We start from the raw sequence: 115,343 nt of genomic DNA on the forward strand, positions 1-115,343 counted from the left end.
CCGTCCGCCGGCCGACACGCCGGGCCGCCGCCCCACGCACCGAGTGTCGCCGGGCAGCGTCGGCCGGCGGGGTTAGGGTAGGGGCTCCGCTGGAACTTCCCCCTGGCGATCAGCCCGGTCCACCACAGACTTCTGGAGGTCGAAACCGCCGATGGCCGATGGGTTCGTGCATCTGCACTGCCATTCCGAGTACTCGATGCTGGACGGCGCCGCGCGGCTCAAGGATCTGGTCAAGGGCTGCGAGCAGATGGGCATGCCGGCCCTGGCCGTCACCGATCACGGCAACCTGTTCGGCGCCTACGAGTGGTACAAGGCGGCCAAGGGCTCCGCGGTGAAGCCGATCATCGGGCTCGAGGCGTACCTGACTCCGAAGACGCACCGCAGCGAGCGCAAGCGCGTCCAGTTCGGTGACGGTACCGGCGACGACGTGGCGTCCAAGGGCGCGTACACGCACATGACGATGTGGGCGCAGAACTCCGAGGGCATGCACAACCTGTTCCGGCTGAGCTCGCTGAGCTCCCTGGAGGGGTTCTTCTACAAGCCGCGCGCCGACCGGGAACTGCTCAACCGCTACGCCAAGGGTTTGCTGGCCACCACCGGCTGCCCGTCCGGCGAAGTGCAGACCTATCTGCGGCTCGGCCAGTACCAGCAGGCCGTCGAATCGGCCGCCGAGTTCCGCGACATCTTCGGCGAAGGCAACTTCTACTGCGAGTTGATGGACCACGGTCTCGACATCGAACGCCGGGTCCGGCAGGACCTGTTGCGGCTGGCCAAGGACCTGAAGCTGCCGCTGGTGGCCACCAACGACCTGCACTACGTGCACGCGAATGACGCCGACGCCCACGACACCCTGCTGTGCGTGTCGTCCGGCTCGAACCGGGACACCCCGAACCGGTTCAAATTCGACGGCAACGGCTACTACCTGAAGAGTCCGGCCGAGATGCGCGAAATCTGGCGCGAACTGCCCGAGGCCTGCGACAACACGCTCGCCATCGCCGAACGCTGTGAGACCCATTTCGACGAGGGCACCGGCACCTACATGGCCCGGTTCCCGGTGCCCGCCGGCGAAACCGAGGAGTCCTGGTTCGCAAAGGAGGTCCGCCGCGGCCTGGAGCGCCGGTTCCCCGACGGCGTCCCCGACTACGCAACTCAGCAGGCCGCTTTCGAGACCCAGGTCATCACCGATAAGTCCTATTGCGGATACTTCTTGGTCGTTGCCGACTTCATCAACTGGGCGAAGAACAACGGCATCCGGGTCGGTCCGGGTCGCGGTTCCGGCGCAGGCTCGATGTGCGCCTATGCACTGCGGATCACCGATCTCGACCCGGTGCCTCACGGGCTGATCTTCGAACGCTTCCTGAACCCCGAACGTCCCTCGATGCCCGACTTCGACATCGACTTCGACGAGCGCCGGCGGGGCGAGGTGATCCGCTACGTCACCGAGAAGTACGGCGACGACCACGTCTGCCAGATCGTCACCTACGGCACCATCAAGGCCAAGCAGGCGATCAAGGACGCCGGACGCGTGCTGGGCAAGCCGTTCGGGCTGGGGGAGAAGATCACCAAGGCCTACACCCCACCGGTGATGGGCAAGGATGTGCCGCTGCCGGAGGTGTTCAACCCGCAGCATGCCCGCTACGCCGAGGGCGGCGAGTTCCGGGCGATGTATGAGGCCGAGCCCGAGGTCAAAGAGGTCGTCGACACGGCGATGGGCATCGAGGGCCTGAAGCGCCAGTGGGGCGTCCACGCCGCCGGCGTGATCATGTCGTCGGCGCCGCTGCTCGACGTCATCCCGGTGATGAAGCGCGAATCGGACGGCCAGATCATCACCCAGTTCGACTACCCGAGCTGCGAATCGCTGGGCCTGGTCAAGATGGACTTCCTCGGCCTGCGCAACCTGACCATCCTGGACGACGCCATCGCCAACGTGAAGGCCAACCAGGGCATCGACCTCGACCTGGACGAGCTCAGCAAGCACACCACCGACGCCAAGACCTACGAACTGCTGGCCTCCGGCGACACTCTCGGCATCTTCCAGCTGGACGGCTCCGGCATGCGCGTCCTGCTGCGCCAGATGCAGCCGGACAACTTCGAGGACATCTCCGCGGCGCTGGCGCTATACCGGCCCGGCCCGATGGGCGCCAACAGCCACACCAACTACGCGTTGCGCAAGACCGGCAAGCAGCCCATCACCGCGATCCACCCCGAGTTGGCCGAGCCGCTCGCCGAGATCCTCGACCTCACCTACGGCCTGATCGTGTACCAGGAGCAGGTGCAACAGATCGCGGTGAAGGTGGCCAACTACACCCTGGGTGCGGCCGACGAGTTGCGCCGGGCGATGGGCAAGAAGAAGAAGGAGGTGCTGGAAGCCGAGTTCGTCAACTTCGAATCCGGTATGCACGCCAACGGCTTTTCCGACGCGGCGATAAAATCGCTGTGGGACATTCTGGTGCCCTTCTCGGACTACGCTTTCAACAAGGCGCACACCGCCGCCTACGGGCTGATCTCGTACTGGACGGCCTATCTGAAGGCCAACTACCCGGCCGAATACATGGCGGCCCTGCTGCAGTCGGTGAAGGACGATAAGGACAAATCGGCGATCTACCTGGCCGAATGCCGCCGGATGGGCATCAAGGTGCTGCCCCCCGACGTCAACGAATCCGACGGCATGTTCACCCCCGTCGGCACCGACATCCGCTACGGCCTGGGCGCCATCCGCAACGTCGGCGACAACGTGGTGAAGGGGATCGTCGAGGGCCGCGAAACCAACGGCAAGGCGTCCGATTTCAACGAGTTCCTGGACAACGTGCCGCTGGTGGTGTGCAACAAGCGGGTGATCGAATCGCTGATCAAGGCCGGCGCCTTCGATTCGCTGGGGCACACCCGGCGGTCGCTGATGGAGTGCTACGAGCAGAAGGTCGACGAGGTGATCGACCTGAAACGCAACCAGGCCAACGGCCAAGACGACCTGTTCGGCGACTTCGGCGGGGCAGAGGCGATGGTGAGCAGCCCGATTCCGGTGGTGGAGGAATGGGACAAGCGAGTGCGGCTGGCGTTCGAGCGCGAGATGCTCGGGCTGTACGTCTCGGATCATCCGCTGCTCGGCTTGGAGCACGTGCTGCTCGCCAACCGCGATCACTCGATCGGTGCCTTGGTGGCCGACGACGGCCCGCGCGACATCTCCACCGCGATCGCGGGCATGATCACTTCCGTCAACCGCAAGCAGACCAAGAACGGCGACCTGTGGGCGATTGTCACGGTCGAAGACCTGGAGGCGTCCATCGAGGTCCTGCTGTTCCCCAAGGCCTATCAACTGGTGGCCCTGCAACTGGCCACCGACACCATCGTGCGGATCAAGGGCAAGCTGGTCGGCAAGGACGAAGGCGTGGAATTGCGGGGCACCGATGTGAGCTTCCCGGACGTCTCCGAGGGGTCATCCGGCCCGGTGGTGATCTCGCTGCCCGCGGCCCGCTGTACGCCGGCGGTGGTGCAGCAGCTCCGCACCGTGCTGACCAACCACCCCGGCGCCACGGAGGTGCGGGTGCGACTCACTACGTCGAGCAACCGCACCACGGTGTGGAAGCTGGAAGAGACCTTGCGGGTGATGCCGTCGCCACCGTTGATGGCCGACCTTAAGGCGTTGCTCGGGCCGTCCTGCGTGTAGCCGCCGGTCGCCTGCCGCGTTTGTCGCCGGTCGAGCTTGTCGCCGGTCGAGTCTGTCGTTGGTCGAGCTTGTCGAGACCCTGACCCGCAACAACGATGAGAAGTCTGGTCAGCCTCCACCACCGGCGATCGACGCGGCCCGTTAGGCTGGGGCAGTGACCAGTGCGCCGTCCCCCGTGGTGGATGAGACCCCGACCAGAACGCGGCACCGTGACAGTTGGTCGGCGTCCATGTTCGGGGTCGCCGCGCTGGTGGTCGGCATCGTCGCGGCGGTGCTCTGGCGGCTGGTGGTGCAACTGCCCAGCTACACCGTGCAGCCGGACGGATCCGCCACCGTCACCGAGCGGGCACTCACCCAGGTCTTCTCCGCCGACGCCTGGTACGTGCTGCTCGGGGCGGTCTTCGGGGCGGCGATCGGCATTTTCACCTGGCGGCGATTCAAGGGCCTGGGCTGGCTGTCGGCCCTGCTGGCTGTCGGTCTCGGCGCGCTGGCGGGTGTGGTCTGCTGGCAACTGGGCCAGTTACTGGGCGGCGCGTCGTTCGACGAACGGCTGGCCATAGCCAAACCGGGTGACTCGGTGCCGATCGGGCTGACGCTGCGCTCGCCGTCGGCACTGGCGGTGTGGGCGTTCGCTGCCGTCACCCCCATTCTGCTCGGCTCGGCGCTGGGGCCCGACGACGAGGCGCCGCCCCGCGTGCCGCGCAACCGGCGCCGACAGGCTTTGCCCGAACCGCAAGAAGTGATCGACGAACTGGGCGTCGTGCGCACGGACGAGGCGGGAACCGTTCGTGACTGAGGCAGCCGGTGCCGTATTGGGCTACCTGCGCGCGCAGGCCGAGGTGATCGCCGCACGCTCCACCGACGTGCTCGCCGACGCCCCGGATGCGGTGCACCGCAGCCGCGTCGCGACCCGCCGGTCGCGCAGCGCACTACGCACCTTCGCGCCACTGTTCAAGCACTCCCGAACCGGCCGGCTGCGTAGCGAACTGGCCTGGCACGCCGATCATCTGGGGGCGCCGCGCGACGCCGAAGTGCTCAAACAGCGGCTGCTGGCGGCCCTCGGCGACCTCGACCCGGACCAGGTCGTCGGGCCGGTGCGGCGCCGGCTGGGCGCGGCGCTGGATGCCACCCATGCGCAGGCGCACGCATCGCTGGTGCAGTCGATGCGCACCAGCCGCTACGCGGAGTTGCGCACGGCACTGACCGGGTTCGTCAGCGACCCTCCGTTACGGCGAGCGGGGCGCGCGGTCAGCGCGGCCGAGCTGAGCGACCTGCTGGGCGGGGCAGCAGACCGGGTGCGTCGCCTTGATGAGCGTGCGGTCGAGATCAGCGACGACGTCCATCGCTGGCACGAGGTGCGCAAGGCCGCCAAAGCCGCCCGGTACTGCTCCGAGGCGCTGGTGCCGCTGTTCGACGGTCCGGCCCAGCAATTGGCCGCAGCCTGGGAGGCAGTCACCGAGGCGCTGGGCGAGTTGCAAGACACGGTGGTGGCCGAGAGTTGCCTGGCCACCGACGCCGTCCGGGCCCGCGAGGCGGGGGAGCCCGCCGACACGTACCTGGCGTTGATTGCACAGGAGCTGCGGTTGCGAGAAGAGTCGCTCCACGCCGGGCAGGTGGCCCTACGGGTTGCGCTCGAGTTGCCACTGCCGTAGCCGGTCGCCGGTCACGGTGCTCGGCTTCGACGTGGACGATAGGGCGGTACCGATGCACGTACTCAGCGCCGGTCGAGCCTGTCGAAACCTCTGGTGAGAGTGCCGCTTTTGAGGTCTCGACAGGCTCGACCAGCGGAAATCAGCCCTCCTCTTCAGGTCTCGACAAGCTCGACCAGCGGAAATCAGCGCTTCCCGTGCAGGGGAAACAGCGCCGGGACGCCGACGACGTGGCGGGTCAGTGCTCGACGGGTGCTGCGGCTACCGGCTCGGCTTGGCCGATCTCGGACAGCAGTTGCAAGAACCAGGGCTGGGTGATGTCGAAGGGCTTGCCGCCTTTGATCCGGTCGAAGGCGATGACGCTCAGCGCGTCGTCGTTGTCTTCGTCGTGGCCGACCACGCCGGGCTGGCCAGCCAGCGCCGAGGTCACCGCCAGGTCGGTCATCGACCTGATCAGATCCAGGTCGAACTGGTTGGCTGCGGCCGAGCGGGAGTAGTACCCGGACTTCTGCACCAGAACCTTCTCGGCCTTCAGCATCTCGGCGTACTTCGTGGCGAACCAGGCGCCGGGGTTGATCCTTTCGAGCCGGATGTGGCCGAAGGCGTCACGGGCCACCTCTTCGCCGTTGCGCTCCATCTCGGCAACGATGTCGGCCACCCCCGCACCTTCGGAGAGAAAGATGTTGACGCAGCCCACCTCGTCCATCACCCCTAGCAGACGATCGGTTGCGGCCTCGATGTCGAGCGCCACCTCAGGCAGCAGGATCGCGTGCACATCCCATGCCTTGGCGTCGAGCCCGATTTCGGGCAGCCAGTCCTGCTCCTTGATCCAGGCGTGGTACTTGGCCGCGGTGGCGGCGGTGAGCCAGCCGCAGTTGCGGCCCATGACCTCGTGAATGATCAGGATGCGGGTTCCGGCGTTGTGCTCGGCCAGCACGTTCTTGGCGAACCGGGCACCCATTTCGGCCGCTGTGTCGGCGCCCAACGACTGCTTGATCGGGTAGACGTCGTTGTCGATCGTCTTGGGCAGGCCCACCACGGTGAGCCCGTAGTCGTTGCTGGCCAGGTAGGCGGCCAGGTCGGCGGCAGTGGTGTTGGTGTCGTCGCCGCCGATGGTGTGCAGCACGTCGACGCCATCGGCCACCAGCCGGTCAGCGGCAACCTTGAGCGGATCGACACCCTCGGCGACCAGCCCCCGCTTCACCAGGTCTTTCGCATTGGTCAGCTTGACCCGTGAGTTGCCGATCGGCGAACCGCCGTAGTTGTGCAGTAGATGAGCCTTCGCCCGCACCTCGGGCGTGACTTCAAGGTAGTCACCGGTCAGCAGCCCCTGATAGCCGTAACGGTAGGCGATGATCTCGACCTCGGGAGCCACCTCGGTGTAGCGCTGAATCAGACCACCGATCGCCGACGACAGGCACGGGGCGAAACCACCGGCGGTGAGCAGTGCGACCTTGTGAACCATGAAATGAACCTCTCAACGGGGGAATGACACCATCACCCTATTGCCCGGCCCCGGCTCGCGGAAGAATCGCGCAATTGTCGTGGGTTTGCACCCTGGGCCTGTGGACAACGCGCCACTGGGGCAGCGCTCCGGGCAGACTGGCACGATGCATCCTCGCCGATCGAGCAGTGACCGCGGCCAGGCACTGTCATCGTTTCTGGTCGTCGTCGTGGTCGCCCTGCTGTTGGTCACCGGGCTCGTGGTCGACGGTGGTCGTAAGAGTGCCGCCGACCGTCGCGCCGAACTGACCGCAGCCGCGGCGGCCCGGGCTGCCGTCGACGCCACGGCCGCCGAACGCCAGGCCGGACGCCGTCCGGACGCCGCAGCCGCAGTGGCCGCCGCGAACCGGGTGATCGCCGACGAACCCGGCATGCAGGGTCGCGCCACCCTCGCCGCGGACGGCAGCGTGCAGGTGACGACATCGACCAGCATCGACACCGTCTTTCTCAGCTTGATCGGCATCGGCACCCTTCAGGGGCACGGCAGCGCCCAGGCTCAACTGTTCGACTGACGACGGTTGTCCATGCCCACCTGGTCGGCGAATGGTCAGAGCCGAGGTCCGTTCACCGGCGCAGCGAGGCGGCCATCCGTTCGACGGCTGCTGTGATGATTGCCGGCGAGGTGGCCAGATTGATCCGTACCCACTGTTGGTGCTCGGGGCTGAAATTGCGGCCCGGTGAGAACGCCACCCGGCCCGTTTGCTCGAAGTGCCGGGCCGGGTTGGCCAACCCCAGCGCCGTACAGTCCACCCACGCCAGGTAGGTGCCGGGCTGCGGTCGGTACTCCACCGACGGCAACAGAGCATGCAACAGGTCGCTGAGCAGTTGCTTGTTGGCGGCCACTTCGGAGCGCACCTGGTCGACCCATGCCTGCTCCTCATGCAGCGCCGTTGCGTGCGCCAGGGCACCCAGGTGCCCGGTGGACTGCTGAGCCAGCGGCGGCAGATCGTCCAGCACGTCCAGCGCCTGCTCGCCGGCGACGTACAACCCGGCCTTGAAGGCGGCCAGGTTCCACGACTTTCCCGCCGACACCGCCACCACGGCCTGTTGCGCCTCCGGAATGCTCAGAATCGGCACGAAGGCGGCACCTGGGTCGACCAGCCAGGCGTGAATCTCGTCCACCACCAGCCGAACCCCGTGGGCGGCACAGAGCGTGGCCACGGCGGCCAGCTCCGCGGCGGTGTGCACGGTGCCGGTGGGGTTGTGCGGCGAGCAGAGCAGAAAGGCGGTCACGTCGGGGGCCGCGAATGCCTGCTCCAGGGCGTTCAGGTCGAGCCTGCCCTGGGGGGTCAGCGCCACCGCCACCGTGCGCCTGCGGTAGCCGCTGGTCACCTGCCAGAACGGCGGGTAGACCGGCGCGGTGATCACGACGCCGTCCCCGGGGTCGGTCACCGTCTCGAGGACGCAAACCACGGCGTTCATGACATCGCCACCCCGGCGCAACTGACCAGGGTCGAGCTTGAGTCCCCACCGTGCCACCGCCGACGCACGGTAGGCGTCGGCGTAGTCGGTGCCCCACGGGTAGCCGGTGTCACCGCGGTCGAGAGCCGCATCAAGCTCGCGGCGCACCGCGGGCTGCACGGCGGCGTCCATCTCGGCGACCCACAGCGGCAGCACGTCCGCGTCGTAGGTGCGCCACTTCAGGCTGCGTCGCTCCCGCAATTCCGCCTCGGTGAGAGAGAAGATCGTCATACGCTGCATTCTTGCGGCTCCGGCGGCCTCGACGCCGCAAGTCTCGATCAGAAAGCGCGCAGTCATGGCCCGATACTTCGACGTTCACCCCGACAACCCCCAGCCACGCGCACTCGGCCAGGTGACCGCGATGCTGCGCGCCGGCGGCTTGATCGCCTACCCCACCGATTCGGGCTATGCGCTGGGTTGCATGTTGGGCAATCGGGCCGGGCTGGATCGCATCCGTTCGATCAGGCAAATCGACGCCAAGCACAACTTCACGCTGGTGTGTAGCGAGTTCGCCCAGTTGGGGCAGTACGTGCAGATGAACAACGACGTGTTCCGGGCGATTAAGGCCGCCACGCCGGGTGGCTTCACGTTCATTCTCAGCGCCACCCGTGAGGCTCCACGGGTGATGCTGCAGCCCAAGCGACGCACGGTCGGCGTGCGCGTTCCGAATCACGTCACGGCGCTGGCGCTGCTCGCCGAACTGGGGGAGCCGTTGATGTCGAGCACCCTGCTGCTGCCCGGCCAGGACGACCCGATGTCGGACGGTTGGACCGTCAACGACGAGATCGGCCACGCCGTCGATGCGGTGCTTGATTCGGGTGATTGCGGCACCGAGCCGACGACGGTGATCGACCTCAGCGGTGACGAGGTGGTGATCGTGCGGCGCGGTTCGGGCGACCCCGAACTATTCGAAGGGTAGGCATCTGCTGATTGTTCGTCGGTCGAGCGTGTCGAGACCTCAGACCTGTTGCTCCGATGAGGGGTTTCGACAGGCTCAACCAGCGGTTGTCGCTGGTCGAGCGTGTCGAGACCACAGACATGCCCCTCCGGTAAGGGGTTTCGACAAGCTCAACCAGCGGTTGTCGCTGGTCGAGCGTGTCGAGACCACAGACATGCCCCTCCGGCAAGGGGTTTCGACAAGCTCAACCAGCGGTGGGTTGTTGATTGTTCGTCGGTCGAGCGTGTCGAGACCTCGGACCTGTCGCTCCGATGAGGGGTTTCGACAGGCTCAACCAGCGGTGGGTTGTTGATTGTTCGTTGGTCGAGCTTGTCGAGGCCTCGGATAGGGGTGTCTCATGAGGGGTTTCGACAGGCTCAACCAGCGGTAGGCGCGTCGATGAGGGTTTCCCTAGGCGGACGTGTCGTCGGGGTCGAGCCGCACGAAGTCGGCGGCGAAGCCATGCCGCATGCCCCACCCCACCGCCTGCGAACGGCGGGTGACCCCGATCTTGCGGTAGGCCGAGCGAATGTAGCTCTTTACCGAGTTGGGGCTGAGGTACAGCATCGAGGCGATCTCGGCGTTCGACAGGCCCTGGGTGATCAGCGCGATCGCCTCGCCCTCGCGATACGACAGGCCCTCTTCGCGGCCCGGCCAGTTGCCGCCGGTCGGACTCGTCCCTTGGGGCGCGGGGCTGACCACCAGCTCTCCGGTGTGCACCTGTTCGAGCGCTCGCACCAGTTCGCTGGCCGGCAGGGTCTTCGACAGGTATCCCGACACCCCGTCGTGAGCCGCCTGGTTGATCCGGCTCGGCTCGAAGTTCCAGGTGTAGATCACTGTGCGCTTCACCAGCGGATTGCGCAGCACGCGTTCGACCGCCTCGGTCTCGGTCTGGTTCTGGCCGAAGCTGTCGTACAGCGCGATGTCGACCCGCTCGCGCACCTCGCGGTTGGCGATCAGTTTGACCACCTCGACGCGCTCGGAGTAGTTGGTGAACATGTGCATCAACCCGGCCACGACGACCTCGTAGTCGTTGACCAGAGCAACCCTGATCGGTGGTTTCGGCGGCACCGCCCCAGTATTCCAGCGCGCATTGAAGGGGTGCACGGCGCAGGGAAGCGGCGACCAATGCAACCCCCGCTGGTTGAGCTTGTCGAAACCCCTTACCGGAGGGGCATGTCTGTGGTCTCGACACGCTCGACCAGCGACAATTGCCTCACAACTGCTGCTTGAGCTTGTCGAAACCCCTTACCGGAGCGACAGGTTTGAGGTCTCGACAAGCTCGACCAGCGACAACTGCTGGTTGAGCTTGTCGAAACCCCTCATCGGAGCGACAGGTCTGAGGTCTCGACAAGCTCGACCGACGAACAATCAGTTGTCTTCGTCCTCGGGGTCAACGTACGTTGCTGCAGCGTCCTGCCTGATCAGGGCGGCCGTGTGGTCGGGCACCTCGAACTGCAGCCGCCGATCAGTGCGCTGGTAGCCGGTCGAGGGCGGACGCTTGGGCAGCTTCAGGGTGGGGCGGTCGACCTTCTCGTAGGGAATCGACGACAGCAGGTGCGCGATCATGTTGATCCGGGCGCGCTTCTTGTCCTCGGACTCGACCACGTTCCAGCGGGCCTCAGGAATGTCGGTGTGCACGAACATCTCGTCCTTGGCCCGCGAGTAGTCCTCCCAGCGGGTCAGCGATTCCAGGTCGGTCGGCGACAGCTTCCAGCGCCGCATCGGGTCGGTGAGCCGCGACTTGAACCGCTTCTCCTGCTGTTTGTCAGACACCGAGAACCAGTACTTGCGCAGCATGATGCCGTCTTCCATCAACATGCGCTCGAAAATCGGGCACTGGCGCAGAAAACGGCGGTGCTGCTCGGCGGTGCAATAACCCATGACCCGCTCGACGCCGGCCCGGTTGTACCACGAGCGGTCGAACAGCTTGATCTGACCGGCCGAGGGCAGGTGCTGAATGTAGCGTTGAAAGTACCATTCGCTCTGTTGCCGCTCGGTGGGGGCCGGTAGTGCCACCACCTGGGCGATTCGGGGGTTGAGGTACTCGGTGATGCGTTTGATCGCGCCGCCCTTGCCGGCCGCGTCGCGGCCTTCGAAGACCACGACGAGTCGCTTGCCCTCTTGCTTGATCCACTCCTGCATTTCGACCAGTTCGGCCTGCAGTCGGTGGAGTTCGGCCTCGTAAAGTTCGCGGTCCAGTTTGGCAGCTTTGCTCATGCACGTATCGTGCCCGACCCATTGTGCCTTGACAAGGGGTGATGTGAAGTCAGTGAAGCATCGGTTCATGGTTGTCGCCCAACGTGGGCGCCGTCATGAACAGCGTGGCGATAATGGCGAACGTCCAGATCGCACCGGCCCCCAGAAAGGCCACCCGCGACCCGATCAACAGGCTGGTCTCGATGGCGGCGCCGGACTCCTGTGCGGCCGCCGATTGGGCAGCCAGTGCCGTGACGAACACCGCGGTGCCGAACGCGCCCCCCACCTGCTGCACGGTGCCGACGATCGCCGATCCATGCGAATACAACTGCTTGGGCAGCGACCCAAGGGCGACGGTGAACAGTGGCGTGAACATAAAGGCGAACGACGCGCTCATCACCATGTGTGCGGCCACCACCACCCACACCGGGGTGTTCAGTTGAATCGTCGACAGCAGCCAGAAGATGCCGGCGATCAGCACGCTGGCGGGCAGCATCAGCGGGCGAGGACCGAACCGGTCGAAGAGCCGTCCGGTCACCGGCCCGAGCAGCCCCATCAGCAGCCCACCTGGAAGCAGCATCAGCCCGACCGTCAGCGGCGGCAGATGCAGCGCCTGTTGCAAGATCAGCGGCAGCATGATCACGACGCCGAATAATGCCATCATCGCCAGCGCCATCACGATCACGCTGATCGTGAACGCGCGGTGCCGAAAGGTGCGCAGGTCGAGGAGCGCCCGCTCGGTGCGAGCCAGCAGCAACTGCCGCCAGACGAAGCCGGCCAGTGCCACCACGCCGACCCCGAACACGCCGATCAGTTCGGCCGGCGGCACCGTCGTGTCGCCGATCAGGCTCAACCCGTAGACCAGCCCGCCGAAACCCGCCACGGTGAGGGGAATCGACCACACGTCGAGCGGCACCTGGATCGGATCATTGATGCTCACCATGCGCAGCGCCCCGACGACCAGCATGATCAGTCCGATCGGGGCCATCAGTACGAAGACGCCACGCCACGACGTGAACTGCAGCACCACACCGGCCAGCGTGGGGCCGATGGCCGGGGCCACCGAGATCACCATTGAGATCGTGCCCATCATGGCGCCGCGGTGTGCGGGCGACACCAATTGCATGACCGTGGTCATCAGCAGAGGCAACATGATGGCCGTCCCGCTGGCCTGCACGATGCGGCCGAACAGCACCAGCGCAAAGGCCGGCGCGAGTGCGCAGATCACGGTGCCGAGCGTGAACAGGCTGGTCGCGAGCAGATAGGCGTTGTGGGTGGGTGTGCGTTCCAGCAACCACCCGGTAATCGGAATCACCACCGCCATGGTCAGCAAAAAGGCGGTGGTCAGCCACTGCACGGTGCGCTCATCGACATGCAGGTCACCCATAATTGAGGTGAGCGCCACGTTGAGGGCGGTCTCGTTCAGGATCACCACAAAAGTGGCGACCAGCACGATCGTGACCACCGATCGGTCGCGTCGGCTCAACCCGGGCCGCTCGGCGACGGCTTCGGTGATCGGCTCAGCCATGGCTGCCCCCTTCGTGAGCGAAGGACAACCCTATGGGCGGGCGTGCACAGCAACCAAAATGCGGTGGGTTCGGTGGGTGTTAGCCAGCCAGCCTGCCCAACTCCGCCAGCAGGTTCGCCCGAGCCCAGGGTTCACGCGCTCGCCCCGGTTGGGTGTGATAGATCGGCGCGGCAATACGTAAGGCAAGCTGCTCGCGGCGCATCGTCGCCCACTGCTCATCGGTGAGGCCGGACTCGTCGCGCAACTGCCCCACGGACTCGATGTAGCGCGCCGGGTCGGCTCCGAGCACCCACAGGTCGGCGTCACAGACGATCGCGCCCGCACGGTCGCCGGGTTCAGGGAGGTGTCGCAGGGTGAGCAGCACCAGTCGCTCCACCGCTGCCACCTTGTGGGCCGGCAGCAGCCGGTGCAGGTAGTCGCGGGCCAGCGCGGCCGAGGCTTCCTCGTCCAGCCCAGGGGTGTTGGTGTGCCGCGCGTCGTGAAACCACAACGCCAACAACTCAACCGGCGCGGCACCCAACTGCCGCGCGGCGGCCAGGCACTCAGCTAGGTGCTGTACGCCGTGATAGCTCCGATGCGGCTCGCGCCAGCACGAAAGCAGTCGTTCGGCCACATCGTGATGCCCGGGCAACGGCCAGGGCAGGCCGTTCAGAACAACCGAATCAGCCATGCGGCCAGCCCCGCGCAGGCACAGGCGAACAGCACGCTGACGAAGGTGCCGATGATGAACCGTTCCGCCGCCCCCGTGCTGCTCGCCTTGATTTCGGGGTAACGGGCGAAGCTCTTCACCACCATCGCCACCGCCACGCCCTCGGGAAAGCCGGCCAGCAGTGCACCGAACACGGCCAGTCGCTCCAGGTAGCCGATCCACTCACCGCCACGCAGAAAGGTCGCGGCGTAGGTGAGCGGGGCGATCGCCTGGGGTGACTCGTCCGGTGCCGGCAGCTCGGTGGCCCGGGTGCGCTCGGCGAACCGGAACACGCGGTCGACCAGGCGGCCAGCCGGCCAGCACGGCCACGGCGCCCAGCGCGGCCACGATCGCCACCTTGGCCAGCGCCAGCCCCACCATCATGCGGACGACTCCAGCGCCTTGGCCAGCAGAGCGCGGGCGAGGTCGGCGCCCAGTTGCGACTCGCCCCGAGCCGAGCGACTGGCTCGCTGCGAGACCGCGGACGGGCTGATGCCCAGCCGCTGCGCGGCCAGGCGCCCGCTGCCGGCATCGTCGAGTACGTCCATGATCTCCCAACCCTCCGGGGTGCGACGGCTGACCAGTGCCCGCAGCAGCACGAGCGCGGACTCGGCCTGCCGCAGCACGTCTTCACCATAGGGCCCGCCACCCACGGTTTCGGCGCCCACCAGCCGCAGGTGGGCCGGGGCCCTGCGCGCCTGCTCCACCGCGGTGCGGGCGGCCAGATAGGCCGGGCCGCGGGCTTCGCGGGTGGAGCCGGGCAGCGGCAGTTGCACCGCTCCCAGTCCGATGCCGATGTGCCAGTCGGGCAGCCGGGTCAGTGCCAGCACGGCGTCGACCACCGCGCCCGGGTCGTCGGTGAGGCCCTGCAACTCGTCGCCGGCCGTGCGCTCGAACCTCAGCCGGAATCGCGATCCGACCGACGCCTGCAGGGCCTCCAGCGCCTCTGGAACCCGATCGCTGGAGCGTCTGCTGTGCCGCTGGTCGGCAGTCACCACGGCCCAGTTGGTTAAGTCGGTTTGTTTCATCAGCACGCATTAAGTGTGAATGCTGAATGTTTGGACGTCCAGGGTCCAACCCCAAAGAGAACATCATCGTCGGCATCGTCGGCATCGTCGGTGGACTGCTGGGCGGCTGGCTGCTCGATCTGTTCGGGATCGGAGGCGGGGGCTGGGTCTTCAGCATGCTGACGGCTATCGGCGGCGCCGTGCTGCTGCTCTGGATCGGCGGGGCGGTCGCCGGACGCCGGTCTGCCTGACCCGCACCGCAATTCCCAACGACCCTCCCAAGGAAGCGTTTGTGAACGCAGGCACCTCCGACTGAGCTACGCCGAAGCCCTTGCCAAAGCGGCATACCCGAGGTCTCGACAAGCTGGACCAGCGAGAAGGCGATGGGCTCCGGTGGGGTCGTCCGGAGCGTCCCGACCTCAGTTCTTCCAGCCCAGTTCGTGGGCGAGGGCGACCAGGTTCTCGAACAGGTGCGCGTTGTATTCGACGCCCAGCATGGACGGCAGCGCGAACAGCACGTAGTCGGCCTCGGTGACCGCCTCGTCGGCGGCCAGGCTGGTGGCTACCTCGTCGATGCTGCCCGCGAAGGTGGGCCCCGAACGGGCCGGCAGCCCATCGAGGAAGCCGGCCGATTCGGTGTCGCCCCGGTCGTGCCCGAAGTAGGCGTTGTCTTCTTCGGTGGTGATCGGGAACGCGCTGCGGGTCACAGCCGCCTGCCCACCGGTGCTGTGCCCGGACTCGGCCAGCGCCGCACGGTAGTCGCGCACCTGATCGGCCTGCTGCCGGTGGAACGGACGGCCGTCGTCGGCCAAGAGCAGCGTGGACGACAGCAGGTTGTACCCCGCTCGTCCGGCCCAGACCCCGGTGGCGTGGGTGCCGGCGCCCCACCAGATGCGGCCCGGCAAACCGGGGGAGAGCGGCTGGATCGGCAGGTCGGGCGCGCGGCCGGAGGCCAGCGCACGCTGGGAGTGAGCCACTGGCTCGCCGGTGATCGCGCAGCGGAACAGCTCGGCCCGGCCCCGGGTCACCGTCGACCAGTCCTCGCCCTCGGCCAGCCGATAGCCGAAGGCGGCCTGGCCGTCGGCGGCCGGCTCGGGGGAGCCACGACTGATCCCGAGTTGCAGCCGTCCGGCGCTGATCAGGTCGGTCGCCGCGGCCTCCTCGGCCAGGTACAGGGGGTTCTCGTAGCGCAGGTCCACCACGCCGGTGCCCACGTCGATGCTGGACGTGCGTGCCGCCATCGCCGACAGCAGCGGAAAGGGAGCACTGAGGTTGTGGTCGAAGTGATGCACCCGCAGCCAGGCGCCGTCGAGCCCCGCCGCCTCGGCCGCCACCGCCAAGTCGATGTGCTGGCGCAGGGCATCGCCCGCGGTGCGCACCCGTGAGCCGGGCATGTCGCGATGGTGCCCGAAGGACAGGAAGCCGATCTTCTTAGTCATCTCACACTTTCACCGAAGGGTCAGGGAGGCGCCGATTGTCGCCGGTCGAGCGTGTCGAGACTTCAGATATGGCACCCTGGCAAGGGGTTTCGACAGGCTCAAGCAGCGGTTGGTCGTGTTGCTCAGCGCTTCCTTGGTTGTCGTTTCAACAACTGCTGCCGGAGCTTATTCCGGCCCTCGCACAGGCCCGTACAGTGCGGCGCCAGCGCCGGTGCTGAACGCCCAGTAACGCTCGCCGTAGCTCCAGTGCCACCACTCGGTGGGGTAGTTCACCAGACCCGCGCCGCGCAGCGCCCTGACCAGCACGGCCCGGTTCGTGGCCGCGGGCTCGGCGACCTCGGCGTCGGTGTAACAGGCGCCGTCACTCTGCTCGGGCGTGGCGTCCAGTGCCGTGCCGAGGTCGAGTTCGGCGCCGTCGGTACCGCACAGCGTCAGGTCGACGGCCCCGCCGGTGCAGTGCGGGGCGACGTTCGGGGGAGCGACCCAGCGGCTGGCCAGGTCGTAGAGCAGTTCGGGGCTGAGGCCGGGGTAGTGCTCGTGGAGTTGCGCGCAGTAGTGGTTCCAGTACCCGCTTTGACGCTCCAACGACCGGTACGCCTCGACGATCAGCAGCTCCAGGCCCGGCGGCAGACTCGCCGCGGCGGCGGCCAGGCGCTGTGCCAGCCCGCGGCGGGCTAGGTGCCAGCCGCCGCTGTGATCGCTCTTGCGCCGATCGACGCGCACCCGCGGCAGGCCCTGCAGGTCGTCCAGCGGCTCACCGTTGTCGGCCACCGAGATGTCGACCACACGGGGGTCACTGATCAGCACGACGCCGGGTTGCACCGGGCAAGTCTGGCACGACTGGCGCCAACACAAAGGGCGCCGACCAATTCGTCGGCGCCCTTACGCGGCTCAGTTGCGAACTCAGCCCAGCTTCTGCAGGCAGTAGGCGATGCCGCTGCTGGAGTTGCGACCCTGCCAGTAGACGCTGGTGGTGTCGGCCCAGTCGGCACAAGCACCCATGCGCGCCGAGGCCTGGCTCACCTTCTCTTGGATGCCGAGAATCTTGAACTGGGCGTCGGCGCTGCCGCAGTCGACGACCTTGACGCTGTCGCTGCCGGTCTGCTGCACGCAGTCGCCCACTTTCATGCTCGGGCTGTCGAAGACTCCGCTGCGCCACACGATGCCGACCACCACGGCCACCAGGGCGATGCCCACCGAGGTGAGAATGCGCTTGAGCTTGCCACCCTGCTTGGCCGGCTCGGCCACTGGGGGCTGAAAACTGCCGGCCGGCGGGTACGCACCGGGCGGCAGCGGCTGGCCGTCGGGGCCGAACTGCGCGGCTGCGGGTGCACCCTGTTGCGGTGAGGCGCTGTACCCGGAGTTGGCCGCGTACTGTGGCACCTGGCCGTCCTGTGGTGCTGCGCCGTCTGGTGCAGCCGGGGCCGGCTGTGCCGGCTGGGCGTTGAGGTTCTGCGGATCAGTGTCTTCGGGTGGCTGATTGGCGCTCATCGGGGTGCGGTCCTTTCCTGGCGATCGAGCTCAGATTCGCCCAGTCTGCCAGTCGAAGGGGCCGGGTGCCGGGCCGCGAAAGCGGCAGAACTACCCCCACGATTGCTTGCTCCCGTTTGAATCAGGGGCCGCACAGCGCGCTCTCGACAAGCCGTGAGCGATCGTCGGGCGGGTTGTTCAGCATCAAGTGCCCACCGGCGCACGATGTGGACTGATCGCGCACAGCAGGTCCTGATCCGTCGCCAGCGGCACCCCTGCGACGATCGCGGACGCCCTGAGCCACGGTTCTTCCCGCTCCAGGAACACCCGCTCGGCGGCGCCCCACTCGTCCCAGAACGCGACGGAGGCCGGCTCGTCGCCGTTGGCGCCCGAGGCGATGTCACGGGCGAGCCCGAGTCGGCGCGCCACCGCCGCGTCGGACTGAACCCACAAGGCGGCGTCGAGAAGGTGGGCGAGGGCAGCTTGGGAGCTGCCGACCCCCTCGACGATCAACAGCGATCGCGCTGCCGGAACCACTACCGCGCCGGGACGATCATGGGTGATCCAACCAGGGGGTCGATACCGGACGGATTGCCCGCGCCGCACCGGGATGAGCACGTTGGTGGCCAGTTCCCGGGCCCAGTCGAACATCGACAGGTTCCAGGCGATGTCATCGGTGGCCACCACTGCGGCGTCCGGCACCGCGTCGGCCAGACGCCGGGCGAGCGTCGACTTACCGGCCCCGCTGCGTCCGTCGACCGCGACCAGCACAGGCCGGTCGCCACGCAGAACGCCGAGGCGCGCGAGCAGGCTGGTCACCGTTACGTCGTGCCAGGCGTCGATCGGCGGTTCGGAGGTTCCGTCGGGCAACTGCATCATGACGACCACCATTCCAGGCTCGCGGCCGTGTTGGCGATGAGGTGCTCAGCAGTCGTAGGGGAGCAGTCTGAATGCGGTTTCGGACGTCAGGGGCGCCAGCGCCCGGAAGTGGCGCAGATCGAGGGTGAACAGCGTGTTCGTGTTGTGCGCGGCTGCCCGCACCACGTTGGCGGCATCGGCGATCCCGATGGAGTCGGAGCCGAACTGCTCACACAGTGTGACGGCCAGCGCATGATCCTCAAGCCGCCAGGACGCCAGGCGGTAGGCGCCGGCCAAGACGTCGCGATGAAATCCAGCGGCAGCCTGCGGCCCGAGCCGCGTAGCCAGCATGTAGTCGCACTCCGCGACGACGAACGGGGAGATGATCAGCTCCCAGGACCCATCGCGGACCAGCGCCGCAAGCGTGTGGTGTTCAACGTCACAACGCTGGCCAGACCATCGAGGCGACATCCATCGTCCCCGTTGAAGATCGGGCTTGCGGCCAGGCGCGTCCTAGGCGAGCGGGGATCCCGACCATCGCTATGTCAGCCCGGGAGACTCCGGTCCTGGGCATACGCCCACCCGGCAATCTGACATAATATTGCTTATCGGACAATCGGCTGAGTGCCCCGCGAGCAACGACTCAGGGCACCAGGCCCTTGGCTGCGTCCAGCATCAGCGCCCGGTATGCCGCTGTGTCGGCAGGTTCGCTCTCGCCGAAAATGGCACGCATCCAGTGACCGTCGGTGTTGTTCGGGAAGACGATCGACTGGCGGCCGAACTCGTCGGCGTCTTGGGCCGCCAGTCGCCGGCGCTCCGCCACGCCGGTGACGTAGTAGCGCCGGTGAAAGTCGTTGAGGTTGTCGCCGAGGTAGGCGACGATCTCGTACTTGGCGGCGATCGCCTGTTGAGTCGGCTCCTTGTTGGACGAGTCGCGCAGCATTGTCACGTGCGCATCGTCGGCGAACGCCAAGCCTGCGGCGCGCAGGTTCGCGACACCGATCGCCTGGGTGTCATCGCCCTGGTCTCGGCTCGACACGTAAAAGATTTGCACGCCCTTGCTCTTGGCGTACTTGCTGAACGCGATGGCGCCCGGGGTCGCCACCGGCCCGTTGATCGTGACCCAATCGTCCCAGAGGGCGTCGTCGAACGCCTGCTTCCCGGCTGCGATCAACAGGGCCCAGTACGGATCTGAGGACAAGACGGTGTCGTCGATGTCCGAGATGAACGCCAAGGGTTTGCAGTTGCGAGGCTTGCGGCCGCGACGGCGTGCCAATGCGAGGTCGAGACGATCGCGTGCCACGTTGAAACCCTGGTGGTACAGGGCGTCGCGTTCGGCGGCGGTGATCCGCCAGGCCACCGACGCGCTCAAGATGTTCTGCACCGGCTCGTCGGCTCCGAACGCCCGGGCGGTCGAGCCGATCAGACCCCCGCCCAACACGGCTCCGGCGACACCTCCGAGGCCGACGCCCCGGAGCACTCCACGACGATCAAGTTCCATGATTCCTCCTGGTCTGCGGATCGATGGCGCAACAGTGTCACCGAACTGACTCGTTGTGCCAGGGTGTCACTCAGCGGTCAGACTCCCCGACCATTCCGGTTCCCGCTGTCGAACCGCACACACCCAGGGTTCGAACAAGTATTCGACTAGGGAATCGCTGCCCTTTTCGCTGGTCGAGCTTGTCGAGATCTCGGTCATCGCGCTTCGGCAAGGGGTTTTGGCACGTGCAACCAGCGGTGGGCGCCTTGGTGGGCAATTCCCCAGTCCGCCGCTCCCCCGCCAACTAGCCTGCTGGCATGCCCGGTCCCCCGAACGCCGCACCGGTGCGATTCGCCGACGTGATGCACGGCGCCCGGGGCCGGTTTCTGATCGCCCTGCTGATCGCCGAGTTCGCGGCCGCCATGCAGGGCATCGCCCACAGCACGGTGTTGCCCGTGGTGGCCCGCGACCTGGACGGATTCGCGCTGTTCGGCGCCGCGCTGGCCGCCGGCCCCTTGGCGGCGCTGTTGATGTTGTCTTTCGCCGCCCCGGTGCTGCACCGGGTGCGCCCGCTGAACATGCTCCTGATCGCCACCGCGCTGTACGTGCTGGGAGCATCCATGGCGGTGTTCGCTACGACGATGGCCTGGGTGCTGGCAGGCATTGTGGTGCGTGGCCTCGCGGCCGGACTGTTCGGCGGCTTCGGGCTTGGAGCCATCGGAACACTTTTCGACGAACGCGAACGACCGCGGGTGTTCGGCCTGTTCGCCATGATCTGGCTACTGCCGTCGGTGCTCGGCCCGCCGCTCAACGCCGTTGTCACCGAGTGGATGGACTGGCGCTGGGCGCTCGCCTGGCCGGCGATCCTGGTGCTGATGGCCCGGCTGCTGATGGGCGCCACCATCGCGGCGGTGCCGTGGCGGCCCGATCGCGGACGTCCACCGGTTTCGGCTGGCGTGGGGGTCGCCGTCACGGGGTGCCTGGCGCTGGGGTCGGTGGGTTCGGCTGGTGCGGGCGGGTGGGCTCTTGCCGCATACCTGGCGGGTGTTGTCGGGGCCGCCGTCGCGATCGGAGCCTTTCTCGTGCGTGGCATGCGGGGCAGTCGTGCCGGGGCCCGAGTGCTGCTCACCTTCGCGCTGCTCTGCGCGGCGTTCTTCGGCAGTTACGAGCTGTTGTCGCTCACCATCATCGAGGCACTGGGTTCGACTGTGCTGGTGGCGTCGGTAGCTGTCACCGGCGGGCTGCTCGGCTGGTCGATCGTCGGGCTGAGGCCGCACTCGGACGCTCGGCCCGATCGGGTCGTGGTGGGCGCCGCCCTGGTATGTGCGTCGTTCGGATTGCTGATTGGTGGCCTGGGGCTGGGTGGCCCACAGGGCATCGGCTGTGTCATCGGCGGCTCGACGGTTTGCGGCATCGGCATGGGATTCGCCTACCCACTGCTCAGCTCCGAGCCATTCGAACATGGTGCCGCGGCCAGCACCGTCGGCACCCTGATCGCCTTCGCCGAGATCGCCGCCACCGCCTGGGGATCGCTGCTGGCCGGGGGCGGCTATTCCGCCCTGCACGCCCGCGGTTGGTCACCAACAGACTCGCTCGTCGTGGTCTTTATAGCGTTGGCCAGCCTTGGCTGCGCGACCGTGGTGAGTGCACGTCGGCGCCACGTGGGGAACCGGCCGTGACGAGATGATGCTCAATTCGCGACGATGAAGGTTCAGCGAAACGTTGATTCTCGCTCCCAGCTCGTCGAGCCCTCGGTGATCACGCTGCGGCAAGGGTTTTCGACAAGTTCAACCAGCGGTGGGCGGATTGATCAGCCCGTCCCTAGTCGAGGCAGAACTCGTTGCCCTCTGGGTCGTGGAGCACAATGAAGCCCTGATCGAATCCGTCGGGCTCGAACCGGCGCACCCGGATCGCGCCCAGGTCGACGACCCGTTCGCACTCGGCCTCGAGCGCTGCCATTCGTTCGCCGCCGGTCAGACCGGGCGCTGCACGCAGGTCGAGGTGCAGGCGGTTCTTCACTCGCTTGGGCTCGGGCACCTGTTGGAAGAAGAGCCGGGGTCCACGCCCCTCGGGGTCAACCAGCGCCGAGCTTGAGTTCCGCCGTTCGGCCGGCACCTGTGCGCGCTCCAGGAAATCGTCCCAGGCGTCCAGCGGATCGACGCCCTCGGGCACGGCCACCCCCGGTGGGCCCGGATGGACGTAGCCGAGGGCGTCGCGCCAGAAGGTCGACAACGCGCGCGGGTCGCGGCAGTCGAAGGTCACCTGGAACTCAAGACTCATAGCGCGATCCTAGAACACAGTTTCGATTATCACCAGAGGGTGACCTCGATCAGGCAGCCTCACGCAGCACGATCTCGACCCTGCGGTTCTTCTGCTTGCCCGCTTCGGAGCCGTTGGACGCGATCGGCCTGGTCTCGCCGAAGCCGGTGATCGTCATCCGGCTCTTCGCGACGCCGTCAGCGGCGAGGGCGTCCGCCACCGAGGTGGCCCGTCGCGTGGACAGGTCGCGGTTGTAGTCGGCGGCGCCGCTGTTGTCGGTGTGCCCGTTGACCCCGATCTTCGCCTTGCTGAAGTGGTTCAGCAGCTCGGCAACCCGCCCCAGGGTGTCGCTCGCGTCCGGGCGCAGGTCGGCGGAGTTGTAGTCGAACAGCACCGTCTCGGGCAGCGTCAACGTCCAACCGTCGGGCGTCCGCTTGGCGCCCATCTCTTCGAGTGTCCGTTCCGCCTTCTCCGACGCCGTCGGATCCTCGGAGGTGTTCGCTCCCGTCGACACGCCCTTCACGAAGGTGCGGACCGGGCCGAGTTCGGCATCGGTGGACAGCGGGCCGCTGGTCACATTGAGGGAGCCGACACTGGCCCCCGGAGAGGGCGTCGGCGACCCTGACGGGGCCGGTGACGCGGAGGCCAGCTCCGGCACCGTGATCGGCTCGGACGCGGGTTGTTCCACCTGCCCGAGAGTGGCCTCGGCGGCGGGCGGGTTCGAGTCCGCCGCCGGAATGGTCAGTTTGGTGCGCACCGGAGTGTTCCAGGACGCCCCGATGCTCAACTCCAGCGAGGTGACGTCGGCCGGGACCGCTCCGAGGAAGACGAAGGTGACATCCATCTTTCCCTTCTCCTTGAGGGCGAGCATTCCCGCCGACGACGGCACGAACGGGTACTCGCGCGCGGACGGATCGACCAGCTTTGGATAGTTCAGGTCGAAGGCGGACTTCCCGCCCGTGAGCTTGGCGTGCACCTGTACGCGGTCGGCCAGGACGTCCACCCGGTCGACGGTCAGCTTGGCACCGCTCCGTTTGTGGGTCAGCTTGCGGGCGGGCTCAAGCAGCACAGGGTCGCGGACCAGGCTGCCCGCGATCGCCTGGGTGGGCGAATCCTGATGGCTCGGCAGTTCCACCTCGACCGGATCGAAGTCCTTCAAGCCCGCCACGTAGACCTGGAGCGTAGTGGTGTCGGGCTTCAGTTCGCCGAGGAAGCGAAGCGTGCCGGCGATTCGGCCGAAGGCGGGGTGCTCGTTGGACGTGCCGCCGAGCAACTGGTGCACGGTGCCGTCCGGCTCGACAAGCTTGCAGGTGGAGCGGTTGAAGTTGTAGGCGCAGATGCCCGTCCGGGCGAGCGAGCCGTTCCAGCCCTGGAAGGTCACCTCCGTCACCATGCCTGCGCTTCTGATGGTGTCCAGCACGACACCGTGCACCTCCGACGCCAGCACCGGCGCGGCCAGCCCGACCTGTCGCAGCGGTGCCGGACGCCACGCTGTCGCGCCGTCTTCGGCCGGCAGCGGCACCGTCATCGACACTTCGTCCCATTTCACCGTCAGCGACGTGGGCGAAGTGTCGGGAAGGCGTGCCTCGACCGACATCGTCGCGGTCGAGTTCGGCGCAATGGTCCGACCGGCCGGGTCCTTCGGCTCCAGCGCGACGCCGTCGTTGGTGGTGATGGCCAAGGGCATCCAGCCCACCCGCATCGGCCAGGGGCTGTTGCCGAGGGCCATGGTCAGGTCGAGCCTGATCAGCGAGCCCATCCGCCGGATCGAGTCGGCCCGCATCGCCACCGGCTGGCCGCTCGCCGACGGGGCCGGATCAGGCGAAACGGTCACCCCCGCCGGCACTCCCCCGCCGCCGGTCGAACCCTGCGGTCCGGAGTCGGACGGATCGCCGGTGCAGCCGGCGAGGAAGGTCAGCGCCGAGGCCAGCACGGCCGCCAGCAGGACACGAATGAGGCGAGGCACGATGGCAATCCTGTCAGGATAAAGGGCCACCCGATGCGGCGGCCCGGACACAGTCGACCGGGCCCGGAGAACCGGGCCCGGTCGGCTGCGGGTCATGTTCTCAGAAGTTGATCATGTGGCCGGCGATGCCCTCGACGCCCTCTTTCAGCGCCTCCGACAACGTCGGGTGGGCGTGCACGTTGCGCCCCACCTCGTCGGCGGTCAGGTCCCACTGCTGCGCCAGGGTCAGCTCGGGCAGCAGTTCGGTGACGTCGGGGCCGATCATGTGCGCGCCCAGAATCTCGTTGTGCTCGGCGTCGGCGATCAGCTTGATGAAGCCGGTCGCATCGCCCAGGCCCCAGGCCTTGCCGTTGGCGCTGAACGGGAACTTCGACACCTTCACGTCGTAGCCGCGCTGCTTGGCCTGCTCTTCGGTGTACCCGAACGAGCCGATCTGCGGCTGGCAGTAGGTGGCCCGCGGAATCATGTCGTAGTTGATCGTCATGGTCTCGGCGCCCACGATGGTCTCGGCCGCGACCACGCCCTGTGCCTCGGCCACGTGGGCCAGCGCCAGCTTCATGGTGACGTCACCGATGGCATACACGCCCGGCACGTTGGTGCGCATGTAGTCGTCGATCTTGATCGCCCCGCGCTCGGTCAACTCAACGCCCAGCTTTTCCAGGCCGTAGCCCTCGGTGCGCGGCGCGAACCCGATGGACTGCAGCACCCGGTCGGCCTCCAGCACCGACTGAGCGCCACCATTGGCCGGGCTGACTGTGACCTTGACCCCCGAGGCGGTCTCTTCGATCGCCTCAACCTTGGTGGAGGTGAGCAACTCGACCCCGAGCTTCTTGTAGGCCTTGGCCAGTTCGCGCGAGATCTCGGGATCTTCGAGCGGCACCATGCGGTCGAGGTACTCCACGATGGTGACCTTGACGCCGTAGTTGGCCAGCACGTAAGCGAACTCGGTGCCGATGGCGCCCGACCCGCAGATCACGATCGAGGACGGCAGGTTGTCGGCGAGGATCTGCTCTTCGTAGGTGAACACACGAGAGCTGCGCTTGGTGCCGGGAATCATCCGGGTGGTCGACCCGGTGGCGATGATCACGTTGTCGAAGGTGACCACCTCGGTGCCGCTGTCGGTGGTCACCTCGATCGACTTGGCGTCGATGAAGGTGCCCCACCCGTTGTATTCGGTGATCTTGTTCTTCTTCATCAGGTAGTGAATGCCACCGACCATGCGATTCGACACGTCGCGGCTGCGACTGAACGCCTTGCCGAAGTTGAAGCTGACCTCACCCTCGATGCCGAACAGGTCTTTCTCGTGGGTGAAGATGTGCGCCAGTTCGGCGTTGCGGAGCAGAGACTTGGTCGGAATACAACCCACATTGAGGCAGACACCGCCCCACCACTGCTTCTCGATGATGGCCACTTTCTGGCCAAGCTGCGCGGCCCGGATGGCGGCCACATAGCCGCCCGGACCCGCACCCAGTACAACGACGTCGAAGTGTGCGCTCATACGCAGCACCCTAGTGGGTGGAACCTCGACTTTTCAGCCTGCACCCGCCCACGAAAGTTGCGCCGCCCCCGCTGAGTGTGTCGGAGCCGCTCGCAGTCACGACTCCCCTTGTGATCAAGGGGTGCCCGAAGCATTGCTGCGGCATGGCCTATGCTGCCCGGGTGACAGAGCTTTCCCCGACCCGTGTTGGCTATCTGATTCGGGACGCCCGTCGGCAACGCGGTCTCACCCAGCAGGAGTTGGCCGACGAGTTGGGCACCTCCCCCGACATCGTCAACGACCTCGAGGGGGGTCATCGCCAGTTGTCGGTCGAGCTGGTCAACCGCATCGCCGAGGCACTGGACCAATCCGAGCCGGTGGGCGGAGCGCTGCATCTGCGCATTCGTGGCGAGACCAAGCTGTCGGGCGCGATCGACGTGCGGTCGTCCAAGAACGCGGCGGTCGCGCTGCTCTGCGCCTCGCTGCTGAACCGTGGCCGCACGGTGCTCAGGGGCATTGCGCAGATCGAAGAGGTGAACCGAATTCTCGAGGTGCTCACCAGCATCGGGGTGCGTGCCACCTGGTCGGACGATCGCAGCGAACTGGAGCTGATCCGTCCGGCCAGGCTGAAGCTGGAACACATGGACGAGGAGGCAGCCCGCCGCACCCGCTCGATCATCATGTTCTTGGGCCCGCTGCTGCACGACGAGCTGTTGTTCGAACTGCCCTATGCCGGGGGCTGCAACCTGGGCACCCGTACGGTGACGCCCCACCTGCATGCCTTGCGCCAGTTCGGCCTCGACATCAAGGCCACCGAGGGCTCGTATCACGCGCAGGTTGCTCCGATCGACCCGGACGCGCCGCGCTCGATCACCCTGACCGAGCGCGGTGACACCGTCACTGAGAACGCGCTGATGGCTGCCGCCCGGCACCCCGGCGAAACGGTCATTCGCAACGCCAGCAGCAATTACATGGTGCAGGACGTCTGCTTCTTCTTGCAGCAGTTGGGCGTGCGCATCGAAGGCATCGGCAGCACCACCCTGCGGGTGCGTGGCCTTGCGGTGATCGACGCCGATGTGTCGTTCGCGCCGTCCGAAGACCCGATCGAGGCGATGAGCCTGTTGACCGCCGCAATCGTGACCGGTTCGGAACTCACTGTGCAGCGTTGCCCGATCGAGTTTCTCGAGATCGAGCTGGCGATTCTGACCGAGATGGGGCTGCGCTTCGACCTGTCGCCGGAATACCCCGCCGACAACGGCCACACCCGGCTGGTCGACATTACGGTGTACCCGTCGCAGTTGCACGCCAACGCCGACAAGATTCACCCGATGCCGTTTCCGGGGCTGAACATCGACAACCTGCCGTTCTTCGCGGTGATCGCGGCGACTGCCACCGGGCAGACCACGATTCACGACTGGGTGTACGAGAACCGGGCGATCCACCTGGTCGAACTCACCAAGCTCGGCGCCAAGGTGCAACTGCTCGACCCGCATCGCATCATCGTCACCGGCCCCACTCGCTGGCGCGGCCAAGAGATCATCTGTCCCCCGGCGTTGCGTCCGGCGGTGTGCCTGCTGCTGGCCGCCCTCGCGGCCCGGGGCACCAGCGTGCTGCGCGACGTGTATGTGATCAATCGCGGCTATGAAGACCTGCCCAACCGGCTCAACCAACTGGGCGCCCACATCGAGGTCTTCCGCGACTGATCGGTCTGTGGCCATGGCGATCGAGTTGCTCACCCCGACCCAGTTGGGTGAGATGCGTCCGGCGGGCGCATTCGTGGCGGACGTGCTCACCACGCTGGTGCAGACGGCCGCGGTGGGGGTGGATCTAGTCGAGTTGGACGCCCTGGCGCACGAACTGATCCGTCGGCGTGGGGCTGAGTCGTGCTATCTCGACTATGCACCGTCGTTCGGCCGTGGCCCCTTCGGCAAGGTGCTGTGCACCAGCGTCAATGATGCGGTGCTGCACGGATTGCCGCACCATTACCGCCTGCGCGACGGCGACCTGGTCAGCTTCGACTTCGCCGCCAGTGTCGACGGCTGGGTGTGCGATTCGGCGGTCAGCGTCGTGATCGGGACGCCTCGTTCGGCCGATCTGCGGTTGATCGAAGCCACCGAGGTGGCGTTGACTCGGGCGATCTCGGTGGCCCGGCCCGGCAACCGAGTGGGCGACCTGAGTGCCGTGATCGGCGCAACCGCCCGCGAGTACGGCTACCGGGTCAACACCCAGTTCGGCGGTCACGGCGTCGGGCGCACCATGCACGGTGACCCGCACATCAGTAATGACGGACGGGCCGGGCGGGGGTTCACCTTGCGGCCGGGCCTGGTGATCGCCATCGAGCCCTGGTTGATGGACACCACCGATCAGATTCGCATGGACCCCGACGGCTGGACGATCCGCAGTGCCGATGGTTCACGCACCGCCCACAGCGAGCACACCGTCGCCATCACCGACGGTGACCCGATCGTGATGACTGCTCGGGTTGATTGAGCGTGTCGAAATCCGTCGCGGGTCTCGACAGGCTCGACCGGCGGGTGGTTTCGATCGTGATGACTGCCCGGGTTGATTGAGCGTGTCGAAATCCGTCGAAGGTCTCGACAGGCTCGACCGCGGGTGGTCTCGATCGTGATGACTGCCCGGGTTGATTGAGCGTGTCGAAATCCGTCGAAGGTCTCGACAGGCTCGACCGCGGGTGGTCTCGATCGTGATGACTGCCCGGGTTGATTGAGCGTGTCGAAATCCGTCGAAGGTCTCGACAAGCTCGACCGGCGGATGGTCTCGTCGTTCCTCAGCGCACCTGGTGCACGTCGAAGTGGTAGGTGGGGGCGACGATTTCGTCTTGGGCTTCGACCAACTGCAACTCGGACTGCCCCGAGTCGGCGGTCTGTTTCAGCACCGAATACACGATGTCGGCGGTCTGTCCGACCGCCTGAGCCGCCGAGCCGGTGCGCAGATAGTGGGCCAGGAACATCGCCGCGGTCAGGTCGCCCGAACCGGTGAAGGTGTGCTCCAGCAGTGGGGTCACCACCTGCCAGGCACCCTCTTCGGTGACGGCCAGCATGGTCAACTCGTCGCTGGCCGTGGTGTCGACGACCACCGATGTGACCAGGACGATCTCGGGGCCGAGCGTCCGCAGTGCATGGGCTGCTTCGATCACTTCGTCGAGGGTGTGGGTCTCGCGACCGGTCAGAAAGTCGAGTTCGAAGTGGTTCGGCGTCACGATCTGAGCCTTCGGCACCACCTGGTCACGCATGTACTCGGGAATGCCCGGCCGCACGAAGAAGCCGCGCCCCACGTCGCCCATCACCGGATCGCAGCAGTAGATCGCCTTCGGGCTGCGCTCTTTCACCAGCGCCACAGCCTCGAGCACCACGGCACCGACCGCTTCGCCCCCCTGATACCCCGACAGCACCGCGTCCACCCTGCCCAGCACACCCCGGTCGTCGATGCCCCGGACGACCTCGGCGACGTCGGCCGCGTCGAGCAGCGGCCCGCGCCAGTGGCCGTAGCCGGTGTGATTCGAGAAGTGAACGGTGAGTACCGGCCACACCTCGATGCCTGAGCGCATCAGCGGAAAGGTAGCGGCGCTATTGCCCACGTGGCCGTAGGCCACCGAGGACTGAATCGACAGGATGGTAGTCACGAGCCCATATTCTGGCCCCACAGTGGCGACAACCGAAAGCTGGTCCGAACCCTTGGTCGGAACGGTTCTGGGGAACTCAGCAGAGAAACGCGTCCAGCGCCGCCGCCTCGGCCTCGAGATCGGCTGCCCGCTGTGGCTCGCCGACTGCACGCAACTGCGCGGCGGCCGCGATCCGCTCGTCACGCTCGGCGCTGACGATCTCGAAGAATCTGTTCCTCGCCGAGCTCGCGGCGGGGCGCTTCTGCCGCCCCGGCTCCGCCGGCGGTCGCCGCGAAGTGTTCGCTGGCGACCACCGGGCCGGGGGCCGCACCCGGCGCGTCCACCACCACGGCCTCGGCGTTCTCGATGGCCGCCAGCGCCGAGCGAATCGCATTGCGGCTGGGCGTGTCGCGGGCCTTCATCGCCCCGGGCAGGGCGTCGCGCAGGGTCTGGCGGAGCGGTGCTGAGGTGTCGGACATGCCTCGATTATGAACCGCGCAGCGCGGCTTGTGGGTAGGTGACAGCGTGGTGCCCCTGCCCCATACTGAGCGCGTGAAGGCCGGGGACTACCGCTACTTCGACACCCGGTTCGCCGCGTTGGCTCATCGGGGCGGCTACCTGAGTGCCACCGACCAGGCCCGCGAGAACACTCTGTACGCCTTCCGCGCCGCCGTCGCGTTCGGCTATCGCTACCTGGAGACCGATGTGCACACCAGCTCGGACGGCGTTCTGTTCTGCTTTCACGACAGCACCCTCGACCGGGTCACCGACGGCCACGGCGTGCCAGAGCAACTGCCATGGAACGAGTTGAGCCGGGTGCGGGTGGCCGGCCTCGACCCGATCCTGACCGTGGACGAGTTGTTCGAGACCCTGCCCGAGGCCAGGTTCAACATCGACCTGAAGGCGCCACAGTCGGTGGAGCCGTTGGCCCGGGCGATCGACGCCCACCGCGCCCACGACCGGGTCTGCGTCGGGTCGTTCTCACAGCACAGCATCACCGCCTTTCGACGGCTGGCCGGACGGCGAGTGGCCACCTCGGCCGCCCCTGCCGGAATCGCTGCCTACGCATACGCTCCCGGGCTGCGACGGCTGGTGCACTCCCCCGGCGTGGCGTTACAGGTGCCGGTGCGCGCCTGGCACGATCGGCTGCCGGTGCTGACTCGGGGCTTGATCCGGGCCGCGCACCGCGGCGGACGGGTGGTGCATGTGTGGACGATCAACGAGCGCAGCGAGTTGGAACGCCTGATCGACCTGGGGGTCGACGGGCTGGTCAGCGACCGCATCGACCTGCTGCGCGAGGTGCTGATCGAGCGTGGCCTGTGGGAGGGAAACCAATGAAGAGTACCAGCCAGCAGCGCGCCTGGTACTGGTACGACTGGGCCAACTCCGCCTATGTGACCACCACCGCAACGGTGATCCTGGGGCCCTACCTGACCAGCATCGCCACCCGCGCCGCCTGCCCCGATCTACCGTCGGGGCAGGTCTGCACCACCCCGGTGAACCTGCTCGGCCTCAGTGTGCTGCCCGGCGCGCTGCACCCGCTTCTGGTCACCATCTCAACCATTCTGACGCTGGCCGCGCTACTGATCGTCGGCGTGCTCGCCGATCGTTCGGCGCGCCCGCAGTGGTGGCTCGGCGCCCTGGCCTGGGCGGGTGCCGTCGCAGCCTCAGCGATGTTTTTCCTGGTCGACACCAACTGGCAGTTGGGCTCGGTGCTGATGATCGTCGCCAACCTCTGCGTCGGGGCGTCCCAGGTGATTTACGACGGCATTCTGGTGCGCATCGCCGAGCCGGACGACCGCGACCGGGTGAGCAGCCGGGGCTGGGCCCTGGGATATCTGGGCGGCGGGCTGCTGCTGGCGATCAACCTGGTGATGATGACCGCCTACGAGCCGTTGGGTCTGAGCTATGGGCTTGCGATTCGGTTGAGCCTGTTGTCGGCCGGGGTGTGGTGGGGCCTGTTCACGCTGATTCCGGTGCTCGGGCTGCGTTCGCTGCCACCGCGGGCAATGGGCGAGCTTGAGGCCCGCGAAGGCGTGCACACCAACCCGGTGCGGCAACTGGCCAACACTTTCGCCGACCTGCGCAACTACCCGCAGACGCTGCTGTTTCTGGCCGCCTATCTGTTCTATAACGACGGCATTCAGACCGTGATCGGGCAGTCGAGCCTGTACGCCCAATCCGAACTGGCAATGTCGACCCAGAACGTGATGATCACCTTTCTGTTCACCCAGTTCGTCGCGTTCGGCGGCGCACTGCTGTTCGGACGACTGGCCGGTCGGCTGGGCGCCAAACGCACGGTGCTCATCGGCATCGCGATCTGGTTCGGGGTGGTGGCGGTGGCGTTCGTTCTGCCCGCCGGGGTGTTCGGAGCGTTACTCGCGCTCGGCGGCGCGATCGGGCTGGTGATGGGCGGCACCCAGGCGCTCAGCCGTTCGCTGTACAGCCAGTTGGTGCCCAAGGGTCGCGAGGCGGAGTACTTCAGCTTCTACCAGGCGATGGAACGGGGCACCAGTTGGCTGGGCACGCTGAGCTTCGCCCTGGTGTTTCAGCTCAGCCACAGCTACCGCTGGGCGATTATCGTACTGGTGCTGTTCTTCCTTGTCGGAGGCCTGTTGCTGGCCCGAGTGAATATGCGCAAGGGAATACTTCAGGCCGGAAACGAGTTGCCCAGGGTCTGGTGACCGACTTGGTTGCACGGAGTAGCGTGGAGGTCGTGCCGGCCGTCACCCACGGCCGTCCGGCGGAGGGAGAGGCATGGCTGAACGATCATTGCGGGGGTCGGGTTTGGGTTCGAAGAGCTTCGCTGATGGGGCGGGGGTCGAGTTCGCGGGCCGGCAAGAGACGGGTTTCGACTGCCCCAAGGCTCATCACTTCACGATCACCTTCGCCGAAGAGGCTGACCTGCCCACCGAGTGGGAGTGCCCGCGCTGCGGCGCGGTCGCCGCTCGTTCTGACGGCGTGGTCGCAGAGGCCAAAGAGGTCAAGCCGCCACGCACGCACTGGGACATGCTGCGTGAGCGCCGCTCGATCGAAGAACTCGAAGAGCTCCTGGCCGAGCGGCTGGGCGAGATTCGCGGCACCGACTGACCCCGCAGATCGAGCGGGCCACCGCCCTGATCGAGCTGAGCGTCGCTGATCGAGCACGCCCCCGCTGATCGAGCTTGTCGAGATCCTGGCCGACAACAGCCGAGGTCGGCCCGCTCGCGGCGCGATTAGTGGCCCAGGAACACGTCGACTTTCGCCGATCGACCAGCGGTGGTTAACCCCGTCGCAACCACCTTGCCGCAGTGTCACGGTCGGGGTCTCGACAAGCTCGACCAGCGATGCGCAACCACCTTGCCGCAGTGTCGCGGTCGGGGTCTCGACAAGCTCGACCAGCGATGCGCTCAGGGCTCGATTTCGCCCTCGATCACCACGTGATCCGACGCCGGCTGCTGCGGATGCTGAGCCGGTTGCGGGCCGTCCGACACGGTTTCGCCTTGGATCAGGTTGTCGCGTTCGACCTTGGCTCGCATCACGTCGATGTCAATGCCCGAGCGGGCCGCACGGCGGGCGATGAACAGTTGCAGCAGGTTGCGAGCCACCGGCCGGGTGAAGGGCAGCAGAAAGATCAGTCCGAAGATGTCGGTAAAGAAGCCGGGCAGCATCACCAGCACCCCACCGACCATCACCAGCACCGCGTCGAGCACCTCGCCGCCAGGCAGCTTTCCGGTGGCCACCGCGTTGTTCAGGGCCGTCCACGTCTTCGACCCCTCGCGCCGCATCAGCCACGCGCCCAGAAATGCCTCGCCGATCAGAATAAGAATCGTAGGCACCGCCCCGATGTGCTGACCAACCGTCACCAGCAGCCACACCTCGATGATCGGCACGGTGAGAAAAAACACCAGCAGCAGCGGAGCCAGCCAGCTTCGACGGGCACTCGGCTGCGGGGGCACGGCCATCAGGAGTCCTGCGGGTCGTCCGGACGGCCCACGGCCTGCTTGGCCGCTTCGGTGGCCCTGGCCGCCTCACGCTTGATCCGCTCGGTCAACTCGGCCACGGCCTGGGTGGCCTGCGCGGCGTACTTCTCCACCTCGGGGCCGAGCTTGTCGCTCGCATCGGCGGCCAGCTTCGACACCTCACGGCTGAGCCGCTGGGCCTCGGTGAGCACCTTGTCACTGACTTCGCCAGCCACTCTCTGCGCCTGACCGGCGTACTTCTCGACCTCGGGCCCGATCTTCTCGCCGACTTCGCCGGCGAGCTTGGTGGCATTGCCGCTGGCCAGGCCCAGCCAATCCTTGGCCTGGTGGGTGCGCTTGGCGACGCCCCAGCGGGTGGTCAGCAGCGCCGCCTCGACGGCGATCCCGCTGCTCATCTTCGAGTCGCCGCGTTCCCGCTCGATGAACTCGATCGGCACCTCGACCACCCGGAAGCCGCGCTCGACCGCACGCCGGGCGAGATCGATCTGGAAGGCGTAGCCGGCCGATTCGACGCTGTCCAGGCCGATTCCGCGCAGCGTGTCGGCCCGGAACGCGGTGAAACCGCCGGTGATGTCCCGCAGCGGAATACCGAGCATGATCCGCGACCACAGCGAGCCGCTCAGGGAGATCATCTTGCGATGCCAGGGCCAGTTCTTGATCGATCCGCCCGGCACCCACCGGGAACCCTTCACCATGTCGGCGTCCTTCAACGCCCGCAGCATGCTGGGCAGTTGCTCGGGCTGATGCGAACCGTCCGCGTCGTGCTCGACCAGCACGCCGTAGCCACGCTCCAGTCCCCAGGCGAAGCTGGCCAGGTAGGTGGCCCCGAGCCCCTCCTTGGCCGTCCGGTGCAGCACGTGGACCTGCTCGTCGGCGGCGGCCAGGTCGTCGGCGATACGTCCGGTGCCATCGGGCGAGTTGTCGTCAGCAACCAGCACGTGGGCGTCGGGAACCGCGGCCCGCAGCCGGGCCACGATCGGACGAATGTTCTCGGCCTCGTTGTAGGTGGGAATGATGACGAGCACCTGGCCCAACTCAGCCCACTCGGGCGTGCTGGCGGTGTTGCTCGCGGCTTCGGTCACGGGGTCTCCTGATTCGGGTCGTGCAATCCATTCTGCCGTACCCGGCGGGAGCGCCGGTCGCGCAGCACGATCACCGCGAGGGCCGCGACCGTGGCAAGACAACCTGCCAGCTCGAGCCAGCCCGACAGCCACACCGCCGGGGTCAGGCCGCTACGCAACGACAACTGCGCCACGCCCGAGGCGCTTTGCCATTCCGGCAGGGTGAACGCCACCGAACCGTCCGGACGGATCAGCCCCGAGGTTCCCGTCGTGGTCACCACCAGCAGGTCGCGCCGCAACTCGGCCGCCCGGGTGCGGGTGATCGCAAACTGCTGCGGCACCTGCGTGGTGCCTGCGTACATGGCATTACTGCTTTGCACCACGCTGACCTGGGCGCCGCCCAGCACGGTGTCGTGCACCGTGGAGTCGTAGGCCACCTCGTAGCAGATCACGTCGCCAACGGCGACGGACCTTCCCGGCAACTGGACGTCGAGCACCCCCGCCCCGGTGCCGGGCACCGACTGGGCGCCGACGTAGGCGACCACCGGAAACAGCGGCTCGATCAGGTTACGCAGCGGCACCCATTCGCCGAAAGGCACCAGGTTGCGCTTGTCGTAGCGGGCCTGCGGCCCGGTGACCGGATCCCACACGATGGCGGCGGTCTGCCGTTCGCCGGCGCCCGGGCCCTCGGTCAGGCCGCCGACCAGAATCGGCACCTTCACCGCGGCGACAGCCTGGTTGACCATCACATTGGTCTTCACGTCGAGGAATGGATCCATGTCGGTGCCGTTCTCGGGCCACACCACGAAGTCGGGCTTGGCCACCTCGCCGGACGCGATCCGGGCGGCCAGACGCTCGGTTTCGGCCAGGTGATTGCGGGTCATGGTGCGAGGCTCGCCGATGCCGTACACGCCTCCGCCGGGCGCATTGCCTTGCACGTAGCCGACCGACACCGTGCCCTGTTCGGCCCCGGCCGGAACCAGCACGCCCAGGGTGCCACTGAGCAGCACCAGAGCGGCGGCGCCCAGGCCGATCGAGCGTCGCCGGGCTGAGCCGGCGTGCAGCAGCGTCCAGGCCAGCAGTTGCGCGATCAGGGCGAGTGCGAACCCGGCCCCGGGCACGCCGACCAGGGGCAGCAGCCCGGCCAGCGGCGAGTCGATGACGGTGTAGCCCAGGCGCAGCCAGGGGAACCCGCCGAAGGGCTGGCTCGAGAACAGGTACTCGATCAGCAGCCAGCAGCCTGCAGCGAGCGGCGGCCAGAACCGGGAGCGTCCGGCGATGCAAATGAGCACCCCCAGCACGGCCAGAAATGCCGCCTCCAGCATCGACAGGCCGAGGGTGGCCTCGATGAAGAGCACGTTCATCCAGCGAATAGCGATCGGGTACAGGCCGAGGCCGTAACCCAGCCCAACCAGAGCAGCCTGCCACCACGAGGGCGCGGTGAGGGCCAGCAGCGAGAAACCCGTGACGCAGACGACGAGCAGCGGCCACCAGCCGACCGGAGCGAAGCCCAGCGAAGCGACCGCACCGGCCAGCACAGCCAGCGAACTGCGCGCCCACCACGGCAGGGTGCTGAGGCGGTCGGTCACCCAGGCATGCTACCCAGCGGGCAGCATGCCGCCGAGGAAAGGCTGGTTTTCGCTGGTTGAGCTTGTCGAAACTCCTAGTGAGGATGCCCTGTTGGAGGTCTCGACACGCTCGACCAGCGAAAGATCAGCGCTCCCTTCAGGGGTTTCGAGGGGTTCAAGCGGGCTGGTTGCGTCGATCAGCCAACCGAACCGTGCTACAGCACCGCGCGGTCTTTGAACGGCACCGACAGCACCAGGTTGGTAAGGGTCGACACACCGGCCGCGACTCGGATCTGCGCGAGCAGGGCCTCGAGGTCGGCCGGCGTCTCGACCTGCACGATGAGAATGTAACTGGCGTCGCCGGCCACCGAGTAGCACGAGACAATGCTGCGCAGATGTGACAGCCGCTCGGGAATCTGATCGTCGGTGGCGGGGTCGGCCCCCTTCAGTTCGATGAATGCGGTGAGCGCCAGGCCGAGTGCCTCGGCGCTGATCTCGGCCCGGTAGCCGGTGATCAGTCCCCGCTGCTCGAGCCGGCGTACCCGTTGTTGGGCCGCCGACGTCGACAGGCCGGTCTCACGACCAATATCGGTGTACGACATGCGGCCGTCGCGGGCCAGCAGGGTGAGGATCTGGCGGTCCGTGCTCTCCATGGGAGCAATCGTGTCACCATGTGCTGATGAACCGGCCGAAACTGCAACTTTTCGACACGGCATCGCTGTACTTCCGGGCTTTTTTCGGTTTGCCGAGCTCGCTGCGGGCGCCGGACGGGCAGAGCGTCAACGCGGTGCGGGGGCTGCTCGACTTCATGGCGCGGTTCATCGCCGACTATCGGCCCACCCATGCGGCCGCCTGCTGGGACAACTCCTGGCGTCCGGGCTGGCGGGTCGAATTGGTGCCCAGCTACAAGGCCCACCGGGTGCTGGCCGGCGACACCGAGGTGGTCCCGGACGAGTTGAGGCCCCAGGTGCCGCTGATCCTGGCTGTGCTGGACGCACTCGGCATCGCCGTGGTGGGGGCGGATGGTTTCGAGGCCGACGACGTGATCGGCACCCTCGCCACGTCCGCGGGAATTCCGGTCGAGGTGATCACCGGAGATCGCGACCTGTATCAACTGGTCGACGACGAACGTGCGGTGCGGGTGCTGTCGGTGGTGAAGGGCGTCCGCAACCACGAGGTGATCGACCAGGCCGCGCTGGTGGCCAAGTACGGCATCGGTGGGGCGGGTTACGCCGACTTCGCAACGCTACGCGGCGACCCCTCCGACGGGCTGCCGGGTGTGGCCGGCGTCGGCGAGAAGACCGCCGCCCGGCTGATCGCCGACCATGGCGACCTGGAGGGGGTGCTGGCGGCTGCCTCGGCCCGGCGGCTCTCCCCCGCTCTCACCGCGAAGCTGACCACGGCGGTCGGCTACCTGGGGTCGGCCCGCGAGGTGGTGCGGGTGCGCACCGACGTACCGTTGGCCGTGGGGCTGGACGACCTGGTACTGCCCAGCGCGCCGGCCAAACCGGAGGTGTTCGCCGAGCTGGCAGACCTGCTCAACCTTGGCGGCGCTGCCGATCGCATCGTGGCCGCACTGGCGCTCAGCGATTCGGCTGAATGAGCTGGTCGCCCCTTGATTGGTTGAGCTGGTCGAAACGCCTTGCCTGGCCCGCACCTCCGGGTCTTGGCAGGCTCGACAAACGGGGGCTCAGGCTTCGCTGCGAAGCTTCGCGATCAGCGCGTCCGGATCGTGTCGATAGGCATCCAGGGGCAAGTCGCCGGCACTGAGCGCCTCAAGGGTGTCGGTGAGCAGCCGGTTCACCGGTGTGGGCACCCCGGCCTGGGCGCCCGCCCGGGCGACGGCACCGTTGAGAAAGCTGACCTCGGTGCGGCCGTGGCCGCCGTGCAGATCGATGTGAAAGCTCGGCATCTTCTCGCCACGGCCCGCTCCCAGGGCCTTGGTGAGGGCCGGCTGGGCGATGAACCGCGGCAGCCGGGTGGCCAGCGCCAGCGCCCGCACCGGGGTGCCGGGCAGGTCCACAACCCGGTAGCCCTTGGCCTTCATCACCGCCAGGCATTCGCTGAGCACCGCCACCTCGAGACGGTAACTGCGCTGGTCGGCGAACAGTTCGGCGACGGTCTGGTCGAAGATCGCCGAGGTGGCGTTGCCAGTCAGGTTGGTCAGCAGCTTCGACCACTTCATCGACGGGCCATGGGCGAACGGCCGGCCCGAGAGTTGAGCCGCTTCCAGCGCGGCCACCAGCGGCCGGCTCAGCGGGTGGCCCAGTGCGACGCCGATGCCGCGGTGCTTCTCTTCGACCACCTCGCCCACCCCGGGCTTGCTGACGGCGGTGGCCACCGTGCCGGCGATCACCTTGCCGGCCCCGAGGGTGGCGGCGATCGTTGGCTCGTTGTCGACACCGTTCTGCAGCGACAGGATCGTCGGCACCGGGTGCCCGGTGGTCACCAGTTCGTCGAGAGCGGTCTGGGTGTCGAACGACTTCAGGGCGAACACGCCGATGTCGTAGGGTCCGGCCGCCAGTGCCTCGACAGCGCTGCCGTACGCCGTGACGCCCCGAACCACCCGGGTGGCGCTCTTGGTGTGCACCGTGAGCCCGTGCTCGGTGATCGCCGCCGCGGTGCCGGGACGCTCGATGAACGTCACGCTCTCTCCGGCAGCCGCCAGACTGCCGCCCACGTAGGTGCCGATCGCGCCCGCGCCCAGAAACAGGAACTTCATGGCCCCGACTCTCTCGGCTCACGGGCACCTGGGCAAGCGGACGCGGCGCGACCGGCACGAAGCGAGCCGGCCGGCGACTACCAGGGAACGGCTGATTTTCGTTGGTCGAGCCTGTCGAGGCCTGGCATGTGGCGCTGTGGGACTGGTTTCGACAGGCTCAACCAGCGGTAGTTGAGGTTGCTCGGGACGTCCTTGGGGAGGGCTGATTTTCGTTGGTCGAGCCTGTCGAGACCTGGCATGTGGCGCTGTGGGACTGGTTTCGACAGGCTCAACCAGCGGTAGTGACCCGCTCATCGTCTTGCCCCGGGTGGGCCGTGCCGGCGGCGGCCACCAACGTGGCCGAACTCGCCAACCGCGAAGTGGCCGAGTTGTCCGGTGGCCAGCGGCAGCGCCTGTGGGCGGCCATGGGATTGCTTAGCTGACTCCGATTCCGCTGCCCGACAAGCCGACCACCTACCCCGATCTGACCCACCAGTTCGACCTGTTCGACCGGTTACATCGGGGCGGCAGCACGATCGTGGCGGTGTTGTACGACCTGAACCAGGCTGCCCGCTATGCCACCCACCTGATCGTGATTGATCTCATCCTGCCGGTTGAAGCTGTCGGTCCCTCAGCACCAATCTGCGAGTCGCCAACTCCTCCACGTCGGCTGCGTTGTGGCTACAGAAGACGATCGTCCGACCCTCTGCGTTCAACCTGAGAAGGAGCGAGCGCACGATACCTACGCTCGTCTCATCCAATGCGTTGAAGGGCTCATCTAGGAGGAGAACCATCTGTTGCTCCATTGTGGCCTGTACGAGAGCCAATTTCTGCTTCATTCCGAGAGAGTATTGCCCGACACGCTGCTTCAACGTCGGGTCGAGACCGACTTCGTCCATAGCCTGCTTGATTCGCTCAACACCAATCTTGCGCCGAATGCCAGCCAGATCCTGAAGATTCTCGAGCCCGGTTCGAAGCGATTGAAACCCCGGCCTATCAATCAGAATACCAAACTCTTGTGGAAACGACCTTTTCGGCGCCTGGTATCGAGAGTCGATGGACACGGTACCAGAGTCCGGCAACAACAGCCGACACATAAGCCTCAGTAAGACCGACTTCCCCGACCCGTTCGGGCCGCTGATGGCAAGCCGCTCACCCTCCGCGACGTCCAGGTTCACGTCCTCGAGAACACGGTTCATCCTAAAGGTTTTCGAAACTTCTGCAAACCGAACAACTGTACTCACACAGAGATATTCCTTTCGAGTATCGCTGCACGCCATCTCTTCATGCACGCTAGCCCCAGCCCAACTAGTCCCACGAGAGACGCCAGCAAGACTGTCGATATCAGCGATGCGTTCCCGCCTTCAAATATATGACCAGTGCCAAGGTCGACAAGTACGAACCAATAAGAATTCGGGGCGATGGCGCCGCCCGCGAATATTGCGCCCAGAGCGGCCAGCGCACCCCACGGAGCTCCTGCCAACAGGCGCGTCAACGCAACGGCCACAACAAATGCCCACCCCTGAAGGGTACCGTTGACCACCAAATGATATCCAACCTCGCGCAGATCCAGAGGCGCATCAAAAGAACTGGTCAATCCCCCTGCGAATCGCACCCAAAGAACGCCTACACTCCCAGCAGTAACAGCCACGAAATATGCTGGCACGAGAAGCAAATATGGAAGATAGACTCGCCACAGCCAATAGTAAAGACTGCCAGCTCGAACCAATCCATACTGCAACCCGTCGTATTTCGGATCGGCGAAGGTGCCCGCCACCCAGGCGGGTGCGAGGGCGACAATTGCCACGAAGAGATAGTCGAGTATCGTGCCACCCGTACCGTAGTATCCTCCCGCCAGGGCTTCAGCAGGGTTTTGCCAATCACCCGTCGCGAACCGAAGAATTATGACTGTCGCCACTACCCACAACCACAGAAGTCTCCGCCAGCCCACTCTTCGATCGCGCAACTCGAGAGAAGCCACGAATATCGCAAGAATCAATGTGTTGCTCATCGTGGGGCAAGCGAGGCCCAATGCCCAAGACCCAAAGTACTCGGCGGACGAAGCTGGCTGAATTCCATAACCGATGTTCAACGATGCCAAAGCAAACGGACTCGCAGAACTAAGTATTGACACTGAGAAAATGATCGCGGCAGCAACAATTCCCCCGGCCGGCCCCAGCGTGAGCCTACCTAGAAGTACGAACAGGCCAAGTAGGGACAAATTCACAGTCACAGAAACAACGGTGATGCATGCGACCAGAACTTGATTGCCGGCCCCTAGGACAATTGACGTCCCCCGAGTCCAAGAAGCCGGGGCAAATCCTCCGATACCAATTGCTATAGCGGGTGCAACGATGCATGCAACAAGAGGCATTGCCCGGCTTGCCGCAGAAGCCAGCCCGAACAACGCCCAACGATAATAGCTACCCAAACGTATCAACGCCTGGGGCTCGACCACCCGATCGACGTCACGCGCCACTGTAACCAAAAATATCGGCAGCACCACGAAGAGGAGCAGTCGCCAATTCAAACCCGAATCCAGCACGATGGTCGATATCGGGTCGACTCCAACCCTGCTTACCATTGCCAACTCGGCTCGACTATAAATCCCCAACACCGTTGTCGACAACAACAGGAGCACATGCCACCAGTGCCAATGCGGGCGCATCCAAGCGATCACTGCAACTGATGCAATCTCGGCGCTGCGCTGATTGTCGCGGCCACAGCGAGTGCAGATACGGACAACAATCCTATAAGTGGGAATACCAGATTCAAGAGCGGGAGTTGCTGCAGCCTGAACGGGAACGCCAGGGCAACGGAATATGCTTCTAACCAAAGTACGGCCATCACGAAGGATGCCATTATGTATGCGATCCAAGGGATCGAAAAGCCTAGAACTCGGTTAGGGCTGACGACAACAGAGCACATTGTAATCGTAGCATAGAGAGCCGCCGTCAGCCCGAGGTATACGGAATAGGCGACAACTGGCACCCAGGCCCCGTAGGGCAGAAGCTGGCTAAAGGTTTTACTCGCCAACCGAGCAGTCTCGATCTGCTCGTGGGTTGTGAGACCGTACCCCTCAGTATCGTAGCGCTTCTCCCCAAATACGACGAACAACTGTGGAACAACACCCACCACCATGAAGACGAGAAACGTGACCAGAGCATTCATGCTGAAACGGCGAACTAACGTGCTGCGAATGCTCCTGCGAATGCGCGTATAGACAATGAATCGATTTGACAACTCGCCACTGAAGGCCATTGTGAACGGCAAAGAAGCAGCGAGTGGTAGTAGCAGCGGTAGGAAGCTGTCGTGCTGCAGCAAGTAGGCATAGAAATCAAAAGGGCCGACGACATCGAACCAGTGCCGGTTCTCATAGTTTCGCATCGTTGGGAAGATCGAAAACACGAGAATCACGGCAACTGGCCCGAGCCACGCCTGCCAATGCGTCACGAATGAGCGAGCGCGATTTCGTCTAGAGACTAGCACCATCTTTGTATATTACGGACAGTGGCGACTAGTTAGAACGCCAGGTCCCGGTCACTTGCACGTTCACCCACTGCCAGCCATCTGTGAACTTGAGTCGATGGCGCAGGCCCGCAGCCCCGTAGTTCCATAGTGAGACGTTGGTCCCATCGTTAATAGTCTTCGTACCCCCGATGCATGCACTCCCATTGGGAATGGCGAGACAGACATCAGCGGTGTAGTTGCCACCCACGGTCGAGGACCGAACATTTGCGTTGGCATCCGTGATGGCCTTGGTTTGGGTTCCGGAGTACCCCGCGCCACCAAAGTTGCCAATGGTGGTGTTATATGATGAATAACTTGTGCTCGCTTGCGCCATTGCCGCGCCAGCCAATAGGACCGCGGTTGTGGCCGCAGCAACGCAAACAGAGCGAAACGACATCTTCATGAAACCTCCTGAACTTGGGGTGGGAAGCTTCTCGGAATTTAACACGGTTAGGTATTGCCCGCAAGCCATTTTCTGAGATGGTGTTGCGGCTCACCAATGGTTGCTGGTTTGCCATGCTCAAGCGCACTACGTGCAGAAGGCGGCACGGTCCGTCTCGCCGCGTGTCGACGCCGGGTTGGTCCGCCACCCCGGAGCGCACCTGCCCACCCGCAAGCCACGAATCGTGGTTCCTGCCCGTCGCGGTCGCGACTTGGTTGATACTGTGCTTAGGTTAGGCGACCCTAACCGATTGGACGCGGGCCGATCCCAGAAGATCCGCCGGTGCCCAAGCCACCAAGAGAGAACCGCGAACCGACGTGCTGGCAACTTTCATCATCGGCCTGCGTGAAGGGCTGGAAGCAGCCCTGATCGTGGGCATCATTGCCGCATTCCTGCGTCGCAACGGCCGCTCCCTCACCCCCATGCTGGTCGGCGTCGGCGCCGCCGTACTGTTGAGCCTGGGTGTCGGAATCGGCCTCAAGCTCATCGAGCAGAGCCTGCCCCAAGCCGCGCAAGAGGGCATGGAGGCGATCATCGGCATCGTCGCCATAGTATTCGTCACCGGCATGGTGCTCTGGATGAACACCAATGCCCGAGGCCTGAAGCGTGAACTCGAGGCAACAGCCGGCGAGGCCCTGGGCGAGGGCACCTCCCGGGCATTGGTGGCGATGGCCTTCCTGGCCGTGCTGAAGGAGGGGTTCGAGACGGCGGTCTTTCTGCTCGCGACGTTCTCGGCCTCCACCAACGCCGCCATGGCCGCTACGGGTGCAGCGCTCGGCATTCTCACCGCAGTGGTGATCGGCTACGGCCTCTACGCCGGTGGAATGAAGCTGAACCTGGGGAAATTCTTCAGCTACACCAGCGGCTTTCTGCTGCTGGTGGCGGCAGGGCTGGTGGTGAGCACGCTCGGCACCATGCGTGAGGCAGGTTGGCTCAACGCCGGCCAGCAACGCACCGTCGACCTGTCATGGCTGGCTCCCTCAGGCTCGGTGCAGGGTGCGCTGTTCACCGGCGTGCTCGGCATCCCGCCCTACCCCGTGCTGATTCAGGTGGTGGGCTGGTTCGCCTACCTGATTCCGATGGCGCTCTACCTGTACTGGCCCAAGCGGCTGCGTCCCACTGCCGAACAAGCTGTCACGCTGCGCTACCTCGTGGCCGGCACGCTGGCACTGAGCGCGGTCTCGCTGTTCTTCGCCATCGGCCCGGCCACCATGCCACCGCTCGGCCCGGCCGCACTGGTCGACGGCAACGGCGACCCGGCTGGCACAGTGAGCGTGCAGGGCAGCACCGCTACGATCGTCAGCGGCACCAGCACCGCGACCATGCCGCTGACCGGCGGTGTGCCCGCCCAGCACGGCAGCGTGCCCGACGCGGTGGCCGACACCGAAGCGCTGAACGCCCCGGTGTCCGCGCTGCCCACCACTCTGAGCCTCGCCGACCTGCTTACTCTCAACGGTGGACGGCTGCCGGTGGGCTTCAACCCGGACGTCGCCAAAGGCCCCTTCGCAGCCGTTTGGACGGTCACCAGCCAACGGACGCTGTGGCGGGTCGGGGGCGAGATTCTCGATTTCAGCCAGACCGGCACCGTCACTGTCAGCCTCAGCGGTGGTGGTTTGCCCAACCCCCGCACGGTGACGGTCACCGGTCCCCTACCGACCGGAACCTCGCTGGCCGCGAGCACGCTCACCGTCGACCCCGAACGAGTCGCCGCGGCCGAAGCAGCCGCCCTGCAGGTGAGGTCCGGCCAGTTGGAGCGCGAATTCTGGGGCCGAACCATACCGGCGGTGCTGCTGATCGCTGCCCTGCTCACCCTGATTGCCGCCGCGCGCGCACGTCGCCGGCTTACCCCAGCGGTCGCACCGACCGCTGTTCCACTGACCGATCCAAGGAGGAATCTGCATGTCTCGTAAGCTCCGCGCCGTCGCCGGTGCAGCCGTTGCCGCAGTGGCCCTGACCACCACCGCCTGCGCCACCACGACGCCCGCCACAACGGGCAGCGCCACCGCGTCCGCCGCCGCCGACGGCGTAGCGCCGGTCACCAACGGCGCGGCCCAGGTGAAGGTGACCCTGACCAACAACGGCACCGACACCTGCACTGCCAACTACACCACTGCCCCGGCCGGTCCGGTGACGTTCACCGTCGAGAACGTGAGCGCCAGCGGCATTACCGAGGTCGAGCTGCAAAGCGAGCTCAAGATTCTGGGCGAAAAAGAGAACCTGGCACCGGGGCTGCCCGCATCCAGCTTCACCGTCACCCTGGATGGCGGCACGTACACGTTGTACTGCCTCGGCGCGACTCCTGAAACCCAAACCTTCACCGTCACCGGTCAGGCCGCCGCCTCGCCCACCGGCAGCACGGCGGAACTGCTCAACCAGGGCGCTAAGGAATACGCCGCCTGGGTGGTCGGGCAGGCCGAAGAGATGCAGACCGCCGTCACCAACCTGAGGGCTGCCATCGACAGCGGCGACCTTGAGAAGGCGAAAGCAGCGTACGTGAACGCCCGCACCTTCTACGAGAAGATCGAGTCTGATGTCGAAGGCTTCGTGATGCCGGGGTTCAAAGTCGGCGACAACAAGGGGAACCTTGACTACCTGATCGACATGCGGGCGTCCAACCTCGACGACAAAGTGGGCTGGTCTGGCTTCCACGCAATCGAGCGTGACCTGTGGAAGACCGGCGAGATCACCGACGCCACCCGGAAGTACGCCGCCGAGCTCGAGACCAACGTGGGCAAGCTGGTTGACGTGGTGAAAGCGCTCACGTTCAAGCCCGAGGATCTCGCCAACGGTGCTGCCGCCCTGCTCGAAGAGGTGCAGTCGAACAAGATCAGCGGCGAAGAGGAGGCCTTTAGCCACACCGACCTGGCCGACTTCGCCGCCAACATCGAAGGTGCCCGGCAAGCGTTCGCCTTTCTGCAGCCTGGCCTTGAGAAGATCGACTCTGACCTGGTGAAAGAGATCGTGACCCAGTTCGGCAACGTGGATGCCGCGCTCGCCGAGCTGCGTGACAAGACTGCTCTGGGCGGGTACGTAAGCTGGACGCCCGAGGCGCGCTCGAAGCACGCCAAGGCGCTCAGCCAGGCGGTGCTCAGCCTGCAGCAGCCGATGCAGAAGATCGCCGAGAAGGTCGCCACCGCCCAGTGACCCTGGACGGCGCGGTGACCACCGATTGCCAAGAGGTTCCGCAGGTGACACAGTGCCGATCGGCCCTGTGTCACCTGCGAACCAAGGTGGGGTAAACCAGATGACGCAGGATGAACCTAAAGCGGTGCCGGTGCCGGCGAGCGAGCCTTCGGACGCTGTCGCGTCCACACCCGGAGCCTTGGCCGGGTTGTCGCGGCGCCGGCTGGTCACCGGAGCGGCGGGCAGTGCATTGGCCGGCGCCGCAGTCGGCGCGAGCATCACCGCCGGCGTGCTGGCTGACGGAGCACCGGCGGCACCCTCAGCCGTTGCCACCGACGGTGCCGATGCGGTCGATCTCACCGCATCAGTGCCGTTCTACGACCAGGTGCATCAGGGCGGCATCCGTACGCCGCCGCAACGGCACTGCGTTTACATGACCTTCACCCTGGCCGATACCGCCACCCGGCAGCAGCTTCAGGTTCTGCTGGCGCGATGGTCGGCGGCGATCAGCCAGCTCGTGCAGGGCAAGCCGATCGGGTCTGTGCAGCCGGCGCGTCCGGACGCTGTGGGTGGCGACACCGGCGAGGCCCACGGGTTGGGCCCCGCCTCGCTCACCGTGACGGTTGGGCTGGGGCCTGCAGTCTTCGGCAAGCGCTTCGGCCTGCAGTCGTTCAAGCCAGCGCTGCTGGCTGATCTGCCGCGCATTCCTGGCGACACGCTGAAACCCGAACTCACCGGCGGCGACCTGTCGCTGCAGGCCTGCGCAGACGACCCGCAGGTCGCCTATCACGCGGTGCGTAACCTGGCCCGAATGGTCACCACCACGGCCCGGACGCACTGGGTGGTGCTGGGCTTCGGGCGCGCGAGCGCCGGCCCTGGGCAAGAGACGCCACGCAACCTGATGGGGTTCAAGGACGGCACCCGCAACGTGAGCTCAGACGACGACTACGAGCGCTTCGTCTGGCTCAAGGACGCCGGCTGGATGACCGGCGGCACGTATCAGGTGGCTCGCAAGATTCTGATCACCATCGAGACCTGGGACTTCGACCGGATTTCTGATCAGCAGCGGATCTTCGGCCGCACCAAAGACGAGGGAGCGCCGCTGACCGGGCAGCGCGAGTTCGACACCCCCGATTTCGCGTTGAAGGCCGATGGTGAGCACGTCATTGATCCGACCTCGCACATCGCGCTGGCCGCACCTGAGAACAATGCGGGGGTGAAGATTCTGCGCCGCGGCTACAACTTCACCGACGGGTTGAACGACCAGGGGCTACTCGATGCCGGCTTGCTGTTCCTGAGCTACCAGAACGATCCCCAGCATTTCATCGAGCTACAGAGCAGGCTGGGCCGTTTCGACCTGCTCAACGAGTACATCAGGCACGTGGGGTCGGCGATCTTCGCCATTCCCCCGGCGCCCCCGGCCGGTCGCTACATCGGCCAGGAACTGTTCGAATAGGCCCACGGGGGCACCAAGGCACCCGCGACTCACCTCGTCACCCCCTACGTAGAACTACCCAGGCCGGTATCTGCCGGCCCGCCGTCCGCTCTCAACTGCCAGGCAACCAGCCCGGCCGATGGGGCCGGACGACGAGGGGGGAAACTCATGATCAAGCCTTGTACCAGCAGCAACGAGCGGGGCCGAACCGGGCTGCGCGTCGTGGCTGCGGGCGTCTCGGCCCTGGCGGGACTGGCGCTGTTGCCCGGTAGCGCCCCGAGCGCGCAGGCCGCGCCGATTCGCACCCAGAACGGGTGGTCGGTGCTGCTCTGCAAGATGTCGGACGTCGCGGCGACGGCCCAGACCCCCACGTTCTTTCGCCAGTTCTTCGGCTCGGACGGAGCTGGAATGAAAGGACTGTACGACTACTTTCTCGACCAGAGCTACGGCAAGGTCAAGCTGAATGCGGACGTGCGCGGCTGGTACACGATGCCCTACACCCAGGCGCAGGAGGCCGCGAAATCGCGCTGGGACAAGATCAACGACTGCGTAGCCACGGCTGCCAGCAACGGCTACGCGGTGCCGTCCGGCAATCGGATCGCGGTCATCATCAACGCCCAGATGGACTCGGGGTCGGCCGGCGGCCGGGTGCTGCTCGACCCCGGTGCCTGGAACGTTCGCTTCGCATCCCATGAAATGGGCCACGGCTACGATCTGGGCCACTCGTTCAGCAACGACCTCACCTACCAGAACGCGTCATGGTCGCAGCCGGGTGAGTACGACGACATGTGGGACCAAATGAGCGCCCAGCACGTCTACAGCGTGAACGGCGGCACGTTCGGTGAGACCGGCGTCGGGCTCAACGCTTTCAACCGCGACAAGCTGGGCTGGCTGCCGATGAACCGGGTGCGCACCTTCGGGTCGGCCGGTGAGTCGTCGGCGACGGTGCGGCTGGCCCCGCTGCAGAAACGCTCGCGCAGTGGGTCGCTGCTGGTGCGGGTGCCGTTCGACCCGGGCGACCTGTTCACCTACTACACCGTCGAATACCAGTTGAAGCGCGGCTGGTCACGGGGCATTCCCGCGAGCACCGTGCTCATTCACGAGGTGAAGAACGGGACGCCCACGCTACTGCGTGCGCTCGCGACGTCCGGCAAACCACCGGCCCAGTCGGTGACCGCGAACGGTGTCACGATCAAGGTGCTCTCGACAGGCAAGACCGCCAAGGTGAGGATCACCTCACAGATCGCCGATCGGTGCGTGCAGGGCTGGGTGTGGCGCGAAGCGCGCTCCAGCGATCACGTGTGTGTCACGGGAGCCACCCGGGCCCAGGTCGCTGCTGACAACGCCGTCAAGGCCAGCCGCTGGGTGAACGGCGCCTACGGGCCGCACACCTGCGTGCAGGGCTACGTGTGGCGTGAGGCGTATTCGGGCGACGACGTCTGCGTCGGCGGCGCCCAGCGCAGCCAGGCGGCTGCCGATAACGCCCAGGCGGCGGCCCGGCGCAATCCGGCCCGCCTGGTCTACGGGCCCAACACCTGCGCTGACGGCTACGTGTGGCGGCAGGGCGACGCCTACGACTACGTCTGTGTCACCGGTGCGACCCGGGCACAGGTGGCTGCCGACAATGCGGTGAAGGCCAGCCGGTGGGTCAGTGGCGCCTACGGCCCTCACACCTGCGTGCGGGGCTATGTCTGGCGCGAGGCTTGGGTCGGCGACGACGTCTGCGTCACCGGCTCGCAACGCAGCCAGGCCGCTGCCGACAACGCTGACTCGCGCAATCGGGTGGCCCGCATCTCAGGCTGAGAGCGCATCGCAGGCCGAGCCCTCGCGTGCGGATTCAGCCGAGGTGGGCAAGCGGCCAGCGGCCCGGGGCTCCCGGGCCGCTGCCAGCCTCGGGAAGGCGTCGCATTGCGGCTCGTCGGCCTACTCATCGTGCTGAGCGTGATGCTGCCGGTTGGCCCCCGCAGGTGAGCGATCACGGGTAGCGGCCGATCAGTGCCACACTGACGCAGGCGGGGTGATCGAACGAGGTGAGGCCGGCTGAGGTCGGCTACGATGGCGCCGCGAAACGCGTAGCGACGGGGCGGTAGCTCAGCTGGTCAGAGCAGGGGACTCATAATCCCTGGGTCGTGGGTTCGAGCCCCACCCGCCCCACCAGAAGGTCGTTGTTCAAACCCACGACATCGGCGGTTTGAGCTCCGGATTCAACCGCGGCCACGCAACCCTGTGGAATGTCGATCCCGACTGCTGGACACGACTCCGAGGCGACATCACCGTACTCAGATACGGTTGGCAGCATGCCCGTTGCTCCTATTCACCGGTGCCGCACGAGCCAATAGCATCGCCGCGGGCATCGTGCGACGCCTCATCAGCGACGGCTGGGACGTGGCGACCAGCGACCTTCAGGATGTCGACTACGTCTGCGATCTCTCATCGGAGACCGGCCCCGAGGAACTGGTCTCGGCTGTCACCGCCGATCGAGGGCCGATTAGCGCGCTCATCCTCAGCCACGCGCACGACGTTGAGTCCGGCATCCTCGACACCACCGCCGCGAGTTTCGACGCTCACGTCGCGGTCAACGCGCGTGCCAGCCTCCTGCTGATCGCGGCGTTCGCGAAGCAGGCCCCCGAAGAAGGGGGTGCGATCGTCGCCCTCACCAGCGATCACACGACGGGAAACCTGCCCTACGGTGCGTCCAAGGGTGCACTCGACCGCATCGTGATCTCTGCTGCCCGTGAACTCGGCCCGAAGCGAATCTCAGCGAACGCTGTCAACCCTGGCCCCATCGACACCGGGTGGATGGGCGACGAACTTCGAACCGACCTGACCCAGGTGCATCCGCTCTGTCGCCTGGGGACCCCCGCCGACATCGCGGCAATCGTCGCATTTCTCATTTCAGAGGAAGGCCGATGGATCTCCGGTCAGCTCATCAACACCGACGGCGGGTTCTCAGCACGCTTTTGAGAACTGAGCGAACCCAGTCGGATCAGGCGGCTGACATTCCAATGCACCCACCATGAAGTCGCCGTTCATGCCCACGACATCAGCACCGGTAGAGCGTGCGTCGGACCGAGGTTGTCTCGGGCCGGCTCCCACTGATCGAACGGGAACGAGTCAGTTGTCCTCTGCGGAGAGGAGAGATTCGTAGTCCTGACCACCGTAGTAGACGCCGTGGATTTCGACCGTCTCATCGCGGACGGCGAACGCGATAACGACGCGGCTGCGGAAACCGATCGTGCGCAGCCCGGGCCGCAGGTCATCCCTCGCGGCGCCGATCATAGGGAACTCAGCGAGGCCGTCGCAGTGGTCGACGATCGCGGTGATGTAGCGCTCGGCGCGGTCGGGGAAGCTGGACTGTTCCGCGATCCAGAGGTAGAGGTCGGTGAGCTGTTGCAGGGCGCGGGGCGAGTAGATGATCCTCCGGGTCACGAGTCGCGTTCCGCAAGCCGGTCGGCGTGCAGTTCGGCGAGGTGCGCGCGCACCTCGGCAGCACTGATCGCCCTGGATGGATCGGCGCGCAACTCCTCGTACGAGGCGACGACCTCGGTGCGCAGCCAAGACTCGACAGCTTCCTCACGGGCGAACAGCGCACGCAGCCCGTCGCGGACGACCTCGCTCTCGCTCGCATAGGCACCCGAGGCAACGCGGTCTTTCAGCGCTTCGGCCATGTTGGTCGGCAGGGTGATGCTGAGCTGCCTCGTCGTCCGCATGATTGGTCCTCGCTTTCAGTAGGACTCAATCCTACTCTGTACCGTGGTCGTCGGAGAATGCCTCGCGCTGTTACCCTGCGAGGAACCCGGCTCGATTCGAGGCATTCAAGCGGGTTTGAGCCTGAGGCGAATTCTCGCGCGCGGGATGACGCCCATCGGCGCTCCGCTACGGCCGGGCGATCGGACGACGGGTGTGCGATTCCCTGAGAACGCAGGAAATCAGCGACTTCACTAGCTCACGGGGGTTTGAGAAGCCCCACCCGCCCCACCGTCGTACGGCGTCGTCAGCGCCCAGACACATGGACTCCGATCCCCTCCGGTGGACTCCTTCGTCGCTGATCCGTCGCTGGCCAGCGACGAGATCTCAGGCACACGAACAGCGCCGAAGGAGGACGGAGCGACCAGGCCCGGCTGCCGCGTGGCGGCCCGACCGAGCGTCAGATCGTGCCGCGCCGCACAGCACCCGACTGGAACCACTGAACAAGCGTCGTCGCCACCAGCACCGCCGCCTGAGCGGCCTCCGTGGTGACCGGGATAGGTGTGAGGTTCCCTCCGTGGCGGTCGGACTGCCCGACCCACAGGGCCTCCAGCATCGAGACCAGCATCCCGGCGACGTAACCGGGGTCCTTCTCCCGGGTCAACGGGATGATCCAATCGCCGTCCTGCCGGACTTGCGAGACGACGGTTCCGAGCGTCGCCTTGACGTGATTCGGGCTGACGACTGGGATCGCGGCGAACTCCACTGCTTTGATGGCGTGGGAGTAGGCGCTGCTCGGGTTGCCCTTGAGGCCATAGGCGGCTTGCCAGGCTTCGGCGAGGTGGTGGCTCGCGGCGGTCTTGGCGGAGATCGCCTGGGCGGCTGCGGCGGCCAATGTGGCGTCTACTCGTCGGACGAGGCCCACGTGCCCGTCGCCCCATTCGCCGACTGTCCAGGCCGAGTTACCGCTAGCGAGAAGATCCTCTACCTGCGAGCGGAAACTCGAATCTCCCCAGCCGTTTACAGCGAGACGCCAGTCGAGGATCGTCAGGAACTTGATGGGGTCGTTCAGGGCGTAGTCATTCAGCCAGGTGTGGAAGTGGCCGCTGTAGTTGCTCTCGGGCAACGTGTCCCGGATTGCCGCATTACAGCCGCGCACCAATGAAACCTGAAGGTCGCCACGCGCGCTCGCCTGGTTTTCGAATGACTCCACGGTGATGTTCACTAACGGCAGCTTGATCCATTCGGGGACGCCTTCAGCGAGTGCGTCATAGCTCTCGTAGTCGCCCGATTCGCGGACGTTCAGTGGGTACCAGCTGGTTACGACCAAGAGGTTATCGGCGGGGGCGGACACGTGGCGGGAGGCTTCCCGTTGCGCTCCGAGCGCCTCGGAGACCACGACCCCGCCCGACGTGCCGTCTCGATGCCGTCAGAGCCTCCGAGATTCCCGGGAGCGAACCCTGATATGAGCGTCAGGCAAGGCTGACGGGTTGGCGGAGGATCGTTTGCAGCCTCTCCGGGGGCACTTTGCGGAAGTCGCTGAAGTAGACCTCGTGGTGCGTGCCGGCCAAGCGGAGGCCGTTCTCGGGGATGAACTCGTGGTGCATGCGTTCCAGGACGGGTGCCTCGTCGTCAAACGAGCCGATGTGGAGCGTCTGGACGCACCGTCCCTCGGAGAGCGACTGGAGGCGGACGTCGTCGAGACTCGTCGGCGTGGTCTTCGCCCCGGCCTGCGCGACGGCCGCTGTGAACATGCCGTGGTCGATCCAGTCAGGGACCGTCAGCATCATCGTCCAGTCCCAGCGCGACTTGTCGCGTGAGCCGGTGAAGGAGTCCATGTCCTCCGCCCACCACAGCCCTTCCAGGGGAGGGACCACGTAGTCGCGACCAAGCTCGCGTTTGCTGGCGAACTTGAGCTTGTAGGCGACCGGATACAGCGCGGCAAGCGCGTCGGCGTAGGCGGGTGAGGTGTTGGGGTCGCCGTGCCCGTCGACCATGAGGTACTGCATGTCGGGGATGTCCACGATCTCAAACCGCCCTCGCGGGGCATGGTAGCCGTTGAGGGTCTTCTTGAAGTCGAGTTTGTCAGTCATCGGATACCCGGGCTCGAGCGGCGAGCCACGACCTTTCTGCCTCCATGAGGCTGAGCGAATAGGAGAACACTTCGCGTGCCGCGAGCGGGAGCGGCGTCTGGGCCTGCTGAGCATCCCTGAGTGTCGCGATACGTGTATCGATCTGCGCGAGCCTGGTGTGCAGCGCCCGCGCGTACTCGTGCTCTGTGAGTAGCGGGAGGTTGGCGATGCCGACCAGGAAGGGCTGCGCAACGGGGGTCGCTTCTGCGATGTACGCATAGGTGTCGCGAGCTGCAACTTCCTTGCCCTTGGCCGTCGCGTGAAAGACACGGCGAGCCTTTGCCCCTGGCGCGGTTTCTGAACCTTGGACGAGGTCTTGCTTCTCCAGCTTGGCCAGCAGGTAGTAGATCGAGGAGAAGCCGACGTCCGTCCACTGGCGGATGCCTCGTTGCTCGATCACGCGCTCCAGGTCGTAGCCATGTGAGGGATGCTCGATGACCAATCCCAGGATGGTGAGCTCGGAGGGCGTGAGTTCCACACGGCTATTCTAATACTAGAATAGCCGTGGCGGTGTCCAGGCTCGTGTGACGAATGCCGCGCAGCGATTGATGTTGGGACGGTGAACGAGACGCGACGATCAGAGAGATTCGTACTGCCAGCGTTGGCCGCCGAGAGTCGCACCACTCGCCGACCGGTTGACGCGAGCGCACATGATTGCTTTCGGTTCTTGTTCGTCCGCAGCGGCTCGATGATCCTCTTGGGCGATTGCCCACCAAGCCCTGTCGCGGCCGGTGACGTTGCCTTGATCGCTCCCAATGTCCTCGTCGGCTCTGATCCAGAGGGCCGGGTCGACGTCACCATGCTCCTGATCGACGCGGACTACCTCATCGAGCATCTGTTCTGGCAGCACTTGGACGCGATCCCCGACCGAGACGCCGCCCGCGACCTTGCCGCCAAGCTCTACCCCGACCCCGTGCAGGTGCTCCGCCTCGGCCAGTTCCTTCTCGTCGGAGTCGCCCGCAGAATCTGTCGCAACACGCTGGAGGCCACGGCATGTTGCGACAGATGAACGCGCGGGCGGTGCGCATCGGTAGCCCGCGCTCTCCCCGAGAGCCCCGTTCTGCCCGTGCCTAACGCGGGCGCTCGATGACAGCATGGGATATGCAGCGGGAAAGCACCCGCGCAGACTCGGCCACCGGGCACCGGGCATGATGGAGGCGTGAGCGTGCTGACCAACTACATCAATGCCTGGGTCGCGAACGATGCCGATCGCATCGCCACCACGGTTGCGACGTACTGCGTCATCACCGAGTGCCACGGACCGGTCTATCGCGGACGCGACTGCGTGCGCCGGTGGGCGCAGGACTGGTTCGCTGCGGGCGGGATCGTGCACCGCTGGGATGTCACCGATCACTTCATCGCCGCCGATCGTGAGGTGGCGCAGTGGACATTCGAGTGCACCTGGGGTGGACAGCGCAGCACCTTCGACGGGGCGACGATCGCTCGTGTCATCGACGGGCTCGTCGCTGAACTGCGCGAGTACCAGGCCACTGCCGCGCTCTACGACTGGCAAGGAACCTGGCGCTAACGCAGCGACATCTCCGCGGGCTTGACATTGAGACACCCCAAACCCGCCGCAGAGCACATCGACCGGCTCGACGGAGTTCCAGTTGATAGTCGTGATGGCTCCGAGGTTCGGAGCATCGGGCCAGTGATGGGCGAATACGCGGGCGACAGGCTCGTTGATTTCCGAGAACTAGACAGTGCGGGCATCGAAGACCTCCTCGACGGCGAGGTCGAGCCCACCGTAGCCAGAGAACAGCGAACCGATCCGTAGACGGCGGTCGCCTGGTTCGTCGCTGGCATCGAGCATGGGGACACCGGCGGATCGGTGATCCCCGGTCGCCGTCGCTGCGACTGCTGATGGGGCTGGTCGCCGGCCAGGTGGTCGACCCCTTCCGCACAGCCGATCAGCCGCGTCCGTTTGCCCTCGTTCGCCCCCTCCGCTGAACGGCTCAGCGAGCCCGTCTCACTGCCTTCCTCAGAGGCACGGCGCCTCTTGCAGGTCAAGGGTGATCGGGCATTGTCGCGGCAGAAGTCACCGGTCGGGTCCGCCCGCCTGATCGCTGAGGAGGCGACTGAAGTGACGGTCTCGATGCGGGTGATGAGCGCGGGTGATGGTTACGAGTACCGGCTGCGCACGGATCGTCGCGGGCAACGGCGATAGGTCGCTTTCGACCCCGTTGACGCGCTGCTACGCGGAGCAGGGGATCCTGTAGAGGCGCAACCGTAGTGCCATCCGGATCTGCCGTTCTGCGCGGCGGTGTGGCGCACGCCGACAGAAGAATTTGGCGGGGTTGCGGGCGTGGCACGGGCAGCGTCAAGCAACGCCGCGACCGACAGCCCTTCACCCTGGAACACCATGACCAAGATCGACTGCGCTGACCACTGGTGACTTGTGCGTTTTCGCCACGACCCCTGCCCTACTCTTCTACGATGGACTTCATGGTCACGAAGGTGAGATGCCTTCGTTGAATCTTCCATTGCCGCAACCGGCTTTCAGTCTGAAGGGAGTCGGCGGTTCTGTGCCGCCGTTGAACAATGAGCAAGCCCGTCGATACAACCGATCGCTCGCGAGGGTGGTTGTCAGCCCACCCCAGCGCGTGGAAGACACTCGCGTGTGTTCTTCCGGCTCTGATCATTGCTCTCATACCGGACCCTGCTGGAGTGGAGCAAGGCGGCATGATTATGCTCGGCATCTTCGTAGGCACGATTGTCGGCTTCATTCTTCAGCCTCTGCCGAATGCCCCGGTCGGATTGATCGGCGTTGCTGCGGCGATGATCGCCGGGACACATTGGGTTCCTTCCCACGTCGATGCTGACACTGGCAAGACCGTGGCCGCTGCAATGCAATGGGGGCCGCTGACAACCCAGGAGGCGCTTGCCGGGTTCGGCGACTCGACCGCCTGGCTGATCGCAGCGGCCTTCATCATCGCGGACGGATTCGTCATCACCGGTCTGGGCCGTCGCATCGCGCTGAACTTCCTGGCCAGGCTTGGCCGGACTCCGCTCGGGTTGGCCTATGGTCTTGGCGCAGCCGATCTGATTGTGTCGCCTGGAACTCCCAGCCTCACGGCCCGCTATGGCGGCGTGATCTATCCGCTGGTGCTGTCGGTCTCTAAAGAACAAGGTTCCGAGCCGTTCCAGGAGTCGCGCAAGAACGTGGGCGCCTATTTGACCTTTGCTTCAGTCGCAGTCTCTAGCCTCACCTCGTCCTTGTTCTTGACCGCTATGGCGGGCAACCCGCTGATGGCCACTGCAGTGAAGTCTATGGGACTCGATTTTGAGATGACCTGGGGCAACTGGTTTCTTGCCGCGGTGGCGCCTGTTGGGGTTGCGCTCATCGTGATTCCATGGGTGGCGTTCAAGATCTTCCCGCCGAGTATCGGCGAGACCCCGGAGGCCCCCGCTAACGCAAGGAATGCGTTGTCAGAGATGGGCCCCATGAGCGTGGCGGAAAAGAAGATGTTGGCGGTCTTTCTGATCCTGCTATTGGCCTGGTCGCTGGACTCGATCCTTGCCGCCTTCGGCCTGCCGAAGCCCGGTATCAATGCAACCATGGCCGCTCTCGTCGGCGTGGCACTCATGTTCATTCTGAACGTGGTGAAGTGGGCTGATGTGGTCAAGAATGGCTCCATCTGGTCGACTCTTCTGTTCTACGGAGCTGCCATCGCGATGGCCACCAAGATCACCACGCTCGGGGTGACCACCTGGGTGGGAGAGTCCGTATCTGGTGCGCTGGGCGGCCTCGCCTGGCCGGTCGCATTCGGAATAGTGGTGCTGGCCTACTTCTTTGCTCGCTATCTCTTCGCGTCTGCTACCGCTCACGTTCTGGCGCTCTACCCGGTGTTTCTCTCGGCCGCGATCGCCGTCGGAACCCCACCCATGCTCGCGGCCTTCTTCCTGGCGATCGGTGCCACCAACACGGCCAACGGACTCACCCCGATGGCTGGCGGCGCCGCCCTCACCGCGGGCCAATCGGGCATGATCACGACCTCGGAGTGGTTCAGCAAGAACCTCGTGCTGTCGCTGGTCATGCTCGCGATCTTCGCCGTCGTCGGCATTCCGTGGATGCTGCTCGTCTTGTAGCGGCCTTCCTGGGGACGTGCTGCTCAATGCGCCCACCGCTGGTCGAACTTATCGAAACCCCTTGCCACAGCGTCGTGACCAAGGTCTCGACACGTTCGACCGGCGAGAACGCAACACTTTCCAGGTGCGGGTGCAGGGGGCTGTCGCTGAAGCCCCGGCGGCTACAGCCCGGCGAGCTGGACGGCGGGATGCTCGGGTTGGCCAGCGCCGACCAGCAACAGTACCCGGTCGGCCTCGCGGAGCACCCGCTCCACTTCGTGGGGCTCGGGGATGCCCGCCTGAGCAGCGGCCCGGACGTATTCGAGTTCACGACGCACCAGCGTGAGCCGTTCTGGGGTCGCCGATGCGCTCGCGGCACGGAGTTGCTTCACCAGCGCTAGCAGTACCACTGGTTCGGAGCTGCCCTTGCGGCGGATCTCGCCGCAGGCGAGTTCCAGATAGTCCCCGAAGTAGAGACCCGGAACCAGTACCCGGATCGTGCCTGAGGAGTCGACCACCGCCTCGGGGCCGAGCGGCAGCCCGGCGATCCTGCCCAGCAGTACCCCCAGCTCGGCGCACGACTGCTCGACGGTGTGGTAGTCGAAGACGTGCATCGAGAGCAGCGCCATGTCGACCATCTGGATCGCCCCCAGTGCGACATCGTTGTAACTGCTTCGTCCCGCTCCGATCGTGATCGCCCGATTCACCGACCGGGCCAGCGTCTCGGGCCGGACGAGCCCGCCGTTGGCCGGGCAGGCCCAGCCCAGCGGGGTGCCGGCGACCACGTGTCCACCGATTCCGGGAACCAACTGGATCACTGCGTCCTCGCCCAACGCAGCCCGCATCAAGGCGTCCATCTGCAGCCGCTGCACGTAGCCGGATCGCGGCGCCAGCAGTTTGATGGCGCCGACCGGGGGCTCGTCCCACGGCACCCCATCCAGCCCCGACAGGCCGGCCGAGCGGCCTATTCCCGGTGGCCGAGCCTCGACGGCACGCCGGGTGGTGAGGCCCACCGTGTTCAGTAGCGTGTGGGTCTGCAGGCTGTGGGCCACCCTGTCGACATAGAACACCAGCGCGGCGATGCAGACGAACAACAGCACCAGTCCCCCGGTGACCGCCAGCCGCGGGTAGTCCTCCTGCGCCCCCACCGTGTAGAGGCCGGCGGCGTTGTAGGCGAAGGTGGCGATGAACATTCCCAGCACCAGTTGGGTGGGACGATCCCGCAGGAATGACCGGACCAGCCGCGGCGAATAGCGGTTGCCCGCCACCTGAAGAGCCACCAGGGTGAGGCCGACGACAAGCGCGAACACGCCCACCGTCGCGGTCGCCACGCTCAGCAGCAGCCGCCGGGCGTCCTCCGCACCACCGTGATACAACACAGGGCTGAGCGGACCGTCCTCGGGCAGCCGTATCTCGGCAAGCCCTGCCCCGAGCAGCAGTGCACCCACGGTCATCAGTAGCGGCAGGAACCACAGCGAGCCACTTAACGCCTCACGCCGTTGGTCCGACATCATCCGGGTGGTCGTCATCTGTACGACACCTTTCGTTCATCGCCAGGACGCTCCACGTTCACCGACGTGTCGCCCAAGCTAGACCCGAACAAACGTCGCTGTCGATGAGTTCGGCGAAGGAGCGAACGGTCATCGACGCAACAGCGGCGGGTTGAGGTCGACGAACTCGCTTCACAGCGCAGGATCCCGCTGCAAACGGCCGGCCCTACCCTTGAGGATGCACGTCGCCGGGAAAAGCAGCATCAGGCAGCGCCTTGATGTACGCGATCCGAGCGGCCACGGGGGCCTCGAAATTGGCGAAGGAAAGATCAAATACGGGTTCGTCCATCGTCCCCTCGCCTTTGGCCGATGCGGCAACGACGGCCGCATCGTGCTGCTTCTCACGGACGAGTCGCTGCATCAGGATGGCGGCAGTGTTCTTGAATGACGTGAGATCCGCGGATGGGAGGCTCATGATCAGAGTCATATTCACAGGGACTGACATGCGCGCAGGAAACCGTGCATGTGATGCATGTGTGATCTCGCTTGTGCACCTACGACCCAGAAGACAGCACGAGCTTTCGGCTACCGAAGGTGGCGGTGACTTCGACGGTGCCACCAAGAGCCTCAACGTAGGACTTCAGGGTCGCGAGACCGGAACGGTCCAGGTCGCCAGACTCCAACGCGGAAATGGTGGGCTGGGTGAGCTCCATGCGCTCAGCGAGCTCCTTCTGAGTCACACCCTGTTCTTCGCGGATCTCCCGCAGCCGATAAGAGCGCTCCTCGGCCTCCATGCGTGCAACATGCTCAGCAACAGCCTGCTCATCGACGGGCCGCTTGGCGCGGACATCACTCCACGATGCGGTCTTCGTCTTGGTGCTCATCTCACTCCTCCTCTGTCAGCCACTCATCGAATCTGTCGTCGGCTATCGGGATGTTCTGGTCGTACCACCGCTTCCATCTGCCTGCCTTGTCTCCGGCGATGAGCAGGATGGCCCTGCGTTTCGGGTCGAAGGCGAACAGAATCCTGATCTCACTGCGTCCCGCCGATCCAGGGCGTAGCTCCTTCATGTTGTGATGCCGGGACCCCTTGATCCGATCCGCCGTCGGCCTCCCGAGCGTGGGCCCTTCGGACTCCAGTCGGGTGATCGCGGCAGCGACCAGGTTGTAGGTCTCGTCATCCAGCCCCAGGACCCACGACTCCACGTCTTCCCAGAGTCGAACGTCCCAAGACATGCCGCTAATATAGATCTGACTCGATATTGATTCAAGTGAATGTCGATGAGAGCCGTCGCGACGATTCATGAAGCGTCGCGACGGCCGCCTGCCGAGGCTTTTCCCAGACCGTCATTCGGCTCACGTCGAACCGTGCCGCGATCGCCATGACACCATCGCCGCCCTCCCGGGCTGCTCGAATCGCCTCGATCTCCGCATCCGTGAGTGAAGTTCGGGCACGTCCCTTTGGGTTCCGGACCACCCCAGAATCGATGGTTTCGACGGAGACGGCCCCGCGGAGGGCTCCACAGCCGTCAGACCGCCCAAGTCACGGTCAGACGTGTAACCCGTGAGATCGAGCAGCGCGTCCACGACCCAGCGCTTGGTGAAGACCTCACCGAAGTTCTGAACTGCCTCGTGGGACGTGATCGCGCTTATCACGACCACCACAGACGGACGTCCGGACAACGTTCGCCTGGCACCGCCGTGGACATGGCACCTGTCGAGTCACAGCGCAGGGGCGCTCAGCGAGCCACACCGACCGAGCTCACAGCAGCCCGAAGTCGCGTGACTTGGCGCCGTGCAGCAGCCAGCGTCCGCTCACTGCCAGGTCGATGTTCTCGGTCTGCCAGCGCAGCCGCTTCAGGCTCGACCGGGCGATGGTCACGCTGGTCGACCAGGTGGTTACGCCGAGCGTGCTCAGTTGGCCGCGGGTCATCACCGCCAGCGACCCACCGGTGATCGGGTCGGTCAGGGTCTGCAATTGCTTGGCCGGCTCCAGGTCGACCACGGCGCTGCCGTCCTGGCTGGCCTGCAGCATCGAGCGCTGCGCGTCCCGGCTGATCCACAGTGGTGGGGTGAGCAGTTCGAGCGATCCCTCGACGACGCTCTGGCCGGCGTTCGGACGCCCGATGCGCCGGGCACTGGCGGCCATCGCGGCGACCCGCTCGGGGTCGGCGAGCAGCGTGTCGATCTTGTAGCCGACCGTCGCAGGGTAGTTGCAGCGAATCGCCGCCCCCTCTTCGAGCAGAAAGTCGGCGTTGCGCATCTCTTGGCCCGGGATCGGGTTGACAATCACCATCGGCAGCCCGGCGGCCATGCACTCCGACGACGAGAGCCCGCCCGGCTTGCCGACGAACAGCGTGGCCACCCCCATCAAGTCGGCCATCCGGTCAGTGAAGCCGAGCACAGAGAACCGTTCCTGACGGCGTGACACCAAGGCGTTCACCTCGGCCCGCAATGCTTCGTTGCGGCCGCAGACCACCACCGCCTGGAACGGCTGCTCGCAGCGCAGCACCTGCCGCACGATGTTGAGCGTGTAGCTGCCGCCCGACGCCCCGGCCGAGATCAGCACCACCGGCAGGTGGGGCTCCAGGCCGAACGAAGCCCGCACCGCACGCTCGTCCACCGGCTGATCGAGCCCCGGACGCACCGGAATGCCCGAGACCCGCACCCGGTCGGCCGGCACGCCCAGCCGCACCATCAGCTCGCGCGACTCCTGCCTGGCCACGAAGAAGTGCGTGAACGGCGAGGTCAGCCAGAGGCCCTGAAAGTCGTAGTCGGTGGCCACCAGCGTCAGCGATGCGCGCAACTGCCGCCGGGTGAGCATCAACGCCACCAGGCGGGCCGGCAGGTAGTGCGTGCAGATCACCAGGTCGGGGTCGAAGTCGCGAATGTCACGCACCAGATCGGTGGTGTTCAACTGGTCCCACCAACGCACCAGGGGCGGCACGTTGAACGGGGCGTCCTGGCTGTCGTAGCCCCAGCCGACGACCCATGGCACCTCGGACACCAAAGTGAAGTAGGCGTCGTCGTACAACTTGGCGAATATCTCGTTGGTGGTTTCGAGAATGTCGATGCGTTTCACATCGCCGACCTCGGGAACACGGCCGAGGGCACCTTCGATCGCACCGGCGGCCTGATTGTGACCGGCGCCCACCCCGGCGGCAAGGATCAGGATGCGTAGTGGCATGGTGCGATCGTATTCGCCAGGTCGCGTCGTCGTCGGCTGACCAGGTCGGCGCTGCGCTCGGGGGCGTGCACGGTTTGGGAGGTTGCGTCGTCTGCACGCTCGCCACCGAAGTAGTGATCAATGCAACACCGCTGGTTGAGCCTGACGAAACCCCTCACCCCAGCGTGATGACCAAGGTCTCGACAAGCTCGACCAGCGACAATCAGCGCCCCCTTGGGAAGCACTGATCAACGCAACCACCGCTGGCTGAGCCTGACGAAACCCCTCACCCCAGCGTGATGACCAAGGTCTCGACAAGCTCGACCAGCGACAATCAGCGCCCGCCCCTTGGGTGAATCGGAGGATGAACGTGAAGAACGTGATGACCCCGCGCCATGACCTCGGGCCACAGATGGCGGCGGCCAGCAGGTTTCGTCGCGGGGCTGGGTCGGAACTCTGGCCGGGCTGGGCTTGATCGGCACTCAGGTGGGCGACAGCACAGGCGGTCGGTTGTGGGCAGATGCCACCCTGCTCGACACGGCGACCTTCGTGCCGGTGGGCGTCGGAGCCCGCTGGTGGTTGACTGGGTGCTGTGAAGCTCCAAGCCGCCTGGCTTCGTACGGTGGTAGCCACCGCAGCGGGACTGATTGCGACCCTGCTGCTGTGGCCGGTACTCGGTGCCGCCTCGGCGATCGCGGCCGGGTGGATCGGATTCTGCCTGGTTTTCTGCCTGCGCACCCTGTGGGCGATCGTCCGCATGACCCCTGAACAAACCAGGGAGCACGCCACCGAAGAAGACCCCAGCCACGTCACCGTGACCGCCACGCTCAGCCTCGCTGCCCTGGCCAGCGTGGCCGGCGTCGGCTTTCTGCTCGCTGGAACGCAGTCGGACGGCACGGTTTCGGTCGAAGCCGTGCTGGGCGCCTTGGTGGTGGTCAGTTCGTGGGTGTTGGTGCACACCCTGTTCACGGTTCGCTATGCCCGGTTGTACTACCAAAACCCGAACCGGCCGGGTGTCGACTTCAACGGCGACGAGCCCGACTACCACGACTTCGCCTATCTGGCCTTCACGATGGGTATGACTTACCAGGTCAGCGACACCACCTTGCAAACCCGGGAGGTGCGCCGGGCAGCCCTTCGGCACGCACTGCTGTCGTACCTGCTGGGCGCCGTGGTGCTCGCCTGCACCATCAATCTGGTGGTGCAGCTCGCTGCGCAGACCTGATCGGGCGGCATCAGTTCTCTGCCTGTCGAAACCTCGCTGCCGGTGCAGCCCGACACGCGCGGCGAACCATGATCAATGCCTGCGTCAAGAACCTCCCCCTACCGTGGTTGCATGATCGAGTTGCCGAGCGGTCTCGTGCTGTTGCTGGTCGCGCTCGTCGTCTGCCTGATGCGTGACCCCCGAACAATGCGTTCGGCCCTATTGCTTCTTGCCGTGCTGATGAATGCGCTGCTGACTGTGATCGGCACCATCGTCGGAAGCGTTGAACGTTCCTGGGACTCGACCGTGGCGGCCCAGGTGCTGCTGGTATTGCTGGTGCTCATGCTGGGCACCGTGCTGGCGCTGGCCGGGTTTCTGATCGCTGCCGGCATCACCCTGATCCGCCGCGAAGGCCTGGCGATTTCTCGCCTGCTGTCGATCTGTCTGGGCGTGGGCATGGTCGGCTACATCGTGCTGTGGTGTGCGGTTCTCGCCGTCAACGACTCCCGGCTGGGGCTGATCATGCTGTGTCTCGGGCTGCCGCTGGGCTACCTCGGTTTCGGCTTTGTCGCCTTTCTGATCTACGGCGCCCTCTACCCGGTGGCGATGACCCGGCGCGGAGGGCCGGTAGCCGCGGTGATCGTACTTGGTTCGGGGCTGATCCATGGCCGGGTGCCCCCGCTGCTGGCGTCGAGACTGAACCGCGGACGGCAGTTGCTCGACCGTTTTCCACAGGGCCGTCCGGTGCTCGTCACCTCAGGCGGCAAAGGCGCGGACGAGCCGGTGCCAGAGGCCGTCGCGATGGCCGACTATCTGATCGACAAGGGCCTGCCGGCCGATCGGATTCTGCTCGAAGACCGCTCACGCAACACTGAGCAGAACCTGGCCAACAGCCGCGACTTGCTGCGGGCCCAGGGCATCGCCGGGCCGGTCGCTGCCGTCACCAATAACTTTCACGCCTTTCGGGCAGCGCTGCTGATGCGCCGGTTGCACATGGCCGGCTACACCGTCGGGTCACCGACCGCCCGGTATTACTGGGCCAGTGCGGTGATCCGGGAATACATCGCGGTGCTGCGCGACCATTTCTGGCTGAACGCCATCCTGTTGGGGCTGAGCACGCTGCCGATTCTGGTGGTGAGCTTCGGGATGCTGATCAACCGCTGACCTGCGGGCCGAAATGGTCGTTGAGCGAGTGCTCCACACCCTCTGAGTGGCTCTGGCTCACCGGGGTGCTGCGTGCAAACCGTCCGGCTCGAAGAGATCGAGGACGCCGACACGGTAACGCTCAATCAGTCCAAAGGGGGGGGCACACATACCCCTGGGTTCACGCGAAGAAGCAGGAGGGCCTCGCGGCTCGTGGAGCTCGCGCTGGAGCGGTATCGGTTCGGGTCACGCCGGAGTGGGAGATTTTCGGCGTGCCGATCGCCGGCGGGCACGTGGTGCGCGGCTGCTGCGCGGTTCTCGAACGAGCCTGCGGGCTGAACTGGCGTCGGTCTATACCGCTGAACTTCTTCGACCGGCCAGCCCCCGTCGTGCCGCCGAAAGCAGCCAATAACCGTTCCAAACACATCGCAGATCTTCGAAACCTAACCAATGTGCAACGCTCCGCATCCTCTCAAGGCAGCGATGGTTCATGACGTCACTGCACCCTCAATTCCATGAGCCATTCCACGACGAACTGCGCAACTGAGGCCGAAATCACCTCTAGTCGCGGCGACGACTGCCTCATTTTGCATACCGCCATCCCCACCCGTATTTGAAAGTCGCCAGCGAACCGCAGAACCCGACACCTGGCACCACGGCGCACCATTGTTGAGACGCCGCACACACGTCAACAACTCACACGCGTCACACGATCATGCCTCGAACGACAGTTTCCGCATCGATTTCACGGAACCTCGCGCCGCGACTACCACCGCAGCAATTAGCAGCATCGACACAACCGAGCTGCCTACATCCGGGCTGCCCAATAACACTGAACGAACTAGGCCCACCTGGTACGTGAGTGGGTTAACAACGCTCAACGCGCGAAGCACGCCCGGCGCGCTATCCAACGAATAGAACACTGGCGCCGCAAACGCGAGCGGAGTCACGATCAGGCCGACCACGAAATCACGTACCTGATAACTACGAATCCAACCGGTGATGGTGAGACCCAGAAGGCTCCAGAATATGCATGCCGAGGTAGCAGCCAATACACTCAGAGCGACTCTCGACCACGAAAGGCCAGGCGTAACAAACATCGCCAGCGATCCTATTGCCGCGATCTGCATAAGGAACAACAAGATTCTAGGCACTAACAGTCCCGCGAGATAAGCAGTCCAGGGCACACCCGCTTGAAGCTTCAGCGCCGCCAGCCCCCAACGCCTCTCAATCACCGTACGATAGATCATCTGAGTCATCGAGGAGATAGCTTGCATCACCATGACACCAGGGACAATAAAGGCTAGATAGGTTGGCTCCGCGAATTGCGACGCCAGGCCGACACCTAGCAGACCAAAATATGCAACAGGGTTAATGAGAGCGCTGATCCAGCGTAGCGGCGACTGCAACTCAGCGCCCTTCAACTCTAACAGGGAAATAGTGCAAAAAGACCCAATCCAGCCCAGGGAACCAACAGAATTCACCAATAATCTCCTACGCCTACTCATCTCCAGAACCCGACAGCCGTCCGCTCGCAGCCACCACCGCGTCGCGCAGGCTAGCTGGACGCCGCACAACCTCAAGGACCTCAAGGAAATCGGGAAGCCGTGCCGTGATCGCACCGATACCCAGGGAGCGTGGGGCGCGAAGTTCAACCGTGGAAGAAGCAGGCTCAAAGTTCAATACCTCGCCCTCCAAAGCTGCCAGGCACTCGATATTAACCTCCGAAAGGCTCGAGAAACGCAGGGTTACTACCTCCTCGGATACGAACTTGTTCACAAACGAAGCAACAGTTCCTTGAAAAACTACTCTGCCTTCATCGAGGAAACCCACTTCGTCAAGCACGGGCTCCACATTCTCGAACTCGTGGGAGCTAACCACGACGATCGCGCCCGCGTTTCGGGCCTCAATAATGGCCGAAGTCAGTCGGCCGACGTTCAATGCATCAAGCCCTACGGTGGGCTCATCAAGCAGTAGCAAGTCTGCTTTCATCGCCAGAGTTCTCGCAATCATTAGCCGTTGTTGCTGACCACCGGAGAGAACCTCGGGCGTGCGCGAAAGATAGGCCCCGGTTAAGTTGACCTGTTCGAGTGCACGATCGGACGCCTCCCAGGCCGCCCTTCCTGTCAGTCCTGCTAAACGAGCACCCAGCCAAACGTTGGTCCGACAGTCCACAAACCAGTCGATCATTTGTCTCTGGGCGCACCAGCCAACGGTCCCCGCTGGTACCTCGATAGAGCCAGACGAAGGCGGGAGCACACCAGCCGCCAGATGAATGAACGTGGACTTGCCCGCACCATTCTCGCCAAGTAGGCCAAAAACGTGGCCAGGCGGAACAAGCAAGCTCACGTTCGAAAGGGCCTCGACTGTACCAAACCTCTTACTCACCGACTTGAAGGCGAGTCCGTCCCTAGACATCAAACATCTCCCGAAAGTCCATAGAGTAGCCTGTGAACAGGTCGCGACACCATCGGTGAACGTCATCCTGTCTCGAATATCGCGGCCGATAGTGTTCGCCACCGGAGCCACTCACAATTGAGTCATGCCAAAGCGGGTACGCCAGCAACAATATCAGTCGCCCTAGTGCGAATATGTCTCGCTCGACACTTGGCTGCGTCCACCGCACGGACGTATACCCGGATGTCGAGAGCGGCTTGTAGCCCTCCCAGCCGAAGCTCGCCTCTTCCGTATCGGCACAGATATACGCGCGAGCCACTCGAAAGCAGGATGTTTCCTGCAGACAGATCGTTTAGAGTTATTGAGCGAGCATGCATTGGCATTAGCACACTATCATGTATCCAGCTACCTAGGCCGGTAAGGGTGGACCCTACCGAGCGAAAATCAACATCCTGCATGATTCTCAGCAGAGACACGCCGCCACCAACGGATTCCATGACCAGGAATCGGGATGTTTCCAGAACAAATTCGGAATACACCTTTGGGAAAGTCGGGACAAGTTCCAAATTTCGCAAAATGTTTGCCTTTCGACACAGACGGGCGACAGCATCGACTCCATTCGAGTCTCGCTCGCCGAACCTCCGTGCCTCTCTTAGGACCACAGGGACTCCTAAACTCTTACCAGGATGCTCACCGAAGTCGACGGCCCGATATACCCCACCCTTTCCGCGTTGAGAGAGCGTATCAAAGATAAGATACCGACCAGCAAACAGACTAGCCCTTCTAGGCGCCGACGGGAAGGAAATTGTTCGAGCAGCACCGAACGGATCCAGAATGCCTTGGGGTACTGCAAAACCGGGCCTGCGTTCATCATCAAGAGACTCTGAAGAGATAAACGAACCGTATCTATAATAGAGGCAATCTGACTGAGGTACGGCGATGTCCGACGGCGGGCGTGGGCCACTTTCTGCCGCTAGAGTATCACGGAGTTCGGTAGCCAGACGAATGAACCCATCTGTAGATGTAGGATAGACTGTAATTATCTTCCCGACTTGAGAAATTCCGAACAAGCCCATGTTTATCTGCATTACCATTTTCAGGCTGGACGCAAATTTGAAGGTGAGGCCCTTTGCGCAGAGCAGCGGGTAAACTGTAGCGAGCACCCTTCCGGCGTTATCCATACCTGCTGATACGTGTATCTTGAAACCGCGATCGGGCAAAGCCTCGTCGCCGTCAACCTGACACCAGCTTAGCACAGGGATAGAATGGTCAGGAGTCCATTTGTCATGAGGAAACGATCTGACTACGGTGTCATATTGTGGATCGTTCATACCAAGACGTTCTCACCGAAAATCTCCTCGCCTTCCGCGAGGGACAGGGCCAAGATTACATGGCTATACGCCACGGCGATATCTCCGGGCCTAGAAACTCCGACATATCTACACATCAGGGCTACTTCTGACGTTCGCCATCGGCCATTTACTCCCGCGCGACAGGCGCTTATGCTAAGACGATAGAGGCGTCGCCAGGCCTCCGGCCGCATTGGCTCCATACCTACGGCTATCTTTACGAACTCGTCCCAGCGAGACCTGACTTCGGAGTCGACCCGCCGCAGCAGTTCATAATATTCGTTGTCATTCAATTTCATCAAGGAAACTCACAATTTCATTGGAAACCATATTTGCATCGGACGGATGAAAGGCGGTATGGCCGATCGGAAGCGCAACGTGAGTTGTCCCCGGCGCTAACCGGCGTCTCCCAATCTCGATGCGGAGAGCAGCGGTCATCGGAGTCTCAGCGTCCCGAGTACCGGTAAGAAAAAGTGTTGGCGGAACGTAGCCACAGCCCGGTTGGTCGTGACAACCAAGTGATCGGCGTCGTCCGTCCGGGTGGCCAAGCCCCCACTGATGAAGCAGTATCCGCGAACTCGGCACCTCCTGCCAGAGGCTCTCTGGATCAACGAAAGGCGACCATGCGACAACTGCTCGCACGCGGGGGTCGCTCATCTGCAGAGCCAGGTACGCACCGTAGCTATGCCCAACCACGCTCACGGGTCCATAGCCCTCCAGGGTAGCGATAGTGAGCACTGATTCTAGTTGAAGCCGTTCCCGGTTGCCCCAGTTGCCGTAGATCGAGTTGCGATGCTGTGTGGACTGTCCTCCATACCCGCTTAGAGACGGAAGCCAAACGGTCCTACCACTGCGGACCAAGGATGCAACAATCATATTGTAGCGATCGAATAGTGGGTCACCAGGGCCACCTGGAAGGTATATGACTAGCGAGGCACCTGATCCAACTTCCAGCCCGTGGATGAATCCTTCATCGTCGGCCATTCGCCATTGACGGGTTAGTGACTTTTCCACTACGTCGTCGCTGTTCTCGGTGAGTCTAATCTCGCCACATAGGGACGAGACGATCATCCTGCATCTCGGCCCGCGCCAATGATGGTGAACTTCGACGAGGCGCTTGCGAACGGGCAATGTGGTGAACCCTTCTACTATGAAGAGATCCGGAGCGCCGTTTCGGTAGAAAACATCGGTTGCTAGCTCCTTGCGAGACGGGTGGATGTCCTTGGATGCGCCGGTGTCGGAATTGAATTCAGTGGCCTGCAGGTGAAGTGGCCCCCTTACAGCTCCCCAGAGCCGGTGGCTGCCGGACCAAGCGATCCCATCGACTTGACAGACGCGGACGAACTTGCCCGAAGGCTCAACAATAATCGTGCACTTGTCGAATGGAGGAGAAGGCTGATTTGTAACTACGCCTATCATTCCAATACTATTGACGAGGACGCTGGTGATCGGCAAGGGCACCCAAATCAATGGGGTTGTCTCGCTAACGCAGGATCGGAATAACCAGTGTTGCTGTCCCTTTTGGACCGTCCAATAGATCGCACCTCGGTCGTCGATAGCAACAATGTGCGCCATGGGGGGCACGTGGTCAATTCTAGCAACAGCGCCAGATGGGATATCGAACCAATGCCAGACTCCGTTTCTTATCATCGCGACGCGCATCGAGTAAGGGTCCGCGAAATAGCTTCCAGTAATTATCGGACCAGCTTCTAGCTGACCAGACGCAAAATTGGCCGGTTTCGCGCTTGCCAACGTCAACGTGCCCGAGTCTTCAACGACAAGGAGTGGCGCGTGGTCTTGAAGCGTGGATGCCACAGCCACAATCATTAGTGCCCTCCTTATGCCTGCCGCGATTCTCTGCGACCCGCAGGACAAGCCGCAGAGAATCGCGGCAGCGTTCTGTCTGAGCGCTGAGTGCTGCGCGCCTACTTCGGGCAGGTCTGGCTGTGAGCCCCCGAAAGCGCGGCACTCACAAGGCCTCGGTCGATCCCCAGCGAAGTAAGGGCGTCGATGTCCCGTGCGGCGAAGGCCGAGCGCTCCTGCGCCGTCAGGTCGAACGAGGACAGTGTCCGCTCAGGATCATTGAAATAGTCGCCGACCAGGTTGAAGTCGGTCATCATCGCGTCGATGAATGCGGTTGACATGTAGAGACTACTTTTCGCTTGGGCACCCCGGGGTTGGAGCACTGCTAGTTCTGATACTAGAACCGCGGCTGCTAACCTGCGCCCTGTTTGAGTGACGCGCCGCTTGGCCTACCAGACAGTGGTGCCGGGCTGCGGGATGGTCGGGGTGTCCGTTCCTGTCCTTCCCTCAGGACCTTGCGATGGCTGAGCGTGTTCAAGTCCGGGAAATCACCAACGACGAGGGCAACCGGCTATTGCGCACCGTGCGGCGCGACTCCGGGTCGGTTGTCACCTGGCGACGGGCGCAGATTGTGCTGCTCTCGGCCCAGGGCATGGATGCCCCACAGATCGCCGAGGTCACCTTCACTAGCCCCGACCGGGTCCGTGACGTGATCCACAACTTCAACGCCGATGGGTTCGACTCCTTACGACCGAAATACGCTGGTGGCAGGCCGCCGAAGTTCGTTGCTGAGGACCGCGCCACGATCAAGCAGATCGCCCTGGCCAGGCCGACCGATCACGGCCTCCCGTTCTCGACCTGGTCGCTGTCGAAGCTGGCCAACTATCTGGTCGCTCAGGGGGTGAGCGAGGATATCTCCCACGAAGGGCTCCGGCAGCTCCTGCGTGACGAAAGGATCTCGTTTCCAAGCCGTGAAGACCTGGAAGTCCAGCACTGATCCTGCCTACGAGTCCAAGAAGAACCGGGTCCTGGAGCTGTACCGGATCGCCGACGGCAAGCACAAGCCCGGGCCGAGCGACCCGACCGTAGTGATCTGCATGGACGAGTTCGGACCCCTGAACCTTCAACCGCATCCCGGCAAGCAGTGGGCTCCAGCCGCGGCAGGGAAGGGCACACAGGCCGGGCCTCGGCGCCGGTGCCGCCGGGCGACCTACCACCGACCACACGGTGTGCGGCACCTCATGGCCGGCTACGACCTGTCCACCGACCGGGTCTACGGCCACGTCGTCAAACGCAAGACACGCACCGAGTTCCTCGCCTTCTGCCGCTACCTACGCTCCTTGCACCCCGGCCGGGGTGCGGATCGCGATCGTCCTCGACAACTACAGCCCGCACCTGTCGACCTACAAGGACCAGCGTGTCGGCGAATGGGCCGCAGCAAACAACGTCCGACTCGCCTAACCCCGCCTAACCCCCACCAAGCCTGAAGTCTCCGGCGCGGTCGACACCGGCCAGCGGCCACCCAGCGGGATTCGTCCGGACCTTAGGGGCGCCCACTTGCCGGGACGCGCTGTTTCCGGAGGCGGAGCCAGGCGGTTCGCGGAAGACGCGATCCGCCTGTCAGGCGGCGCCTTCTGGCTCAATCCTTGGTTCGCGAGGGAGTCAAGATAGGCCCGATTCGCCGGCGTTTCACCTCGTCAAGTGAGCACTGCAGGTTGGCTCCCCCGCCTGGACTCGAACCAGGAACCTACGGATTAACAGTCCGACGCTCTGCCAATTGAGCTACAGGGGATCAGCGCCGAGGCGCGAGAAGATACGTTACCAGACCTCTGTGGCGATGTCGTACTCAGCCCTCAGCCGGGCCAGTTCGTCCCCTGCCCGCTCGATTTGTGACGCGTCGAAATCTCCGCCCTGCCTGGTCACCGACCAAACCAACGGGGCCTGATCGTCATCGAGCCGGCGGCGGGCCACGATGATCGCGGCCCGTCCGCGCGACATCTCGAACCTCTCCTGCAGCACGATGCTGGCGCCAACCCGCTCGCGGAACAGATCCGGCAACGACCCCGGTGCTTCCAGCACCACCTCGTCGGCACCACCGCCGATCAGCGTCCAATGCAGGCGTCCGGACGCCGCGTCCCAACCGCCGCTGTCGATCTGGTGCCAACCGACGAACCGCCAGCCGACCGGCGTCCGAACTGCCAGCCGACCGGCCAGCCCGACCACCGGGCCGGCCGGCCCGCGCGCCCACGCCAGCACCCACACGCGCCCCGCGACGGACTCCCCCAGGCTGCGGAACTCTTCGCGCGGCAGCCCGGCCCGATCGAACAGACCCATGCCGCCATCCTGCCAGCCGAAAGAACGCGAGCGGTCACGCGGCCAGGTCGTGCTGCAGCCATCCGCGCAACCGGCGCAGCGCCCGCGCCTCGTACCGACGCAGGGTGCTGAGCGACAACCCGAGCTCTTGCGCGACAGTCCGTTGCCGCAACGGCGGTTCACCGTCGAACCCGAAGCGACGGCGCACCACCTCATTTTCAGGCCAGGGTAACGACCGCAGCAGCTTCGCCAGCTCGAAGTGTTCCTCGGCGTGGATCGGCTGCTCGGCCGCCAGTTCGGCTGGCAACGGCAGATGCGATCGCAGGGCGCGCATCCGCGTGACCCAGCCCGATGAGCGTCCGAACAGATCGGCGAGCTCGTCGTCGGTGGCCGTCCGCCGCAGTTCGGCCCCCAGTTCATCGGCCAGGCTGCGCACCCGCTTGGCCCGCTGCTGGGTGCGAACCGACTCGGGCCCACACTGCACCGACGCAACCGCGGCGTTCTGCACCCGCCGCTTGATCCACGGCGTGGCGTAGGTGCTGAACCGATAGCCGGCCCGGCAGTCCCAGCGCTGCACGGCCTCGACCAGCCCGAGGAAACCCTCCTGGAACAAGTCTTCGACCGGCGCGTCGCTATGCCTTGCCGCACGCGTGGCGATCGACTGCACGAGCCGCACGTTCGCCAGCAGAAACTGCTGCCACGCCTCACGCCCGGCCCGCTCGACCTGCACCAGTTCGCCGGCCGTTGCGACGGCAAAGTCGGCGCGGCCGATCAGCTCGGAGGCCAGCAGGCCGGCCTCAATGGTTCGGGCCAGTCGAATCTCGTCGGTGGCCCCCAGCAATGTTGTGGTCGTCATGGGCACCACGATCGTCAACACGTGTTGTCAGCGGTGTTGCCGCGCACCGCCTGGGTGGGCAGCCTCGTGGCAACACAAATTTCGGCAGGCCACTCACAATCGGGTCAGCCGGGCGGGCCGGCCGCCACGTCGCTGAGTTCGCGGCGCTGCCTCTCCAGCTCGAGCAGGCTGGCGAACATGCGGTTGTAGCGCAGCTGATCGTCCACCGGGTTTGTGCGTTGCAGCTTCGACTTCAGGTCGGCAATGGTGCGCGACACGCTGAGCAGCCGGAGCTTGGCGACGTACTCGGCGGCATAGCCGGGGCTCGCCGGGCGCAGCAGCGACTCAGTGGCCAACGCCGCGATCACCTGCACCACCGTGGGGTCGGACGCCGCCTGGACCACCGGCTGCGGCCAAACACCGGACGGCGCACCGGCGGCTACCACGGCCTCGAACAGGGCCCGGTACGCCGGGTGGGTGAAGTCGTCGACGGCAGCGCCGTTCCAGGCGTCGGCGAACACCTCGGGCGCGCGCACGATGAGCCGCAGCGTGCCGCGCTCCACCTCGAGGCGGCGGTCGCGAGGGTCGGGCATCGGCAACCCCAGCGAGGGCTGGTCGTCCGGCGGAGGCTCCGGTTCGCGATGCCGCTGCGTGGCAGGGGCCACTTTCCGCCGGCCGGCCCGGGCCACCTCGCGACGCACCTCGTCGACGTCCGTGCCGAGCATCTTGGCCAGTTCATGAATGTAGCCGCTGACCAGTGACGAGTCGCGCACACTATTCACCAGGGGCGCCGCTGCCCGCAGCGCGCCCAGCCGTCCGTCGACCCGGTCGAGGTCGAAGCCGGCGATGGTGTTAGCCATCACGTAGCGGTACAGCGGCTCACGACGCGCGACCAGTTCACGCACGGCTGCCTCGCCCTGCTGAATCCGGAGGTCGCAGGGGTCGAGGCCGGTCGGCTCGATGGCCACGTAGGTCTGCGAGATGAACAACTGGTCGCCCGAGAACACCTTGAGCGCGGCGGCCTGCCCAGCGGCGTCGCCGTCGAAGGTGAACACAACCTCGCCCCGCAGTGCATCGCTGGAGCCGATCAGCCGCGACAGCAGCCGGGCGTGATCGTCGCCGAAGGCCGTGCCGCACGAGGCCACCGCGGTGTCGACGCCCGACAGGTGGGCCGCCATCACGTCGGTGTAGCCCTCGACGATCACCGCCTGGTTCTTCTTGGCGATGTGCTGCCGTGCCAGGTCGAGGCCGTACAGAACGTTCGACTTCTTGTACACCGGGGTCTCGCGGGTGTTGATGTACTTGGCGGGCATGCGGTCGTCGTCGAACAAGCGCCGCGCGCCGAAGCCCAGCACAGAACGTCCGGCATCGCGGATGGGCCACAGCAGCCGGCCCTGGAAGTAGTCCCAGCCACCGCCTTCGCGAATCAAACTGGCCTTGACCAGTTCGTCGTCGGTGAACTTGTGCGCGCGCAGGTGCTTGGCCAGGTCGCGTCCGCCCATGGGGGCGAAACCGACACCAAAGTGTTCGGCGGCGTCGCGGTCGAAGCCGCGCTCGGCCAGAAACTGACGCCCCGTCACGGCTTCGGGCGAGGAGAGCTGCTCGGCGAAGAACTCAGCGGCCAACCGGTTCGCCTCAAGAATGCGGGACCTCAGCCCCGGCTCGACCCGATTGCCCACGCCGCCCTCGGTGAAGCGCAGTTGCACCCCCACCCGGTCGGCCAGAAACTCGACCGCCTCGACGAAGCTGGAGTTGTTGATCTCTTCGACGAATTTGATGACGTCGCCGCCCTGGTTACACCCGAAGCAGTAGTAGAACCCGCGCGCCGGCGTGACTCGGAAAGACGGTGTCTTCTCGTCGTGAAACGGGCACAGCCCGACCAGAGCGCCACCACCGCCGGGGCGCAGGGTCACGTACGAACCGACGACATCCTCGATGCGGGCGCGCTCGCGGACGGTCGCCAGATCTTCCTCGTTGATCAGCCCCGGCACACCCGGCAGTGTACGGCCCCACCGTTCGGCACCGGGGCCCACCTCATGGCTAGGGCCAAGGCAGTGTGATTTCTTCGCACTCGTGACGCACCGCCCCCCTCAGCCCGGCTGGCCCCTCACCACTGGCGCGAACATTTCACACCGCGTTCACGCGGGCCGCGGTAGCCGGTCACGATTCCATCCCAGCAGCTCGACCGCGGTGCCGAACGCGAACCGGTCGGTCATGCCGCCCACGTAGGCCACGGCCGCATGCACCGGATCGGCCTCGGACGGCATCGGCAAGGAGTCGGGGTGTTCGAGATAGAACGACACCAGGGCCTGGAGCACGGCCACCACGGCGTCAGACTGCGCCAGCGACTCAGGGCGGGTGTAGATCCGCTCGTAGTTGAACCCCCGCAACTCGGCCAATGCCCCGGCGACGTCGATGCCCATGCCGATCTCGCCGGTGCGAACCGTGGTGCCGATCACCTCGCGAATGAACGCGCTGAGCTGTTCGCGCCGGGTCGACCCAGTCAGCTCGGTAACGCTGCGCGGCAGGTCGGACACGGCCACGATGCCGGCTCCGACTGCGTCTTCGAGATCGTGGGCGCAGTAGGCAATGCGATCGGCCCAACTGACGATCTCGCCCTCGACCGTGGCCGGAGTCGGACGTGACCAGGAATGGTTCCGGATGCCGTCCAGGGTTTCGCGGCACAGATTGAGCGGGGTCAGCACCACGTCGGCCCCCCAAGGCCCGTGGTCGTAGCCCTGGGGCAGAAACGCATCGAAGGCATCCTCGCTGGCGTGCCCGCCCGGCCCGTGCCCGCAGTCGTGCCCCAGCGCGATGGCTTCGGCCAGGGTCACGTTCGCTCCCACGCCGCGGGCGATGGACGTGGCCACCTGAGCCACCTCGAGTGCGTGGGTGAGCCGCGTGCGCTGGTGGTCGGTGGGGTACACCACGACTTGCGTCTTGCCGGCGAGCCGCCGAAACGCCGATGAGTGCACAATGCGGTCACGGTCACGCTCGAAGCACGTGCGCTCCGGGTCAGGCTGCTCCGGCCGGGCACGATGACCAGCTCCCAGAGCCAGCGTCGCCCCCGCCGTCAAGTGCTCGGCTTCCCATTCTTGGCGCTGTTCGCGCAACACCGGAACCTGCAGTGGCAGTCGCGCGCCCGGGTCGCGATGCGCGCGCACCAGTTCATCACCCGGGTGCCCGGCCATGGTCTGGGCCCAGGCGATGGCTCTTGGCGGAAGTTCCGGCATGGCCCCATCCTGTCAGAGCGGTCGGCCGGGGCCGGGGACGCGCCGCACAGCGCTGAGCCGCCGGCGGATCAGCGCGACGAAACCGTCGGGCACGGATTCGACACCCTGGTCCGGCAGGTTCAGGGAAGTACTGATCCACGCGCCAACGGCTGGTTGAGCCAATCGAAACCCCTTGCCGGAGTGGCATATTCGAGGTCTCGACAAGCTCGACCAGCGAAGACCAGCGCTTCCTTAAGCAGGCTCAACCAGCACCGCCGAGTACTTGGCAGCGCCACTTGCCACGCGGAGTTCGGTGACGACCCGCGCCAGCGGGGCCGGCTGCTGGGTGAAGACCTGATCCGGGGGCAGTTCGAACCTCACCTCGTAGTCGCCCGGGGCACTGAAGGTGACGCGCCGCCAGGCGAGCAGATCCGCCTGGCCGGGCCAGGTCAGGCCGCCTCGACGAATGCCATGCACCCGAATCACCTCAGTCCCGGCTCTGACGACACCGACCCCTACTCGAACACGCACCACAAACGGCGTCACGGTCGCCTCCACCACCGAGAGAGTGGGGCCGTCGCCGTAACCGAGGCCGTGACCGAACTCGAAGAGCACCGGCGCCGGCACGTCGGCGTACACCGCAGGCATCCGGTCGTCATGGCGCACCGGCAGCACTCCGGAGTGCGCCGGCAGGGTTGACGGCAGCCGTCCGGCCGGCTCGACCAGGCCGAGCAGGATCTCCGCGATCGCCTCCCCGCCGTACGGCCCCGGGTAGTAGGCCAACAACACCGCATCGGCCTGCTGCACCACCTCGGTGAGCACCATCGGGCGGCCGGCGATCACCACAGCGATCACCGGCCCTTCAACCAAGGCGCGCACCCGGTTCAGCTCCGCGATCTGCGCCGCCGGAAGCCGGATGTCGGCCAGGTCGACTCCCTCACCGCAGTCGGCGGCGGCGGGGCCAGCCAGCGCTCCGTTGGCTGCGAAATCATCGGCATAGCTGCGATGACTGGATCCGCCCAGCACCACCACCGCGCCGTCGAAGCGTCCGGTGCCACCGATTCGAACCACCTCGCTGCCGGCCTGCCCGGCCAGCCGGACCAGGGCGTCAGCGACCGTCGGGGGTGGCGACTGGGGATTCACCGGCGGCACGTAGTCGCCGAGCAGAGCAGTGACGTCATCGGCCCGGGAGCCGCCGATCAGCCAGCGCCCGGGCCTCAGCGGAAGTGCCCGATCACAGTTGGTAAGCAGGATCGGCCCGGAGCGGGCCAACCGCCGAGACCAGAGACCGTCCCGTGGCGTTGTCTGGTTCGCGCCCGGCGCAGGCTCCGCAGCGGCAGATTGCCGGTCTATGCGGACGACCTGTGGCGCCGGGGTATTCGTCTGCCGATCAGTGCTCAAGACGGGTGCTCCGAGCACGCCGCAGCGCGACTTGACCGCAAGCACCCTGGCACACGCGGTGGTGACCCGCTCTGCCAAGGAGGCGTCGGCACCCGCCACGTCCTCAAGCCGGGTGAAGGCTTCGTCCCACAGCGATAGGTCGACCCCCGCGGTCAACGCGGTCGCGGCCGCGGAGGTGAGCGATCCGACCATGTCGACGAGCCGGTCGATCGACAGCCCGTCGGCCATCACCAGGCCGTCGAAGCCCCACTCCTCGCGCAGCAGCGTGGTCAATAGGGCGTGGTTGGCGACGCACGGAACACCGTCGATGTCGTTGTAGGCGGCCATCACGCCGACCGCGCCCGCGTTCACCCCCGCGTGGGCGGCGGGCAGATGCACAGCAGCCAGGTCGCGACGACCGATCACCGCCGGGTGTCCGTTGCGTCCGCCCTGCCCCTCGCCCTGTGCGGCAAAGTGCTTCAACACCACGCCAACGCCGGTGCCGTCGACCAATGCCGAGCGATCGGCCCCTTGCATGCCGGTGACCAGCGCGCTGGTGAACGCCGCGGCAAGCGCCGGCGACTCGCCGAAGGTCTCTTCCGCACGACCCCAGCGCGGATCACGCAGCACGTCCAAGGCCGACACCAGCGCCAGATGCACTCCATCAGCTCGTAGTCGGGCCGCAACGACGGCACAGGCTGCCTGGTAGGCGTCGGTGTCCCACCCGGCCGCCACCGCCAGGTTCACCGGCAGGAGGGTCGCGCCGAGCGCCTGATGCCCGTGCGGGGCTTCTTCGACGAGCAGCGGCCCGACACCGTGCGCGGATCGTGACGCCACTTCGGCGCAGACCAGCGCCGCCACCTCGGCCCGCTCTTGCGGCAGCACGCCGTCGGCCCACGACCGCCCCGACCAGGCGTCGGCCCGGAACAGCCCGTAGATTGCGCCGATGCCGCCGAACCGGTCAATCTCGGCGCGCAGCCGGTCGGTGACTCGCCAGCGGCCGTCGTGTCGTTCAATGCAATCCCAGCCACGCAGCCGCTGGTTCAGTTGACCCACCTGCTCGTGAAGCGTCATGGCATCGGCCGTGATCGAGCCGGTCGAAACCGTTGTCACCACGGCAGCTCCTTGGTTCTCGGCACGCTCCACCGACCAACGATCAACGGCCGTTCACGCTGAGCGATGCTGGTCGACGTGGTCGAAACAGTGGTCGCCGCACCGCCGAGGCACAAATTCGACCGACGAAAGCCCCACGAGCCAACACTCAGCGATGCCACAGATGGTTCCTGGTTCGGACGGACGCCTGGGCCGCCGCGCCGTCGAGGGACGTGGTGCCGGTGACCAGCAGTTGGCCGGTCTCCCCCGGTAGCAACACCGGCAGCAGCCCCGCATCGCCACCCAGGGCGTCGACCAGAAGCGTCACGCTGCTGACCAGCACCTCGGCATGCACGTCGACCACCACAGCGTCCCCAGCCCGGCGCAGCTCGCCGATCCTCACCTGCGGCTTGGGCCACCGGACGCCGTCCGCCCGGCACAGCGGCAGCCAGGCCCGGCCGGCGGGCCGTTCGGCAACCGGCGAATCCAGCCAGGAGGCGTCCTGGGCTATCAGCACTTCGTCGCGGCGTGAGTGGGGCGTGGCCAAGGCGACGTCGAGCCGTCGCGTAACGACCGCCGAGGGCGGTACACAAAGCAGCAGCCGGTCACCGGCCAGCATTCCGTCAGCGACGTGTTGCCGAGTGATGTCGATCTCGGCAAACCACTCGTGACCCGTGGCATTGATCACCACCAGGTGCGGCTCGCCGTCACGCTGCTGCAGGCTGACCAGCCGCGGGCTGAATGCGCGCTTCACGGCGTGGTAGCCCGGTTTGAGCCGCCCGGCGTGGTCGATGATCGACCATGAGACGGCCGGCCAACAGTCGTTGAACTGCCACACCACGGCGCCGGCGGTGCGCGGCCAGTGTGACCGGAAGTGTTCGATAGCGGTGGTCAGAGCGTCTGCCTGATTGAGTTGCGCCGCCCAGGACCAGTCGTCGAAGGAGGCCTCGAGGGTGCGGGGGGACGGCAGGTTGCCCTCCATCCGGGCACGGATTCGCTCCATGCCTTCCGGCTGCTTCTGCCGCCCCGCCACACACGGCAGCCGCAGCCCTTCGCGACCCCGGGTGGCGGCCAGCAGCGTGGAGGTCATGGCGGGCGCCTGATGGCCGAACTCGGCGACAAAACGGGGCAAGTGCTCGCGATAGCTGGCGTGGTCACGAACGTTCCACTGGTCCCACAGGTGCACCGTGCCCGAGCTGTCGGTGTTCGCACCGGCGCCGGCCAGCGTCGAGAACGGGCTGGACGGCAGATAGGGCGTTCCCGGGTGCTCCACGGCGACGACGTCAGGGAGCAGCCGGCGGTAGTAGTGCTCACCCCAGCCCTGATCGCCGACTCGGGCCGGCCAGTCCCAGTCCGCCCAGCCTTGCAGGGCCTCGTTGGAGCCGTTCCACAGCACCACTGCGGGGTGACTGCGTAGTCGGCGCACCTGGAAACGTGCCTCCTGCTCGACCTCGGCCACCATCTCCGGCGTCTCGGGGTAGGCGGCGCAGGCGAACGCGAAGTCTTGCCACACCAGCACCCCAAGTTCGTCACAGGCCTGGTAGAACCGGTCGTCTTCGTAGACGCCTCCGCCCCAGACCCGCAGTAGGTTGAGGTGTGCAGCGCGCGCCTGCTCGACGCGTTCCCGGTGCGATCCGGCACGGGCTATCAGCGCGTCGTTCGGAATCCAGTTCGCGCCGCGAGCGAACAGCGCCCGCCCATTGACCACGAGCCGGAACGCCTCGCCGTGCTCATCGGGTGAGAGGTCGAGTTCCACGTGCCGAAACCCCACCCGGTGCCGCGCGACCTGATCGGTGCCGACCAGCCGTACCTCGACGTGGTAGCGATCCTGGCTGCCCTCCCCCGCCGGCCACCACAGCCGGGGGCTGGCCATCGTGACCCGAACCTGCCCGGCGCCGTTGATCCCGCCGGCGACCGTCCTCCCGTCTACGACGACCTCGACCGTGCCGCACGCCCCGGCGAGGTCGACGTCGACCACCACGGCACCCTCGGATCGGTCGCCGCTGAGTTCGGTGTGTACCGAGGTCGAAAGCCGCGCCCCCGTCCACCGTTCCCACCGAGCCGAGCGCCACAAGCCGGCAGACACCATCGTGGGGCCCCAATCCCAGCCGACGCTGCTGGCCATGATTCGCACACGGTTGTAGGGGTAGGCCCAGTCGTAGGGCAGCGTGCCGTCGTCGGCGTCGATCATCGCCAGCGCCGCCGATGCGAAGTCCAGGGTGAGCAGGTGCCGCCCGGAAGACACCGGGCCAGGGTCGATCCGGTGCTCCCGATGCATGGACGCCAGCGAGGCGACCGGGCGGTCGTCGATCAGCACCCGGGCACACGTCTGAACGCCTTCCAGCACCAACTCGTCGCGCGCGTCAGTGCCGAGGTCGGGCAGGTCGATCCAGGCCTGATAGCGCCAATCCGACTCGCCGATCCAGCGCACCTCTTCTTCGGCGCCGTCCAGGAAAGGTTCGGGGATCAGCCCGGCCGCCAACAGGTCAGTGTGCACACACCCCGGCACACGCGCGGGCACCCCGGCCGTCGCCCGCGCCACAACGTCGGCGTCCGGCGCCAGCGTGGCTGGTGCCGCACGAAGCGACAACAGGCGCACCGTCCAGTCCAGTGCCCCGAGGTCGAGCTTGACGCCCCCGTGCGGGCTCACTCGGGGTACTCGGTCGGTGCCAGGTAGCCGTCCGGCACCGCGGGCGGTGCCAACACCCCGGTGCGGTGAACCGTCACCGAGGCCAGAGCCGGCCCCGAGTCCCCGATTCGCCGTCCGGACAGTTCGATCTCGAACTCGGCCGACGACACCTGCTCACCGAGCATCTGAAGCCGTTTGGCACCCACCGTCAGGCCCTGCGCCACAACGCGTCCAGCCAGAACGATCCGGTGGCCGGTGATCAGCTGACCACCGGTGAGGTCCTCCACCAACTCGACATGATCGAAGCTGATCGGCTCTCCGTCAGCCGTGCGGGCTCGCCAACGACCCTCACCTACAGCAGTGAGCGACAAGGCAGTGGGCCGGCCGAACCGGCGCTCGACCTCGGCCCCGAACTCCCGGGCCCGAGCGGCGTCGGCGGGGTCGATCCGGCCCCGATCGTCTGGGGGGACATTGAGCAGCAGGCCGGCTCCTAGGCCGACCGAACCGTAGTAGACCGCCATCAGGTGCTCCAGCGTCTTCGGCTCGTCGGCGGGCGCCCAGAACCAGCCGCGCCGCAGCGACACATCGCATTCGGGTGGCAGGTAGAGCGCGTCGGCGTAATCGATGGTCTCTACCGTGTAGTTGCTCATCTGGCCGTGGTCGACGACGTATTCGACCGGATCAGCCGCCAACCCGTTCTCGTTGCCCACCCAGCGGATGGTCGGATTGCCCATGTTGAACACCATTGCTCCGGGTTGATGACCGTGAATCTCCGCCATCACCTCGTCCCAGCGGTAGCGGTAGCCTTCGGAGCCCGCCCCGTCGAACCAGAACTCGACGATCGGCCCGTAGCCGGTGCACAACTCGTTCACCTGACGGCGGTAGACCTCGGCGTAGCGATCCGGATGTTGATAGGCGCGATGGTTGCGGTCCCAGGGCGACAGGTAGATACCCAGCCCGATTCCGGCTCGGGCGCAGGCCTGCGCCACGTCACCGACGACGTCGCCGCGGCCCTGCCGCCACGGCGAGGAAGCCACCGAGTAGTCGGTGGTGCTGGTGGGCCACAGGCAGAACCCGTCGTGATGTTTGGCGGTGAGGACGAGGTAGCGGGCGCCCAATGCGCCAGCCACCTCGACCCACTCGTCCGCGTCCAGCTCCGAAGGATCGAACGACGACGCCGGCAGCGTGCCGTCGCTCCATTCGACGCCGTGGAAGGTGTTCAGCCCGAAGTGGACGAACATGCCGACCCCGAGCCCCTGCCACGCCAATTGCTCAGGGGTTGGGATCGGGTGAACGGAGACTCCGGTCACTTAACGGCACCTGCCTCGACACCCTTGAAGAAGTAGCGCTGCAGCACAATGAACAGCGCCAGCACCGGCACGATCGCAATGATCGAACCCGCCATCACCACGCGTGGGTCGAAACCGAACGACGATGATGCCAGCCGGGACAGGCCCAGCGACAAGGTGTAGAGATCCTCAGACCGCAACACGATGAAGGGCCACAAGAAGTCGTCCCAGGCGGCGATGAACGAGTTGATGATGACGACCACCAGGGTTCCCCGGGCGGCCGGCAGATAGATCGTCCAGAACCGTCGGAACTCGCCTGCGCCGTCGAGCATGGCGGCCTCTTCGATCGCGTCCGGCACGGCGGCGAAGGCCGCCCGCATCAGCAACACGTTGACCGCTCCGATGGCGCCCGGCAGCCAGACGCCGATGAAGCTGTTCGACAGCCCCATGCTCTGAATCTGCATGTAGAGCGACACCATGATCGACTCGAACGGGAACATCATCGACACGATCAACAAGGCGTAGTACGACTTGCGTCCGCGCCACTCCTTGCGCGACAGCATGAATCCGGCCAGCGTCGGAAAAACGACCTGCGACGCCACCGTGAGCAGACACATGATCAGGCTGTTGCGAATGTAGAGGGCCATCGGGACCTGGTCGAAAACAGTCGAATAGGCGCGGAAGGTCGGCTGTTGCGGGAGCAGGGTCGCTTCGCTGCCGAACAGAGGCTCCTCGGGCCCCTTGATCGACGAGGTGAACTGCCACACCAGCGGACCGACGGTGATGAACAGCATGATGAGCAGCAGCAGGTACCTGATGGCGAGTCCGCGGACGCGCCGCGGCGAGATTCTCTTCTTCACTATTCTTCCTCCCCGCCGAGCTTCTGCGAAGCGATGGCCAGGCCGATCGTCAGCACGAACAAGGCCACCGAGACCGCCGCACCGTAGCCAGCGTTGCCGGCAATCGGGTCGAGCGCCGTGTCGCGAATGTAGAACGGCAACGTGCGTGCCTCACCGCCAGGGCCACCAGTGGGGCCACCGAGGATGAACACCTCGGTGAACACCCGCAACGAGCCGATGCCTGACATGATCGCGATCAGCAGCATGGTCAGTCGGACGCTGGGTACCGTGATGTGGAAGAACCTCCGCACCGGGCCGGCACCGTCGATCTCGGCCGCTTCGTACAGTTCCGGCGGAATCTGCGCCAGCGCGGCCAGGTAGAAGATCATGTACCAGCCCAGGCCCTTCCAGACCGTGAGCAGGATTGCCGATAGCAGAATCAGCGCCGGCTCGGACAAAAACGGAATGGGCTCGGTGAGACCGAACGTCTTCAGGAACGTGTTGATCGGGCCTCGATCGCTGAACAGGTTCTGCCAGACCAACGCGACAGCGACCACGGATGCGATCACCGGGGTGTAGAAGGCCGTGCGAAAGAACCCGATGCCCGCAATGTGGCGGTACACCAACTGGGCCAGCATCAGCGGAAGCAGAACCAGCAGCGGGACCGCAACGACGGCGTAGAGCACCGAGTTCCGGGTGGCCAGCCAGAAGTTCTCGTCGGTCAGCAGATCCACGTAGTTCTGAAACCCGACCCAATCGCCGCCGCCGCCCAACGGGCGGGCGTCGGTGAACGACAGCACGACCGTGTTGATGAACGGGAAGAGGCCGAACACCAGCGTCAGAATGACCGATGGCGCGACCCAGAGCAGCGGCATCCACCACGGCCGATACAGCGCCGCGCCGGTGCCCGGCCGGCCACGGCGCCGCAGGCCGGATCGGGGGCCGTGCCCCCGATCCGACCCTGGCCGCCGACCCGCCGAGGAGGAACCCTGGACTGTGGTTGCGGACACGGTTGACTACCTGTTTTGGCGCTTCAGCACGGCGTTGGCAGCCTTCTGAGCCGCCTCGAGCGCGTCGGTTGGCGATTTGCTTCCAGAGACAGCCTTTTGGAGCTCCGCCACCACAGCCTGCTGAACGGCGTCCGACCAGTTGAACAGGAAGGTGTTCTCAGCGGTTTGCGCCAACTCCACCGAGAGCTTCGTCGCCTGGCCCAGCGGGGTGCTGGTGTCAATCTTGGTGAATTTGTCGATCTTGAACGAGTCCGGAGTGGACGGGAAGATCGCCACTCGCTCATCGGCGACGAACTTGGACTGCCAATCGGTCTGCAGCATGAACTGCGCGAAGGCCATCGCCGTGACCGGGTTCTTCGAGGTCGAGGCGACCGAGATGAACTGCCCCTCCTGGAACGCCTTGCCGCGCGCATCGAGAAGCGGAGCCACGCCGGAGGTCTTGTACACCTTCTCGTTGGTGTCCTTCACGTACCGCAAGAAGCTGAGCACGTTGGAACCCCAGGCGACGGTGCCCGCCGAGTACAGCTTGGTGACGTCGGCATCGCTCGACAAGGTGTCCTTGGGCATCGCGCCGGCCTTGTAGAGCTCGGCGAGTCGGGTGAGCCAGGTGACGACCTTCTGGTCCTGGGCGAAGGTGAACTCGGTCTGATCGGCGTTCATGATCTGGGCGTCCATCACCTGCCAGTCGGACGGTACGCGGCTGGCAGGATTGGCCGGGAAGGCGTAGAAGTCGCCATTGGCGTTCTTGGCGATCTGAGCGGCCTGGTCGAACTGCTCCATCACCGTGGTCGGCGGCTTCGCCGGATCAAGGCCGGCCTTGCTGAGCAGATCCTTGTTGTAGATCTGAATGCCGGTGAGACCCCAATACCACGGCAGCATGAAGTGGTCATCGGAGCCGTGGAATTTGATCGAGTTCCAGATCGACGGAATGAATTCGCTGCCGTAATCAGGCGCCTTCTTGGAGAAGTTCAGCAGAAAGTTCTCTCGGAACAGGGCGTAGGCCGTCTGCTGATTGAGGTTCACCACGTCGGGCAGTTGGCAGGTCTGGGCGTCAGTGACCAGTCGCTGGGTGAAGGAGGCGTCACCGGGGTCGTCTTGCCACTTGACCGTGGTACCGGGGTATTTGGCCTCGAATTCCTTGATCAGCTCGGTGAAGTAGGGCTCGAAGGACTGCTTGAGAGCCGTGGTCTGGAAGGTGATCTCTCCCGAAGGAGTGCCGGTGAGCGGTTTGTCATTGCTCACCTCGTCGCTCAGTGTGCAGTTGCCGGCCTTGGCCTGGCTGCTGGTCGTGGTGCCACCGCTGCCGCCGACCCCGCATGCGGCGAGCGAAACCATGAGCGCGACGCCGAGGGTGGACGCGGCCAGCCGCCGCGCGCCTGGGAATATGAACTTCATTGGGTGTCCTTTTGATGTCTTGATCCTGGACGCTCTCTGCACCCGGGGATCTACGCTGCCCTGGCCGTCAGGCCACGACCGAACCTGTCGAGTCATCCTCCTTTTCCGCCTTTTTCGGGTTCAATGACCCGCCGAAAACTGTGGTCCTTGCTGCGTCGACCGCGAGGATGAGAGCCCCCGTGGCCACCGATTGTGGGCCGATCTCGGCGAGGCTGACCCGGGCACGCATGCCGGTGCGCTCTCTCAGCACGCGGCGGACGGCCACCGCCAGCTGCGCCCCACCGGCACGAGCAGTGATCCCTGCCAGCAGAATTCGCTCGGCATCGGTGACCGCGCACACCACGGCGGCGAGGTGGGCCACCCGGTTGATCAGATGCTGCCGAGCCTGAGCCACCGCCGTGCCGGGAGCCGACTCATCGGCGACCAACCCGGCCACAGAGCGGCCGACCGAGGCAGCCAGTCGTTCCAGCCCCGCAGAGCCGACCAGAGTGTGGATGCCGGGAATGGCCACCCCGGGCGCGACCTCGAAGCCGGGGATGAGCCCCAGTTCACCGGCGTAACCATGGGCGCCCCGGATCAACCGGTCTTCGATCACGCTGGCGACCGCGATCGCCTCGTCGAGCACCAGCAAGGTAAAGCTGGCCGCGCCGCGGCCCGCACCCAGGCGAGCCTCGGCGATCGCCGCCAGATTCATGTCGTTCTCGAGTTCGACGGTGCGGCCGAGCGCCGCACTGAGTTGGTCGCGGAAGCCGGGCGCAAGCTCGGGCCTTTCGGCCACGAAGTCGAGGTCGTGGTCCGGGGTGACCACGCCAGGCACACCCACCACCACCTTGGCCAGATCCTGTGACCTAATACCGGCACGCCTGGCCGCCAGCCGCACCACCGAGGTGAAGCGTTCGCCGTCCGAACCTGGTTCTGCCTTCTCAGCGGTCGCCAGCGGCGCTCCGGACAGATCGCTGACCATGGCCCGGGCGACGTTGCCCCGCAACTCCACTCCGGCGCAATAGGCACGTTCGGTGGCAACCCGGAAGTGCACCGGGTCTGCTCCCCTCCGCCCGGAGGGTATTTCACCGATCTCGCGCAACAGGCCGGACTCGCACAGGCGCCCGACGAGTTCTCGCATGGCCGGCTTCGACATGCCGACCGCCACCGCAAGATCGGGTCGCGACGCCGACCCACGGGCAAGCAGACACCCGATGACGGCCCGCTCCTTCGCGGAAAGCCCACCGTTCTGCATGCCCGAACCCACTCTCGCTGAGGGTTTGACGACGCCTAATGAGAAGGGAGGCTACCGTATGAAAACGACCATGTCATTACCTCGTGCCCGGTGATTTTCGGCCTGCTCTGCCCTAGGCTGACACGCGATCCATCGCCCCATTCCGACCGGCTAGAGAGATGCGATGCACGACAACCTCGACCTCATGCTGTATCGCGCCCGGCGCGTCCTTGCCGAACGACTCCGTCCGGCCGTCCACTCGCCCGGCCAGCGGCTCGAGGTGGCCAGCTTCCGGGTGAACGGCGAACCGATCCCGGTGGCACAGGCCCTCGCCGCGGATTACCGGCCCAGCACCGTCGGCGAGCAATGGGGACGCGCCTGGGACACCACCTGGTTCCGCGTCACCGGTGAGGTGCCGGCGGCCTTCGCCGGTCGACAGGTCGAGGTGCTGTTCGACCTTGGTTTCGACATCAACAAGACGGGGTTCCAGGCCGAAGGCCTGGTGTACACCGCCGATGGGCAGCCAGTGCGCTCACTGCACCCCCGCGCACAGTGGATCCCAGTCGCCAAGAAGGCCGCGGGCTGCGAGCCGATCACGTTTTACGTCGAGGCCGCCGCCAACCCGGAGGTGGAGATGTTCCACCCCACCGAGCTGGGCGACTGGAGCACCGCCGGCGAGGAACTGCTCTACCGGCTCGGGCGCTGTGACGTGGCGGCGTTCAACGCCGACGTGTTCGAACTGGTTCACGACGTGGAGGTGCTGATCGACCTGGCCGGGCAACTGCCCAGCGATTCGGAGCGCCGGGCGCGCATTCTCTACACCGTCGACCGGGCCCTCGACCTGGTCGATCTTCAGGACGTCGCCGGCACGGCCGTCCAGGCCCGGGAGCGGCTGGCCGACGTGCTGGCCAGCCCGGCGTCCGCCTCCGCGCACCGGGTCTCAGCGGTCGGCCACGCCCACATCGACTCCGCCTGGCTGTGGCCGCTGCGCGAGACGGTGCGCAAGGTGGCCCGGACCACGACGTCCATGGTGCGGCTGATCGAGGACCACGACGAGTTCGTCTACGCCATGTCGAGCGCCCAGCAGTACGCCTGGCTGAAGCAGCATCGCCCTGAAGTGTTCGCGATCGTCCGGCAAGCAGTGGCCGAAGGCCGATTCGTCCCGGTCGGCGGCATGTGGGTCGAATGCGACGCCGTGCTGCCCGGTGGCGAGGCGATGATCCGACAGTTCAGCTATGGCCAGCGCTTCTTCCGCGAGGAGTTCGGCCTGGAGTGCAAGGGCGCCTGGCTGCCCGACTCCTTCGGGTACTCCGCCGCGCTGCCGCAGTTGCTGCGCGGCGCCGGCTACGAGTGGTTCTTGACCCAGAAGATCTCCTGGAACGAACGCAACCGGTTCCCGCATCACACCTTCATGTGGGAGGGCATCGACGGAAGCCGGATCTTCACCCACTTTCCCCCGATGGATACCTACAACTCCGAACTGAACGCCGAGGAGCTGGCCCGGGCCGCCCGGCAATACCGGGAGAAGGCGGTCGGCTCGACTTCGCTGGCCCCCACCGGCTACGGCGACGGCGGCGGAGGCACAACGCGCGAAATGGTCGCGCGGGCGAAGCGGCTGGCGAACCTCGAAGGCAGCCCACGGGTGGCCTGGGAGCACCCTGATGTCTTCTTCGCGCAGGCCCGGGCCGAACTGCCCGAGCCCGCAGTCTGGCGCGGCGAGCTATACCTGGAACGGCACCGCGGCACCTACACCTCGCAGCATGCGATGAAGCAGGGCAACCGGCGCAGCGAGGCGCTGCTGGCCGAGGCCGAGCTGTGGTCGGCCGTAGCAGCCGTCCGGGCTGGTCACCCCTACCCATACGACGCGCTCGATCAGATCTGGCGCGACGTGCTGCTGCACCAGTTTCACGACATCCTGCCCGGCTCGTCGATCGCCTGGGTGCATCGACAGGCCCGTGAGAAGTACGCCGAGCTAGCGGCTCGGCTGGAGGGGATCATCGCCGACGCTCTCGCCGCGCTGGGGGTGAGCCTGGGCGAGGGCCCGCTGGCGATCAACGGATCCCCGGTGGCCCAAGCCGGGGTTCCGGCCGGCAGCGCCGCACCGGCGGTGCGGGCACCGCGACAGGTGAGCACCGATCCTGACGGTTTCGTGCTGGCCAGCGAGTTCGTCCGGATCATCGTTGACGCCGACGGCCTGGTCACCAGCGCGGTCGACCTCGCCAGTGGACGTGACGCCATTCCGTCCGGCACACGGGGCAACCTGCTGCAACTGCACCAGGACTTTCCGCACGTCTGGGACGCCTGGGACGTCGACGCCAACTACCGGCGGCAGTGCACCGGTCTGACTTCGCTGACCAGCATCGGGCTGGACGGCGACACCGTCGTGATCACCCGAACCTTCGGCGCCTCCAGCGTCGAACAGCGACTCTCGCTCGACGACGACGGCCGCGTGCTGCTGATCGACAACGTGATCGAGTGGCACGAACAAGAGAAGTTCCTCAAGCTCACCTTCCCAGTGGACGTCTTCGCCGACACCGCGATCGCCGAGACCCAGTTCGGCCACCAGTCGCGCACCACCCACGACAACACCTCGTGGGAGGACGCCCGTTTCGAGACCCATGCACAACGCTGGTTCCTGGTGCAGGAGCCTGGCTTCGGGGTCGCCTTCGTCAACGATTCCAGCTACGGCTTCGACGTCACCCGGGTGGAACGCGACGGCCGGATCACCCAGGACGCCCGGTTCTCACTGCTGCGCGCCCCCCGCTACCCAGACCCCCGCACCGACATCGGGACCCAGCGGATGCGCCTCGGAGTTCTGGTGGGCGCCGATCCCGGCACCGCCACCCAGGCTGGCTACCAGGTCAACCTGCCGGCCCGCGCGGGCAGCGGCGCGAGCCTGCCCGCCCTGGTCGAGGTCGCCACGCCCGGCGTGCTGGTCAGTGCGGTGAAGCTCGCCGACGATCGCTCGGGCGACCTGGTCGTCCGGGTGTACGAGGCGCAGGGACGGCGGACGACAACCGAACTGGCCGTCGGCGTCGTGGCCCGGCAGGTGCATCGTGCTGATCTGCTGGAGCGGCCCGGTGAGGCAGTGGAGGCGTCTTGGCGTTCGGACGGCTTCTCGGTCTGGTTAGAACTGCGGCCTTTCGAAGTGGCGACACTGCGGATCTCACGCTGAAAGGACGTTGCCGACGATGGGAGCTACCAGCCGACAACGCGAGTCGACGACCGGTCTTAGCGGAAGTGGCGCAGACCTCGATCCGAGGCTGCGGCGCGCGGTCAATGCGACCCTGATGCCCGGTTTCAGCGGGCCGAGGCTGCCGGCCTGGCTGGCCGAGGAATTAGCCGATGGGCTCGGCGGGGTCTGCCTGTTCGGCAGCAACATCGATAACCCCGCGCAGCTTCGCGAGCTCACCGACGCCATTCATGCCGCCAACCCGAATGCCGTGGTGGCGACCGACGAGGAGGGCGGTGACGTAACCCGGTTGCATCACCGGGAAGGTTCTCCCTACCCTTCGATGGCCTATCTCGGGCGCCTTGATGACGAGACGCTCACCGAGACTGTCGCTGCCGCGATCGGAGCCGAACTGCGGGCCGTTGGAATCGACCTCAACGTGGCCCCGGACGCCGACGTGAACTCGAACCCACGCAACCCGGTGATCGGCGTCCGCAGCTTCGGTGCCGATGCCACCGTGGTCTCTCGGCATGTCGCCGCCTACACCCGCGGCCTGCAGTCCGCCGGCGTCGGCGCCAGCGCCAAGCACTTCCCCGGTCACGGCGACACCGCCACCGATTCTCACGTCGCGTTGCCCACACTGATCGCCGATGCGGCGACACTCGACGTGCGCGAATTGCCGCCCTTCGAGGCCGCCGTGCGGGCCGGCACCCTGGCCGTAATGACCTCGCACTTGATGGTTCCGGCCATCGACAGCCAGTGGCCGACCACGTTCAGTCCGGCGGTGCTGGGTGAACTCCGGAGTCGCTGCGGCTTCACCGGCGCGATCGTCAGCGATGCCCTCGACATGGCCGGGGCGAGTGCCGGACGAGGCGTGCCGGCCGCGGCGGTGCTGGCGCTGGCGGCTGGGGTCGACCTGCTCTGCCTCGGCAACGACCTGACCCACGAGCAGGTCCGACGGGTCCGGGATGAGATCCTCGACGCGCTGGACGACGGCCGCCTGGCAACCGACCGGGTGTTCGAGGCTGCCGCACGGGTCGGCGCACTGGCTGAGGGAGTGCGCTGGCTTCGGGCGTCCGGCACCGCCGGCGCCCCCACCCCGCCGGCGTTGACCCCGGACGGGTTCTGGCGCCGTGGACCGGTGCCGCCGATGACGGCACCCCTGCTGTTGCGTCTCGGTTCGCCGGCCAGCATGGCCGCCGGCCAAACCCCGTGGGGCATCGCAGAACATCTGACGGCGCACGTGGCTGATGCTCTCCCGGGTGCGACCTGCCTGACCGTCGACGATATCGACGCCTTGCCGGCGATACTGGGCGAGCATCGAGATCGCCCCTTGGTCGTGCAGGGACGCGACCTGAATCGGGTCGAGTTTCTGCGCGCGGCCTCGGCGATAGTGCTGGAGCGCCGTCCCGACGCCCTCATGGTGGAGCTGGGCTGGCCTGACCACGACGGGCCGGCCCGGATCGATGTCGTTACCTATGGCAGTGGCCGAGCCGCCGCACTTGCCCTGATTCAGTTGCTGGCCGATGGGTCAGGCTGAGCGCTCGGCCCGACAGCGGACGCTTTGTGGCCCGGCTGCCAGAATGGACGCACCACAGCGCGAAAGGCAGCCATGACCGAGGGCAACCCGCAGTACCCCCACCAGCAGGATCCCCAGCAACAGCACGGACCCGTCCAAGGGGGTTGGAACCCACAGCAGGGCTATGGGCAGCAGGGCTACGGGCCGACGGGCTACGGGCAGCAGCAGTCGGCCTACCCAAGCCCTCAGCAGGCCTACGTGCAGAATCAGGCTCAGCCCTATGGTCAGCCCGCACCCCCGCGCTCGCCCCTGCTGGGCATGATCGCGCTGGGCGTTGTGGTGGTCGGCACCGTGGTGTTCGCCTGGCTGATGTGGCATATGGGTCAACTGATGGCCCCGTACCTCGTTGGCTACGGGGGCTCGCTCAGTGAGGACGAGCTCGCCGAGTTGATGCAGCAGCAGCTCGGTGAGACCGGCATGGCCGCCCTTGTGCTCGCGGTTCTCGGCGGCATCGCAGGTTGGATCACGGGCATCGTCGCCACCGCTACCAGGTGTGGCCGCGCCTACGGCGTGTGGGCGATCATCGTGGGCGTGCTGGCGCCGGTCATCGCGGTCTTCGCGATGATCTTGGCGACGATGCCCTGAGCGACCCGGTACGACGTGCTGCCTCGCTCACCACTGGCGGGCCGTCGCACAACCTCAGGCCTGGTTGACCGAAGCTAGAGAACTACCCGCTGGTTGAGCTCGTCGAAACCCCTACCCACAGCACCCCGCCAGAGGTCTCGACAAGCTCGACCAGCGAAAAGGCAACGGTTCCCTAACCTCCGGAGGCGTCCGATTCGGCCTCGGCGATGTCTTGGTCACCCAAGCAGTCCGAATCGAGCCAGCCGTACGGCAGCACCACCCGTCCGCGGGGCACCCCCTGCCTGCCTCGGGGTGAGCCGAGTTCGGCGGCAGGGAACGGCTCGCTGCCGTCCAGCGTGCCGAGCAGACCGGCCAACTGGGCCAGAGAATCGACCAGCGCCAGGCCGCGGCGCACCTCACCACCGACCGGAAACCCCTTGAAGTACCAGGCCATGTGCTTGCGCAGGTCGCGCAGGCCGTGCGCCTCGCCCTCAAGGTCGGCGAGCAGTTCGGCGTGCCGGTAGACCATGGCCGCCACCTCACCGAGGGTAGGCAGCGGCGGTGCGGCCTCACCCGCGAACGCGGCCGCCAGGTCGCGAAACAGCCAGGGGCGGCCCAGGCAGCCGCGTCCGATCACCACACCCGCACAGCCGGTCTGCCCCATCATCGCCAAGGCGTCGGACGCCTCCCAGATGTCACCGTTGCCGAGCACCGGAATCTCCGTGGCGGCCACCAGCTCAGCGATGCGGCTCCAGTCAGCATGGCCGCCGTAGGCCTGCTTCACGGTGCGGGCGTGCAACGCGATGGCGGCACAGCCGGTGTCGGCGGCGATGCGTCCGGCGTCGAGAAAGGTCTCATGGTCGTCGTCGATGCCGATGCGGGTCTTCATGGTGACCGGCACGCCGTAGGGTTCGGCGGCGGCGACGGTCGCGGTCAAAATGGCCGCCAGCCGATCACGCTTCCACGGCAGTGCTCCCCCGCCGCCGCGGCGGGTGACCTTGGGCACCGGGCAGCCGAAGTTCAAGTCGACGTGGGCCACCCCGAACTCGTCGCACAGAATCGTCGTCGCCTTGGCCATCACACCGGGATCAACGCCGTACAACTGCACCGACCGGACGGTCTCGCCCGGGTCGAACCGCAACATCGCGAAGGTCTTGGGAATGCGTTCGACGACGGCCCGGCTGGTGATCATCTCGCACACGTATAGCCCTGCGCCCTGCTCACGGCACAGTTGCCGGTAGGCCGCATTCGTGATGCCCGCCATCGGGGCCAGCACCACCGGGGGGTCAACCGGAATCGAGCCCAGCCGCAACGGCGGCACCTGCACCTTCAGCACCCGGCAAGCCTAACCGGCCCACCGCGAACGAACCTACGGGCGTGCAGCGCGGCCACCCAGTATTGGGACGGTCTCAGGACGCGCTGATCAGCGCCAGCGCTGTTGGTTGAGCGTGTCGAAATCCTCAGCAGAGCGCCATGTCCGAGGTCTCGACAGGCTCGACCAGCGACGGGGAGGACTCGACGAGTTCGACCGACAGCGCACCAGATCGGGACGTCAGGGGTCACCCAGGCCCGGTTCGGTGACGAAGTACTGGGGGTGGCTGCTTGGGCAGGAAGCGGTCCTCCGCGAGCAGCGAGGCCAGGATCGGGAACCCGTTGAATGCGGTGTTCCCGGCCAGCACCAAGATCGCGGTGGTGAAGCCCTGCACCGCGAAGAAGCCGGGGCTGTTGTTGCCGAACACCGCCGACGACAACTGCGCCAGCACGGTGCGCTGCTGGTAGCCGTCCGGCAGGCCGGTGAGCTGGGCCAGGCTGTCGGCGATGTGAATGCCCGCGATGGTGCCGAGCACCGAGATTCCGGCCATCATCGCCATGCTCAGCGCCCCCATCAGCAGCAGCGTGGTCGCAGCATTGTGCGCCTTGGGCGGGCGGAATGTGGGCACGCCGTTGCTGACCGCCTCGACGCCTGTCAGCGAGGTGCAGCCCGAGGCGAAGGCGCGCAATAGCAGCAGGATCAGCGCTGCGCCAGCCGGTTCCGTGCCGGTGAAGCCGTAGCTCGCCGACTCGGCGACCGGCGTGCGGCCCTGCAGGGTGTTGGCGAAGCCGACCCCGAGCATCACGAAGACGCTGACCAGAAACCCGTAGGTCGGAAGCGCGAACAGTGTGCCCGATTCGCGCACCCCGCGCAGGTTCAGCACCGTCAGCAGCACGATGCAGCCGATGCACAACTCGACGCTGTACGGTTCGAGGTCGGGAAAGGCCGAGACGAAGTTCTCCACCCCCGATGCGACCGACACCGCCACGGTCAGCACGTAGTCCACCAGTAGCGCCGCAGCCGCCACCAGGGACGCGTTGCGGCCCAGATTGGCCAGGCTGACCGCGTACGCGCCGCCGCCGTCGGGGTAGGCGTGACAGGTCTGCCGGTAGCTCAGCGTGACCAGCCCCAGCAGGGCCACCACCACCAGCGCGATCCACGGTGTGAGCAGCACCATGGACGCCCCGCCGAGTGCCAGCACCAGCAGGATCTCTTGGGTCGCGTAGGCGTTGAACGAGATGGGATCGGAGCAGTAGACGGGCAGCGCCAGCCGCTTGGGCAGGAGCGTCTCACGCAGTTGATTGGAGCGCATCGGGTGCCCGACCAGCAGACGCTTGGGCAAGCGGATCATCGTGGTCACTCACCCATGCAACTGCTTCGCACGCCACCCGAGCTCGATCTTGACGCAGCTTTGACGCCAGCGGCCAGAATCCTGACGCGGCCCTAACGTCCCCGAACGCGTGCGCGGGTCGAGCCCTTGACTCGGCGATGTCGCACGTGGCAGACGCAGGCGGGCAGCGTCGGCGGCCTGCGCCGCTCGACAGCCACTGGCAGCGTCTCTGCCGACGGTCCGGTGCACGGACGGTGCCCGCGAACCGGGTGCACGGCGTTGAAGGAAGCGCTGACTTCTTAGGCCGGCAGGTGTTCCGACAGCCGGTAGCGCACGAAGGCTGGCAGGGTGACAGCGGCAATGACGACGCCGACGATCACCAGCACCCCGCCACCAGCGGTGGTGGCGGCGGTTCCGAGGCCTTCGGCCGCCCAGCCGTGCACCACGTCGGCGATGCGTGGGCCGCCGGCGACCACCACGATGAACACGCCCTGCAGTCGTCCGCGCACATTGTCGTCGGCGGCGGTGAGCAGCATCGACTGCCGAAAGGCGGCCGAGGCCATGTCAGCTGCTCCGCCGAAGGCCAGGGCTGCAATGGCGAGCGCCAGCATGGCAATCGGGGCCGACGGCGCGAGCCACACTGCAACGCCCACGACCGTGATCGACGCACCCCAGCCGATCACCGACCAGACCACCGCCAGGCCCTGACGGTCGACACGTGCCACCCAGCCAGACAGCACCCCGCCGAGCACCGCCCCGGCCGGCATCGCCGCAAACAGCAGGGCGAAGACCAGTCCACCCTCGACCGGTCCGCCGAAGCTCTCGTGCGCGATCTGCGGGAACAGCGCTCGCGGCATCCCGAAGACCATCGCAATGCCGTCCACCAGGAACGAGGTGAGCAGGATCGGATGCCCCAGCAGGTAGCGGAGCCCGCTCAGCACTGATCGCAGGCCGGGCGTCCCCGTGCGTTCGCCAACGGGCAGCTTCGGCAGCTTGAGCACCGCCCACAACGTGGCCAGCAGGCAGATGGTGTCGATCAGGTACAGCAGCGGGAACCCGAACACCGGAATCAGCGCGCCGCCGACAAGCGGTCCCGCGATCGCACCGGCGCTCATCACCGTCATGTTCAGCGAATTGGCGGCCGGTAGCTGGTCGAGCGGGATCAGCGCGGGCAGCACCGCCGTCCGGGTCGGTTGATTGATCGCGAAGCAGGCCTGCTGGACGGCGTACACCACCAGCAGCAGCCAGACATTGCCCACGTTCGCCTCGGCGAGCAGCCAGAACATGGCACTGGTCAGGATCAGTCCGAACGTGGTGACGATCAGCAGGCTGCGCCGGTCGAAATGGTCGGCCAACGCGCCGCCCCAGAGCCCGAAGACGATCAGCGGGACCAGGCCGAACAGCCCGGTCAGGCCGACCATGGCGGAGCTGCCAGTGAGGCTGTAGATCTGGGCCGGCACCGCCACCACCGTGAGCTGCGCCCCGATCACCGTGACGATATTGGCCACCCAGAGCCGGCGGAAGTCCGGCGCTTGCAGCGGTCGGACGTCCGCCAGGAATGCCCGCATTCGTTCACGCACCCCGGTAGCCAATCACCGCCGTTCTGACTGGTCGGTGCGGTCTCGACCCGCGACCCACCACCGCGATCCGTGGGCCCTGACCCACGACCGTGGGCGCCGAGGTTCGCCGGGATCGGTGCCCGGATCGAACAGGCGTCACCCGGCACCCTCGGTCTACCCGATCTCGGACCGTTCGACCGCATCCTGGTGTCGGCCGATGCCGGTGCCATTCCCGTCGAACTGGAGCAGCAACTCAGCGTCGGCGCACGGATGGTGCTGCCGGCCGCCGGGCTGATGAGGACGGTCCTCCGCGACAAGGCCGGCTGGCACCGCGAGCCCGATCACGAGCACCGATTCAGCTTCGTGCCCCTGGTGTGAGGAAGGGTCTCGACAAGCTGTGACCAACGGGAGCACCGCTGGTTGAGCCTGTCGAAACCCCTTGCCAGCACCAGGTCCCAGGTCCTACGGTCTCGACAAGTTCGACCAACGGGGCGTCGAACGACAACCGTCGGTCAGCTGAGGCTGATGTCGCCCGTGCCGGTGCGGGCGGTGATCTCGATGTGCTCGTGGCCCTCGACCGGCTCGCCACGGCCACCGATGTGGCTGGTGACGTCCCCGAGCGGGCTGCTCAGGTCCTGCCAGACGGGCACGGCGGGCGGAACCGTCACGATGATGTCGCCGGCGCCCGTCCGGGCCTGCCAGCGTCCACCCGCGACATGCGCACGGACGTCGCCCGCGCCGGTGCTCACCTCGGTCGACCCGAGGCAGGAGTCGAGCCGGACGTCGCCGCCACCGGTGGTGACGGCGACATCGCCCTCGGTTCGGCCCACGTGAATGTCGCCGCCACCGGTGGCGGGGACATTCGCGCCAGCCGAGCCACCCAGGGCAATCTCGACACCGGCGGCGGCGACATCAGCATCGATTCCCTGGGCGAGGGCCGGGTCCACAGCGGCGGTGGCGATGTGCACGTCGGGGCGATCGCGTCCGGTGCGATCAAGACCGAGGCTGCGCGCCATGAGCTTCGTCGTGCACTTCGTGACGCCCGAGACCGCCGCGCTGCCGGACCCGCTCCGGGCGGATCAGGACGCGTCCCACCCGCCGGCCGAGTTGACGGCGGACGAGATCGCTGCGTGGGATGAGTTGCATCCCCGTCTGGTGGAACTGCTACCACCCGGTGCGCATGATGTCGCCCGGAACCACTTCTCCCGGCAACTGGTGCACGATCAGTCCGGGCTCTTGGTGACCTGGACGCACGACGAGCCCGAGGCGTCCCTGCCGTTCTGGTCCGTGAACGCCTCCCCCGAGACCTTCGGAGTGCTCGTCCGCGTCACCGAGGCCATCGAATCGGCGACCGGCCTGATCGGCGTGGACGAGATCAGCCACGCCCGCTTCCTCGACCACCACGACGACGTCATGGCGTCGTTCGAGGCCATCGCCGACGGCTTCGAGGAGGCCATGGACAGCCAGACGGTCCTCGGCTGGCTGCGCAGTCTCTTCCACAAGCAGCGCTGAGAGAGCCGGGCTACTGGCGGCCCAGGGAACGCTGATGTACGCAACCACCGCTGGTCGAGCTGAGCGAAACCCCTTGCCAGCACCAGAGAGCCGGGCTACTGGCGGCCCAGGGGAACGGTGACGTGCGCAACCACCGCTGGTCGAGCTGATCGAAACCCCTTGCCAGCGCCAGATCAGATCTCCCAAGGTCTCGACAATCTCGACCAACGAAAGCCAGCGCTTCCATGGCGAGCCGATGGCACTCTGCAGAGCGGCAGCCGTCCGATACGGCGCCGTGAGGCAATGAGCGCGTCCGGCGATGCACCAGTTCAGGCGATGCACCAGTTCAGGCGATGCACCAGTCACGCAATGCACCAGTCACGCAATGCACCAGTCACGCAATGCACCAGTCACGCAATGCACCAGTCACGCAATGCACCAGTTCAGGCGATGCACCAGTCACGCAATGCACCAGTCACGCAATGCACCAGTTCAGGCGATGCGCCAGTCACGCAATGCGCAAACCGGACATGAGGAGAGCCGGGTCTTGGACGCTCTCTGCGCCACGACCCGGCTCAATCCTTGTCTTCACCAACCGACAGGTTCCCCCGCCGTTCCTCGCGTTCCCCCGAATCGCGATCCCGGCCCTGTCTCCTGGTGCCTGTGCCCCCCGGCACAAGAAGAACTTTGCCGGACGTCCCTCAACGCAACGTCGGCGGAACCTCAAGAACAGCACAAGATCCGGTAGTGACTTCCCAGGACGGCGCCGGACGACAAGTCACCGGCCGATAGAGGTCTCGACAAGCTCGACCAGCAAACCGCCGGTTGAGCGTGTCGATACCACCACTGCCGCGTCTGGAAGGTCCAACCACCTGGACCACCGCCGGTTGAGCGTGTCGAAACCACCACTGCCGCGTCTGGACCACCCAACCACCCCGGACCACCGCCGGTTGACCTTGTCGAAACCACCAGAGCCGGTCTCGACAAGGCTCGACCGGGTTGCTCAGCAGCCGATCAGGCGTTGCGCCAGGTACCCCTGCACCTGGTCGAGCGCCACCCGCTCCTGGGTCATGGTGTCGCGCTCGCGGACGGTGACCGCCTGGTCGTCCAGGGTGTCGAAGTCGACGGTGACACAGAACGGGGTGCCGATCTCGTCCTGGCGGCGGTAGCGGCGTCCGATCGCCTGGGCATCATCGAACTCGATGTTCCAGTACCGTCGCAGCGACGCAGCCAGGTCGCGGGCGGCCGGCGACAGCCGCTCGTTGCGGGACAGCGGCAGCACCGCCACCTTGACCGGGGACAGCCGCGGATCGAGCTTCAGCACCACCCGGGTGTCGACGCCGCCCTTGGTGTTCGGCGCCTGATCCTCGGTGTAGGACTCGGCCAGGAACGCCATCAGTGACCGGGTCAAACCCGCCGCCGGCTCGATCACGTAGGGCGTGTACCGCTCGCCCTGCGCCTGGTCGAAGTAGGACAGGTCGGTGCCGGAGTGCTCCGAATGGGTACTGAGGTCGAAATCGGTCCGGTTCGCGATGCCCTCCAGCTCACCCCAGCCGTCCCCGCCGGCGAAGCCGAAGTTGTACTCGATATCGACGGTCCGCTTCGAATAGTGCGACAGCTTCTCCTGCGGGTGTTCGAAAAGCCGCAGATTGTCCCGGCTGATGCCGAGATCGACGTACCAGTCGGTGCGCGCGTCGATCCAGTGCTGATGCCATTCCTCATCGGTGCCGGGCTTGACGAAGAACTCCATCTCCATCTGCTCGAACTCACGGGTGCGGAAGATGAAGTTGCCCGGGGTGATCTCGTTGCGGAAGCTCTTACCGACCTGGCCGATGCCGAACGGCACCTTCACCCGGGCCGAGTTCTCGACGTTCTTGAAGTTGATGAAGATGCCCTGCGCAGTCTCGGGACGCAAGTAGTGCAGCCCGGACTCGTCCTCGATCACGCCGAGATAGGTCTTCAGCATCATGTTGAAGTCACGCGGCTCAGTGAACCGGCCCAGCGTGCCGCACTCGGGGCAGTTGATCTCGTCCAGTCCGGACGGCGCCCGCCCCTTCTTGTGCTCGAAGTTCTCTTCCAACTGGTCGGCCCGGAACCGCTTGTGGCAGCTCAGGCATTCGGTCAGCGGATCGGAGAACACCCCGACGTGTCCGGACGCCACCCACACCTGCCGCGGCAGGATGATCGAGGAGTCGATGCCGACCACGTCGTCGCGGCCCTGCACCACGGCCTTCCACCACTGCCGCTTGATGTTCTCCTTGAGCTCGACGCCGTAGGGTCCATAGTCCCAGGCCGCCCGGGTACCGCCGTAGATCTCGCCGCACGGGTACACGAACCCCCGCCGCTTGCACAGGCTGATGACGTTGTCGAGGCGACTTGCCACGAGAAACTCCTTGTGAGTCGATGCATGCCCGGCTGACACGCAAGTGACCACGTTACCGGGTTCGCGGCAGGTTCTCGCCCACCGCATCGGCGTCGTCGTAGCCGCCCGGCTCGTCGATCGCCTCGCTGAGCAGAGGCACCAAGGTCACCTTGGCCAGGTAGCCGTTGAACGAGCGCCGGTAGGCCCCGACGTTGGCCCACCGGCTGACCAGGCACCACAGGTCGGGCTCGTCGAGGTTGCGCAGCAGCTCGACGCTCAGGTTGCCTTCGCAGGACGCCATGAAGGCTGCCGCCTCGCCCGCGCGGACCAGAAACGAACCCTCGTCGGTGACCCGGAACCGATTGATCGCCAGCACGGGTTCAGGTTAGAGGTTCCGCCGGTAGAGCTGTCGGGTTGGGCGTCGTTCCAGTGCGTGCATGAGTGCCGCCGACGAGGGAGGCGTGGCCGAGCCACCACGACCGAGGAGAAGGTGCTCCGGTGCGTGCTGGGGCGGCGGCCAGCCGACTTCGCCTACCGGCGGAACCTCTTGGATGTGCAGCGCTGCGGACGGATCTCGACGAATGTTGACCAGTCATCGATCATCCTTGTCGAGGAGAGCGCTGATCTTTCGCAGATCGAGCCTGTCGAGACCCGGAGACAGGGTTTCGACAGGCTCAACCAGCGGTGGTCGAGCCCGTCGAGACCCTCTTCGGCCGACCGCCCTGAGACGGGGTTTCGACAAGCTCAACCGGCGGCGACCACGTTGATCAGGCCTTCCCTCGACAGGCACGGTCAGCGCCAACAGGATCTCGTCAGGCTCGATCGACGATCAGCGACCTCGGTCGACGTGCGCCAGCGAGCGCAGACCGCGCTCCAGGTGCCAGTTGGCGAAGGCGCTGACCAGGCCGGAAGCCGTACGTTGGTCGCGTTCGTCGATGTCAACGGTGGCGGCCCAGTCGCCGGTCAGCAGCGCCGACAGGTAGCCGATCACCGCGGGCGAGGGCAGCGCCGAGGCTGGTGGACGGCAGGGCCGGCACACCATGCCGCCGGCCTGGGGATTAAATGCCTCGTGCGGGCCCGCCACGCCGCATTTCGCGCAATCCGACAGGCTCGGCGCCCAACCGGCGACGGCCACCGCCCGCAAAAGGTAGCTGTCCATGATCATGCTGGCCGGACGGCGGCCATGGGTGGTGCCGGCGGTCAGCGCGTTCAGGGCGCCGACCAGCAACAGGAACTGCTGCAACGACGGGTCGCGCTCTTCGGCCACCAACCGGTCGGCGGTCTCGAGAATCACCTGCCCAGCGGTGTAGGCGGAGTAGTCGCCCCCCAACGGCTCGGTGTAGGCGTGCAGGGTGACGGCCTGAGTTACCACGTCGAGGGTGCGTCCGGTGGCGAACTGAGCATCGACGTGACTGAACGGTTCGAGCCTTCCGCCAAACTTCGAGGTGGTGCGCCGAACACCCTTGGCGACAGCCCTGATCTTGCCGTGCTGCCGCGACAACAGGGTGATGATGCGGTCGGCCTCACCCAGCTTGTGGGTGCGTAGCACGACCGCCTCGTCACGATAGGTGGGCACGGCTCATTGTGGCGCAACCAACCCGCTCAGGCGTTGAGCCGCGCCTCGACGACCACCGCGACACTCAGCTCTTCGGGCCGCAGTTCGATGCCGGCCAGCGGCGGCTCGTCCGGCCCTTTGGCGCTGCGCATCATGGCCCCCGGTACCGGTGCTGCGACCTCGAACGCCTGCCGCGCCGACGGTGCTTCGCCGAGCAGCCCCTGATCGGCCAGTTGCACGAAGGTCACCTCGCCCGCGCCCGCGGCGTGGGCCATCGTCGCGGCCCGCTGCCGAGCCTGCTCGACGGCCTTGGTGAGGCACAGGTTCTCGAGTTCGAGCCGGGTGGCATCGGTGATCCGCCACTCCACCCAGCCCAACTCGACGCCCTCGATGCCGCCGACCTGGGCAGCGAGGTCGGCCAGCGCCGCAAAATCGGTGAAGTCGGCCCGCAGACCTGCCGAGGCCCGGTACAACGCCGGTTGCGGGCGTCCCTTCACCATCGGACGCCATGAACTCACGCTGATCGGGCGCACCACGATGTCGACCGCGCCACCCGCGCCCTGTACCACCTTGAACTGTTCGTGCAGCAGGTTGACGGCCTCGGTCGTCCGGCGCAGCACCTCGTTCTTGTCGAACGCCTCGGCCCTCGCGCTGGCGTGCAGCCGTGCGATCTCTGGCTGAACCATCTCTTCGTGTCGGGCCTGAACGCTGATCTCCATCGACTGAGCTCCCTTCCTGCCAGTGAGGATACGAGGTCTCGACAAGAGGTCCAGGGCGGTCGGACGAAGAGGGTCTCGACGAGCTCGACCGGCGGAGGACTCAACAAGCTCGACCGGCGGAGGTCTCGACGAGCTCGACCGGCGGAGGTCTCGACGAGCTCGACCGACGGTGATCAGCGCATCCGCGACGAGTAGTCTCTGCGACGTGCCGAAGCAGCCGCGCCCACCCATTCCGCATAGCAGCGGAGCCCGCCCACCGGTGATCCCCCGCAAAGCGATGCCCGAACATGTCGCGATCGTGATGGACGGCAACGGACGCTGGGCCAAGGCCCGCAACCTGCCCCGCACCGAAGGCCACGCTCGTGGCGAGGACTCGCTGTTCGACGTGATCGAGGGCGCCATCGAGGTGGGTCTGAAGTACCTCTCGGCCTACGCGTTCTCAACCGAGAACTGGCGTCGCTCCCCCGACGAGGTGCGCTGGCTGATGGGGTTCAATCGTGACGTGATCCACCGGCGCCGCGACCAACTCGACGCCATGGGGGTGCGCATTCGGTGGGCCGGACGGCGTCCGAAGCTGTGGCGCTCGGTGATCCGCGAACTCGAACAGGCCGAGCAGCAGAGCCGCGACAACACCACCCTGACCCTGCAGTTCTGCGTGAACTACGGGGGCCGCGCCGAAATCGTCGACGCCGCCCGGGCCATCGCCAAGGCCGCCCAAGCCGGACGGCTCGACCCCGACCACCTCACCGAGAAGACTTTTCGACGTTTTCTCGACGAACCCGATATTCCCGACGTCGACCTGTTCGTGCGTTCATCGGGTGAACAGCGCACGTCGAATTTCCTGCTCTGGCAGTCGGCTTACGCCGAGATGGTGTTCCTCGACCGACTCTGGCCCGACTTCGACCGCCGTGACCTGTGGCGGGCCATCGAGTTGTACGCCGACCGCGACCGCCGCTACGGCGGCGCTGTGCCCAACGAGGTTAGGTCTTAGAGAGATTCCGCCAGCATGCGCTGCCGTCGCGAGCGGCGCATCCGGTGGATGCCTCGCAAGGCGGAGGAGGCAGTCGGGCCGGTGGCCCGTCGACCGACGACAACGCAGCCAGGCGCCGCCGGGGCGTCGCGGAGCAGGCATGGCCAACTGGCGGGAGCTCTTAAGCCATCCACCGACGGGCCCCGCTGCGAGCGGCACCCAGGGTGCGCGGCGATTCGCGCGTTATGAGACCCGCCCAGGCCCGATGTGCAGCGTCATGCGCCGATATGAGCTTTATGGCCCGCCCCGATGGCTGGCATAACTCTCGTCTCTGCGCGTCCGGAATGAACTGCGGCGCTGCCGCGACCCAATACGCGCGTTTCTCGGCGGGCGCGCCAAGCAGCCGCTGATCGTGGCCTTGATCGAGGCTCAGTCGGCGCCGAACTCCATGGCGCCATCGGCGGTCGCATCGTCGAGTTCGGACGGGAACGTGGTGGCGGTCAGTTCGGTGATGCCTCGGGCCTCGCCCGGCTGCAACTCGCCGACCAGCGACGACACCGCGCCGCCGACCAGCCCCAGGTGGGCGTACTGCTCCAGCCGGGTACGCGAGTCGGCGATGTCGAGGTTGCGCATGGTGAGTTGGCCGATCCGGTCAACCGGGCCGAAGGCGGCGTCGCCGACCCGCTCCATCGACAGCTTCTCGGGGTGGTACGACAGCGCGGGGCCGGAGGTGTCGATGATCGAGTAGTCGTCGCCCCGGCGCAGCCGCAGCGTCACCTCGCCGGTCACCGCCGAGCCGACCCAACGTTGCAGCGACTCGCGCAGCATCAGCGACTGCGGGTCAAGCCAGCGGCCCTCGTACATCAGCCGGCCCAACTTGCGGCCCTCGGCGTGGTAGTTGGCGACAGTGTCTTCGTTGTGGATCGCGTTCACCAGCCGCTCGTAGGCGATGTGCAGCAGCGCCATGCCAGGCGCCTCGTAGATGCCGCGGCTCTTGGCCTCGATGATCCGGTTCTCGATCTGGTCGGACATGCCCAGCCCGTGGCGCCCGCCGATCGCGTTGGCCTCCCGCACCAGCGCGACCGCGTCGGCGAAGGTGACGCCGTTGATGCTGACCGGGCGGCCCTGCTCGAAGGCGATCGTGACGTCTTCGGTGGCGATCTCGACCTCGCGATCCCAGAACCGCACCCCCATGATCGGATCGACCAACTCGATGCTGGCGTCGAGAGATTCCAGGTCTTTGGCCTCGTGGGTGGCGCCCCAAATGTTGGCGTCGGTGGAGTACGCCTTCTCTTTGGAGTCTCGGTAGGGCAGGCCCCGCTCGGCCAGCCACTGGCTCATCTCGGCGCGTCCGCCCAGTTCGCTGACGAAGTCGTGGTCGAGCCACGGCTTGTAGATGCGTAGCCGCGGGTTGGCCAGCAGCCCATAACGGTAGAACCGCTCGATGTCGTTGCCCTTGTAGGTGGAACCGTCGCCCCAGATCCAGACGTCATCGTCGCGCATCGCGCGCACCAGCATGGTGCCGGTGACGGCCCGTCCGATCGGGGTGGTGTTGAAGTAGGTCCGACCCGCCGAACGAATGTGAAAAGCGCCGCAGACCAAGGCCACCAGGCCCTCTTCCACCATCGCGGCGGTGCAGTCGACCATGCGGAAGATCTCGGCGCCGTAGTCGGCGGCACGCCCCGGCACCGAGTCGATGTCGGGCTCGTCGTACTGGCCAAGATTGGCTGTGTAGGTGCAGGGAACCGATCCCTTCTCGCGCATCCACGCCACGGCTACCGATGTGTCGAGGCCGCCGGAAAAGGCCAGCCCGACTCGTTCGCCGATGGGAAGTTGCGTAAGAACCTTGGGCATGCAGCCGATCCTAGGGGGCGTCGACGACCGGAATCGGCGGGGTCTCACCATGAGCGGCCAGCGACAGTCGTTCGAACTCCTCCAAGCCCAGAGGGGTCATCAACGAACGCAGCAGCGGAGTGCAGGCGGCCTGCATGCACAACTCGACCTCGGCGACCGGAATGCTGGGAAAAGTAACAGTGAGTGAGGCGAAGCCGTGCATTGAAGCCCACAGCGCGAGGGTGGTGAGCTGCAGGTTTATCTCAGGACGCACCAGGCCCCCTGCGATTCCGCACTGCAGATTGGCGATCGTCGCTCGCAGCGCCGGGTTGTCGCGGGTGCCGCCCCGCACCAGGCCGTCCTGGCGTGTACCCATGAACAGGATGTGGTACAGAGCCGGGTGCGCGACCGCCCAATGCAACAGGGCACTTCCCCGTTGCGCCAACTCGACAATCGGGCCCGTCGGCACGATGCCGGCCACGTCGGCATCGATGTGCTCGGCCAGCTTGGCGAACTCGGCATCACATGCCTGCCAGAGCAGTTCGTTCTTGGTCGGAAAATAGTAATAGAGGGCCGGCGGCGTACAGCCGACCCGGTCAACGACCGCGTCGATTGATACCGACGCCACATCGCCGGTGTCGATCAACAATTCGATGACCGTGTCAAGAATGTCCTGCCGCAGTTGCCCGCGTGGACGACGCGCCACTTCGTCCCCTTTGGTGCCTCAACGCCCGCCTGGGCGTCCGAAATTTTTCAACCGAAACCTAGCAGTTCCACACAAGAATCGCGTTGCGACACTTCGAATCCGGACGAGTGCACGCACCCCGCCGCGAACGGCTGTCGTGGCGGGGTGCTGCGCTCGCGCCAGGGATCAGGCATTGGCGCGCGCTGCCCGGTTGATCGCGCCGATGACTGCCTTCTGCGCGGCGGTCGCGATCGACTCGTGCATGCCGACGCCCCAGATGACCCGGGTGTCGTCGCCGTGACCGATCTCGGTCTCGACATAGGCGACCGCGACGGCGTCCGTGCCGGACGACAGGGCGTGCGAGGTGTAGTCGAGGACCCGCACCTCGTAGCCCAGGATGCTGACCGCGTCCGCGAAGGCGTCCAACGCACCGTTGCCCTCACCGGTCAGGGTCTTCTCCACGCCCTTCACCCGGACGTTGGCGGTCACCGTGTAGCGGCCACCGTTGCTGATGTCGGGAACGCTGACCAGTTCCAGCGGCTCGGTGTCCCCCAGATACTCGGCCGTGAAGTAGTTCCACAGCTGGTCGGGGGTGACTTCGCCGCCCTCTTCGTCCATGTGGTGCTGGACGACCCGGCTGAACTCCATCTGCAGCCGCCGGGGCAGCTCCATGTGGTGCTCGGACTTCATGATGTAGGCCATGCCGCCCTTGCCGGACTGGCTGTTCACCCGGATGACCGCCTCGTAGCTGCGTCCGACGTCGTGGGGGTCGATCGGCAGGTACGGCGCCTCCCAGGGGATCTCGTGAATCCCCTTGCCCTGCGCGGCGGCCTGGTTGGCCAGCGCCTCCAGCCCCTTCTTGATGGCGTCCTGGTGGGAGCCCGAGAAGGCGGTGTAGACCAGGTCGCCCGCGTATGGGTGGCGCGGGTGGACGGCCATGTTGGTGCAGTACTCGACGGTGCGACGGATCTCGTCGATGTCGGAGAAGTCGATCTTCGGGTCGATGCCTTGGCTGAACAGGTTCATGCCCAGGGTCACCAGGCACACGTTCCCCGTCCGCTCGCCGTGGCCGAACAGGCATCCTTCGACGCGGTCCGCGCCCGCCATGACACCCAGTTCGGTGGCCGCCACCGCTGTCCCCCGGTCGTTGTGGGGGTGCAGCGAGATCGCCACGTGTGCGCGGTTGCGGACGTGACGGGCGAAATACTCGATCTGATCGGCATAGGTGTTCGGAGTCGACCGTTCGACGGTCGCCGGCAGGTTCAGGATGATTTCGCGGCCCTCGGACGGTTGCCAGACGTCCATGACCGCATTGCACACCTCCACCGCATAATCGGTCGGAGTCTGGGTGAAGATCTCCGGGGAGTACTGGTAGCCGAACTCGACATCGCCCAGGTTCTGCTCGGCGTATTTCATCACCAGTTCGGTCCCCCGCGTGGCCAGCGCGATGCACTGTGCCTCGTCGATGCCGAATACCACCCGCCGGAACAGTTCCGCGGTCGCGTTGTACATGTGGATGGTCGCCCGCTGCGCCCCGATCAGGGACTGGGCGGTGCGTTCGATCAGATCCTCACGGGCTTGGGTGAGGACGCTGATGGTGACGTCGTCGGGGATGTGACCGCCGACGATCAGATCCCGGACGAAATCGAAATCGGTCTGCGAGGCCGACGGGAAACCGATCTCGATCTCCTTGTAACCCATCTTGACCAGCAGGTCGAACATCTTCCGCTTGCGGGACGGCGTCATCGGGTCGATCAGCGCCTGATTGCCGTCGCGCAGGTCGGTGGAGAGCCAGCGCGGCGCGGCGGTGATCTTCGTGCCCGGCCAGGTGCGATCGGGAAGATCCACGGGTACGAACGGGGTGTACCGGTCGAAGGGCATCGGGGACGGCTGTTGTACCGGCTTGGGCTGAACGCGCGTTCCGAATGGGTTGTCGGTGATGGTCATGATTCCTCGTGCGGTGCTCGGTGGGCTTCAGGCGCATGCGAAGTCTCCGCAACGAGGGGGGCCTGAGAACTAGATCGAGGCCTCGCTGCGGCAGCCAAGGATAAGGCTCACCGATGCCATACATGCATGATACCCACAGATCGCGCGCAGCGTCACTCGCAGTCTCACGACGAGGCCCGTGCAGTCTCACGACGAGGCCCGTGTCGCCACCAGCAGCGGCAGTCCTTGCGCGCCTGGTCAGTCGCTGACGTCTTCCTCCGGCTGGGTGTCGAGCGACGGCAACTCGTCCGACCCCCACACCCCGGAGGCCTCGTCGCCGCGCACTCTCAGACCGCTCGCCTCGGCACCCGTGCCAGGCAGGTACCCCCGGGCCTGGTCGCGCGACAGCCCGGTGAGCTGCAGTAGGTCGATGGCGATCGACCGCATCACCGACAGTAGGGCGCTGTGCCGCCAATCGGAGGGGAGGGACAACTCGGGTGCGCAATCAGCGGCCAGATCCTTGGCCCTGGTGCGGGCCTGCCACGGCGGGTACCAGTGCCGGATCGAGCCGGCCAAGGCGATGAACGTGGCCGCGGTGTCGTCCATGATCCTGGCGATGGACGGGTCGGGATCGGCCTCATCGACCACCCCGCGACACTGCCGCAGCAGCGTCTCGGCGGTGTGCACCGCCCGCGTGCTCAGGTCGAGCTGCCGGCCGAGTTCGTCGATCTGGGCGCGGTGGCGCCGCATCGTCGGGTTCAGCGACACGATCTGGGCCGACGACTTCCAGACCGTGACGGCGTCATCGAGCAGCCGCTCGACCCCGCGCAACTGGGCGTGGGCGTCGCGCAAGAACTCGATGTTGCCCACCCGCAACCCCGCGGCCAACATCGAAAAGACCTTCGCGAGTTCGGTCAACAGGCTGCCAACGTAGCGGCGTGGCCGGTTCAGCACGTCTCCGGGCAGCGCGACCGCCAGCAGCAGGGCCACGCCGGCGCCGACCAGGGCATCGATCAATCGGGACGGCCCCGCGCCCGTCATCTCGCTACCGAGCGTGCCCATGCCGATGACCACCATGGCGTTCACGCCAGCCTGAATCGTGAAGAGATCACCGCGATCGAGCAAGCGGGCGACCAGCGCGCCGATCAACAGGCCAAGGGCGAGTTGCCAGCCACCGGCACCCAGCGTGGTGAGGATCAACTCGCCCAGGCCTACTCCGATGGTGGCGCCAGCGCCGATCTCGAGCACCTTGCGCGGTACGCGGTTGTAGGTGAAGCCGAGGCAGATCCAGGCGGCGACGGGGGCAAAGAACGGGGTGGGGTGGCCCAGCAGATCGTGCGCGACGACGTAGGCGATCCACGCGGCCATACTGGCCACCAGCACCGGCACCAGTGAGCCGCGCATCCGCCGGAGGCCCTGGCGCAGGTGCAGCCCGAACAGCAGCATCCGGCGTCGGAAGTCGAGCCGGTTCCAGGCGTCCTCGGCCAGGGACGACACATTGGCCGCCAGCACAGCCGCCGGACGCCGCGCCGGGGTCTCGTGGTCCGGATCGGTCACTCTTGCCAGCTTAGTGCGCAAGCAGCGGCGCGCTCGGCCCACAATCAGGACATCGCCAACGCACAGACTGCGCACAGCAAAGGCGCACAGGCTCCATTGCATGACCAGCCCGCAGAGCACGCCGCAGCATCCACGTCCGGACGACTGGACCTGGCACTCCCCCGCGCAGCCCCCGGCCGGCAACCAGCCGGACCCCCAACAACCGTCGCCGTCGCAGCCGATGGCTGCCCCGGCACCGATCAGCCAGCCGCCGGTGAGTTCGCAGCCGTCCGTTGTCACCCCAGCTGTCACCCTTTCTCAGCCGGCCGCGCAGCCCACCGGGCATACCCCCGGCTATGCTTTCGGGCCCCCGCCATCCCCGCTTCCGGGGGCGGCCTACTCAGCGCCGTCCGTCACCGCAACCAGGTCGAAGCGCCCCCGGGCAGCCATGTTCGTGGCCTCCACCGCCATTGCGGCTCTGGTGGGTGCAGGGGCCGGAGTCGGTGGCTACGCCTGGCTGGGCGCTCAGACCACCAGCGCATCACCGGCGGTGAGCGCGGTGCCGGTGGCGCAACCATCCACCCTCGACGGCAGCATCACCGCGGCGGCCGACACCATCTCTCCGTCGGTGGTCACCATCACGGTGCGCTCGGGCAACAGCGGCAGCATCGGCAGCGGCGTGGTGCTCGACACCCAGGGTCACATTCTCACCAACGACCATGTGGTCAGCGAGACCGAGAGCAACACCGGCATGTCGCGCAGCACCGGCGGCGCCAGCAGCATCACCGTCACATTCGAAGACGGCAGCACGGCTGAGGCCTCGATCGTCGGCACGTCTGCCAACAACGACCTGGCCGTCATCAAGGTCAGCGGGGTGAGCGCCGACAAACTGAAGCCGGCCACCTTCGCGACCTCTGACTCAGTGGTGGTCGGGCAGTCCGTGGTGGCAGTCGGTGCGCCGCTGGGGTTGAGCGAGACCGTGACCAGCGGCATCGTGTCGGCCACGGCCCGTGCGGTTCGTTCGGGCACCACGGGCAACGCCGTGTACGAGGCGGTGCAGACCGATGCGGCGATCAACCCGGGCAACTCCGGCGGCCCGCTGGTGAACCTCAACGGTCAGGTGATCGGCATCAACGCCTCGGGCGCCACGCTGTCGAGCAGTTCGTCGGAGCAGTCCGGAAGCATCGGTTTGGGCTTCGCGATTCCGGCCGACGTTGCGGTGCGGGTGGCCAACGAGTTGATTGCCAACGGCAAGGCGTCCGATGCCTACCTGGGCATCAAGCTGCAGTCCGACGACTCCTCGACCGACACCACCTCCCAGGGCGTGACCCTGGCCGAGGTGACAGCCGACGGACCGGCCGCCAAAGCCGGTCTGCAAACCGGGGACGTGGTCACCTCGGTCGACGGCGTGAACACCACCACCGCCGACGGGCTGATCGCCGCGATCCGGTTCCACGCCCCGGGCAGCACCGTGACGATCAAGTATGAACGCGACGGCCAATCCGGCGAGGTCAAGGTGACCCTGGGCAGCAGCAGTTGAGGACGTACTGACTCAATGCGCCCACCGCTGGTTGAGCTTGTCGAAACCTCCTAGTGAGAGCAATCAAACCGAAGTCTCGACAAGCTCGACCAGCGAAGAATCAGCTCTTCCACAACAGATTCCGCAGGGGGCGCGGTCGGCTGGTCGCGGTCACAGCGCGAATCGCGAAAGGGTGCCGGCGTACTCCTTGGCTGGTGGCCTGGCGAATTCGAGCACCCGTGAGGTGCTCAGGCCTTGGTCGATCAGGCCCCGGACAGTGGCGACCCCGGCAGCGACACCGTCTACCACCGGTGCGCCCAGATCGTTCTGCAGCGTGGGCGCCAGCCCCGCGAAGCCGGCGCAGCCGAGCACGATGACGTCCGACCTGTCGCCGGCCAATGCCCGGCGGCAGGCTTCGAGCAGGCTGGCGTAGGTGGCCGGATCGGTATCGACCTCGAGCACCGGCAGATCGATGGCGTGGTACCCGGCGCAAGCCTGCGCCACGCCGAACTGCACCGCCAGATCCTGCGCCCGGCCGATCGTGCGAGCCAGCGTGGTGACCACGCTGAACGACCGGCCCAGATAGGCGGCGGTCCGCATGGCCGCTTCGGCCATGCCCACCACCGGGCCGTGCGCGATCTCGCGGGCGGCCAGCAGGCCGGGGTCGCCGAAGCAGGCCAGCACGTAGCCGTCCACCCCCTCGGCGTCGCCGGCCACGATCTCTTCGACGATGCCGGGAACGGCCAGTGCCTCGTCGTAGTGCGATTCGATCGAGGCCGGCCCCGAACCCGGGTTGACCGCCTGGACGATCACCCCGGGTGCGGCGACCCGCTCGGCCGCGCGGCCGATGGAGCGGGTCATCGACGCCGTGGTGTTGGGGTTGATCACACGGATCAGCATGCTCAGCCCTCGGAGACCGCCGCGGGCACTGGTTCTGCGGCACTCGGCGTGCCCGAGCCGGCAATGTTGGCCCGCTTGGCGAGGAAGTAGTACAGCACGAAGCCCACGCCGCAGCCGATGAACCAGCTGTAATCGCTGATCCAGCCCGCGACGCCCAGCAGCTTGGGCAGCACCACCGAGGCGATCGACAGCACGCCCGACCCGATCAGGGCCGTGATGGCCGTGACGTTGTAGCCGTCGGTGTAGTGGTACTCGCCCTTCGGATCCATGGTGAACAGGTCGTCGACCACGATCTTCTGCTTGCGAATCAAGTAGAAATCGGCGATCAGAATGCCGAACAGCGGGCCGATCAGGGCACCCAGCACACCGAGGGTGTAGTGAATCGCCTCGTCGTTGCTGTACCAGTTCCACGGCGTGAGCAGAATGGAGCCGACCGCGGCGATCATGCCGCCCACGCGCCAACTGATCTTCTGCGGATTCACATTGCTGAAGTCGAAGGCCGGCGAAATGAAGTTGGCCACGATATTGATCCCGACGGTGGCAATGGTGAAGGTCAGCGCACCCAGCACGATCGCGAAGGTGTTGTCGATGCGCGCGACTGTCTCGACCGGGTCGGTGAGCAGTTCGCCGAACACCGGGACAGTAGCGGCCGCGGTCAGCACGGTAAGCAGCGAGAACACCAGGAAGTTGACCGGCAGGCCCCAGAAATTGCCCTTCTCAACCTGCTTGAACGTGGTGACGTAGCGGCTGAAGTCACCGAAGTTGAGCATCGGACCCGAGAAGTACGAGACCACCAGAGCGGTCGCCGACACCATCGTGCCGACCACGGCCCAGCCGCTGAGTTCCTTGCCCGACAGGTTCAGGTTGACGTCGAAGCCAGCCTGCCACAGCAGGTAGCCGCACAGCACGAACATCACGACGTAGACGGCGGGGCCGCAGAAGTCGATGAATTTGCGAATCGAGTCCATGCCGCGCCAGAAGACGATCGCCTGGGCAACCCACAACACGCCGTACGAGACGTACCCAAGGGCTGAGAGGCCGAGGAAGCCATGAATCCGGACGTCGGCGAGCGGGGCCAGGTCGGGCCACAGCTTGAGCAGCACCACATTCAGCGACGCTGCGGCCAGGTAGGTCTGCACGCCGTACCAAGCCACGGCGATGGCGCCCCGGATGATCGCCGGAATATTGGCACCCTTGACGCCGAACGACAGGCGTGAGGCGACCGGGTACGGCACCGCGGCAGCCTGCGAGGGGCGGGCGACGAGATTGCAGAAGTACAACACGATGCAGATGCCGACGATCAGGCAGATGAAGACCTGCCAACTGGTCAGACCGAGCGCGAACAGGCTGCCGGCTGTGACGTACCCGCCGACGCTGTGCACGTCCGACATCCAGAACGCGAAGATGTTGTAGCTGTTCCAGGTCTGCTTGCCCAGAGGCGCCAGATCCTCGTTGGTAAGTTGCGGGTCGTAACCCGGCTTGATGATCGGGCCGCCCACCGCCGCAGCGGACACGTGCACGGGTTCGGGGTTGGTTTGTGTAGTTGCCATGGTGACACTCCCTGTTCGGGGGGACTCAGGTGGTGAACTTTGCCGGTCACGCTAGAAAGGGCGTGTTTCAGCGGATGCCTGCCCGCATTACACGAATGTGTCGGATGGGTATACCCGGGGGTACCCGTGAACCGACTTCGCCTTCGGGTCTGATCTGGCGCGTGCCTCTGCGCCTACTACCCCGCGGCCATCGGTTAAGGAAGCGCCGATTGCTCGTTGGTCGAGCCTGTCGAGACCTCGAACTACCCCGCGGCCATCGGTTAAGCAAGCGCCGATTGCTCGTTGGTCGAGCTTGTCGAGACCTCGAACGGAGCGCTCTTAGAAGGGGTTTCGACACGCGCAACCAGCGGTGGTCGAGCTTGTCGAAAATACATGCCTGAGCCGTATATCTGAGGTCTCGCCAAGCTCGACCAACGACCAATCAGCGCTTCCTCAACATGCCACTCCGTCGAAGGCCTCCAGCAACCAGGTACACACTCGGTGCAGATGCTCCCCGGCAGTCCTCTGCAAGGACTCCACGTCGCCGGCCGCGAAGGCGCTCGCCATCGCCTCGTGGTCGCCGTGCAGATGCTCGATTCTGGCCAGTGGCAGCCGCAGCATCGGACGGGTCGTGCCCGTCGCGTTCGCCGCGTCACGGATCAACCGGCACAGCCGGGGCATGTCACAGGCAGCCACCAGCGCCTCATGAAAAGCGCGACCCTCCAGATCCCAGCCGGCGACGTCGCCCAGCTTCAGGGCGATCCGCTGCTGGGCCAGGCTTTCGCTGACCGCAGCCTGATGCGCCTGGTCCGCCAACAGCGCCGACGCCCCCAGTGCCGCCGCCTCGAGCGCCCGCCTGATCGTATACAACTCGACGAACTCGTCACGGCTCAGGGCGTGCACGATGTACCCACCGCGATGATTGTGGCTGATCAGCCCCTCACCGAGCAGCGTCTTCAGTGCCTCACGCACCGGGGTTCGACTCACCCCGAAGGCCCTCGCGAGTGAGTCCAGCGGCAGCAGCGTGCCCGGCTTCACCCGACCAGACACCAGCACCCGGCGCAATTCGGTCAGCACCTCCTCCTGGCTGGTGCCGGACGGCCGCAACTGCGCCACGAGGGCGGCGGTCGAACGCACCCGGGGAGACATTCAGCTCCCTCGGCGCAACAACTGACCAGACGGCTCGGCCAGGTCGAAGCCGTCGAAAATCGTCTTTCCACCGATCATGGTGCGGCGCACGCTGCCCGACAGCACCCGCCCGGTGTAGGCGGTGAGCTTGTTGCGGTGGGCCAGCCGTCCGCCGTCGATGCAGATCGCCCGCCCCGGTTCGTACCAGATCAGGTCGGCATCGGCACCTGCCTCGAGCCGTCCCTTACCGGGCAGACCGGCCACCCGGGCCGGGCCGGCCGACATCCATTCGCTGACCCGCTCAATGCCGATGCCCCGCTCGGCTGCCGCGTCGACCATTGACGGGAACGTCACCTGGAGGCTGCTCACCCCGCCCCAGGCCTGGGCCAGGTCACCGCCGCCTTTGGTCTTCTCTTCCACCGTCGATGGTGAATGGTCGCTCACCACGCAGTCGAGCACCCCAGCAATCAGGCCCTGCCAGAGCTCGCGCTGGTTGCCGGGGTCACGGATTGGTGGGCAGCATTTGTATTCGGATGCCCCGTCGGGCACGGCGTCGCTGTCGAAGATCAGGTAGTGAGGGCAGGTTTCGGCGGTCAGCGGCAGCCCCTCGGCCTTGGCCTGCGCAATCGGTTCCAGGGCCTGTGCGCTGGAGACGTGCAGAATATGGGCCCGAGTGCCGTGTCGGCGCACCTGCTCGATCACGGTCTGCACCGCCCGCACCTCGGCCTCGTGCGGACGGGACCGGAGGAAGTCGGCATAGCGCCGGCTCGACCAGGGCGGGATCGAGCCGAGCACGTCGGGGTCTTCGGCGTGCACGATCATCAGCCCCCCGAACGACGCCACCTCGGCCATCGCGCGGCCGAAGTCGGCACCGAGCAGCGGCGGAAACTCGGGCACGCCCGAATCGACCAGAAAGCACTTGAAACCACAGACCCCCTGGGCCCACAGCTCCTCCAGTTGCCCCAGGTTTTCCGGCACCGCGCCACCCCACAGCCCGACGTCGACGAACAACTGTC

General features: G+C 66.0%; 99 protein-coding genes, 2 tRNA genes and 1 pseudogene (1 of these 102 running past the window's edge). 33 read left to right on the forward strand and 69 right to left on the reverse strand.

Translation table 11 applies throughout. From position 1 onward, the window contains the following. Positions 1-151: 151 nt before the first annotated feature. From dnaE to QM721_RS06465, 3 genes are all read left to right on the forward strand, one after another. A complete protein-coding gene (gene dnaE / locus QM721_RS06455; RefSeq protein ID WP_415120169.1) occupies positions 152-3,664 on the forward strand; it encodes a DNA polymerase III subunit alpha in 3,513 nt (1,170 codons plus the stop codon). A gap of 154 nt (positions 3,665-3,818) precedes the next feature. Beyond that, positions 3,819-4,460 carry a hypothetical protein gene (locus tag QM721_RS06460; protein ID WP_415120171.1) on the forward strand — a complete coding sequence of 214 codons (642 nt, stop codon included), beginning with the start codon at positions 3,819-3,821 and terminating at the stop codon, positions 4,458-4,460. Continuing rightward, positions 4,453-5,316: a CHAD domain-containing protein gene (locus tag QM721_RS06465; protein WP_415120173.1), complete on the forward strand. Its 864-nt coding sequence runs from the start codon at positions 4,453-4,455 to the stop codon at positions 5,314-5,316. The genes QM721_RS06460 and QM721_RS06465 overlap by 8 nt, the downstream gene beginning before the upstream one ends. A gap of 235 nt (positions 5,317-5,551) precedes the next feature. Here QM721_RS06465 and QM721_RS06470 read toward each other — a convergent pair whose 3' ends face one another. Beyond that, positions 5,552-6,778 carry a pyrophosphate--fructose-6-phosphate 1-phosphotransferase gene (locus QM721_RS06470; RefSeq protein ID WP_415120175.1) on the reverse strand — a complete coding sequence of 409 codons (1,227 nt, stop codon included), beginning with the start codon at positions 6,776-6,778 and terminating at the stop codon, positions 5,552-5,554. Between the two features lie 145 nt (positions 6,779-6,923). On the opposite strand from QM721_RS06470, the gene QM721_RS06475 reads away from it, so the two are divergent. Next, positions 6,924-7,328: a pilus assembly protein TadE gene (locus QM721_RS06475; RefSeq protein ID WP_415120177.1), complete on the forward strand. Its 405-nt coding sequence runs from the start codon at positions 6,924-6,926 to the stop codon at positions 7,326-7,328. 52 nt (positions 7,329-7,380) lie between these two features. Here QM721_RS06475 and QM721_RS06480 read toward each other — a convergent pair whose 3' ends face one another. Beyond that, a complete protein-coding gene (locus QM721_RS06480) occupies positions 7,381-8,508 on the reverse strand; it encodes a MalY/PatB family protein (RefSeq protein WP_415120179.1) in 1,128 nt (375 codons plus the stop codon). A 64-nt stretch (positions 8,509-8,572) separates the two neighbouring features. Between QM721_RS06480 and QM721_RS06485 the strand changes: the two genes are divergently transcribed. Further along, positions 8,573-9,196 (forward strand): L-threonylcarbamoyladenylate synthase, encoded by a 624-nt coding sequence (locus QM721_RS06485; RefSeq protein WP_415120181.1) that lies wholly within the window; start codon positions 8,573-8,575, stop codon positions 9,194-9,196. Between the two features lie 429 nt (positions 9,197-9,625). Here the strand turns inward: QM721_RS06485 and QM721_RS06490 are convergent, their stop codons facing one another. The 6 genes from QM721_RS06490 to QM721_RS06515 form a co-directional block, all read right to left on the reverse strand. Further along, a complete protein-coding gene (locus tag QM721_RS06490; protein WP_415120183.1) occupies positions 9,626-10,285 on the reverse strand; it encodes a LuxR C-terminal-related transcriptional regulator in 660 nt (219 codons plus the stop codon). A 300-nt stretch (positions 10,286-10,585) separates the two neighbouring features. After that, positions 10,586-11,434 (reverse strand): polyphosphate kinase 2, encoded by an 849-nt coding sequence (gene ppk2, locus QM721_RS06495; protein WP_415120185.1) that lies wholly within the window; start codon positions 11,432-11,434, stop codon positions 10,586-10,588. Positions 11,435-11,483: 49 nt separating this feature from the next. Next, positions 11,484-12,941: an MDR family MFS transporter gene (locus tag QM721_RS06500; protein ID WP_415120187.1), complete on the reverse strand. Its 1,458-nt coding sequence runs from the start codon at positions 12,939-12,941 to the stop codon at positions 11,484-11,486. Positions 12,942-13,020: 79 nt separating this feature from the next. Next, a complete protein-coding gene (locus QM721_RS06505; protein ID WP_415120189.1) occupies positions 13,021-13,611 on the reverse strand; it encodes a hypothetical protein in 591 nt (196 codons plus the stop codon). Continuing rightward, on the reverse strand, positions 13,590-13,922 hold the full coding sequence (locus tag QM721_RS06510) for a hypothetical protein (RefSeq protein ID WP_415120191.1): 333 nt from the start codon (positions 13,920-13,922) through the stop codon (positions 13,590-13,592). Before QM721_RS06510 ends, QM721_RS06505 begins: the two co-directional genes overlap by 22 nt. An 87-nt stretch (positions 13,923-14,009) precedes the next feature. Then, a complete protein-coding gene (locus QM721_RS06515) occupies positions 14,010-14,663 on the reverse strand; it encodes a hypothetical protein (protein WP_415120193.1) in 654 nt (217 codons plus the stop codon). Positions 14,664-14,683: 20 nt separating this feature from the next. Between QM721_RS06515 and QM721_RS06520 the strand changes: the two genes are divergently transcribed. Next, the gene (locus QM721_RS06520) at positions 14,684-14,887 is read left to right on the forward strand and encodes a GlsB/YeaQ/YmgE family stress response membrane protein (protein ID WP_415120195.1); all 204 of its coding nucleotides are present in this window, start codon (positions 14,684-14,686) and stop codon (positions 14,885-14,887) included. Between the two features lie 168 nt (positions 14,888-15,055). Here QM721_RS06520 and QM721_RS06525 read toward each other — a convergent pair whose 3' ends face one another. From QM721_RS06525 to QM721_RS06550, 6 genes are all read right to left on the reverse strand, one after another. Further along, on the reverse strand, positions 15,056-16,075 hold the full coding sequence (locus QM721_RS06525) for an LLM class flavin-dependent oxidoreductase (RefSeq protein ID WP_415120197.1): 1,020 nt from the start codon (positions 16,073-16,075) through the stop codon (positions 15,056-15,058). Between the two features lie 165 nt (positions 16,076-16,240). Beyond that, entirely contained in the window at positions 16,241-16,897 is a 657-nt protein-coding gene (locus QM721_RS06530; RefSeq protein WP_415120199.1) for a M15 family metallopeptidase, read from the reverse strand. Between the two features lie 81 nt (positions 16,898-16,978). Further along, the gene (locus QM721_RS06535) at positions 16,979-17,566 is read right to left on the reverse strand and encodes a hypothetical protein (protein WP_415120201.1); all 588 of its coding nucleotides are present in this window, start codon (positions 17,564-17,566) and stop codon (positions 16,979-16,981) included. A gap of 183 nt (positions 17,567-17,749) precedes the next feature. Further along, positions 17,750-18,424, reverse strand: coding sequence for a uridine kinase family protein (locus QM721_RS06540; protein WP_415120203.1), 675 nt, complete (start codon positions 18,422-18,424; stop codon positions 17,750-17,752). Positions 18,425-18,469: 45 nt separating this feature from the next. Beyond that, complete coding sequence (locus QM721_RS06545) at positions 18,470-18,754, reverse strand: hypothetical protein (protein ID WP_415120205.1); 285 nt, start codon at positions 18,752-18,754, stop codon at positions 18,470-18,472. Between the two features lie 292 nt (positions 18,755-19,046). Next, positions 19,047-19,904, reverse strand: a complete 858-nt coding sequence (locus QM721_RS06550) for a 5'-nucleotidase, lipoprotein e(P4) family (RefSeq protein WP_415120207.1) — start codon at positions 19,902-19,904, stop codon at positions 19,047-19,049. A 296-nt stretch (positions 19,905-20,200) separates the two neighbouring features. Between QM721_RS06550 and QM721_RS06555 the strand changes: the two genes are divergently transcribed. Next, positions 20,201-21,562 carry an MFS transporter gene (locus QM721_RS06555; protein ID WP_415120209.1) on the forward strand — a complete coding sequence of 454 codons (1,362 nt, stop codon included), beginning with the start codon at positions 20,201-20,203 and terminating at the stop codon, positions 21,560-21,562. Positions 21,563-21,704: 142 nt separating this feature from the next. Here the strand turns inward: QM721_RS06555 and QM721_RS06560 are convergent, their stop codons facing one another. The 3 genes from QM721_RS06560 to lpdA all read right to left on the reverse strand — a co-directional run bounded on the left by QM721_RS06560 (position 21,705) and on the right by lpdA (position 25,606). Beyond that, positions 21,705-22,163, reverse strand: coding sequence for a VOC family protein (locus tag QM721_RS06560; protein WP_415120211.1), 459 nt, complete (start codon positions 22,161-22,163; stop codon positions 21,705-21,707). A gap of 49 nt (positions 22,164-22,212) precedes the next feature. Next, complete coding sequence (locus QM721_RS06565; RefSeq protein ID WP_415120213.1) at positions 22,213-24,108, reverse strand: OmpA family protein; 1,896 nt, start codon at positions 24,106-24,108, stop codon at positions 22,213-22,215. Between the two features lie 100 nt (positions 24,109-24,208). Beyond that, entirely contained in the window at positions 24,209-25,606 is a 1,398-nt protein-coding gene (lpdA, locus tag QM721_RS06570; protein WP_415120215.1) for a dihydrolipoyl dehydrogenase, read from the reverse strand. A gap of 143 nt (positions 25,607-25,749) precedes the next feature. On the opposite strand from lpdA, the gene QM721_RS06575 reads away from it, so the two are divergent. Beyond that, a complete protein-coding gene (locus tag QM721_RS06575) occupies positions 25,750-27,288 on the forward strand; it encodes a helix-turn-helix domain-containing protein (protein ID WP_415120217.1) in 1,539 nt (512 codons plus the stop codon). A gap of 13 nt (positions 27,289-27,301) precedes the next feature. Continuing rightward, positions 27,302-28,075, forward strand: a complete 774-nt coding sequence (gene map / locus QM721_RS06580; protein WP_415120219.1) for a type I methionyl aminopeptidase — start codon at positions 27,302-27,304, stop codon at positions 28,073-28,075. Positions 28,076-28,373: 298 nt separating this feature from the next. Here the strand turns inward: map and pdxY are convergent, their stop codons facing one another. Together pdxY and QM721_RS06590 are read right to left on the reverse strand one after the other, a co-directional pair. Then, positions 28,374-29,228 (reverse strand): pyridoxal kinase PdxY, encoded by an 855-nt coding sequence (pdxY, locus tag QM721_RS06585; protein WP_415120222.1) that lies wholly within the window; start codon positions 29,226-29,228, stop codon positions 28,374-28,376. A 179-nt stretch (positions 29,229-29,407) separates the two neighbouring features. Next, complete coding sequence (locus QM721_RS06590; RefSeq protein WP_415120224.1) at positions 29,408-29,686, reverse strand: hypothetical protein; 279 nt, start codon at positions 29,684-29,686, stop codon at positions 29,408-29,410. A 73-nt stretch (positions 29,687-29,759) separates the two neighbouring features. Between QM721_RS06590 and QM721_RS06595 the strand changes: the two genes are divergently transcribed. The 3 genes from QM721_RS06595 (at position 29,760) to QM721_RS06605 (ending at position 32,297) form a co-directional block, all read left to right on the forward strand. Beyond that, complete coding sequence (locus QM721_RS06595) at positions 29,760-30,545, forward strand: glycerophosphodiester phosphodiesterase family protein (protein ID WP_415120226.1); 786 nt, start codon at positions 29,760-29,762, stop codon at positions 30,543-30,545. Next, positions 30,542-31,891 carry an MFS transporter gene (locus QM721_RS06600; protein WP_415120228.1) on the forward strand — a complete coding sequence of 450 codons (1,350 nt, stop codon included), beginning with the start codon at positions 30,542-30,544 and terminating at the stop codon, positions 31,889-31,891. The genes QM721_RS06595 and QM721_RS06600 overlap by 4 nt, the downstream gene beginning before the upstream one ends. A gap of 73 nt (positions 31,892-31,964) precedes the next feature. Beyond that, the gene (locus QM721_RS06605) at positions 31,965-32,297 is read left to right on the forward strand and encodes an RNA polymerase-binding protein RbpA (RefSeq protein ID WP_415120230.1); all 333 of its coding nucleotides are present in this window, start codon (positions 31,965-31,967) and stop codon (positions 32,295-32,297) included. A 299-nt stretch (positions 32,298-32,596) separates the two neighbouring features. On the opposite strand, the gene QM721_RS06610 is transcribed toward QM721_RS06605, so the two are convergent. From QM721_RS06610 to QM721_RS06625, 4 genes and pseudogenes are all read right to left on the reverse strand, one after another. After that, complete coding sequence (locus QM721_RS06610) at positions 32,597-33,151, reverse strand: FxsA family protein (protein ID WP_415120232.1); 555 nt, start codon at positions 33,149-33,151, stop codon at positions 32,597-32,599. A 275-nt stretch (positions 33,152-33,426) separates the two neighbouring features. Continuing rightward, positions 33,427-34,251 (reverse strand): annotated as a pseudogene (locus QM721_RS06615) (polyprenol monophosphomannose synthase); the annotation flags it as partial. Beyond that, positions 34,248-35,819 carry an apolipoprotein N-acyltransferase gene (lnt, locus tag QM721_RS06620; RefSeq protein ID WP_415120234.1) on the reverse strand — a complete coding sequence of 524 codons (1,572 nt, stop codon included), beginning with the start codon at positions 35,817-35,819 and terminating at the stop codon, positions 34,248-34,250. The gene lnt and the pseudogene QM721_RS06615, both read right to left, overlap by 4 nt. Before the next feature lie 194 nt (positions 35,820-36,013). Then, positions 36,014-36,451 carry an Lrp/AsnC family transcriptional regulator gene (locus tag QM721_RS06625; RefSeq protein ID WP_415120236.1) on the reverse strand — a complete coding sequence of 146 codons (438 nt, stop codon included), beginning with the start codon at positions 36,449-36,451 and terminating at the stop codon, positions 36,014-36,016. A gap of 26 nt (positions 36,452-36,477) precedes the next feature. Here QM721_RS06625 and QM721_RS06630 point away from each other — a divergent pair, with 26 nt between their 5' ends. Further along, positions 36,478-37,401, forward strand: coding sequence for a 5'-3' exonuclease (locus QM721_RS06630; protein WP_415120238.1), 924 nt, complete (start codon positions 36,478-36,480; stop codon positions 37,399-37,401). Positions 37,402-37,488: 87 nt separating this feature from the next. Here QM721_RS06630 and QM721_RS06635 read toward each other — a convergent pair whose 3' ends face one another. After that, on the reverse strand, positions 37,489-38,520 hold the full coding sequence (locus QM721_RS06635; RefSeq protein WP_415120240.1) for a ketopantoate reductase family protein: 1,032 nt from the start codon (positions 38,518-38,520) through the stop codon (positions 37,489-37,491). 281 nt (positions 38,521-38,801) lie between these two features. On the opposite strand from QM721_RS06635, the gene QM721_RS06640 reads away from it, so the two are divergent. After that, on the forward strand, positions 38,802-38,942 hold the full coding sequence (locus QM721_RS06640; protein WP_415120242.1) for a hypothetical protein: 141 nt from the start codon (positions 38,802-38,804) through the stop codon (positions 38,940-38,942). 159 nt (positions 38,943-39,101) lie between these two features. On the opposite strand, the gene QM721_RS06645 is transcribed toward QM721_RS06640, so the two are convergent. The 3 genes from QM721_RS06645 to QM721_RS06655 are packed head-to-tail and all read right to left on the reverse strand — an operon-like array spanning position 39,102 to position 41,916. Beyond that, entirely contained in the window at positions 39,102-39,743 is a 642-nt protein-coding gene (locus QM721_RS06645; RefSeq protein WP_415120244.1) for an ATP-binding cassette domain-containing protein, read from the reverse strand. Further along, complete coding sequence (locus tag QM721_RS06650) at positions 39,740-41,140, reverse strand: hypothetical protein (RefSeq protein WP_415120246.1); 1,401 nt, start codon at positions 41,138-41,140, stop codon at positions 39,740-39,742. The genes QM721_RS06645 and QM721_RS06650 overlap by 4 nt, the downstream gene beginning before the upstream one ends. Before the next feature lie 35 nt (positions 41,141-41,175). After that, complete coding sequence (locus tag QM721_RS06655; RefSeq protein ID WP_415120248.1) at positions 41,176-41,916, reverse strand: hypothetical protein; 741 nt, start codon at positions 41,914-41,916, stop codon at positions 41,176-41,178. A gap of 852 nt (positions 41,917-42,768) precedes the next feature. Here QM721_RS06655 and efeU point away from each other — a divergent pair. The 6 genes from efeU (at position 42,769) to QM721_RS06685 (ending at position 49,973) form a co-directional block, all read left to right on the forward strand. Then, the gene (gene efeU / locus QM721_RS06660; RefSeq protein ID WP_415120250.1) at positions 42,769-44,361 is read left to right on the forward strand and encodes an iron uptake transporter permease EfeU; all 1,593 of its coding nucleotides are present in this window, start codon (positions 42,769-42,771) and stop codon (positions 44,359-44,361) included. Beyond that, complete coding sequence (gene efeO, locus QM721_RS06665) at positions 44,351-45,595, forward strand: iron uptake system protein EfeO (RefSeq protein ID WP_415120252.1); 1,245 nt, start codon at positions 44,351-44,353, stop codon at positions 45,593-45,595. Before efeU ends, efeO begins: the two co-directional genes overlap by 11 nt. Before the next feature lie 100 nt (positions 45,596-45,695). After that, a complete protein-coding gene (locus QM721_RS06670) occupies positions 45,696-47,030 on the forward strand; it encodes a Dyp-type peroxidase (RefSeq protein ID WP_415120254.1) in 1,335 nt (444 codons plus the stop codon). 147 nt (positions 47,031-47,177) lie between these two features. Beyond that, positions 47,178-48,812 carry a hypothetical protein gene (locus QM721_RS06675; protein WP_415120256.1) on the forward strand — a complete coding sequence of 545 codons (1,635 nt, stop codon included), beginning with the start codon at positions 47,178-47,180 and terminating at the stop codon, positions 48,810-48,812. A gap of 277 nt (positions 48,813-49,089) precedes the next feature. Beyond that, positions 49,090-49,166, forward strand: a tRNA-Ile gene (locus QM721_RS06680). Between the two features lie 147 nt (positions 49,167-49,313). Continuing rightward, complete coding sequence (locus QM721_RS06685; RefSeq protein ID WP_415121024.1) at positions 49,314-49,973, forward strand: SDR family oxidoreductase; 660 nt, start codon at positions 49,314-49,316, stop codon at positions 49,971-49,973. Between the two features lie 150 nt (positions 49,974-50,123). Here the strand turns inward: QM721_RS06685 and QM721_RS06690 are convergent, their stop codons facing one another. The 5 genes from QM721_RS06690 to QM721_RS06710 all read right to left on the reverse strand — a co-directional run bounded on the left by QM721_RS06690 (position 50,124) and on the right by QM721_RS06710 (position 53,306). Beyond that, positions 50,124-50,438 carry a type II toxin-antitoxin system RelE/ParE family toxin gene (locus tag QM721_RS06690; protein WP_415120258.1) on the reverse strand — a complete coding sequence of 105 codons (315 nt, stop codon included), beginning with the start codon at positions 50,436-50,438 and terminating at the stop codon, positions 50,124-50,126. After that, positions 50,435-50,719 (reverse strand): ribbon-helix-helix domain-containing protein, encoded by a 285-nt coding sequence (locus QM721_RS06695; protein ID WP_415120260.1) that lies wholly within the window; start codon positions 50,717-50,719, stop codon positions 50,435-50,437. The genes QM721_RS06690 and QM721_RS06695 overlap by 4 nt, the downstream gene beginning before the upstream one ends. A 437-nt stretch (positions 50,720-51,156) precedes the next feature. Then, complete coding sequence (locus QM721_RS06700) at positions 51,157-52,050, reverse strand: hypothetical protein (protein WP_415120262.1); 894 nt, start codon at positions 52,048-52,050, stop codon at positions 51,157-51,159. Between the two features lie 118 nt (positions 52,051-52,168). Further along, positions 52,169-52,789, reverse strand: a complete 621-nt coding sequence (locus QM721_RS06705; RefSeq protein ID WP_415120264.1) for a GyrI-like domain-containing protein — start codon at positions 52,787-52,789, stop codon at positions 52,169-52,171. Continuing rightward, a complete protein-coding gene (locus tag QM721_RS06710; protein ID WP_415120266.1) occupies positions 52,782-53,306 on the reverse strand; it encodes a PadR family transcriptional regulator in 525 nt (174 codons plus the stop codon). Before QM721_RS06710 ends, QM721_RS06705 begins: the two co-directional genes overlap by 8 nt. 189 nt (positions 53,307-53,495) lie before the next feature. Between QM721_RS06710 and QM721_RS06715 the strand changes: the two genes are divergently transcribed. From QM721_RS06715 to QM721_RS06725, 3 genes are all read left to right on the forward strand, one after another. Continuing rightward, positions 53,496-53,837, forward strand: coding sequence for a hypothetical protein (locus tag QM721_RS06715; protein ID WP_415120268.1), 342 nt, complete (start codon positions 53,496-53,498; stop codon positions 53,835-53,837). 150 nt (positions 53,838-53,987) lie between these two features. Beyond that, the gene (locus QM721_RS06720; RefSeq protein WP_415120270.1) at positions 53,988-54,356 is read left to right on the forward strand and encodes a nuclear transport factor 2 family protein; all 369 of its coding nucleotides are present in this window, start codon (positions 53,988-53,990) and stop codon (positions 54,354-54,356) included. A 1,013-nt stretch (positions 54,357-55,369) separates the two neighbouring features. Beyond that, positions 55,370-56,917: a DASS family sodium-coupled anion symporter gene (locus QM721_RS06725; RefSeq protein WP_415120272.1), complete on the forward strand. Its 1,548-nt coding sequence runs from the start codon at positions 55,370-55,372 to the stop codon at positions 56,915-56,917. A 161-nt stretch (positions 56,918-57,078) separates the two neighbouring features. Here the strand turns inward: QM721_RS06725 and QM721_RS06730 are convergent, their stop codons facing one another. The 5 genes from QM721_RS06730 to QM721_RS06750 all read right to left on the reverse strand — a co-directional run bounded on the left by QM721_RS06730 (position 57,079) and on the right by QM721_RS06750 (position 61,573). Then, on the reverse strand, positions 57,079-58,425 hold the full coding sequence (locus QM721_RS06730; protein WP_415120274.1) for a DUF2254 domain-containing protein: 1,347 nt from the start codon (positions 58,423-58,425) through the stop codon (positions 57,079-57,081). Between the two features lie 187 nt (positions 58,426-58,612). Beyond that, complete coding sequence (locus tag QM721_RS06735; protein ID WP_415120276.1) at positions 58,613-58,873, reverse strand: hypothetical protein; 261 nt, start codon at positions 58,871-58,873, stop codon at positions 58,613-58,615. Between the two features lie 67 nt (positions 58,874-58,940). After that, positions 58,941-59,270 carry a helix-turn-helix domain-containing protein gene (locus QM721_RS06740; RefSeq protein WP_415120278.1) on the reverse strand — a complete coding sequence of 110 codons (330 nt, stop codon included), beginning with the start codon at positions 59,268-59,270 and terminating at the stop codon, positions 58,941-58,943. Between the two features lies 1 nt (position 59,271). Next, on the reverse strand, positions 59,272-59,622 hold the full coding sequence (locus QM721_RS06745) for a type II toxin-antitoxin system RelE/ParE family toxin (RefSeq protein ID WP_415120280.1): 351 nt from the start codon (positions 59,620-59,622) through the stop codon (positions 59,272-59,274). A 526-nt stretch (positions 59,623-60,148) separates the two neighbouring features. Continuing rightward, entirely contained in the window at positions 60,149-61,573 is a 1,425-nt protein-coding gene (locus tag QM721_RS06750) for an MGDG synthase family glycosyltransferase (protein WP_415120282.1), read from the reverse strand. 571 nt (positions 61,574-62,144) lie between these two features. On the opposite strand from QM721_RS06750, the gene QM721_RS06755 reads away from it, so the two are divergent. Continuing rightward, a complete protein-coding gene (locus QM721_RS06755; RefSeq protein WP_415120284.1) occupies positions 62,145-62,777 on the forward strand; it encodes a DUF1345 domain-containing protein in 633 nt (210 codons plus the stop codon). A 111-nt stretch (positions 62,778-62,888) separates the two neighbouring features. Next, positions 62,889-63,920 (forward strand): YdcF family protein, encoded by a 1,032-nt coding sequence (locus QM721_RS06760; RefSeq protein ID WP_415120286.1) that lies wholly within the window; start codon positions 62,889-62,891, stop codon positions 63,918-63,920. 692 nt (positions 63,921-64,612) lie between these two features. Here the strand turns inward: QM721_RS06760 and QM721_RS06765 are convergent. From QM721_RS06765 to QM721_RS06780, 4 genes are all read right to left on the reverse strand, one after another. After that, positions 64,613-65,383 carry an ABC transporter permease gene (locus tag QM721_RS06765; RefSeq protein WP_415120288.1) on the reverse strand — a complete coding sequence of 257 codons (771 nt, stop codon included), beginning with the start codon at positions 65,381-65,383 and terminating at the stop codon, positions 64,613-64,615. Between the two features lie 16 nt (positions 65,384-65,399). Further along, complete coding sequence (locus QM721_RS06770; protein ID WP_415120290.1) at positions 65,400-66,419, reverse strand: ABC transporter ATP-binding protein; 1,020 nt, start codon at positions 66,417-66,419, stop codon at positions 65,400-65,402. Between the two features lie 1,511 nt (positions 66,420-67,930). Then, entirely contained in the window at positions 67,931-69,472 is a 1,542-nt protein-coding gene (locus QM721_RS06775) for an alpha/beta hydrolase family protein (RefSeq protein ID WP_415120292.1), read from the reverse strand. Between the two features lie 98 nt (positions 69,473-69,570). Further along, positions 69,571-69,789, reverse strand: coding sequence for a hypothetical protein (locus tag QM721_RS06780; protein ID WP_415120294.1), 219 nt, complete (start codon positions 69,787-69,789; stop codon positions 69,571-69,573). Positions 69,790-69,968: 179 nt separating this feature from the next. Between QM721_RS06780 and QM721_RS06785 the strand changes: the two genes are divergently transcribed. Then, positions 69,969-70,445, forward strand: coding sequence for a helix-turn-helix domain-containing protein (locus QM721_RS06785; protein WP_415120296.1), 477 nt, complete (start codon positions 69,969-69,971; stop codon positions 70,443-70,445). Positions 70,446-71,164: 719 nt separating this feature from the next. Here QM721_RS06785 and QM721_RS06790 read toward each other — a convergent pair. From QM721_RS06790 to QM721_RS06845, 12 genes are all read right to left on the reverse strand, one after another. Then, positions 71,165-71,240: transfer RNA gene (locus QM721_RS06790), tRNA-Asn, on the reverse strand. Positions 71,241-71,266: 26 nt separating this feature from the next. Then, a complete protein-coding gene (locus QM721_RS06795; RefSeq protein ID WP_415120298.1) occupies positions 71,267-71,782 on the reverse strand; it encodes a hypothetical protein in 516 nt (171 codons plus the stop codon). A 34-nt stretch (positions 71,783-71,816) separates the two neighbouring features. Continuing rightward, positions 71,817-72,617 (reverse strand): sigma-70 family RNA polymerase sigma factor, encoded by an 801-nt coding sequence (locus QM721_RS06800; protein WP_415120300.1) that lies wholly within the window; start codon positions 72,615-72,617, stop codon positions 71,817-71,819. 104 nt (positions 72,618-72,721) lie between these two features. Continuing rightward, positions 72,722-74,587, reverse strand: a complete 1,866-nt coding sequence (dnaG, locus tag QM721_RS06805) for a DNA primase (RefSeq protein ID WP_415120302.1) — start codon at positions 74,585-74,587, stop codon at positions 72,722-72,724. Positions 74,588-74,734: 147 nt separating this feature from the next. Then, complete coding sequence (locus QM721_RS06810) at positions 74,735-75,829, reverse strand: HD domain-containing protein (RefSeq protein WP_415120304.1); 1,095 nt, start codon at positions 75,827-75,829, stop codon at positions 74,735-74,737. A gap of 231 nt (positions 75,830-76,060) precedes the next feature. Then, positions 76,061-78,301 carry a glycoside hydrolase family 3 protein gene (locus QM721_RS06815; protein WP_415120306.1) on the reverse strand — a complete coding sequence of 747 codons (2,241 nt, stop codon included), beginning with the start codon at positions 78,299-78,301 and terminating at the stop codon, positions 76,061-76,063. Positions 78,302-78,449: 148 nt separating this feature from the next. Then, a complete protein-coding gene (locus tag QM721_RS06820) occupies positions 78,450-80,930 on the reverse strand; it encodes a glycoside hydrolase family 2 protein (RefSeq protein ID WP_415120308.1) in 2,481 nt (826 codons plus the stop codon). Further along, complete coding sequence (locus QM721_RS06825; protein ID WP_415120310.1) at positions 80,927-82,219, reverse strand: alpha-L-fucosidase; 1,293 nt, start codon at positions 82,217-82,219, stop codon at positions 80,927-80,929. The genes QM721_RS06820 and QM721_RS06825 overlap by 4 nt, the downstream gene beginning before the upstream one ends. Next, positions 82,216-83,058, reverse strand: a complete 843-nt coding sequence (locus tag QM721_RS06830; RefSeq protein WP_415120312.1) for a carbohydrate ABC transporter permease — start codon at positions 83,056-83,058, stop codon at positions 82,216-82,218. The genes QM721_RS06825 and QM721_RS06830 overlap by 4 nt, the downstream gene beginning before the upstream one ends. Next, positions 83,058-84,047 carry a carbohydrate ABC transporter permease gene (locus tag QM721_RS06835; protein WP_415120314.1) on the reverse strand — a complete coding sequence of 330 codons (990 nt, stop codon included), beginning with the start codon at positions 84,045-84,047 and terminating at the stop codon, positions 83,058-83,060. Before QM721_RS06835 ends, QM721_RS06830 begins: the two co-directional genes overlap by 1 nt. A 6-nt stretch (positions 84,048-84,053) precedes the next feature. Next, positions 84,054-85,442: an extracellular solute-binding protein gene (locus QM721_RS06840; protein ID WP_415120316.1), complete on the reverse strand. Its 1,389-nt coding sequence runs from the start codon at positions 85,440-85,442 to the stop codon at positions 84,054-84,056. A gap of 67 nt (positions 85,443-85,509) precedes the next feature. Continuing rightward, positions 85,510-86,679, reverse strand: a complete 1,170-nt coding sequence (locus QM721_RS06845) for an ROK family protein (protein ID WP_415120318.1) — start codon at positions 86,677-86,679, stop codon at positions 85,510-85,512. Between the two features lie 163 nt (positions 86,680-86,842). Here QM721_RS06845 and QM721_RS06850 point away from each other — a divergent pair, with 163 nt between their 5' ends. The 3 genes from QM721_RS06850 to QM721_RS06860 all read left to right on the forward strand — a co-directional run bounded on the left by QM721_RS06850 (position 86,843) and on the right by QM721_RS06860 (position 91,994). After that, complete coding sequence (locus QM721_RS06850) at positions 86,843-89,833, forward strand: alpha-mannosidase (protein WP_415120320.1); 2,991 nt, start codon at positions 86,843-86,845, stop codon at positions 89,831-89,833. Between the two features lie 115 nt (positions 89,834-89,948). Next, positions 89,949-91,370: a glycoside hydrolase family 3 N-terminal domain-containing protein gene (locus QM721_RS06855; protein ID WP_415120322.1), complete on the forward strand. Its 1,422-nt coding sequence runs from the start codon at positions 89,949-89,951 to the stop codon at positions 91,368-91,370. A gap of 72 nt (positions 91,371-91,442) precedes the next feature. Then, a complete protein-coding gene (locus QM721_RS06860; protein WP_415120324.1) occupies positions 91,443-91,994 on the forward strand; it encodes a hypothetical protein in 552 nt (183 codons plus the stop codon). 172 nt (positions 91,995-92,166) lie between these two features. Here the strand turns inward: QM721_RS06860 and dusB are convergent, their stop codons facing one another. The 3 genes from dusB to QM721_RS06875 form a co-directional block, all read right to left on the reverse strand. Then, positions 92,167-93,309, reverse strand: a complete 1,143-nt coding sequence (gene dusB, locus QM721_RS06865) for a tRNA dihydrouridine synthase DusB (protein WP_415120326.1) — start codon at positions 93,307-93,309, stop codon at positions 92,167-92,169. A gap of 223 nt (positions 93,310-93,532) precedes the next feature. After that, positions 93,533-94,636 carry an APC family permease gene (locus tag QM721_RS06870; RefSeq protein ID WP_415121026.1) on the reverse strand — a complete coding sequence of 368 codons (1,104 nt, stop codon included), beginning with the start codon at positions 94,634-94,636 and terminating at the stop codon, positions 93,533-93,535. 278 nt (positions 94,637-94,914) lie between these two features. After that, positions 94,915-96,195 (reverse strand): MFS transporter, encoded by a 1,281-nt coding sequence (locus QM721_RS06875; RefSeq protein ID WP_415120328.1) that lies wholly within the window; start codon positions 96,193-96,195, stop codon positions 94,915-94,917. Between the two features lie 69 nt (positions 96,196-96,264). On the opposite strand from QM721_RS06875, the gene QM721_RS06880 reads away from it, so the two are divergent. Next, positions 96,265-96,552 (forward strand): hypothetical protein, encoded by a 288-nt coding sequence (locus QM721_RS06880; protein ID WP_415120330.1) that lies wholly within the window; start codon positions 96,265-96,267, stop codon positions 96,550-96,552. 134 nt (positions 96,553-96,686) lie between these two features. Here the strand turns inward: QM721_RS06880 and QM721_RS06885 are convergent, their stop codons facing one another. After that, positions 96,687-97,190, reverse strand: a complete 504-nt coding sequence (locus QM721_RS06885; protein ID WP_415120332.1) for a hypothetical protein — start codon at positions 97,188-97,190, stop codon at positions 96,687-96,689. On the opposite strand from QM721_RS06885, the gene QM721_RS06890 reads away from it, so the two are divergent. Beyond that, a complete protein-coding gene (locus tag QM721_RS06890) occupies positions 97,189-97,686 on the forward strand; it encodes a hypothetical protein (protein WP_415120334.1) in 498 nt (165 codons plus the stop codon). The genes QM721_RS06885 and QM721_RS06890 overlap by 2 nt on opposite strands. 982 nt (positions 97,687-98,668) lie before the next feature. Here the strand turns inward: QM721_RS06890 and QM721_RS06895 are convergent. The 4 genes from QM721_RS06895 to QM721_RS06910 all read right to left on the reverse strand — a co-directional run bounded on the left by QM721_RS06895 (position 98,669) and on the right by QM721_RS06910 (position 102,301). Then, positions 98,669-100,048 (reverse strand): glycine--tRNA ligase, encoded by a 1,380-nt coding sequence (locus QM721_RS06895; protein ID WP_415120336.1) that lies wholly within the window; start codon positions 100,046-100,048, stop codon positions 98,669-98,671. 52 nt (positions 100,049-100,100) lie between these two features. After that, positions 100,101-100,403 (reverse strand): antibiotic biosynthesis monooxygenase family protein, encoded by a 303-nt coding sequence (locus QM721_RS06900; protein ID WP_415120338.1) that lies wholly within the window; start codon positions 100,401-100,403, stop codon positions 100,101-100,103. 453 nt (positions 100,404-100,856) lie between these two features. Next, complete coding sequence (gene recO / locus QM721_RS06905; protein WP_415120340.1) at positions 100,857-101,603, reverse strand: DNA repair protein RecO; 747 nt, start codon at positions 101,601-101,603, stop codon at positions 100,857-100,859. A 26-nt stretch (positions 101,604-101,629) separates the two neighbouring features. Then, positions 101,630-102,301 (reverse strand): SIMPL domain-containing protein, encoded by a 672-nt coding sequence (locus tag QM721_RS06910; RefSeq protein WP_415120342.1) that lies wholly within the window; start codon positions 102,299-102,301, stop codon positions 101,630-101,632. A gap of 205 nt (positions 102,302-102,506) precedes the next feature. On the opposite strand from QM721_RS06910, the gene QM721_RS06915 reads away from it, so the two are divergent. Beyond that, positions 102,507-103,292, forward strand: a complete 786-nt coding sequence (locus tag QM721_RS06915; protein WP_415120345.1) for an isoprenyl transferase — start codon at positions 102,507-102,509, stop codon at positions 103,290-103,292. A 408-nt stretch (positions 103,293-103,700) separates the two neighbouring features. On the opposite strand, the gene argG is transcribed toward QM721_RS06915, so the two are convergent. From argG to QM721_RS06935, 4 genes are all read right to left on the reverse strand, one after another. Further along, the gene (gene argG / locus QM721_RS06920) at positions 103,701-105,125 is read right to left on the reverse strand and encodes an argininosuccinate synthase (RefSeq protein ID WP_415120347.1); all 1,425 of its coding nucleotides are present in this window, start codon (positions 105,123-105,125) and stop codon (positions 103,701-103,703) included. Between the two features lie 10 nt (positions 105,126-105,135). Then, complete coding sequence (locus tag QM721_RS06925; protein WP_415120349.1) at positions 105,136-105,810, reverse strand: TetR/AcrR family transcriptional regulator; 675 nt, start codon at positions 105,808-105,810, stop codon at positions 105,136-105,138. Positions 105,811-105,975: 165 nt separating this feature from the next. Then, complete coding sequence (leuA, locus tag QM721_RS06930) at positions 105,976-107,736, reverse strand: 2-isopropylmalate synthase (protein WP_415120351.1); 1,761 nt, start codon at positions 107,734-107,736, stop codon at positions 105,976-105,978. A gap of 237 nt (positions 107,737-107,973) precedes the next feature. After that, positions 107,974-109,272, reverse strand: coding sequence for an FUSC family protein (locus QM721_RS06935; protein ID WP_415120353.1), 1,299 nt, complete (start codon positions 109,270-109,272; stop codon positions 107,974-107,976). 100 nt (positions 109,273-109,372) lie between these two features. On the opposite strand from QM721_RS06935, the gene QM721_RS06940 reads away from it, so the two are divergent. Beyond that, on the forward strand, positions 109,373-110,791 hold the full coding sequence (locus QM721_RS06940; RefSeq protein ID WP_415120355.1) for a trypsin-like peptidase domain-containing protein: 1,419 nt from the start codon (positions 109,373-109,375) through the stop codon (positions 110,789-110,791). Between the two features lie 150 nt (positions 110,792-110,941). On the opposite strand, the gene QM721_RS06945 is transcribed toward QM721_RS06940, so the two are convergent. The 4 genes from QM721_RS06945 to allB form a co-directional block, all read right to left on the reverse strand. Further along, complete coding sequence (locus tag QM721_RS06945; RefSeq protein ID WP_415120357.1) at positions 110,942-111,670, reverse strand: aspartate/glutamate racemase family protein; 729 nt, start codon at positions 111,668-111,670, stop codon at positions 110,942-110,944. A gap of 2 nt (positions 111,671-111,672) precedes the next feature. Next, positions 111,673-113,220 (reverse strand): NCS1 family nucleobase:cation symporter-1, encoded by a 1,548-nt coding sequence (locus QM721_RS06950; RefSeq protein ID WP_415120359.1) that lies wholly within the window; start codon positions 113,218-113,220, stop codon positions 111,673-111,675. A 432-nt stretch (positions 113,221-113,652) separates the two neighbouring features. After that, complete coding sequence (locus tag QM721_RS06955) at positions 113,653-114,348, reverse strand: GntR family transcriptional regulator (protein WP_415120361.1); 696 nt, start codon at positions 114,346-114,348, stop codon at positions 113,653-113,655. Next, on the reverse strand, positions 114,349-115,343 hold the 3' portion of the coding sequence (allB, locus tag QM721_RS06960) for an allantoinase AllB (protein WP_415120363.1). It continues 400 nt past the right edge of the window; the window shows 995 of its 1,395 coding nt (coding positions 401-1,395); its start codon lies off the right edge, out of view; it ends in the stop codon at positions 114,349-114,351.

Origin of the sequence: Micropruina sp., from assembly GCF_047602085.1 — a bacterium.
In the GTDB taxonomy this organism is placed as follows: Bacteria; Actinomycetota; Actinomycetes; order Propionibacteriales; family Propionibacteriaceae; genus Micropruina.

Coding starts and splice junctions, on each gene's coding strand:
- QM721_RS06780 (WP_415120294.1), bottom strand. CDS start 69,789: ATGTCAACCGCATTCATCGACGCGATGATGACCGACTTCAACCTGGTC.
- QM721_RS06550 (WP_415120207.1), bottom strand. CDS start 19,904: ATGGAACTTGATCGTCGTGGAGTGCTCCGGGGCGTCGGCCTCGGAGGT.
- QM721_RS06795 (WP_415120298.1), bottom strand. CDS start 71,782: ATGGGTCTGTTCGATCGGGCCGGGCTGCCGCGCGAAGAGTTCCGCAGC.
- QM721_RS06775 (WP_415120292.1), bottom strand. CDS start 69,472: ATGATTGTGGCTGTGGCATCCACGCTTCAAGACCACGCGCCACTCCTT.
- QM721_RS06860 (WP_415120324.1), top strand. CDS start 91,443: ATGACCGAGGGCAACCCGCAGTACCCCCACCAGCAGGATCCCCAGCAA.
- QM721_RS06625 (WP_415120236.1), bottom strand. CDS start 36,451: ATGGAGAGCACGGACCGCCAGATCCTCACCCTGCTGGCCCGCGACGGC.
- QM721_RS06750 (WP_415120282.1), bottom strand. CDS start 61,573: ATGCCACTACGCATCCTGATCCTTGCCGCCGGGGTGGGCGCCGGTCAC.
- QM721_RS06735 (WP_415120276.1), bottom strand. CDS start 58,873: ATGACTCTGATCATGAGCCTCCCATCCGCGGATCTCACGTCATTCAAG.
- QM721_RS06480 (WP_415120179.1), bottom strand. CDS start 8,508: ATGACGATCTTCTCTCTCACCGAGGCGGAATTGCGGGAGCGACGCAGC.
- QM721_RS06485 (WP_415120181.1), top strand. CDS start 8,573: ATGGCCCGATACTTCGACGTTCACCCCGACAACCCCCAGCCACGCGCA.
- map (WP_415120219.1), top strand. CDS start 27,302: ATGGCGATCGAGTTGCTCACCCCGACCCAGTTGGGTGAGATGCGTCCG.
- QM721_RS06670 (WP_415120254.1), top strand. CDS start 45,696: ATGACGCAGGATGAACCTAAAGCGGTGCCGGTGCCGGCGAGCGAGCCT.
- QM721_RS06505 (WP_415120189.1), bottom strand. CDS start 13,611: ATGGCTGATTCGGTTGTTCTGAACGGCCTGCCCTGGCCGTTGCCCGGG.
- QM721_RS06520 (WP_415120195.1), top strand. CDS start 14,684: ATGTTTGGACGTCCAGGGTCCAACCCCAAAGAGAACATCATCGTCGGC.
- QM721_RS06705 (WP_415120264.1), bottom strand. CDS start 52,789: ATGACTGACAAACTCGACTTCAAGAAGACCCTCAACGGCTACCATGCC.
- QM721_RS06730 (WP_415120274.1), bottom strand. CDS start 58,425: ATGACGACCACCCGGATGATGTCGGACCAACGGCGTGAGGCGTTAAGT.
- ppk2 (WP_415120185.1), bottom strand. CDS start 11,434: ATGAGCAAAGCTGCCAAACTGGACCGCGAACTTTACGAGGCCGAACTC.
- QM721_RS06845 (WP_415120318.1), bottom strand. CDS start 86,679: ATGCAGAACGGTGGGCTTTCCGCGAAGGAGCGGGCCGTCATCGGGTGT.
- QM721_RS06630 (WP_415120238.1), top strand. CDS start 36,478: ATGAACCGGCCGAAACTGCAACTTTTCGACACGGCATCGCTGTACTTC.
- QM721_RS06540 (WP_415120203.1), bottom strand. CDS start 18,424: ATGATGCAGTTGCCCGACGGAACCTCCGAACCGCCGATCGACGCCTGG.
- leuA (WP_415120351.1), bottom strand. CDS start 107,736: ATGACCATCACCGACAACCCATTCGGAACGCGCGTTCAGCCCAAGCCG.
- QM721_RS06940 (WP_415120355.1), top strand. CDS start 109,373: ATGACCAGCCCGCAGAGCACGCCGCAGCATCCACGTCCGGACGACTGG.
- QM721_RS06840 (WP_415120316.1), bottom strand. CDS start 85,442: ATGAAGTTCATATTCCCAGGCGCGCGGCGGCTGGCCGCGTCCACCCTC.
- QM721_RS06760 (WP_415120286.1), top strand. CDS start 62,889: ATGATCGAGTTGCCGAGCGGTCTCGTGCTGTTGCTGGTCGCGCTCGTC.
- QM721_RS06945 (WP_415120357.1), bottom strand. CDS start 111,670: ATGCTGATCCGTGTGATCAACCCCAACACCACGGCGTCGATGACCCGC.
- efeO (WP_415120252.1), top strand. CDS start 44,351: ATGTCTCGTAAGCTCCGCGCCGTCGCCGGTGCAGCCGTTGCCGCAGTG.
- QM721_RS06885 (WP_415120332.1), bottom strand. CDS start 97,190: ATGGCGCGCAGCCTCGGTCTTGATCGCACCGGACGCGATCGCCCCGAC.
- QM721_RS06890 (WP_415120334.1), top strand. CDS start 97,189: ATGAGCTTCGTCGTGCACTTCGTGACGCCCGAGACCGCCGCGCTGCCG.
- QM721_RS06745 (WP_415120280.1), bottom strand. CDS start 59,622: ATGTCTTGGGACGTTCGACTCTGGGAAGACGTGGAGTCGTGGGTCCTG.
- QM721_RS06810 (WP_415120304.1), bottom strand. CDS start 75,829: ATGCCGGAACTTCCGCCAAGAGCCATCGCCTGGGCCCAGACCATGGCC.
- QM721_RS06850 (WP_415120320.1), top strand. CDS start 86,843: ATGCACGACAACCTCGACCTCATGCTGTATCGCGCCCGGCGCGTCCTT.
- QM721_RS06470 (WP_415120175.1), bottom strand. CDS start 6,778: ATGGTTCACAAGGTCGCACTGCTCACCGCCGGTGGTTTCGCCCCGTGC.
- QM721_RS06740 (WP_415120278.1), bottom strand. CDS start 59,270: ATGAGCACCAAGACGAAGACCGCATCGTGGAGTGATGTCCGCGCCAAG.
- QM721_RS06600 (WP_415120228.1), top strand. CDS start 30,542: ATGAAGAGTACCAGCCAGCAGCGCGCCTGGTACTGGTACGACTGGGCC.
- QM721_RS06635 (WP_415120240.1), bottom strand. CDS start 38,520: ATGAAGTTCCTGTTTCTGGGCGCGGGCGCGATCGGCACCTACGTGGGC.
- dnaE (WP_415120169.1), top strand. CDS start 152: ATGGCCGATGGGTTCGTGCATCTGCACTGCCATTCCGAGTACTCGATG.
- QM721_RS06910 (WP_415120342.1), bottom strand. CDS start 102,301: ATGGAGATCAGCGTTCAGGCCCGACACGAAGAGATGGTTCAGCCAGAG.
- QM721_RS06800 (WP_415120300.1), bottom strand. CDS start 72,617: ATGACGACCACAACATTGCTGGGGGCCACCGACGAGATTCGACTGGCC.
- QM721_RS06950 (WP_415120359.1), bottom strand. CDS start 113,220: ATGGCAACTACACAAACCAACCCCGAACCCGTGCACGTGTCCGCTGCG.
- QM721_RS06555 (WP_415120209.1), top strand. CDS start 20,201: ATGCCCGGTCCCCCGAACGCCGCACCGGTGCGATTCGCCGACGTGATG.
- QM721_RS06785 (WP_415120296.1), top strand. CDS start 69,969: ATGGCTGAGCGTGTTCAAGTCCGGGAAATCACCAACGACGAGGGCAAC.
- QM721_RS06955 (WP_415120361.1), bottom strand. CDS start 114,348: ATGTCTCCCCGGGTGCGTTCGACCGCCGCCCTCGTGGCGCAGTTGCGG.
- QM721_RS06500 (WP_415120187.1), bottom strand. CDS start 12,941: ATGGCTGAGCCGATCACCGAAGCCGTCGCCGAGCGGCCCGGGTTGAGC.
- QM721_RS06475 (WP_415120177.1), top strand. CDS start 6,924: ATGCATCCTCGCCGATCGAGCAGTGACCGCGGCCAGGCACTGTCATCG.
- QM721_RS06675 (WP_415120256.1), top strand. CDS start 47,178: ATGATCAAGCCTTGTACCAGCAGCAACGAGCGGGGCCGAACCGGGCTG.
- QM721_RS06575 (WP_415120217.1), top strand. CDS start 25,750: ATGGCCTATGCTGCCCGGGTGACAGAGCTTTCCCCGACCCGTGTTGGC.
- QM721_RS06590 (WP_415120224.1), bottom strand. CDS start 29,686: ATGTCCGACACCTCAGCACCGCTCCGCCAGACCCTGCGCGACGCCCTG.
- QM721_RS06545 (WP_415120205.1), bottom strand. CDS start 18,754: ATGCTGGCTACGCGGCTCGGGCCGCAGGCTGCCGCTGGATTTCATCGC.
- QM721_RS06855 (WP_415120322.1), top strand. CDS start 89,949: ATGCCCGGTTTCAGCGGGCCGAGGCTGCCGGCCTGGCTGGCCGAGGAA.
- argG (WP_415120347.1), bottom strand. CDS start 105,125: ATGCCCAAGGTTCTTACGCAACTTCCCATCGGCGAACGAGTCGGGCTG.
- QM721_RS06535 (WP_415120201.1), bottom strand. CDS start 17,566: ATGAGCGCCAATCAGCCACCCGAAGACACTGATCCGCAGAACCTCAAC.
- QM721_RS06605 (WP_415120230.1), top strand. CDS start 31,965: ATGGCTGAACGATCATTGCGGGGGTCGGGTTTGGGTTCGAAGAGCTTC.
- QM721_RS06725 (WP_415120272.1), top strand. CDS start 55,370: ATGAGCAAGCCCGTCGATACAACCGATCGCTCGCGAGGGTGGTTGTCA.
- QM721_RS06560 (WP_415120211.1), bottom strand. CDS start 22,163: ATGAGTCTTGAGTTCCAGGTGACCTTCGACTGCCGCGACCCGCGCGCG.
- QM721_RS06610 (WP_415120232.1), bottom strand. CDS start 33,151: ATGGCCGTGCCCCCGCAGCCGAGTGCCCGTCGAAGCTGGCTGGCTCCG.
- QM721_RS06695 (WP_415120260.1), bottom strand. CDS start 50,719: ATGCGGACGACGAGGCAGCTCAGCATCACCCTGCCGACCAACATGGCC.
- QM721_RS06870 (WP_415121026.1), bottom strand. CDS start 94,636: ATGATCCGCTTGCCCAAGCGTCTGCTGGTCGGGCACCCGATGCGCTCC.
- QM721_RS06525 (WP_415120197.1), bottom strand. CDS start 16,075: ATGACTAAGAAGATCGGCTTCCTGTCCTTCGGGCACCATCGCGACATG.
- lpdA (WP_415120215.1), bottom strand. CDS start 25,606: ATGAGCGCACACTTCGACGTCGTTGTACTGGGTGCGGGTCCGGGCGGC.